This is a genomic window from Paenibacillus apis (assembly GCF_018333295.1).
Taxonomy (GTDB): Bacteria; Bacillota; Bacilli; order Paenibacillales; family Paenibacillaceae; genus Fontibacillus; species Fontibacillus antibioticophila.
Map to the genome: position 1 here is coordinate 115,343 of NZ_BORS01000002.1, position 115,343 is coordinate 230,685.

General features: G+C 49.9%; 95 protein-coding genes, 1 tRNA gene and 1 pseudogene (1 of these 97 cut by a window edge). 30 read left to right on the forward strand and 67 right to left on the reverse strand.

Annotated elements, in window-relative coordinates:
- Window positions 1-296: 296 nt before the first annotated feature.
- The 10 genes from comI to KI362_RS03220 form a co-directional block, all read right to left on the reverse strand.
- Window positions 297-392 carry a competence inhibitor ComI gene (gene comI, locus KI362_RS03175; protein ID WP_071784179.1) on the reverse strand — a complete coding sequence of 32 codons (96 nt, stop codon included), beginning with the start codon at window positions 390-392 and terminating at the stop codon, window positions 297-299.
- Between the two features lie 386 nt (window positions 393-778).
- Window positions 779-1,048 carry a type II toxin-antitoxin system RelE family toxin gene (locus KI362_RS03180; protein WP_301624820.1) on the reverse strand — a complete coding sequence of 90 codons (270 nt, stop codon included), beginning with the start codon at window positions 1,046-1,048 and terminating at the stop codon, window positions 779-781.
- Window positions 1,032-1,256 carry a hypothetical protein gene (locus KI362_RS03185; RefSeq protein WP_301624821.1) on the reverse strand — a complete coding sequence of 75 codons (225 nt, stop codon included), beginning with the start codon at window positions 1,254-1,256 and terminating at the stop codon, window positions 1,032-1,034. Before KI362_RS03185 ends, KI362_RS03180 begins: the two co-directional genes overlap by 17 nt.
- Before the next feature lie 350 nt (window positions 1,257-1,606).
- The gene (locus tag KI362_RS03190; protein ID WP_301625233.1) at window positions 1,607-2,107 is read right to left on the reverse strand and encodes an AAA family ATPase; all 501 of its coding nucleotides are present in this window, start codon (window positions 2,105-2,107) and stop codon (window positions 1,607-1,609) included.
- 243 nt (window positions 2,108-2,350) lie between these two features.
- Complete coding sequence (locus KI362_RS03195; protein ID WP_301624822.1) at window positions 2,351-2,914, reverse strand: GNAT family N-acetyltransferase; 564 nt, start codon at window positions 2,912-2,914, stop codon at window positions 2,351-2,353.
- A 364-nt stretch (window positions 2,915-3,278) separates the two neighbouring features.
- Window positions 3,279-3,677 carry a restriction endonuclease gene (locus KI362_RS03200; protein ID WP_301624823.1) on the reverse strand — a complete coding sequence of 133 codons (399 nt, stop codon included), beginning with the start codon at window positions 3,675-3,677 and terminating at the stop codon, window positions 3,279-3,281.
- Window positions 3,678-4,260: 583 nt separating this feature from the next.
- Entirely contained in the window at window positions 4,261-5,109 is an 849-nt protein-coding gene (gene rhaD, locus KI362_RS03205; RefSeq protein ID WP_301624824.1) for a rhamnulose-1-phosphate aldolase, read from the reverse strand.
- 38 nt (window positions 5,110-5,147) lie between these two features.
- Window positions 5,148-6,404 carry an L-rhamnose isomerase gene (gene rhaA / locus KI362_RS03210; RefSeq protein ID WP_301624825.1) on the reverse strand — a complete coding sequence of 419 codons (1,257 nt, stop codon included), beginning with the start codon at window positions 6,402-6,404 and terminating at the stop codon, window positions 5,148-5,150.
- Window positions 6,405-6,442: 38 nt separating this feature from the next.
- Complete coding sequence (gene rhaB, locus KI362_RS03215) at window positions 6,443-7,915, reverse strand: rhamnulokinase (protein WP_301624826.1); 1,473 nt, start codon at window positions 7,913-7,915, stop codon at window positions 6,443-6,445.
- A gap of 12 nt (window positions 7,916-7,927) precedes the next feature.
- A complete protein-coding gene (locus KI362_RS03220; protein ID WP_301624827.1) occupies window positions 7,928-9,079 on the reverse strand; it encodes an iron-containing alcohol dehydrogenase in 1,152 nt (383 codons plus the stop codon).
- 278 nt (window positions 9,080-9,357) lie between these two features.
- On the opposite strand from KI362_RS03220, the gene KI362_RS03225 reads away from it, so the two are divergent.
- On the forward strand, window positions 9,358-10,113 hold the full coding sequence (locus KI362_RS03225; protein ID WP_212939326.1) for a DeoR/GlpR family DNA-binding transcription regulator: 756 nt from the start codon (window positions 9,358-9,360) through the stop codon (window positions 10,111-10,113).
- Between the two features lie 129 nt (window positions 10,114-10,242).
- On the opposite strand, the gene KI362_RS03230 is transcribed toward KI362_RS03225, so the two are convergent.
- From KI362_RS03230 to KI362_RS03245, 4 genes are all read right to left on the reverse strand, one after another.
- Window positions 10,243-10,974 (reverse strand): class I SAM-dependent methyltransferase, encoded by a 732-nt coding sequence (locus KI362_RS03230; RefSeq protein WP_212939327.1) that lies wholly within the window; start codon window positions 10,972-10,974, stop codon window positions 10,243-10,245.
- 219 nt (window positions 10,975-11,193) lie between these two features.
- Window positions 11,194-12,501, reverse strand: coding sequence for a methyl-accepting chemotaxis protein (locus KI362_RS03235; protein WP_301624828.1), 1,308 nt, complete (start codon window positions 12,499-12,501; stop codon window positions 11,194-11,196).
- Window positions 12,502-12,550: 49 nt separating this feature from the next.
- Complete coding sequence (locus KI362_RS03240; RefSeq protein WP_301624829.1) at window positions 12,551-13,423, reverse strand: SDR family NAD(P)-dependent oxidoreductase; 873 nt, start codon at window positions 13,421-13,423, stop codon at window positions 12,551-12,553.
- Between the two features lie 56 nt (window positions 13,424-13,479).
- Complete coding sequence (locus KI362_RS03245; protein ID WP_301624830.1) at window positions 13,480-14,484, reverse strand: NAD-dependent epimerase/dehydratase family protein; 1,005 nt, start codon at window positions 14,482-14,484, stop codon at window positions 13,480-13,482.
- 170 nt (window positions 14,485-14,654) lie between these two features.
- Here KI362_RS03245 and KI362_RS03250 point away from each other — a divergent pair, with 170 nt between their 5' ends.
- The 4 genes from KI362_RS03250 to KI362_RS03265 all read left to right on the forward strand — a co-directional run bounded on the left by KI362_RS03250 (window position 14,655) and on the right by KI362_RS03265 (window position 17,729).
- The gene (locus tag KI362_RS03250; protein ID WP_212939331.1) at window positions 14,655-15,326 is read left to right on the forward strand and encodes a response regulator transcription factor; all 672 of its coding nucleotides are present in this window, start codon (window positions 14,655-14,657) and stop codon (window positions 15,324-15,326) included.
- Entirely contained in the window at window positions 15,266-16,402 is a 1,137-nt protein-coding gene (locus tag KI362_RS03255) for a HAMP domain-containing sensor histidine kinase (RefSeq protein ID WP_301624832.1), read from the forward strand. Before KI362_RS03250 ends, KI362_RS03255 begins: the two co-directional genes overlap by 61 nt.
- Window positions 16,389-17,285 (forward strand): hypothetical protein, encoded by an 897-nt coding sequence (locus tag KI362_RS03260; protein ID WP_301624833.1) that lies wholly within the window; start codon window positions 16,389-16,391, stop codon window positions 17,283-17,285. The genes KI362_RS03255 and KI362_RS03260 overlap by 14 nt, the downstream gene beginning before the upstream one ends.
- A gap of 63 nt (window positions 17,286-17,348) precedes the next feature.
- Window positions 17,349-17,729, forward strand: coding sequence for a hypothetical protein (locus KI362_RS03265; protein ID WP_301624835.1), 381 nt, complete (start codon window positions 17,349-17,351; stop codon window positions 17,727-17,729).
- 242 nt (window positions 17,730-17,971) lie between these two features.
- Here the strand turns inward: KI362_RS03265 and KI362_RS03270 are convergent, their stop codons facing one another.
- The 8 genes and pseudogenes from KI362_RS03270 to KI362_RS03310 form a co-directional block, all read right to left on the reverse strand.
- On the reverse strand, window positions 17,972-18,544 hold the full coding sequence (locus KI362_RS03270) for a TetR/AcrR family transcriptional regulator (protein WP_301624837.1): 573 nt from the start codon (window positions 18,542-18,544) through the stop codon (window positions 17,972-17,974).
- Window positions 18,544-19,746, reverse strand: coding sequence for an MFS transporter (locus KI362_RS03275; RefSeq protein WP_374705616.1), 1,203 nt, complete (start codon window positions 19,744-19,746; stop codon window positions 18,544-18,546). The genes KI362_RS03270 and KI362_RS03275 overlap by 1 nt, the downstream gene beginning before the upstream one ends.
- 74 nt (window positions 19,747-19,820) lie before the next feature.
- Window positions 19,821-22,553, reverse strand: a complete 2,733-nt coding sequence (locus KI362_RS03280) for an HAD-IC family P-type ATPase (protein ID WP_301624839.1) — start codon at window positions 22,551-22,553, stop codon at window positions 19,821-19,823.
- A gap of 434 nt (window positions 22,554-22,987) precedes the next feature.
- A complete protein-coding gene (locus KI362_RS03285) occupies window positions 22,988-24,211 on the reverse strand; it encodes an MFS transporter (RefSeq protein WP_301624841.1) in 1,224 nt (407 codons plus the stop codon).
- Complete coding sequence (locus KI362_RS03290) at window positions 24,211-25,344, reverse strand: MGDG synthase family glycosyltransferase (RefSeq protein ID WP_301624843.1); 1,134 nt, start codon at window positions 25,342-25,344, stop codon at window positions 24,211-24,213. The genes KI362_RS03285 and KI362_RS03290 overlap by 1 nt, the downstream gene beginning before the upstream one ends.
- A 19-nt stretch (window positions 25,345-25,363) precedes the next feature.
- On the reverse strand, window positions 25,364-25,885 hold the full coding sequence (locus KI362_RS03295; RefSeq protein WP_301625235.1) for a phosphatase PAP2 family protein: 522 nt from the start codon (window positions 25,883-25,885) through the stop codon (window positions 25,364-25,366).
- Window positions 25,886-25,963: 78 nt separating this feature from the next.
- A complete protein-coding gene (locus KI362_RS03300) occupies window positions 25,964-26,566 on the reverse strand; it encodes a YkoP family protein (RefSeq protein ID WP_212939337.1) in 603 nt (200 codons plus the stop codon).
- A gap of 330 nt (window positions 26,567-26,896) precedes the next feature.
- Window positions 26,897-27,965, reverse strand: a pseudogene (locus tag KI362_RS03310) (diguanylate cyclase domain-containing protein).
- Window positions 27,966-28,133: 168 nt separating this feature from the next.
- On the opposite strand from KI362_RS03310, the gene KI362_RS03315 reads away from it, so the two are divergent.
- Complete coding sequence (locus tag KI362_RS03315; RefSeq protein WP_301624848.1) at window positions 28,134-31,214, forward strand: hybrid sensor histidine kinase/response regulator; 3,081 nt, start codon at window positions 28,134-28,136, stop codon at window positions 31,212-31,214.
- 18 nt (window positions 31,215-31,232) lie between these two features.
- Here KI362_RS03315 and KI362_RS03320 read toward each other — a convergent pair whose 3' ends face one another.
- The 3 genes from KI362_RS03320 to KI362_RS03330 all read right to left on the reverse strand — a co-directional run bounded on the left by KI362_RS03320 (window position 31,233) and on the right by KI362_RS03330 (window position 32,853).
- Window positions 31,233-32,393 (reverse strand): response regulator, encoded by a 1,161-nt coding sequence (locus tag KI362_RS03320; protein ID WP_301624850.1) that lies wholly within the window; start codon window positions 32,391-32,393, stop codon window positions 31,233-31,235.
- A gap of 81 nt (window positions 32,394-32,474) precedes the next feature.
- Complete coding sequence (locus KI362_RS03325; RefSeq protein ID WP_301624852.1) at window positions 32,475-32,723, reverse strand: putative PEP-binding protein; 249 nt, start codon at window positions 32,721-32,723, stop codon at window positions 32,475-32,477.
- Window positions 32,689-32,853 carry a hypothetical protein gene (locus KI362_RS03330; protein WP_301624854.1) on the reverse strand — a complete coding sequence of 55 codons (165 nt, stop codon included), beginning with the start codon at window positions 32,851-32,853 and terminating at the stop codon, window positions 32,689-32,691. The genes KI362_RS03325 and KI362_RS03330 overlap by 35 nt, the downstream gene beginning before the upstream one ends.
- A gap of 4 nt (window positions 32,854-32,857) precedes the next feature.
- Between KI362_RS03330 and KI362_RS03335 the strand changes: the two genes are divergently transcribed.
- The 6 genes from KI362_RS03335 to KI362_RS03360 all read left to right on the forward strand — a co-directional run bounded on the left by KI362_RS03335 (window position 32,858) and on the right by KI362_RS03360 (window position 37,114).
- Entirely contained in the window at window positions 32,858-33,067 is a 210-nt protein-coding gene (locus KI362_RS03335) for a hypothetical protein (RefSeq protein ID WP_212939342.1), read from the forward strand.
- Between the two features lie 5 nt (window positions 33,068-33,072).
- The gene (locus KI362_RS03340; RefSeq protein WP_301624857.1) at window positions 33,073-33,780 is read left to right on the forward strand and encodes a response regulator transcription factor; all 708 of its coding nucleotides are present in this window, start codon (window positions 33,073-33,075) and stop codon (window positions 33,778-33,780) included.
- Window positions 33,777-34,862 (forward strand): sensor histidine kinase, encoded by a 1,086-nt coding sequence (locus KI362_RS03345; RefSeq protein ID WP_301624859.1) that lies wholly within the window; start codon window positions 33,777-33,779, stop codon window positions 34,860-34,862. Before KI362_RS03340 ends, KI362_RS03345 begins: the two co-directional genes overlap by 4 nt.
- 71 nt (window positions 34,863-34,933) lie before the next feature.
- Window positions 34,934-35,665 carry an ABC transporter ATP-binding protein gene (locus KI362_RS03350; RefSeq protein WP_301624861.1) on the forward strand — a complete coding sequence of 244 codons (732 nt, stop codon included), beginning with the start codon at window positions 34,934-34,936 and terminating at the stop codon, window positions 35,663-35,665.
- A complete protein-coding gene (locus tag KI362_RS03355; RefSeq protein ID WP_301624863.1) occupies window positions 35,662-36,363 on the forward strand; it encodes an ABC transporter permease in 702 nt (233 codons plus the stop codon). The genes KI362_RS03350 and KI362_RS03355 overlap by 4 nt, the downstream gene beginning before the upstream one ends.
- A gap of 13 nt (window positions 36,364-36,376) precedes the next feature.
- The gene (locus KI362_RS03360) at window positions 36,377-37,114 is read left to right on the forward strand and encodes an ABC transporter permease (protein ID WP_301624865.1); all 738 of its coding nucleotides are present in this window, start codon (window positions 36,377-36,379) and stop codon (window positions 37,112-37,114) included.
- 314 nt (window positions 37,115-37,428) lie between these two features.
- Here KI362_RS03360 and KI362_RS03365 read toward each other — a convergent pair whose 3' ends face one another.
- The 8 genes from KI362_RS03365 to KI362_RS03400 all read right to left on the reverse strand — a co-directional run bounded on the left by KI362_RS03365 (window position 37,429) and on the right by KI362_RS03400 (window position 48,086).
- The gene (locus tag KI362_RS03365) at window positions 37,429-38,313 is read right to left on the reverse strand and encodes a CPBP family intramembrane glutamic endopeptidase (protein WP_301624867.1); all 885 of its coding nucleotides are present in this window, start codon (window positions 38,311-38,313) and stop codon (window positions 37,429-37,431) included.
- Between the two features lie 70 nt (window positions 38,314-38,383).
- Window positions 38,384-40,321 (reverse strand): serine hydrolase domain-containing protein, encoded by a 1,938-nt coding sequence (locus tag KI362_RS03370; RefSeq protein ID WP_301624868.1) that lies wholly within the window; start codon window positions 40,319-40,321, stop codon window positions 38,384-38,386.
- 184 nt (window positions 40,322-40,505) lie between these two features.
- Entirely contained in the window at window positions 40,506-42,854 is a 2,349-nt protein-coding gene (locus KI362_RS03375; RefSeq protein WP_301624870.1) for an ABC transporter permease, read from the reverse strand.
- A 1-nt stretch (window position 42,855) separates the two neighbouring features.
- Window positions 42,856-43,602 carry an ABC transporter ATP-binding protein gene (locus KI362_RS03380; RefSeq protein WP_301624872.1) on the reverse strand — a complete coding sequence of 249 codons (747 nt, stop codon included), beginning with the start codon at window positions 43,600-43,602 and terminating at the stop codon, window positions 42,856-42,858.
- 130 nt (window positions 43,603-43,732) lie between these two features.
- Entirely contained in the window at window positions 43,733-44,992 is a 1,260-nt protein-coding gene (locus tag KI362_RS03385; protein ID WP_301624874.1) for a HAMP domain-containing sensor histidine kinase, read from the reverse strand.
- Entirely contained in the window at window positions 44,989-45,675 is a 687-nt protein-coding gene (locus KI362_RS03390) for a response regulator transcription factor (RefSeq protein ID WP_212939352.1), read from the reverse strand. Before KI362_RS03390 ends, KI362_RS03385 begins: the two co-directional genes overlap by 4 nt.
- Before the next feature lie 237 nt (window positions 45,676-45,912).
- Window positions 45,913-47,661 (reverse strand): methyl-accepting chemotaxis protein, encoded by a 1,749-nt coding sequence (locus KI362_RS03395; RefSeq protein ID WP_212939353.1) that lies wholly within the window; start codon window positions 47,659-47,661, stop codon window positions 45,913-45,915.
- A gap of 125 nt (window positions 47,662-47,786) precedes the next feature.
- Complete coding sequence (locus KI362_RS03400) at window positions 47,787-48,086, reverse strand: hypothetical protein (RefSeq protein WP_301624876.1); 300 nt, start codon at window positions 48,084-48,086, stop codon at window positions 47,787-47,789.
- A 339-nt stretch (window positions 48,087-48,425) separates the two neighbouring features.
- On the opposite strand from KI362_RS03400, the gene KI362_RS03405 reads away from it, so the two are divergent.
- Entirely contained in the window at window positions 48,426-50,498 is a 2,073-nt protein-coding gene (locus tag KI362_RS03405; protein ID WP_301624877.1) for an AbfB domain-containing protein, read from the forward strand.
- Between the two features lie 84 nt (window positions 50,499-50,582).
- Here the strand turns inward: KI362_RS03405 and KI362_RS03410 are convergent, their stop codons facing one another.
- On the reverse strand, window positions 50,583-50,765 hold the full coding sequence (locus KI362_RS03410) for an RNA polymerase sigma factor (protein ID WP_301624878.1): 183 nt from the start codon (window positions 50,763-50,765) through the stop codon (window positions 50,583-50,585).
- A gap of 217 nt (window positions 50,766-50,982) precedes the next feature.
- Between KI362_RS03410 and hcp the strand changes: the two genes are divergently transcribed.
- Window positions 50,983-52,668 (forward strand): hydroxylamine reductase, encoded by a 1,686-nt coding sequence (hcp, locus tag KI362_RS03415; protein ID WP_301624879.1) that lies wholly within the window; start codon window positions 50,983-50,985, stop codon window positions 52,666-52,668.
- A 341-nt stretch (window positions 52,669-53,009) separates the two neighbouring features.
- Here hcp and KI362_RS03420 read toward each other — a convergent pair whose 3' ends face one another.
- Complete coding sequence (locus KI362_RS03420; protein ID WP_301624881.1) at window positions 53,010-54,590, reverse strand: helix-turn-helix domain-containing protein; 1,581 nt, start codon at window positions 54,588-54,590, stop codon at window positions 53,010-53,012.
- A 356-nt stretch (window positions 54,591-54,946) separates the two neighbouring features.
- Window positions 54,947-55,270, reverse strand: a complete 324-nt coding sequence (locus KI362_RS03425; RefSeq protein WP_283248965.1) for a S41 family peptidase — start codon at window positions 55,268-55,270, stop codon at window positions 54,947-54,949.
- Between KI362_RS03425 and KI362_RS03430 the strand changes: the two genes are divergently transcribed.
- Both KI362_RS03430 and KI362_RS03435 read left to right on the forward strand, forming a co-directional pair.
- A complete protein-coding gene (locus KI362_RS03430; protein ID WP_212939358.1) occupies window positions 55,271-55,732 on the forward strand; it encodes a GbsR/MarR family transcriptional regulator in 462 nt (153 codons plus the stop codon).
- Window positions 55,683-56,573, forward strand: coding sequence for an alpha/beta fold hydrolase (locus KI362_RS03435; protein WP_301624882.1), 891 nt, complete (start codon window positions 55,683-55,685; stop codon window positions 56,571-56,573). Before KI362_RS03430 ends, KI362_RS03435 begins: the two co-directional genes overlap by 50 nt.
- Before the next feature lie 216 nt (window positions 56,574-56,789).
- On the opposite strand, the gene KI362_RS03440 is transcribed toward KI362_RS03435, so the two are convergent.
- Window positions 56,790-56,877 (reverse strand) — tRNA-Leu (locus tag KI362_RS03440).
- A gap of 94 nt (window positions 56,878-56,971) precedes the next feature.
- Between KI362_RS03440 and KI362_RS03445 the strand changes: the two genes are divergently transcribed.
- A complete protein-coding gene (locus KI362_RS03445; protein WP_301624884.1) occupies window positions 56,972-57,913 on the forward strand; it encodes a hypothetical protein in 942 nt (313 codons plus the stop codon).
- Window positions 57,914-57,955: 42 nt separating this feature from the next.
- On the opposite strand, the gene KI362_RS03450 is transcribed toward KI362_RS03445, so the two are convergent.
- Complete coding sequence (locus tag KI362_RS03450) at window positions 57,956-58,996, reverse strand: alpha/beta hydrolase family protein (RefSeq protein ID WP_301624886.1); 1,041 nt, start codon at window positions 58,994-58,996, stop codon at window positions 57,956-57,958.
- A 50-nt stretch (window positions 58,997-59,046) separates the two neighbouring features.
- Window positions 59,047-59,937 (reverse strand): pectinesterase family protein, encoded by an 891-nt coding sequence (locus KI362_RS03455; RefSeq protein WP_301624887.1) that lies wholly within the window; start codon window positions 59,935-59,937, stop codon window positions 59,047-59,049.
- A gap of 293 nt (window positions 59,938-60,230) precedes the next feature.
- On the opposite strand from KI362_RS03455, the gene KI362_RS03460 reads away from it, so the two are divergent.
- Window positions 60,231-61,100, forward strand: a complete 870-nt coding sequence (locus KI362_RS03460; RefSeq protein WP_301624889.1) for a helix-turn-helix domain-containing protein — start codon at window positions 60,231-60,233, stop codon at window positions 61,098-61,100.
- Window positions 61,101-61,137: 37 nt separating this feature from the next.
- Here the strand turns inward: KI362_RS03460 and KI362_RS03465 are convergent, their stop codons facing one another.
- Window positions 61,138-62,598, reverse strand: a complete 1,461-nt coding sequence (locus KI362_RS03465) for a glycoside hydrolase family 28 protein (RefSeq protein WP_301624890.1) — start codon at window positions 62,596-62,598, stop codon at window positions 61,138-61,140.
- A gap of 18 nt (window positions 62,599-62,616) precedes the next feature.
- A complete protein-coding gene (locus KI362_RS03470; protein WP_301624891.1) occupies window positions 62,617-64,182 on the reverse strand; it encodes a glycoside hydrolase family 43 protein in 1,566 nt (521 codons plus the stop codon).
- A gap of 199 nt (window positions 64,183-64,381) precedes the next feature.
- On the opposite strand from KI362_RS03470, the gene KI362_RS03475 reads away from it, so the two are divergent.
- Complete coding sequence (locus KI362_RS03475) at window positions 64,382-66,607, forward strand: AraC family transcriptional regulator (protein ID WP_301624893.1); 2,226 nt, start codon at window positions 64,382-64,384, stop codon at window positions 66,605-66,607.
- Window positions 66,608-66,623: 16 nt separating this feature from the next.
- On the opposite strand, the gene KI362_RS03480 is transcribed toward KI362_RS03475, so the two are convergent.
- Window positions 66,624-66,869, reverse strand: a complete 246-nt coding sequence (locus KI362_RS03480) for a hypothetical protein (RefSeq protein WP_301624894.1) — start codon at window positions 66,867-66,869, stop codon at window positions 66,624-66,626.
- 18 nt (window positions 66,870-66,887) lie between these two features.
- Here KI362_RS03480 and KI362_RS03485 point away from each other — a divergent pair, with 18 nt between their 5' ends.
- From KI362_RS03485 to KI362_RS03495, 3 genes are all read left to right on the forward strand, one after another.
- Window positions 66,888-67,868 (forward strand): ABC transporter permease, encoded by a 981-nt coding sequence (locus tag KI362_RS03485; RefSeq protein ID WP_301624895.1) that lies wholly within the window; start codon window positions 66,888-66,890, stop codon window positions 67,866-67,868.
- Window positions 67,869-67,913: 45 nt separating this feature from the next.
- Complete coding sequence (locus KI362_RS03490) at window positions 67,914-68,798, forward strand: carbohydrate ABC transporter permease (RefSeq protein ID WP_301624897.1); 885 nt, start codon at window positions 67,914-67,916, stop codon at window positions 68,796-68,798.
- 163 nt (window positions 68,799-68,961) lie between these two features.
- Window positions 68,962-70,470, forward strand: a complete 1,509-nt coding sequence (locus KI362_RS03495) for a DUF3502 domain-containing protein (RefSeq protein WP_301624898.1) — start codon at window positions 68,962-68,964, stop codon at window positions 70,468-70,470.
- Between the two features lie 169 nt (window positions 70,471-70,639).
- Here the strand turns inward: KI362_RS03495 and KI362_RS03500 are convergent, their stop codons facing one another.
- Window positions 70,640-71,182, reverse strand: a complete 543-nt coding sequence (locus tag KI362_RS03500; protein ID WP_301624899.1) for a hypothetical protein — start codon at window positions 71,180-71,182, stop codon at window positions 70,640-70,642.
- Between the two features lie 145 nt (window positions 71,183-71,327).
- On the opposite strand from KI362_RS03500, the gene KI362_RS03505 reads away from it, so the two are divergent.
- The 3 genes from KI362_RS03505 to KI362_RS03515 all read left to right on the forward strand — a co-directional run bounded on the left by KI362_RS03505 (window position 71,328) and on the right by KI362_RS03515 (window position 74,459).
- Window positions 71,328-72,242, forward strand: coding sequence for a phosphatidate cytidylyltransferase (locus KI362_RS03505; RefSeq protein ID WP_301624901.1), 915 nt, complete (start codon window positions 71,328-71,330; stop codon window positions 72,240-72,242).
- A 123-nt stretch (window positions 72,243-72,365) separates the two neighbouring features.
- Entirely contained in the window at window positions 72,366-73,763 is a 1,398-nt protein-coding gene (locus KI362_RS03510; protein WP_301624902.1) for a hypothetical protein, read from the forward strand.
- 228 nt (window positions 73,764-73,991) lie between these two features.
- Window positions 73,992-74,459, forward strand: a complete 468-nt coding sequence (locus KI362_RS03515; RefSeq protein WP_301624903.1) for a DUF6985 domain-containing protein — start codon at window positions 73,992-73,994, stop codon at window positions 74,457-74,459.
- Window positions 74,460-75,041: 582 nt separating this feature from the next.
- Here the strand turns inward: KI362_RS03515 and KI362_RS03520 are convergent.
- The 9 genes from KI362_RS03520 to KI362_RS03560 all read right to left on the reverse strand — a co-directional run bounded on the left by KI362_RS03520 (window position 75,042) and on the right by KI362_RS03560 (window position 86,383).
- Window positions 75,042-75,866 (reverse strand): carbohydrate ABC transporter permease, encoded by an 825-nt coding sequence (locus KI362_RS03520; protein WP_301624905.1) that lies wholly within the window; start codon window positions 75,864-75,866, stop codon window positions 75,042-75,044.
- Window positions 75,859-76,728: a carbohydrate ABC transporter permease gene (locus KI362_RS03525; RefSeq protein ID WP_301624907.1), complete on the reverse strand. Its 870-nt coding sequence runs from the start codon at window positions 76,726-76,728 to the stop codon at window positions 75,859-75,861. The genes KI362_RS03520 and KI362_RS03525 overlap by 8 nt, the downstream gene beginning before the upstream one ends.
- A gap of 124 nt (window positions 76,729-76,852) precedes the next feature.
- Window positions 76,853-78,193: an ABC transporter substrate-binding protein gene (locus KI362_RS03530; RefSeq protein WP_301624909.1), complete on the reverse strand. Its 1,341-nt coding sequence runs from the start codon at window positions 78,191-78,193 to the stop codon at window positions 76,853-76,855.
- A 360-nt stretch (window positions 78,194-78,553) separates the two neighbouring features.
- The gene (locus KI362_RS03535) at window positions 78,554-80,365 is read right to left on the reverse strand and encodes a cache domain-containing sensor histidine kinase (RefSeq protein ID WP_301624910.1); all 1,812 of its coding nucleotides are present in this window, start codon (window positions 80,363-80,365) and stop codon (window positions 78,554-78,556) included.
- Window positions 80,362-81,927: a response regulator transcription factor gene (locus KI362_RS03540; RefSeq protein ID WP_301624912.1), complete on the reverse strand. Its 1,566-nt coding sequence runs from the start codon at window positions 81,925-81,927 to the stop codon at window positions 80,362-80,364. The genes KI362_RS03535 and KI362_RS03540 overlap by 4 nt, the downstream gene beginning before the upstream one ends.
- A 593-nt stretch (window positions 81,928-82,520) precedes the next feature.
- Window positions 82,521-83,876, reverse strand: a complete 1,356-nt coding sequence (locus KI362_RS03545; RefSeq protein WP_301625237.1) for a PFL family protein — start codon at window positions 83,874-83,876, stop codon at window positions 82,521-82,523.
- A gap of 44 nt (window positions 83,877-83,920) precedes the next feature.
- Entirely contained in the window at window positions 83,921-84,190 is a 270-nt protein-coding gene (locus KI362_RS03550) for an ACT domain-containing protein (RefSeq protein WP_044477964.1), read from the reverse strand.
- A gap of 184 nt (window positions 84,191-84,374) precedes the next feature.
- A complete protein-coding gene (locus tag KI362_RS03555; protein WP_301624915.1) occupies window positions 84,375-85,376 on the reverse strand; it encodes a FecCD family ABC transporter permease in 1,002 nt (333 codons plus the stop codon).
- Complete coding sequence (locus KI362_RS03560; RefSeq protein WP_301624917.1) at window positions 85,373-86,383, reverse strand: FecCD family ABC transporter permease; 1,011 nt, start codon at window positions 86,381-86,383, stop codon at window positions 85,373-85,375. Before KI362_RS03560 ends, KI362_RS03555 begins: the two co-directional genes overlap by 4 nt.
- Window positions 86,384-86,543: 160 nt before the next feature.
- Between KI362_RS03560 and KI362_RS03565 the strand changes: the two genes are divergently transcribed.
- Both KI362_RS03565 and KI362_RS03570 read left to right on the forward strand, forming a co-directional pair.
- Entirely contained in the window at window positions 86,544-88,181 is a 1,638-nt protein-coding gene (locus KI362_RS03565) for an AraC family transcriptional regulator (protein ID WP_301624919.1), read from the forward strand.
- Between the two features lie 87 nt (window positions 88,182-88,268).
- Window positions 88,269-89,276: an ABC transporter substrate-binding protein gene (locus KI362_RS03570; protein WP_301624920.1), complete on the forward strand. Its 1,008-nt coding sequence runs from the start codon at window positions 88,269-88,271 to the stop codon at window positions 89,274-89,276.
- 88 nt (window positions 89,277-89,364) lie between these two features.
- Here KI362_RS03570 and KI362_RS03575 read toward each other — a convergent pair whose 3' ends face one another.
- The 8 genes from KI362_RS03575 to KI362_RS03610 all read right to left on the reverse strand — a co-directional run bounded on the left by KI362_RS03575 (window position 89,365) and on the right by KI362_RS03610 (window position 101,138).
- Window positions 89,365-91,131: a glycoside hydrolase family 2 protein gene (locus KI362_RS03575; protein WP_301624921.1), complete on the reverse strand. Its 1,767-nt coding sequence runs from the start codon at window positions 91,129-91,131 to the stop codon at window positions 89,365-89,367.
- 17 nt (window positions 91,132-91,148) lie between these two features.
- Window positions 91,149-93,161 (reverse strand): alpha-L-arabinofuranosidase C-terminal domain-containing protein, encoded by a 2,013-nt coding sequence (locus tag KI362_RS03580; protein ID WP_301624923.1) that lies wholly within the window; start codon window positions 93,159-93,161, stop codon window positions 91,149-91,151.
- 20 nt (window positions 93,162-93,181) lie between these two features.
- On the reverse strand, window positions 93,182-94,078 hold the full coding sequence (locus KI362_RS03585) for a carbohydrate ABC transporter permease (RefSeq protein WP_301624925.1): 897 nt from the start codon (window positions 94,076-94,078) through the stop codon (window positions 93,182-93,184).
- Between the two features lie 15 nt (window positions 94,079-94,093).
- Window positions 94,094-95,053, reverse strand: a complete 960-nt coding sequence (locus KI362_RS03590; protein ID WP_301624927.1) for an ABC transporter permease — start codon at window positions 95,051-95,053, stop codon at window positions 94,094-94,096.
- A gap of 32 nt (window positions 95,054-95,085) precedes the next feature.
- The gene (locus KI362_RS03595) at window positions 95,086-96,660 is read right to left on the reverse strand and encodes an extracellular solute-binding protein (RefSeq protein WP_301624928.1); all 1,575 of its coding nucleotides are present in this window, start codon (window positions 96,658-96,660) and stop codon (window positions 95,086-95,088) included.
- A gap of 122 nt (window positions 96,661-96,782) precedes the next feature.
- The gene (locus KI362_RS03600) at window positions 96,783-98,396 is read right to left on the reverse strand and encodes a response regulator (protein WP_301624929.1); all 1,614 of its coding nucleotides are present in this window, start codon (window positions 98,394-98,396) and stop codon (window positions 96,783-96,785) included.
- A complete protein-coding gene (locus tag KI362_RS03605) occupies window positions 98,397-100,196 on the reverse strand; it encodes a sensor histidine kinase (RefSeq protein WP_301624931.1) in 1,800 nt (599 codons plus the stop codon).
- 63 nt (window positions 100,197-100,259) lie between these two features.
- Window positions 100,260-101,138, reverse strand: a complete 879-nt coding sequence (locus tag KI362_RS03610) for an AraC family transcriptional regulator (protein WP_306432813.1) — start codon at window positions 101,136-101,138, stop codon at window positions 100,260-100,262.
- A 103-nt stretch (window positions 101,139-101,241) separates the two neighbouring features.
- Between KI362_RS03610 and KI362_RS03615 the strand changes: the two genes are divergently transcribed.
- On the forward strand, window positions 101,242-102,780 hold the full coding sequence (locus KI362_RS03615) for a sulfatase family protein (RefSeq protein ID WP_301624932.1): 1,539 nt from the start codon (window positions 101,242-101,244) through the stop codon (window positions 102,778-102,780).
- A gap of 67 nt (window positions 102,781-102,847) precedes the next feature.
- Here KI362_RS03615 and KI362_RS03620 read toward each other — a convergent pair whose 3' ends face one another.
- A complete protein-coding gene (locus tag KI362_RS03620; RefSeq protein ID WP_301624933.1) occupies window positions 102,848-103,381 on the reverse strand; it encodes a chromate transporter in 534 nt (177 codons plus the stop codon).
- A gap of 14 nt (window positions 103,382-103,395) precedes the next feature.
- On the reverse strand, window positions 103,396-104,031 hold the full coding sequence (locus KI362_RS03625; RefSeq protein WP_301624935.1) for a chromate transporter: 636 nt from the start codon (window positions 104,029-104,031) through the stop codon (window positions 103,396-103,398).
- A 318-nt stretch (window positions 104,032-104,349) separates the two neighbouring features.
- Here KI362_RS03625 and KI362_RS03630 point away from each other — a divergent pair, with 318 nt between their 5' ends.
- Both KI362_RS03630 and KI362_RS03635 read left to right on the forward strand, forming a co-directional pair.
- Complete coding sequence (locus KI362_RS03630) at window positions 104,350-105,540, forward strand: ROK family protein (protein WP_301624937.1); 1,191 nt, start codon at window positions 104,350-104,352, stop codon at window positions 105,538-105,540.
- Between the two features lie 40 nt (window positions 105,541-105,580).
- The gene (locus KI362_RS03635) at window positions 105,581-106,837 is read left to right on the forward strand and encodes an anaerobic sulfatase maturase (protein WP_301624938.1); all 1,257 of its coding nucleotides are present in this window, start codon (window positions 105,581-105,583) and stop codon (window positions 106,835-106,837) included.
- Window positions 106,838-107,508: 671 nt separating this feature from the next.
- On the opposite strand, the gene KI362_RS03640 is transcribed toward KI362_RS03635, so the two are convergent.
- The 5 genes from KI362_RS03640 to KI362_RS03660 all read right to left on the reverse strand — a co-directional run.
- Complete coding sequence (locus tag KI362_RS03640; protein ID WP_301624939.1) at window positions 107,509-108,516, reverse strand: L-rhamnose/proton symporter RhaT; 1,008 nt, start codon at window positions 108,514-108,516, stop codon at window positions 107,509-107,511.
- 159 nt (window positions 108,517-108,675) lie between these two features.
- Window positions 108,676-109,191 (reverse strand): nitroreductase family protein, encoded by a 516-nt coding sequence (locus tag KI362_RS03645; RefSeq protein ID WP_301624940.1) that lies wholly within the window; start codon window positions 109,189-109,191, stop codon window positions 108,676-108,678.
- Window positions 109,188-109,817 (reverse strand): nitroreductase family protein, encoded by a 630-nt coding sequence (locus tag KI362_RS03650; protein WP_301624942.1) that lies wholly within the window; start codon window positions 109,815-109,817, stop codon window positions 109,188-109,190. Before KI362_RS03650 ends, KI362_RS03645 begins: the two co-directional genes overlap by 4 nt.
- A gap of 166 nt (window positions 109,818-109,983) precedes the next feature.
- A complete protein-coding gene (locus KI362_RS03655) occupies window positions 109,984-114,873 on the reverse strand; it encodes a glycoside hydrolase domain-containing protein (protein ID WP_301624944.1) in 4,890 nt (1,629 codons plus the stop codon).
- Window positions 114,874-114,907: 34 nt separating this feature from the next.
- Window positions 114,908-115,343, reverse strand: partial view of an S-layer homology domain-containing protein gene (locus KI362_RS03660; RefSeq protein ID WP_301624945.1) — the end only. It continues 1,196 nt past the right edge of the window; only the last 436 of its 1,632 coding nucleotides appear in the window; its start codon lies beyond the right edge, outside the window; its stop codon occupies window positions 114,908-114,910.

Below are 115,343 nucleotides of genomic sequence, written 5' to 3' on the forward strand. Positions count from 1 at the left end.
CCAGCTTAGACACCAGATACTGTCTATAGTTGTTCCTCCATCATAACATAGCGCTCCCGCAAGGAGTATTTTGCAACAATGAAAAAAAGAGAGAGTCTGTACTCAATCTCATTTAGTCGAGCTGCTGCCGCTTCAACAGTTGAAAATTGATACATCTTTTCAATTATGGTACTATATAATTAATAAAGACCAAGTGCGCTAACACTTGGTCCATACAATTGGCTTGGATGGGTAATCCCTTCTTAGTCATTTACGATTGGAAACCCACCTTCGGCGGTCAACCTTGGGGTGGGTTTTTACTTTCTCTTGTTGTTATTCCCGATGTATGTTAAGAGTGCAAGAATAAACATTCCAAATAGGAACATAATCTGAATTGCATCTTTAACCTCCATGGCCTCACCTCCTTTCGAAGGGAAACCATGCCCACCGAAGATTCAATTGTAGTTATATTTCACCTTTGTTTACATCTGCGTACAAGCGTTCTTATATATTGTTTAGTCGTATACTTTTTATGGTTTTAATACAATTAGCAGCCCTTTCAGATAACGTTCTCGCATTTCTGACGTCCAAGCGGCTTAAGGCACAAAGTGCGGGTCGTCAGACTTAGCCGATTGGATGTGTCGCCAGATTCTACTTCTGTGACATACTTCTTGGAGACCATGGAGCGTCAGAGACGAAGCAGAAATGTTATGTTATAAGACGTTGGCTGCTTCTTGTACATCTCACATAATCTTCTTTAAATAAAAAGAGCCCTAACTTTATTGCCAGGGCTCTGCTGTCATTTATATATGTCTCCTCTAGGTCCTATACGAACTACAAAGATGATTAATTCATTATTAAGAACCTCATAGATTATTCGATAAGCTCCCACCCGTAATCTAAAAATCATCCCTTCTTTACCCTTCATTTTCTTTGTATTTGGATTGTTAAATGGGTCATTAGATAATTCTTCAAGGGATATAAAGATTCTTCTTGCGGTAACTCGGTCTATTTTCCTCAGGTTCTTTTCAGCTTCACTTGAAAATGTGACTTTATATTTCAAGTTCACGTTTTAGATCCTCCAAGGATTTAGTCTGACCATTTTGAAATTCAATTCGTCCCTGTTCTATGGCCTGCATATCTTCAGGTGTCAAACAATCATCGTCTTCATCAAGCTGTTTTTCAAGTAACCATGATAAAAAGCTCTTAGCAACAACCTTATTTTTCTCATTTAAATTACCTAATATGTTTTCCAATTCATCATTTGGGACACTCATCAACTGTACCCCCTTTTATTTTGATCATTTTTATTATACCCCAATACAAAAGGATGCTCCAGACATAGCTTTTTTACTACATCGATGTAGCCTTTACATATTCTCTCATACGCCAATTTCTTATAACGTTTCCAGTTCACGACGCCTCAACACCCTAAAGGAACGAAGTGACTGGCCGCGATGCGGTTGGGTAGTGCAGGTGTGTCCGGCAATCACTTCTCCGACTTATCTTCTGGGACCGAGGCGGCTTGTCCACCGATGCGTAAACACATTGTTATACGATGTCAGCGCCTTCTTTGATATACCTGCACATTAATTATGGTTCTTCATTAATACTCTCAACGTAATTTTCATCGCTCCTGATCCAACTTCTTGTATAATGCAATCAAGCCTTCTTCCACTGTTCTGTTGGCTGTGTCTATTACTATATGATCCCGGTCCCAAACATCATATTCTCTATTTCTGACCTTCTCCCACGTCGGAAGAACAAATCCTTGAATATCAGCTGTACGCGTTTCGACCCGACGTTTGTGTTCATTAACGTCAGAACAAATCACTTCAATCTCCACAAAAGGAATCTCGAGTGATTCTGCAACGTTACGCCAAGCTTTGCGCGTTATTTCAATAGGATTTACTGTATCTGCAATTACGTCTAGACCCAACTGGAGATTCTGTGAGGCAATTGCATAACACACGATGTAACCCTCGGGTCCTTCAATGCTCTTTCCAGAATCACGCATAGCCTGCTCAACGACATCGACCCGAAGATATGTAGCCCGTAGTTCCCTGGCCAAAGCTGATGATAACGTGGTCTTACCGGTGCCTGGTAATCCGCTAAATATATAGAGCATTAACTCGACTCCTTGGAATATCTGTGTTAGCTTAATCATCTAAAAGAATTTGGTATTGCTTTTCGTTTTTGCGCTGATTTCTTATAACGTTCCCTGTATTCACGACGTCCGACGAAGTCGGATGTGTCTGGCTGAATCTGCTCCCCTGCCTAACCTACCTCATGCCGGACCGAGGGGCGAATGCCCCGATGCGTGAATATGGTGTTATAGGATGTCAACGCCTTCTCGAGCTACTAGCACAATTTATTTAACTAGAGCGTATATATGAGTATCTCTTATCTGACTCTTATCTGCTGATAAATCATTACATCTTAAAGTTCCTTCTAATTGAAAGCCTAATCGTTCTGGAATCGCCTTACTCTTATAATTTAAAGTATCACAACGAATTTCTACTCTTCTAGCCTTCAACTCTGTAAAGGCAAAATTGGTAATTCCTTGAACTGCTTCAGTCATATACCCTTTTCCGCTCATACGTGTATCAATCCAGTATCCGATTTCAAATTTACGTATCTCCCAATCTGGCCTATACAATCCAGATAAACCAATGAATTGTTCAGTTTCTTTATCAAATATCAAAAGTCTAAGATATTCTCTCTTAATAAACTTTGCATGTTCTTCTCGTAGAATTGCTTCGATTGACTGTTCAGAATGTTCGTTTTGTGCAAAAAGCGAAAACCACTCCTTGAGCTCATTGATCGATGAAAAAATACTCTCATACACTACCTTGCCATCGCCAGGTAGAGGTGCTCTTATCAATAACCTTTCAGTTGTAAATTGGTTTGGAAAATCTATTAGTATTGGATTCATTCTATTGTCCCCTCTAAATTTATAAATATGTTTTTATCCGATATTGCGTTGATATAACGTATTATTCACGAAGTTCGTAAATATAAGGAATACAATTGATTAAACGAAATCATCGTGTTTAAATAGCCTTTTTGAAGCATGTTTTTATTATACTATTAAATGGAAGATGGCGATCACTAATCTTATACTTTCAAACAAAAAGCCTCCGCCAGTTCGTTGGCAGAAGCTTCTTAACAATTGATTCACTCGAACATCCCAGTTATGCGGCTGTATAAACTGTTAATGAAATCAAAATTTTTAGTGCAAAAATAGAGCCCCACAATATTAAGTGTCCTATCATACCACAAAATGGATGAATATCACTTCACTTGGCAATCCGATCCCATCTCTTCAACCTTTCATCCAACGACAACCCATTAATCAACTTAATATTAAGCTTATCTGCCGCCTCTTTCGCCGCCTTCGTAAAATTGCTTGTCGTCACTATCCAAGCATCATAACAGCCATGTACTTGCTTACCGGCTTTGAGCCGCAGCACAATGTCATTTCCGACATCCTGCTTCCAGCGCTTGCATTGCACGGCGATTTTATACCCCTCTTTGCCCTTGAGGATCAAATCCACTTCGTGATCGCCGGAACCGCCGACTCGTTGTACGGTGTAGCCTTGATCTATGTAATATAGCTCCATCAATCTCTCAAAATCCGTGCCGGACAAAGTTCTTACGTCTGCTTTTAGAAGCTGCGCATCTGTCAACTTCTTCATGGGTGCCTTAGCCGAAGTATTGTTTGCTCTACTCTTAGCTTTGGTTGTACTGACTTGCCTCACTCCACTCGTGCGGCCGGACTTCTTTACCTTTTTGTCCTTTCGCCGCTTACTAGTCCACATACGGCCGAATATTTCACCGAGAATAACGGAACCAAACAGGATTCCAAAGAAGAATCCCCAATGTAAACCGGGAATGCTGAAATAGATTCCCAAACCTCCAAGAATAAATAGGCCCCGGAGGACATAGGCTACTTGCCTACCTTCTGCATAATACGTTTTAGCCATAATTGGACCCACCTCACGCTATAATAGAACCATTCAAACAATTCAAAGGACTTTTTACCCGCACTGTTTGATGATCCCTTTGATCATTCTTCTGAAATTTCTAAATTCCGCCTAGATCCTCTCTACTATATCATAAGTTTGGTGAAATCTGGTATGAAAATAGGCCCACCGATAAGTCTGTGGACCTGCTAATCGTTGACTATAAATTATAGTGATAAATTAATAGGTTTGTCGTTAATTGATTACTTTTTCTTCTTGAGATTGACTTCGTGAGTCAAAATACTTCTCCATCATCTCACACTAACCCCAAAACCCCAGCCTTCGGCTCCACTCCAAACGCCATAGCCAAATCGGCCAGCTCCGAATCGGTAATCACTTGCCTGATCTCTCTTCCGCCGATCAAATTATATACTGCAGCAGCCTTCTCGACGGTCTCGATCAAACCGAAGGTTTCGTCCATGGTAGCGCCTGTGCCAAAGATGCCGTGATGCGGCCAGATGACTACGCGGTAGTCCTTCATCTTCTTGGCCGTTTCCCGGCCGATTTCATTACTTCCCGGAACCATCCAAGGCAGGATGCTTATTCCATCCGGGAAGACCACAAGACATTCCGTACACATCTGCCATAATGTTTTGGTGAACTTCGACTCATCCAGCTCATGGGTAAATGTCATGGCAATGACATTGGTAGCATGGGTATGCAGCACGATGCGATGCTTGGGATCTACCTTCAACCGCTCGATGTGGCTCATAAAGTGAGAAGCCAGCTCGCTGGTTGGTCTTGCACCATTGCGCAGTCCCCACAGAATTTCTACCTGCTCGCCGCTCGCAGATACACGCACCACGCCAAGGTTGGCTTCCGGGTCTTTAATTACGTTTCTGAAATACTTGCCCGATCCGGTGACGATAAAGTATTTGCCGGCCAGTTCCTTTACCGGGAAGGCGAGATCCAGAGAGCGTAAGGAGCTGTGGATATCAATGTACTTGCCAACTTCCTCTTCATCCAATAAATAGCTGATATTGCCGCCGTTCAGCTCATCCCAGCCCAGGGTCCACATATGATGGGTAATCTCGGTCATTTCCTGAATAAAAGGAGCTTCCGCGCTTCCGATGTATCCTGACGTTTCAATCAGAGATGTTGTCATGATTCTTCTCTCTCCTTAGATAATGGATAATAGCTCATTTATCTCTTCAGCAATACTTCCTGTTCGTGCCGCTTCACCTCGTTGAGCCATTGCTCCCTGACAGGCACGCCTTGCGAAGCACAGTAATAATCCCATACGGCTCCGAACGGATAGGACTTGAATTCTTCAACCAAAGCCAAGCGGGAGGTATAGTCGCCGGCCAATTCAATCTTCCGCAGTTCCTCCACCGGCTCCAGCATCGCACGCAGCAACGCCTTGATTGTGTTCCGCGTTCCGATCACCCAGGCTGCCAAATGATTAATGCTGCCATCAAAGAAATCGAGACCCAGACTTGTCTTCGACAGTAAATCTCCACGAACCAGCTCACGGGCAATTTCCAGCAATTCATCATCCATGGTGACCACATGGTCGCTGTCCCAGCGAACCGGACGGCTGACATGCAGCAGCAAATGCTTGCTGAACATCAGGATCGACGACAGCTTGTTGCTGATCACCTCGGTCGGATGGAAGTGTCCCGCATCCAGTGTGATGGCCTTGCCGCGCGATATTCCGTATCCCATATAGAACTCATGCGAGCCTACTACATAGCTCTCCGAGCCGATGCCGAACAGCTTGCTTTCTACGCCGTCCACATTGAATTGCTCATCAATCAGTTCGCTGAAAATCTCATCCAGCGAGGCCGCCAGCCGTTGCCTTGGTGCCAGACGGTCCACCGGCGTATCCTTGTAGCCGTCCGGTACCCAGAAATTCGTGAAGCAGGTCTGACCCAGCTCCCGGCCGAAATGCTCGGCAATTTTACGCGAAGCCTTGCCATGACGAATCCAGAATTCCCGGATCTCATCATTCGTATGGCTCAGAGTAAAGCCATCCGCCGCATTCGGGTGGGAGAAATAAGTCGGGTTAAAATCAAGACCCAGACCCTGCTCCTTCGCCCATTCCACCCATTTCTCGAAGTGGCGCGGCTCCAGCTCATCCAGATCGACCTGCTCATCCGTATCTGCGTAGATGGCATGCAGGTTTACCTTGTGCTTGCCCGGAATAAGGGATAGCGCCTTCTCCAGATCCTCGCGCAGCTCTTGCGGAGTGCTTGCACGCCCCGGATAGCTGCCGGTGACGGCAATGCCGCCGCTAAGCTCCTTGTCGCGGAACAGGAAGCCCCGAACATCATCCCCCTGCCAGCAATGCAAAGAGATTTTAATCTCCGACAGCTGCTTTAAGACCTGATCCACATCAATCCCGTGGGATTCATACAACTTTTTCGCCTCGTTATAGCTATTGACTACGCTTTGATTCATGCTGCTAGTCCCCTTCCTTCTGTTTCAAATGTCCCGATTCAATTGTGCTGTGCTTCGGCCGTCTTGTTCACTTTGCTCCAGCGCTCGACAATCCGGTCCAAATCCTGCATGGGCTCCGGCTTGTAATACTTAATATCAAATGAGTTCGAAATCACTTCCCGCGCTTCCACAATATCCGGCAGCACATCGCTGCTGATCATCTGAACAGCCAGATTTCCGAGCGCTGTCGACTCGGTAGGTCCGGCCGAGACGTCCCGTCCCAGCACATTCGCAGTAAGCTGACACAGCAACTTATTGTTCGCTCCCCCGCCAACGATCTGCAGGATATCCATCGATTCACCCGTCAACTGCTCCAGCTCCTCCAAATAACTGCGGTAGGACAGTGCCAAGCTGTCAAAGATGCAGCGCGCCACTTGCCCGATACTCTCCGGAACAGACTCGCCATATTGCTCGCAGGCCTTCTGAATTTCCTCAATCATATGCTCCGGGTTAAGGAAGCGGTCATGATTACAAGGAATCAAGCTCCGAAAAGGCTCAGCTGCTGCAGCCAGATCAGCTAACTGCGCAAAGCTGTATCGATTGCCGTCCAGCCTGCGAACCTCCTGAATCAGCCAAAGCCCCATAATGTTCTTGAGGAAGCGGAAGGTACCATATGCTCCCCATTCATTCGTATAATTCGCAGCCATCGCTTTGGCATCATTCAGCGGCTGAGCCAGTTCAACCCCAAGCAATGACCAGGTTCCGCTGCTGAGGTAGGCGGCATGACGCCCCTTAGCTGCCGGAACTCCGAGCACCGCTGAGGCGGTATCATGCGTTGCGGCAATGATGACGCGGCACTCCGGCAGATCGTATTGCTCTATGAGCTCCGGACGAAGCGTGCCGAGCTCAGTCCCTGGCTCGATCAATCCCGGAAACTGCTCCTTGCGTAAGCCAAGCAGTTCCAACAGCTCGGTATCGAAATCGCGCGTATCCAGATTCAACAGCTGCATCGTCGAAGCATTCGTCGTTTCGTTTCCTTTTTTCCCGGTCAACAGGTAGTATAAATAATCCGGCACCATCAGGATGCTGTCTGTACGGGACAGCTCTTCACGGTCATGCACGAACAACTGATACAGGGTATTAAAGTTCAACTGCTGAATACCCGTTTTGCTATAGACATCTTCAGGCGGGATGAACTTTGCCAGAAGCTGCATGGCCTGCTCGGTCCGGCGGTCGCGGTAAGCGTAGACCTCCTGAATCCGATGGCCCGCTTGATCCAGCAGCACATAATCCACGGCCCAGGTATCAATCCCCAGCGTGCATTGCCCGATTCCCTCCGCCTTTGCCTGTGCAAGTCCGGTGATGATCTCACCAAACAGATAATCGATATCCCAGAAGCAGGAGCCATCCCGCTCCTGGAACCCGTTGGCGAAGCGATGGATTTCTTTCAATCTGATTTTCCCGTCCTGAAGCGTTCCCAGCACCAGTCTTCCGCTGGAAGCGCCGATATCAACGGCAATATGATGGGTCATAGAAACAATCTCCTAGATGATTTTTTTGAACATCGCAATAACTTCTTCCTTCGTAGGAAGGAATGGATTGCCCGGTGCGCAGGCATCCTTCATCGAATTCTCCGCAAGCAGATCCAGATCAGGATCGCTGACGCCCAGCTCAGACAGCTTGGTCGGAATGCCGACCTCCACGGCCAAGTCCTTTATCCGCTGAATCACATAATCTGCACATGCCTTGTCGCTCTTTCCTTGAATATCATAACCGATGACTTGGGCAATTTTCCTGAATTTCTCCGGTACAACCTTCGCATTCTCCTCCTCCACGATCGGAAGAAGCATCGCATTGCACACACCATGCGGCAGGTCATAAACTCCGCCCAGCTGGTGAGCCATCGCGTGGACATAGCCAAGTCCTGCATTATTAAAAGCAAGTCCGCCCAGAAAAATCGCATAAACCATTTGCTCTCTGGCTTCGATATCATGGCCGTTCTTTACGGTGCGGGCCAGATTGTTGAAGATCAACTCAACCGCTGCAAGCGCGGTAGCATCTGTCACGGGGTACGAGCCCGGCGTAACGAGCGCTTCAATCGCATGAGTTAAGGCGTCCATCCCTGTTGCCGCAGTCAGTGCAGCCGGCTTGTCGACCATCAGCTCGGGATCATTGACGGAGATCGAGGCCAGGCTATTTTTATCCACCATCACCATCTTCACTTTGCGATCCTCGTCCGTGATGACATAGTTAATCGTGACCTCGGCTGAAGTACCGGCCGTTGTGTTCACAGCTACAATTGGCAACGCTTTAGATTTAGACTGGTGAACACCTTCGTACTGGGAGATATGTCCTCCATTTGTTGCGATAATGCCTATGGCTTTGGCTGTATCCTGCGGCGAGCCGCCGCCGATTGAAATCAGACTGTCACAGCCGTTAGCGATCAGGGAATTATGTCCGTCATGAACATTCTTGCAGGTAGGATTTGGCTTAACATCATCATACAGCGCATAATCCAGGCCGATGTCATCAAGCACAGCGGTTACTTTGCCTGCGATTCCGCTTTGAACCAGAAATTTGTCGGTCACGACCAGCGCTTTTTTCAAGCCCAATTCCTGAATGTAAGGTCCGATATCCTTCAGACAGCCCTTGCCCATCAGATTAACCGGTGGAACATAATACACATGCGTACTCATGATTTGACCAGCCTCCATAATAAAAATTGACGAAGCAATAATTCCGCCATCCTGCCCGTTTTTCTGTGTTTATATCTTATATCCTATCCGCGTAAATCTTTGTTGTCAACGAAATAAAGATTATATTTGTTGTTTTGGTTTGTTTTGCGACATTTCCGAATCGAAATACTAGCAAAACCCTTTGTTTTTGTTGCAAACACAGAATTATTATTCCATACTTAATAGGAAAAGCTTGTACTACCAACTCCTCCATTGCGGTTTCGCAGAAAGGAAGAATTATGTTAGCTGCCGAAAGACGAAAGAAAATTATAGATTTGGCCCATCAGGAAAAGAGAGTGCTGGTATCGGTTCTCAGCCGCATGTTTGAGGTCACCGAAGAGACGATCCGGCGTGATCTTGAGAAGCTGGAAAAGGAAGGCATTGTAAGCCGGACCTACGGAGGCGCCATGCTGAACCGGCATACGAATGAGGATCTTCCGTTTACCGCCCGCAATATCATGAATACCGATATCAAGCAGAACATCGCCATCAAGGCGATGGATTTAATCAATGAAGGCGATACCTTGATGGTGGATCCAAGCTCCACCTCATTTGAATTGCTAAAGCTGCTAACCAATAAGAACAACCTGACCGTGATCACGAATTCAGTTCATATTTTGAATGACTTCTCCGGATCAGAAATGAATATTGTCTCCACTGGCGGCAACCTGAGACCGCGCTCCTTGTCCCTGGTCGGTCCGGTGGCTCATCACACTCTCCAAAGATACAACGTGGATAAGGCGATCATCAGTTGCAAGGGCATTGATCTGGACAAGGGCATTACCGAATCCAACGAGCCTGAATGCGAGTTGAAAAAGTACATGCTCAAGCAATGCGACAAGGTCATCCTCCTCGCCGACCATACCAAGTTCGATAAAGTGGCCTTTACCGTGCTGAGCGAATTGGAGCGGGTTGATTATCTGGTTACAGATCAAGCGCCGTCCGAGCCTTGGGTACGCAGATTGGCGGAGCTTAATATTGAGTTGATTTATTGAGACTGATTTCCCTCCTAGTGAAATGACCCTTATAGCACGAAAAACTCCCCATAAGACAGCCAGGCTTTATCATCTCGCCTGTCTATCTTATGGGGAGCTCACAATCATTAATTCCTTGTTGCCCTAATCCTATTCTTTCTCAGCCGACACCAGCAGCATCATTGGACGCCGCAGCTCATCCCTCATGCCGGGAAGCTCCATCATGTCTTCAGGCGGCTTAGGTTCCACGATACGGTTAAGCTTAAAGCCCGCTCCCCCTAAGACACTTAAATAAGTGGTTAACGTTCGATGATACTTTTCGACCGGCTCTCCAAGAAATACCGCACTTCTCTTCCCTTCATAATAATAGTTATCTACAGGAAAATGCAGAATTTCCCCGTCCTTATCGTAATGCCAGTTCTGCGTCCCTTCGGCCGTAAATACAGGGTGCTCCACAGAAAATACGAATGAGCCGCCCGCAGTCAACCAACCGTGGATCTTCTCAACCAGTGCCCGGTAATCTTCGATATAATGCAGGGCCAGCGAGCTGATCACCACATCGAAGCTTTCATTGTCGAGCTCCAATTCTTCCATCGCGCATTTCCGGTATTCCACGGCAGAAGAAGCTGTTTTGCCGCTCGCCACCTCAAGCATTTTCTCGGAAATATCAGTTCCGAGCACATACTCCGCCCCTTGCTCAGCAGCGTAAATGCAATGCCAGCCATAACCGCAGCCCAGATCAAGCACTCGCCGCCCTTTGAAATCAGGCAGAAGCTTCTTCAGCTCCGACCATTCCCCCGCGCCGGCAAGGCCTTGAACGGAGCGGTTCATCTGGCTGTACTTCGTAAAAAAAGACGAGTCGTCATATTTGTTTTGCTTCATGATCTGCCTCCACTCTAACACTCTACTAGAGCAATATTCTCACCGCCCGCCGATTTTGCCCGACTGACAACAAGTGGAGGAGAACATTCCGTTCCCCCCATGTTGTTTTCTTCAGCCGTTTCAACCTGGACAACCCCTTGTTCAAAGCTGTCGCAAGGACAAATTCACGAGCTTATTTCATTGTAGATGGTGCGCTCAGAGGATTCAATCTTTCTATAGCTACGAAAAAGTGAACTGGCCCACCGATTTTTTTAACTGCACAGATAAATCATTTTGTCGCTCCATCGAACCATTAGTTTCTTCCATCGTTAAAGTAATAGCCGATAAATTGGTGCTGATTTGCTCTGCGGAATTCAAGGTCTGCAAAGACATCTGGGCAACCGCTTCAATCACGTTGCCAATATCCTTCATGTAATGTGTTACAGAGTTGGCGCAACCGTCTACCTCGATTGATAGATTAGAGATCGATTCTGCATCGCGTTCATACTCTGCGCCCGTTTGAAGCAACAGTTCGAATTGAGATGTAACATCCGTGCTGATGTAATCCAAAACCTTTTGGGAGCTTGAGGATAATTGATTAAAAACGACTCTGATTCTATTTACGACCGAATCAATATTGCTGATAGCCGATGAACATTGTTCGGCCAGCTTCTTCACTTCATTAGCCACTACAGCAAACCCTCTTCCCTGCTCACCTGCTCTGGATGCCTCAATGGCCGCATTTAACGCCAACAGACTGGTCTGATCCGTCATTTCCCGGATTGTTTCCGCAATGATTTGTATTTCTTCTACCGATTTGCTTGCTTCGATGGCTCTTGATATTTCTTCCTGCCTCTGAGCATAAATTTCCTGGCTGCTGTTGATCGATTGCGCAACTTCGTCCTTCATCCGTACGGCTCTTTTCTTCATCTCCGTCGAAAAAACCTTCACATTTTGGGCTTTATCCAGCAGATTGGCAGTTGCGGAACTGATTTCTTGCACAGAAGCATTCGCCTCTTCCATATTAGCGCTTAAAGTTTCCGTCTGGCCGGACATTCTTATGGAAGAATCGTTAATATTGCTGATAGAAACGGAAGATTCACTGACGGACGTTAATAATCTGGCGCTTGAGTCACCAATGGTTTGTGAGGCCGCAGAAATCTCCATCAATAACCTCTTTATATTTGAAGCGGCGTGACTTAAAGACTTTGCCAATTGACTTAGATCGTCATTTCCTTTAAAGACAAGCTCTTGAGAAAAATTCCCCTTCCCCATTTCGTCGGTGTAAGCTATCACCTTGGATAGTTTTTTCAACACCAACTTATCATAAATGAAAACAACCATAAAAGATGAAAACAGAATACTCAGCACAGCTGTAGCAGCCACTCCCAAGGATCCGTCCGTCAAATGGGTAGTAATGCCCCAGCGATCAAACACTTTATTTGCTTGAGACAGTCCCACATTGATGGCTCCCCCAATATTGGAGCTAGCAATTTGAACGATGATAACGGCTAATACCAGTTTCCATTTGATCGAGTTGAATTTCATATGTACCTCCCACAGTCTCAATAATTAAGGAAATAATGTCAGATGAGCCTTATCTTTTGAGCGGGTTGTACCCGGATGCCACACATCCTCCATCGCAAAGAATATCAGTTCCGGTCAAATAGCTTGCTTTATCGCTTGTACAATACGCAATTAGATCGGCGATCTCTTCCGCACGGCCAAGTCTTTTGATTGCGGAATGTTTCAAGCATTCGTTGACTTCATCCTTTTCCAATTCTCCCATCGGTGTCTCAAATGAACCTGGAGATATAGATATAACCCGAATCCCCTTTTGACCGAATTTCGCTGCATCCATTTTGGCATACCAGATGACAAAGTGCTTGGAAATGCCGTAAGCCACGCTTGATCTAAGGCTCTGAGGAAATAGATTCACCCTCGACATCATCTTTTTCATAAAAACTTCTATATTAATGCGACTATATTTATATTTTCTTTTTGGCAGGATAAAGCCCGGAGTTAGATAAGCGGACATAGAGGAGATGTCTACAATACATGAGCCTTCCTCCATGACTTCGTAAAAGGATTCGTTCACGTTGATCGTTCCTAAAGCATTCACTTTCATGATGGTTTCGCCGTCACCCATGTGAGGAGACATCCCGGCGGCATGGACCACAGCTGTAATGGTTCCCCGTGATCGAGCAATCGCCGCCAGGTGGTCTACCGCAGAACGATCCGAAATATCACATTCCAAAGCTTCCGCTGATATTCCTAATGTTCTTAATTGATCCAATGCGCTTTCAAGTTTCTTCGCCGTTCTGCCGACTATGATTACATCATTTTTTTCTCCTAGGATTTTAGCCGTTGCGAGCCCTATTCCACTACCACCACCGGTAATGACACAAACCTTTCGCATACTCTCACTCCTTATGAAGGGATGAATCGTTGAATAGAGAAGCAAAGGCATCGGAAAGCTTCATCCTAATGCCTTTGTATGTGAGATTAATAAATTTAGAAAAAGGTTTAGATTTCTCCCTCACTGCGAAGCCATGCTACTGTATCTGCAATCGTTTCCTCAAATGGTCTCGTATGGAAACCAAGCTCACGCTTCGCTTTCTCAGATGAAAACTGGTTATTCCGGGTTAAGTTATAGATTTCAAATTTCAAAGCCTCCAGATTGGACCCGCCCTCGGATTCAACCATACTTCCCTGCGACATGGCCTGCATCTGCTCCGGTGTCAGAATGGTTTCGACCCGTCCGGCACCGCTGGCTTCGCTGATCAGATCAAACATCTTCCGCATCGGCACCATCTCATTGCTCAAAATGTATCCTTCTCCCCGCCGTCCTTGCTCGGTGCATGCAATGATGCCGTCCGAAAGGTCGCGAACATCTACAGCATTGAAAGATCCGTCAACTCCTACTCGAATTTCTCCCCGGCAATAGCGAATCACAAACCTCACCAATGGACCAAAGGCACTGTCATTCGGCCCCGCTATTCCCGAAGGATAAACAATCGAGGCATCCAGGCCTTTGTTCCGCACCGCGTCGAGAACATATTGCGTCGCGATCGCTTTAGTTTTTGCATAATAGCCGACTACCTGGTCCGGGTAAAACAGTTCCGGCTCCCGGATGACCTGTCCATGCGGCTCTTCAAAAATAGCCCCGGTAGAACTCACGTGCACCAACTTTTTCACCTGCTTGGCCACACATAGATCTACGATGTTCTGGGTCCCCGTTACATTAACGTCGTATACTTTTGGGCTCGGCTCGGGAGACGTCGTTACGAGGCTGGCGCAGTGGATCACGATAACTTCATGGTTTTCAGGGACGTCAAAGAATGCTTTCAACGAATTCAAATCCGTCAGATCGCCAAACACAACCTCCGCTTCACTCGGCACGTATTTCACCGCAGGATCGCCTTTCAATACCAGCGCACGCACTTTTTTCCCTTCGGAAACAAGCTTGTGGGAAATGTTGTTGCCCAAAAATCCGGCGGCACCAGTCAGCAAATAAATTGTCTCTTTCATAAATATAAATCTCCTCTCAAATCTCGGAATGAAATTGCATGTCCCTATCTTATCTGGGTGTTGTTTATGAATTGCTTCAAAAATGTTTAAGAAATGCTAAAAGCAAATAACAACATATCTTTAACAACTCTCCGTTATAATAAAATTAATTTCATGGGGAGGCTTATCCTATGTTCAAAATATTGGTTACCGAAGATAATAAAGAGTTGAATCACGCTATCTGCTCTTATTTAAATCAGAACGGATATCAGGCTGTAGGGTGTCTTAACGCGAATGAAGCCTACGACACCATGTATGGCAATCTGTTCGATCTGATCGTCTCCGACATCATGATGCCCGAGATCGACGGCTTTGAATTTGCCGAAACCGTCCGGGGGCTGAATCAAGAGATCCCGATCCTTTTTATAACGGCGCGAGATGATTTTGCCTCCAAGCAGCGGGGATTTCGCGCGGGAATCGATGACTATATGGTAAAGCCCGTTGACCTGGATGAATTACTGCTGCGTATTGGCGCATTGCTGCGCAGAGCGAAGATCGCGTCCAGCAAACGGCTGGAAATCGGAAATCTGATCCTGGATGCCGAAGAACATACTGCCTATTTAAAGGAAGAGGAAATTCCCTTGACCGTACGGGAGTTCAACCTGTTGTACAAACTGCTGGCCTATCCAAAGAAAACCTTTACCCGCCTCCAATTAATGGACGAGTTCTGGGATTCCGAGACCTCCTCCAGCCCCAGAACCGTGGACGTGTATATGACAAAACTGCGGGATAAATTTTCCGAATGCAGCGAGTTCGAAATCGTCACCGTGCATGGATTGGGATACAAGGCGGTGTTGAAGTGAAAGGGCGGGAATTGAACAAACTCGCGACCCGCAGCCTATTTTCCTGGTGGAATTATCTGATCTTTTTCCTGGTGACCTCATATGTGGTCGGTTGCAGTTTCCTGCTGTTTTTCGCCGGAATGGATATTTCGGAGGCGGAAGTCCGGCAAAATGCGCTAAGGACCTTCGGGAATGTAGTTTTCCTGAGTATGCTCTTTTGCTTGCTTGACGGGATTCGCCGAAAATATACCGTGGAGCTGCCCGTAAAGCGCATTCTGGAAGCTACGCGCCGCATCACGCAGGGCGATTTCAAAGCACGAATCCAGACGATTCATGGACCGGACAGCAGAAATGAATTCGATATTATTATCGAAAATTTCAATCGGATGGCAAAAGAACTCTCAGGGATCGAAACGTTGCGCGCGGATTTCATCGCGAATATCTCCCACGAACTGAAGACGCCGCTGGCCGTAATTCAAAATTATTCGACCTTGCTGCAAGCCCCCGCTTTGCCGGAAGCGAAAAGAATAGAGTACGCCAAGACGCTCACCTCGGCTTCCCGCCAGCTGTCGGATTTGATCACCAACATTTTGAAGCTGAACAAGCTGGAAAATCAAGAGATTTTCCCCGAAGTCCAAGAATATTATCTCGGCGAGCAGCTTTCCGAATGCCTGTTGGGGTTTGAAAACATCTGGGAAGAGAAAGAGCTGGAAATCGATACCGAACTTGAAGAAGACATCGTGATCGAAGCGGATGCGGAGCTTTTGACGCTGGTATGGAACAACCTTTTCTCCAATGCCCTGAAGTTTACCGAACCGCATGGTAAAATTACCGTCCGTTTGACGGGCGAGGAGGACTGGGTTGTGGTTAAGGTCTCGGATACAGGCTGCGGGATGAGTCCGGAGGTAGGAAAGCATATCTTTGATAAATTCTACCAAGGTGATACATCGCATACGACGCAAGGCAACGGCCTTGGGCTTGCGCTGGTCAAGCGGGTTATTGATATTGTCGACGGCGAGATTAGGGTGGAGAGCGAAGCGGGAAAAGGAAGCACATTCCTTGTGAAGCTAAGGAGAACCGGTGATGAAACGAATTAAAGACGTCCTGTCCCAGTGGGTTCGCCCCGGTATGATGTGGACGATAGTCCTCGTTATAGTTGCAGTTGGACTGATGGTTTTTGCCCTTTCATTCGACAAGAAGGATTCATCCTTAAGCTATATTTCCTACTGTATTTCGGCTCACTCTCTAGCCGTCCTTATTGTGGCTGCCGTAGATGAGGGACGAAAGATGAATTCAAAATTCCGCCAAAATCCGCTCGTCTCTCACTACTTGAACAACACCAAGCTCCGGGCAAGAATCTCTCTGTATCAAGGACTGTTCATCAATTCGCTGTTTGCCGTTTTCCATGTTCTGGCGAGCTGGATTTATACCTCTCTCTGGTTTGCCGCCGTAGCGAGCTACCATATGATCTTGAGCGTCATGCGCTTCCTTCTGCTGCGGAGCGAACAGATGAGGTCAAAGCTGGAAACGGACGAAGAGAAAATGGTACACGAACTACATCAATATAAGCTGACGGGCCGGTTGCTGTTGGTGCTGAATATCGCCATGGTCGGTTTGATTGTCCAGATAATCTGGAAAGACAGGGGAATGCATCCCCTGGGCCCGATGATCTACGCCTTTGCGTGTTACACCTTATACAGTTTAACTGTGACCATCATCAATATGGTAAAATTCCTAAAAATGGAGCGTCCCATTCTGTCCGCAGCCAAGATGCTCAGCGTTGCGGGAGCATTGATGTCCATTCTAACTTTGCAGACGGCCATGATGACCCAATTCAACGATAACCCTTTGTTTCGTCGGAACATGAATACCCTAACCGGCACAAGCGTCAGCCTGATCGTAATCGCTATGGCCGTGTTTATGGTGATTCGCGCCAAACGTGCGTTAAAAAAACTTCAACTTAATCATTCTGAAACATAACGTCATCATGATTTAAATAACTGCTTTCTAAAATAAATTTATAATTTAAAGGAGGCTATAGACATGGATGATGATAACAAAACTTTTACCTACATGTATTCTGCAAAGCAACAAGAGGAAGTCAAAAGTATCCTCCAGAAGTACATCCCCAAAGAAGAAGACAAAATGGAACAGTTGCGCCGGCTGGATAAACGCGCCGAATCGCGCGGAACCTTCATTTCGATTCTGGTCGGTACGGTCGGCACGCTGGTCCTTGGCTTTGGAATGAGCTGTATGATGGTTTGGAAAGACAATCTGCTGGTTCCGGGGGTCGTGTTCGGGGTTATCGGCATCGTGGGAATAGCGCTGGCCTATCCGTTGTTCATTTCTATCACGAAAAAACAACGCGAGAAGCTGGCACCGGAGATTATGCGGCTTAGCCAAGAGCTGATGGGTGAAAATTGAGAAGACGGCGTTTCCGTGCTTTTCATGGAGACGCCATCTTTTCGATTGCAGCCTTTATATTTTTTGAACTTATTCACATGGCTTGTAAACGATTAACGATTTCTTGGTTATAGCTCACTTCGTCCGATATGGTGGTCATAGAATCAAGCAAGCTTGCCGTGCTTTCGTTAGAATCGATCATGACTTTCTAGCTTTCTTTCGCTGCGGGTCTTCCGAATTTCAGAAGCCCATCATCAGGTTGCCTACTGTTCCAACTCGCGGATTCCATGCAAGAACACGTTCCAGCCGTTCCTTAACGCTTGCTCATACATGCCGGTATCTTCATAAACCAATTGCACATCCAACCCGTCCAGCAGAGTTACATATACCTGTACACATGCTTCCGGAGCCAATCTAAGCGTGCGAGCCTGAGCAAGAAGCTCACCAACCTCTTCTTTCAATACCATCAAATAACGCCTATACCTATCAAGCACCATCTCATAGGCCTCCTCAGGCGGAAGAAATGCAGTCGTAAACATAAAGTTGGCATTGCCATGGTTTAAAAACCGGTCTTTGTGCTCAACCAGAAGCTGATACAACTGCTTTTCCCAATGTAACATTTTGTTTGCCGCAAAGTAATGGCGAAGAAACAAAATCTCTTCTTCTACTACGTTGAAGTATATTTCCTCAAACAGCTTTAGCTTTGATGGAAAATGATAAGCGAGCGTTTGCTTCCGAATGCCTGCCTCTTCCGCAATACGAGCCATGCGGACGCCGTGGTAGCCAAATTGCCTGAAATGCTCAACAGCTGTTTCCTTTATTTTGTCTCTGCTCATTATCCGCCTCCGGCAATTTTGCTGCTATCCTTATCCTTCTTTCCCAACTTGGAGAGGCATAGCAGCAAGAACAAGATCATGACTGCTATAGCTAAATAATACACGGCTTGATAAGAAAAAGCCGAGGCCACCAGACCAAGAATTATGGACCCGCCCCCAATGCCTAAATCAAAAAAGTTGAAAAAGGCAGCCATCGCATGTTCATGCTCATGTTCTTCGACCAAATCAATGCACCAGGTTTGCAAGGCCGGAAAGATCGCCCCGAAGCCAAAACCGTACAAGACTCCCGAAAGCAAGAACATAAGGTTGCTGCCGGACAGCGTGATCAGCAGAATGCCTGCCATCATGACTACGCTGGCCGGTATTAAAACAGCAGCCGGGCCTAGTCTGTCATACATTTTCCCGCTGACCAGCCGCACAAGGAAGCTGCCTACAGCTATGACGAAGAAAAACCAGGCTACCCTATCGAAGCCTTGATCTTTGGCATAAAGGGCAAAGAAAGACATAATGGAACCGGCGGCCACTCCGGTCAGCATAATCAGCAACGACGGGATTAATACTTTTTTCTCGAATAATTTGACGGAAGTACTTGCCGGCTCCAACTGATTGGCTTTGCCTCCAAATTTGCGAGGCACAAGCACGGTCATCAAAAGTGCAAAGAAGAGAATGCCCATCCCGCCATAAAATAACCCGTGAAAATCAAAGCTGACCAGTATGCTCGTCCCGATTAGCGGCCCCACAGAAACAGCTACCGTCTCACCCACGCCGAAATAACCCATCCCTTCGCCGCGGCGATCCTTAGGAATGATTTCAGCCACAATCGTTGCAAAATAAGTAGTTGCCAGTCCAAAGCCCAAGCCATGTATAACCCGAATGACTAAAATTGTGCCTACATTCGGGGCCAGATAATAAGCGCCTGTCATCAGCGCACAGATAGCCAAACCAAGGAGCAGCAAGACCTTCTTATGGACTTTGACGGCCAAGGATGCCGTAAACGGACGGATTAAAATAGCCGAAAACATAAATACCCCTGTCACCAAACCCACTTGGGAGGCATCTCCGCCAATATGTGAAACAAACAAAGGCAAGGTAGGAAGCAGCATCTCAAAAGCCATGAACATAATGGAATTTGTCTGATAAGTGCCTTCATCATTTTTTCTGACGATCGTCAGAATGTAAAGCACGGCTATCGCCTCCGACAAAAAAACACCTCCCAGCTCATTGGATAACCCGAAGGCTGCCCAATGTGTCCAGGAGGTGTGTCAGAAGCTGTTCATTATTCGGAAGAAGATTGTGTAACGGTGCGCGGACGCGCTTCTTGCCGCATTCTAATTTCGCCTTTTTTCCTTGCTTGCAGACGCAGGCGAATGAATTTGTCAATTTCCGCAACGATAAGTACGATCAATCCGCACAGAACAGCAATCGCCCACTCCACCAGCGTCATAGAAGCGGTATGGAAAGCTCCCTGCATAAACGGTGCGTAAGTCAGAATCAGTTGCAGCAAAATCATGATTCCAATAATCAAAAATGCCTTCGGATTAGTAAAAAACGAAGAAGAGAAGGCCAGCCTGGAAGTGCGAATATTAAACAGATAGAAGATCTTGCTCATCACGATAATGTTCACCATCATCGTACTGGCTATAGCTTGATCAGCCCCCATGTATATAAGCCAATCATAAGCGATCAGACTAACGATAGCCATCAGAACCGAAACGTAAGCCATCTGAAAAATATCATGCTTACTCATCAGCGCCCCGCCCGTTCTTCTCGGCGGCCTGTTCATAATTCCCTCTTCAGCCGGTTCAAAAATAAAGGCAAACTGAATCGTAATGGCGGACACCATGTTAATCCATAGCAACTGGGTTGCTTGAAGCGGCATACTTTGCTGCATCAAAATGGTAAAGGCAATAATTAATCCTTCTGCAAAAGAGGTTGGCAGCAGGAAGAGAATACTCTTCTTGATATTATCATAAATGCGGCGCCCTTCTTTAATAGCTACAGACATCGTTGCAAAGTTATCATTAGCCAAAATCATATCGGCAGAATCCTTGGCCACATCGGTCCCCTTGATCCCCATGGCTATGCCGATATCCGCTTTCTTCAGCGCCGGGGCATCATTGACGCCATCGCCTGTCATAGCGGTAACCTTCTTGCTTGCCTGAAGCGCGGAGACGATCTCCAGCTTGTTCTTAGGCGTGGTTCGGGCAAACACCTGATGCTTCAATGCTGCTTCCTTCTGCTCATCTGCGGATAGCTGATCCCACTCCGGCCCCGTAATCACTTGTATTTCATCGGCCAGCCCCAGCTTCTCGCCAATCGTCTTGGCCGTGAGCGGATGATCGCCTGTAATGATCTTGACCTCAACGCCTGCCTGACGCATCACCTTCAACGCATCAATAACTTCCTCGCGCGGAGGGTCGATGATTCCCGCTACGCCCAGGAATTGAATTCCCGAGTGAAGCAGTTCATGGCTAATCTCTTCCATATCATCCGGGCAGTGTTTATACCCGACAGCAACGACGCGCTTTCCCTGGAGCGAAAGCTCCCGGACGATCCGATTCCACTTGTTCTGATCAAAGCCCTCATCGCACTTGCTGGCCATCGGAAACAATTTGTCTGGGGAACCTTTAATAAACAACAGCTTCTGCCTGGACTCTTTATGCATAACCAGCTTAGCCATATACCGGTAATCGGAGTCAAATGGAAGCATATCCAATTCGATATATTGGCTGTCTTGCCTATAATCAAAAATTTTATGATACAAAGTCAGGAAGGCGCCATCCGTAGGCTCGCCATTCAAGGACCAGGTGTCCTGCTCATGCAGGAGCAAGGTATCGTTGGCTTCGTAACCGGCCTCCAGAAACAGCCGCAGCCGCGGCTTCAATTCAACGGGTTCACCAAACTCTCTGATTTCCCCTTCCGGCTTGTAGCCGTCCCCTGTCACTTCATAGTGATAGTTATCTATATAAATGTCTTTAACGGTCATCTCATTTTTCGTCAGGGTTCCCGTCTTGTCTGTCGCAATGATGTCAACGGACCCTAAAGTTTCAACGGCTGGAAGCGATTTGACGATCGTATGCTTTCTCTTCGCCATGTCGCTTACGCCCATAGCCAATATGACTGAGGTTGTAGCGGGAAGGCCTTCAGGAATAGAGCCAACGACCATGGTCACTACGGCTAATGAAAGAACAGACAAGGAGTAGATTTCCATGAACAACCCCATGATAAAGAGAACTACGGCCGCACCAATGACGACATAAGAAACCCCTTTACCCAAACCGTCAATTTCTTTCATCAAAGGGGTCTTTCTTTCCTGTACCCCTTGAACCTCCATGGAAATTTTCCCTATTTCCGTGTTCTCGGCTGTTGCAACGACCACGCCCAGCCCGCTGCCATTCGTTACAGATGTGGAAGCAAATGCCATGTTTATTTGATCTGCCAGTGCAACATTTTCCGCTGTCAGCTCTTGCGTCACCTTCTCAACGGAGTCAGCTTCTCCCGTTAAGGCAGATTCCTGAATTCTTAAGTTATCGGCATCTACGATCCGCAAATCCGCAGGCACGCTGTCGCCAGCTTCGAGAAATACAACATCCCCAACAACCAATTCCTCGGCAGGAATATCGATTCGGGCGCCATCCCGGTATACGGTTGCCTGAGTGGACAGCATTCCCTTGATCTTCTCAAGCGCGTCAGAGGCGTTGGCTTCTTGATAGTAGCCGATCAGGGCGTTAATGACGACCACGAGGCCAATAATGATGGCATCTGAGATATGCCCCATGACTACAGTCAAAAATGCGGCAAAAATCAAGATATAGATAATCATGTTGTTAAATTGCCGAACGAACAGCTTCCATTTGGGGACTCTTTCGCCAACCAGCTTATTCGGCCCGTACAAATCCAGACGCTTCCTAGCTTCGGCATGACTCAAGCCAAATTCGAAATTCCCCTGCTCATAATGGCTTGCCAAATGCTCAACCGTTGTTTGATAATGCTCGGATTGTGTTTTCATTTCATTTACATCCTCCCGTATTTTCTTAAAAGAGCAAACAAAAATAGCACCTCATCACAATTGATGACGCACCTGGTCTACTCCATTTGAAAATACGAGACATCATAGAAGCTACACCTATCGCTCCTGTCACTGGACATTCCTTACCACCCCCAAAAATATTATAGCTACAAAACTAGCATATACAGCCCTATTTGTCAAATGCTGATCGGCTCCCGCCATACGAATCACAATTTACACACCTTGGGCGAGAAAACGCAAGTTTTTCTCGCCAGCCTTCTGTTTTGCGCCCGCTAAATTAATGCCAACCATTTTACATTCGTTAAACTTGGTTCTATGAGAAATATTCTAGGCGATTCTATTTTCAATTTTTCTCCACTCAAGTGCCTTGGACCCCTCTCTCCAGAATTCAGAACATCAGTTCTCATTATATCTTAAGATACCCGGTCACGTCCATGAGCATTCTCCTTCTTATGCTGCAAAGTCCCGCCAGCCGAGACAAGCTTGCTTTGCGGCAAAATCAAATAAAAAATTGCAAGAGCTGCCAGCATAGTAATGCTGATGCTAATGGCCGCAGCATTCGTATAATGGCTGGCTATCCATCCTCCGATAACCGGACCGATCATAATGCCAAGCCCTTCAATCCCGGAGAGCACTCCCCACCCGGTCCCCTTCTGATCCTCCGGAACAAGATACGACAGCACCGCATTCCAGGCCGGAAGCACAACGGAGTAGGACAACCCCAGCATAAAGGCAAACAGCATCGTTAATGCAGGCGACGGCATGGATAGGGCTAACAGAGTCAATACAACCGTAAGCGCTACGAAGCCGGCGACCAGCATTTGCTTGTGTCCCCATCGATCGGCCAGCTTCCCCATCGGGACAAGGAACAGCATCGCCCCGGCTCCACCCAACATGAGCATTAGCGAATATTGCGGCTGGCTTAAGCCGAGATGGTCAGCGGCAAAACTGGGCAGTATCGGCAGCAGCAGTCCTGCGGCGGTCATCTGCAGGACCATGCCTGGCAGCAGCCATTTCAGCTGAACGAGCCTTCTCCGCAATCCTGCCGCTTGTTCGGCAAAGCTGACGTTCTGGAGCTGCAAAGGGGTTGTTCTGTTAATCGCAAACGATAGAATGCAGCCCACGGCGAGCAGCACAATCATCAGCCGGAAGGCAGGTTCAAAGCCATAATCAAAGGTAAGATTGATCGTGACCGGCCCCAGACCAATACTGGCCAGCCAGACGGTATATATTGCTCCCATCTGGGCCGCCCGCTCTGTCAGCCGGATTTTCTCCAGACAAATAAGCCATATCGGCGACGCCCCTATCCCAAGCATCACAGAACCGGCAACGAGGCCCCAAGCATACGGACTAAAGAACACGATGGCCAGTCCGGACAGCATCATGACGAAAGTAGCGGGCAGCAGCCAGCGCAATGAAAACCTGTCCAGCAAATATCCAGCCACACATTTAATCAGCGTGTCGGCTGTATAATGAAGCGAGACGGCAAGACCGACCAAAGCAACGGTATGACCCGATTCGTTGACGGCAAAGTTCGGCAGGAACGAAAACAAGAAAGCACTCCTGACAAACTCTGTGCAAAAAAGCACCATAAATAGCGTCAGAGTAGAAAGCTTGAATTTACTTCTTCCGTTCATCACATTCCACTCCTTCTAATGGAACTTGTCTCCGGAAACAAATGACGGACAATATGGTCCGCAGCCGCTTCCTGTCTTGCTGCGAGCAGCCCGTTTATCATGGACTGCTTGATGGACGCAGAGGAAATCATCGCTTGAATCCGCAGCACCAGATCATGAATCGTAAAGGCTACGACGGCCGCTCCTTTGCGCTGCAAATACAGGGCATTTTCCTTCTCCTGCCCCATAAACGGCTTGAGGATAAAAATCGGAACCGCAGCCTGAATCGTCTCGGATAGTGTAACACCTCCTGCTTTCGTGACGATACAGCAGGCGCTGCTCATCAGAACGTCCAACTGATCGGTGAAGCCGATTACATCCACCCTTGCCTCAACCGCCCAGTTTTCCGCAAGCTTCCGTCTCCACCCTTCCTGCCGGCCGCAAATCACTTGAATTCGGACGCCCGACAAAAGCAGCAGCTCCCTAATGAGCCGCGATAGCGAATGCAATGTGCCGCAAACATTAGCCATAAGCAGAATCACCTGCTCATTTGCTTCTTTGCCGGAGCCGAAGCCGCGCATTGCCGCCTTATCAAATGAGTCTCTAACCGGAACACCGGTCACAGTAATACGATTCTCAGGGACTCCCTGCCGAATCATAGCCTCTTTCACATCGCTGGCAGGGACAAAATAATGATCTGGCTTGGAGAACAGCCATCTTTGGTGAACCTCAAAGTCCGTTATGACAACCGCAGTTCTGGGGCGGAGCCCGGATAATGCCTCCCTGCTTGGTAAGCTGCCAAACGGGAATGTATATATGACGACCTCCGGCTTGTACTGGAGGATGATCTCCTTGAGCCTGTCGCCGCCAAGACTGTTCATCCAGGTTGCGATCCTCCCCTCCATAGGGAGCCGATTGGTCAGGTGGTAGGACCATCCGTAATAGGGAATGCCCAAGGTGGCTGCATGCTGGCTTTGCCGATACAGATAGCGAAAGATTTTGTTCATTACAGGATAAGCTTCCCGGAACAAGTCTACAACCGTCACCTGATCATAACCATTGCGGATCAGGCTTTGCTGCAACACCTTGGACACCTGATGATGACCTTCGCCGTAATCGGCCGTTAAAATTAAAATCCGAGCTTCTTGTCCCATTACTGTCACCTCATAAAATTCAACTATGCATAAACATAACAACCAGCACCGCTGTGAGAAATCCGACCATCCCGCCGGCCACACAATCGATCGGATAGTGGTATCCCCAATAAATCCGCGATATAGCCACCAATAAGGCCAGACCCATCAAGGCCAGCATAATTGCCGGCGATGAGACCAACAAAAATGGTGTAACCAGAGCGAAAATAGCAGTGGTATGACCCGAAGGGAAGGAATAATCCTTCAAAGGGTATTTGCCTACCTTCACCTGCTCCAGCGTGCGGAAAGGCCGGTCTCTGCGCACCTTTCTCTTGATCAAGACAGCAACGATATGGCTGGCGGCCAGCGCGATCAAGCTTTGCAGTCCGATTCTGCTAAGCTCCCCCTCGGTAAACCATACCAGACACAATGCGCAAATAATCGTAAACGAAGCTCCTCCCAAATGGGTAATCCATCCGAAGAATCGGTCCAGCTTCCGACTTCTAATCCGCCGGTTGAACCAGAAGAATATCATTTGATCCATTCGCCTGATCCACTGCATTCTGCTTTCCGTCTCCATTCCTTGTTTTTTCAATCGGTCGATATTCATTCCTTATCTTTCCCCGCTCGCCCATTCATCTTATTCCTTTGAAACGGACAGCTTCTTCACCGTCATAAACCGGTTCCTCAGCGAGCCGCGCGAGTGAATCAGCATCATCGGTATCAATTGTTCGGTCTTTCGGCTAATCCGCCTCTTGCCTTCAGGATGCATAACGGATAACAACAAGCGGAGATAAGCCGTTGTAATGCGTTGGAACAGATCGGACTTCATCGGTTGCTGTTCAAAACCAAGACCATGCGTCAAGCCACGATGAAGCAGCGTAATGCCGACTAACGCCTTCACCTCTCTGAACTCCGGCTGAATTGCAAAGGCCTCGCTGATTTGCTGCATGGATTTCCGTGTAAGCCGGGCTGTCATGAGCGCCGCGCGGTCTGAGCCTTCGGATTTGATCAGCGTCAGAATCGTTTCATTATTGAGATGGAGCTCCCCGACCAGGTCGCCTTTATTGATAATGGTTGAGTCCGCACAGACGATACTCTCCCCCCGATGCTTCTTAATCATGACTTTGCAAATTCCAAAGTGTGATGTATGCGAGCCGCGAAAGCGCGAGATCCAATCGAACCCTCTTTCCCACACCATCCAGGCCGCCTGCATCGAAGATTTGCATAAATGCAGCAACATTGATCCATCCACTCCTCATTTTTATTTTAATCAAGGAATGGATTGAGACGATTTAGCTGAAATCATATTCCCCTATCAATTCCTTAATTATCATAGGCGATTTAGCTGACGGAGCATATGGGCTGAGGTACTGGTTGGTCCCCCGTCTTAAGACGGAGGCGGGTGCATCCGGCTTGCCGCTTAAAGCATGCAGGCTACTGCGATAAATCACGGTGAATACTTACGAAAGGCTGCATTTATTTAAAAAAAACGCAGCGCCCTCAACCGGGGCCAACTGCGGCTTCTTATTCACAAGCGAGTATATCAGTCTATGCCATTACCGCGCTTTCATCATGCCATCTTACCCTGCTTATCCCTGCTCAAGGCGTGATCCGCGGGTTCCTCGTAAACGCAGTAGCGGTTTTTCCCCAGCTTTTTGGCCTGGTACATCGCCTGATCCGCCGTTCTCAGCAGGATAGACCGGTCGGATTCCCGGGGAGAACCAAGTCGAATGCCGATGCTTGCGGTAACGAAGCATTCGCGGTCATCGAAGAGAAACGGTCTCTGGATACTGCTCAGGATATCCTCGGCCAACCGCTCCGCCCGTTCCCGGCTGCACGATGAACAGAAATTCGTCTCCGCCGATCCGGTATACCTGCTGATCGCTGCACACGAACTGGCGAAGTCGGAGCCCCAATTCCTGAACCAGCAGATCGCCCACAGTATGCCCGAACGTATCATTCACCTTCTTAAAATGATCCAGGTCGAGAAACAGAAGACCCAGGGCGCCTTCGTTTTGGTACGTATCAAAATACCGGTTCATTTCGTTCCGGTTCGACAATCCGGTAAGGGGATCCCGGTAAGCCATCTGCTCCAGCATGCGGCGATCAGCCACCCATGCCAGCCAAGAAATGAGAAAAGTGAGCAGCAAGGCTGCTGTGATCCCGTAAATCGCCAGCATATCGACGGAGATGCCGGTTCGCAGGGTCCCTCCTTCTCCGGAGTAGCCCGGAACACCGCCCGCTTTCAAGCTGGCAAAGTGCATGCCCGTCAATCCTAGCCCCATGGTCAAAGCTCCCACAGCAATCCCGTAACCGCTGCCTTGCTTAATCTGCAAAAGGTAAAACGCGATAAAAGAGCAAAGCGTGCAAATGGCAATCGAAAACAAGATGGCCCCGGCCTCGAATCTCAAAGCACGGTACGGTTCGTACGCCAGCAGGCTGATCATATGTGCCGCCCAGAGACCCACGCCCATCACCATGCCGCCGCCGCACAACATAAGCGCTCTGGTTTTTCCGTCTGTTCGAGGCGTTTTTGTTATTTTGACCGCTATGCTCAAAGCGGAAAACGATGCCAATACCGCTACTGCCGCCGAAAGCGCGACTATATTCATGTCAAATCCGCCGTCCTTGATGTCCATTTCGTTCACTCCCAAATAAAAAACGTTAAATCAATCTACATCTCCCCATTTTCCCACGTGGGTCTCTACATTTTCTCGACAGCAGCGAAGGTTGGAAATCATACTGTTAATGTCGCAATCGGGCAAGAAAAAGGAAAAAGAGACCTGCTTAGCGAATGTAAAGTGATTATGGGAACCAAAAAAACATTGCTCATCATTGCGCTTTTCGTTATCGCTATTTCCGGAATCCGCCTTGCATGGCTCGGATTTCACCATACCGTCGACTATCCGCAAGCATCGGGCGGGATTCTGGACCTCCGGGGCTTGAGTCTCCCCCCCAACCATACAATTCCGCTGGAAGGAGAATGGGAATTTTACCCGGACGAGCTGATCGTGCCTGCGTCGGATCCGGGAGAAGAGACTGCCGTTTCTCGGGGGAATACCTATATTCCCGTGCCGGGAGCTTGGCAGAAGTATTTTCCGAAAGAACACCAAGGTTCCTATTATTTCGGAACCTACCGTTTGCGAATCTTCATGGACGAGGAGACAGCAGCTTCTACTTACCTGCTGCGCACAGGCGACATCAAACGCGCTTCCTCCGTATACGTCAACGGGCGGTGGGCCGCAGGCGAAGGGTATCCTGCGGAACGGGAGCAGGATTTCCGGGCAAAGTATCTGCCGTATAGCGTGCCGACACCGTCCGGCGCGACCCGGCTGGACATCGTGATTTATGTAGCCAGCCATACCGGCGATGGCGGCATTGTCGAACCGATCCATTTCGGGACGGAAACCGCGATGAACAGCCGCATATTGAAGTCTATGGCGCTGCAGGGGTTGCTGTGCGCCGTACTGCTGGTTCACGGTATCTACGCGATCATGCTGTATTTGTTGGGAGCGCCCAGGAAGGGGCTGCTCTATTTCGCCGCCGTGGTCGTCTGCGCCATTGTTAGCGTCATAGGAGCCGATGACAAACTGCTCTACGTGGTGTTTCCGCAGCTTCCCTTCGAATTCGGCGTAAGAATCGTGCTGCTGTCCTATATCGGGGTCGTTTCCTTTATTCCTCCGCTGGTGAAAAATATGTTTCCAAACACCGGCCATCCCGTCTTGCTTCGCATTTTTGCTTATTTTTCCGGCGGTTATGCCCTGTTCGTGCTGATTTTTCCTACGCGGGTTACGATCCCTACGGAGCGGGGGCTGCTGACGACCGTGCTGCTGTCGTCGGTTCTGATCATGGCTTTTCAGCTGCAAAAAGCCATCCGCAACCAGCAGGACGTCATTTTCCTGCTGCTGGCCTGCGCAAGCTTGGGTACCAACATCGTTTGGACTATCGCCCAAAGCCGGCTTGACCTATACATGATGCATTACCCGTTTGACCTGATCTTCACCGTCCTGGCGTTTGCCGCTTTTTGGTTCAAGCGGTTTTTTCGAACCACCCAGCAAACGGAACGACTGGCCGGCCAGCTGCAGTTGGCCAACCGGCAAAAGGACGATTTTCTCGTCAATACCTCGCACGAATTAAGGAACCCGCTGCACGGGATCATGAACATCACCCAAAGCGTCCTGGACGATCGGGAACACCCGGCGAGCGAACCCCAGCGCCAAAAATTGGAGGTTCAGCTGTCCGTGGCCAGACGTATGTCGCGGCTGCTCGACGACCTGCTGGATGCGACCCGGCTGAAGGAGAACACGCTTCGGCTGGAATTTTCCGACGTCAAACTGCAAAACGTGGTGTCGGGCACCCTGCAAATGCTCGGATATCTGCTCGAAGGCAAGCCGATACACGTGCGCATCGGCATCCCGGACAGCTTCCCGCCGGTCCGGGCCGACGAGAACCGGTTGATTCAAATCCTGTTTAATCTGCTGCATAACGCCGTCAAATTCACCGACCGCGGCGAAATCGCCCTGGAAGCCGACGTAAAAGGCGAGATGGCCTCCATTCGCGTCAAGGATACGGGCATCGGCATGGATGAGGAGACCTGCCGGCGCATCTTTTTGCCATATGAACAAGGCCCGTCAACGATGATAAGAGCCGACGGCGGGTTCGGCTTGGGCCTCAGCATTTGCAAGCAGCTAGTCGCCCTGCATGGCGGGACTTTGGAGGTGTCTTCCGCTCCGGGCCGCGGCTCCGTCTTCACCTTTACGCTGCCTCTGGCCGAAGAAGCGGACCGCATCCGCGAAACGGCCAATGCGGCTCCGGTGATGCTGCCGATCCTTGACGAAGCAACGGCTAGCAGCGAGGCGGAGTTGCGGGATCCGCCGACGGCGCAGCCGCTTATGAACAGCAGCAAGCCCGTCATTCTGGCAGTCGACGACGACCCGCTCAATCTGAAAATTCTGGCGGATTTGCTCGGGCCGGCCGAATACGAAATCGTCACCGCATCGAGCGCCGAGGAAGCGCTCGGCTTATTGAAGCGCGGAAAATTCGATCTGGTCATCGCCGATGTGATGATGCCGAACGTTTCGGGCTACGAACTGACACGCGATATCCGCCGCCGCTATTCTATCTCCGAGCTTCCGGTTCTCCTGCTGACGGCCCGAAATCGGCCGGAGGATATTTACACCGGCTTTGAGTCCGGCGCCAACGATTATGTGACCAAACCGGTTGAGGCCTGGGAGTTGAGATCACGGGTACAGGCGTTAGCCCAGTTGAAGGTGTCGATTGAGGAACGGCTGCGCCTGGAAGCCGCCTGGCTGCAAGCCCAAATCCAACCGCATTTTCTGCACAATACGATTAATTCCATCGCCGCGCTCGGCACGATGGACATCGACAAAATGCAGCGGCTGCTGGAGGAGTTCAGCAGTTACCTGCGTACAAGCTTTGGCTTTCACAATTCCGATCGGGTCGTGCCGGTCGGGCACGAGCTGGAGCTCGTCCGCTCCTACCTGTTTATCGAGAAGGAACGCTTCGGCAACCGGCTAAACGTCCGCTGGGACCTGGACGAAGACCTGCATTTCATGCTCCCTCCACTGTCCATCCAGACGCTGGTGGAGAACGCCGTCAATCACGGCATTCTTAGACGCTCCCAAGGAGGCACGCTGGAAATCCGGATCCTCCGCTCCGCCGAAGGCTTCGTGGTTAATGTGAGCGACGACGGCGTCGGCATGAGCGAGGAACAGCAGCGTCTGATTTTCGAATCCTCCGTCGGCCCCGGCCAGGGGGTCGGTCTGCGGAATACGGACCGCCGCCTCAAACAGTATTACGGTGAAGGGCTGCGGATTCGCAGCGCCCCGGGCAAAGGGGTATCGGTCTCTTTTCATATCCCCGCATGAAAAAAAGCCTTCCCGCAGCTATATGCTGCTTTTGGGAAGGCTTTTTTGCGCAAGCGACCAGTCGCGGTACCATTTGGCGATCAGAGGGCTTGGCGGTTCGTTGAGCTCTTCGGCCAGCACCTCTTCCAAGCGGCGGTATTGGCGATGCACGAGGGCGTGATTGTCCAGCAAAGCATACAACTTCATCAGGGCGAAATGGGCTTCTTCCGCCAACGGGTAGCGATCACAGATATGCTGATACCGCTTGAGCGCCTGTTCCAGTCCTCCTTGCGAAGCATGCCACTCGGCCAATTGGGTAGCGATTTGAAGCCACAGCGATTTCAACCGGTAGCGTTCGCTTTCCGCCCACCAATACTCGCAATCTTGCAGATAGTCCCCTTGGCAGATGTCCAATGCTGCTTCATAATCAGCGACGGTGCCTTCATGGAGCGGTGTCCCGGAGGCGGTGAATCGCTCCCATTCCTCCACGTCCAGCCTCACGTTCTCAAGGTGCAGCATATACCCGTCTGTAGCGCTGGAAATATGCACGTGTTCGCCAAAAGGCTCCAGCGTTTTTCGGATATGGTAAACCGCCGTATATAATTGGGAAAAAGCCCTGCCAGGCTCGTACTCCGGCCACAGCAAATCGATCAGTGCGGATTTCCGGACAAGCTGTCCCCGATACTGCAGCAAATACAGGAACAATTCCTGCGCCTTGGTCGTCCGCCAACGAACCGGAGCGATTTGGCGGTTGCGGGTCTCAATCTGCAGCTGCTGAAACATCCTGATCCTTAACGGCTCGCCAGGTTCGGAACGGGGTTCCCGCCGCTGCGGCCGGCTTCCCAAGCGCTCCTGAATCCGCCGCAGGGTGATCTCCAGGCGTTCTTTGCGGACCGGCTTCATAACATAATCAAGCGCATTCAGCTCGAAGGCTTTGATCGCGTATTCGTCGTAAGCCGTTACGAATACGACGTTAAGCTGCGGCTTGTCCTGAAGCAGTTGCTCCGCCAATTCGATACCGTTGATTTCGGGCAGGTGGATATCCAGGAACACCACGTCCAATTCCTCCGCCAAGGCAAACCGCTTGCCTTCGTATGGATCGGCAAACTTGCCGCAGATCTCGATTTCTGATACTTTTCGCAATTGGTGCTCCAAATAATTCAAAGCCAGGTGCTCATCATCTACCAAGATTACCTTCATCCAACAGCTCCTCTAGTATCCGATCTCTATATCTTTTAGTATACCCGAGATTAATAGGAAATCCATTAAAAAGCTTGGCACCTAGGATACGCGTTCATTCATGCGGTTGGCAGCCATCATATATTGGATTAGGTCATTGGTGCCGATGCTGCTGAAGCAGTCTCTGATATAGGTCTGGACGCCCTCATCACCTCGCAGCTCCCCGGTATTCCGAACCTTAAACGAAACCGCAAGCTCCCCGTCCGGCTGGACATGGGCATCATGCTTTAGATCGCTGTAGGCAAACGTGGTATAGCTAAGGCCATGCCCGAATGACGAGCGGAATTGCAAGTGGTCTGCCGGAGATGATAACGGTTACGACAGGTTTGCCCAGCTTAAACAGCTCCTCCATCATCTCAAGCTGTGCTGTCTCCAGACCAATGTTGGCGGCGTACGCCAAAAGTCGATCCGGAATCGGCACGCAAGTGGCCGGGATTCTCCAGGATGCTGTAAACGGCGGCAGCGGCGCAGGCTTTACGCAAATTTTGTTGGATTTTAATCAAAAGCCGGCGCAAAATCCGAAATGGCTATTATCCTTTGAAAACAAAGACTTCTTAACCCAAAATATTGAATATTTCGCGCTCATTCTTGGAACTGGTATGATGGTAGATGCAGGAATTTTTCAAGTGGAGTGAGTCAAATGGAAAACGGAACTGTTTTACTGGTTGATGACGAACAGGGCTTGTTGGACCTGTTGGCGTTTACGTTGCGGAAATTCGGGATCCCTAATCTGCTAACCGCAACAACCGCCCATGAAGCGTTAGAGATCATTGCACGTCATGATGTATCCCTGATCGTCCTGGATGTCATGCTCCCTGACGGGGACGGATTTGACGTTTGCCGGCGGATCAGAATGATCACCGAAGCGCCTGTGCTGTTTCTGACCGCGAAAAATCAGGATATACACAAGATTACCGGGTTTGAGCTGGGGGCGGACGACTACATTACCAAGCCGTTTAACCCGACCGAAGTGGCGGCGAGAGTGCAGGTTCATTTGCGCAGAATGGCCAAGCTTCAAACCTTGTCAAAAGCGGTTTACGATTTTGGGCATTTTAAACTGAACAAACAAAGCGGGCAATTATTCGTTCAAGGACGGGAAGTCTCATGTGCGCCGATGGAATTTTTATTGCTTGCTTTCTTTTGCGAGCATCCCAATTTTATTTTTACGGTGAGCGAATTATATGCAAAAGTGTGGAGGCCCTATCAGGAGGGCGATGAAAAAACGGTGGTGATCCATATTTCAAGAATCCGGAAGAAAATTGAGCCCGATCCCGGACGACCGCAGTTTCTCGTCAATATGAAAGGGCTGGGCTATAAATTGGTGAAAAAAGCGAGGAATGTTCAATGACGATTGTGCAACGCTCTATGCTGTTGTCCCTTGTATTTTTAATGGCTTCCGTATTAGTGATCTCCGTCGGGTTTGTGGCCGTTACCGTTGTGTTAATCTTTCTGATGCAATATTTCCCGGCCCTTCAACTTCTGGATATCAAGGTTTATCATATCTTGGTCTTTTTATCAATTATAGGCTTCTATATGTATACAGCCGGTTGGTTAATCGGTAAGCCTTCCCTCGCAGTGGTCGGCTGGATGAAAGGGCTCTCCGAAGGGCAGTACGACTCCCGTTTTTATGGTGAGCGGTATTCTTTTCTTTGGAGGAAAAAAGATAAAATTAAACTGATCTATATCCCTTTCAAGGATATGATTGTTCGTCTTCAGGAATTGACGGCCACGCTGGACCACAACCGCCAGGAACTTGAGCAGGCCAACGAATTAAGGGAACAATGGATTTCGGGCGTATCCCATGACATTAAGACCCCCCTCTCTTACATCAAAGGATATCTCGATGTGATGGTTAGCCCGCAAATTGAATTGGCCAAGGAGGAGAAGGAGCGCATTTTCCGGTTGTTATCGCAGAAAGTGCAAGAAATCGAGGGATTGATTCGAACGTTTCAGTTCAAGCATGGGAAACCTCGGGTGCTGAAGGCAAGAAGCGATCTTGTCCGTTTCTTGAGGGAACTGACGCTCGACGCGGCCAACAATCCCAAATCCGCTACCTGTCAGTTCAGCTTTGAATCCCAGGTCTCCGCATTGCCGTACTATTTTGATTCCAAGCTACTCAAAAGAGCGGTTCAAAATATTTTGATGAATGCCGTATTGCACAACCCGCCCGAAACGAGTATCACCGTCCAGGTAAGAACGGATCAGATCATCCAGATCATTATAACCGACAATGGCGTAGGCATGCCTTCCGAGGTCGTTCAACGTTTCGACCACCGCCAACCGGGCGATCTCCAGGATAAAGACGAGGGAATCGGCTTGTTCGTCGTGAAAGACTTGATCGAGGAACACCGGGGAGAACTGCAGGTTCACAGCCGTCCAAACCTGGGAACGACCGTCATGATCCTGCTTCCGCTTGATGCCGTCAGGTAAATTCGTTTACCTGACGTTTACTTTGTTCACTTACTCTGTGGAAAGAATATGAACAGAGGTGAACAAAGAGAATGGCACAGTATATCCTCGAAACAGACGCTTTATGCAAACAATTTGGCGAACATCTATCCGTGAACCGGGTTGATTTACAAATCCCCGAAGGCTCGGTTTACGGGTTTTTGGGACCTAATGGAGCCGGAAAATCGACCACCATCAAGATGCTGCTCGGACTGATCAAGCCCGACGGCGGGAACATCACGATTTTTGGCAGGCCCTTCCCCGAAGCGCGGATTGAAATTCTGAGGCAGGTCGGATCCTTGGTTGAATCCCCGTCCTATTACGGACATTTGTCGGGATATCAAAATATGAAAATCGCAGCCACCTTGTTGGGAGCTTCGGAATCGCGCATTGCGGAAACGCTTGAATTGGTCCGTTTAACGGATCAAGCCAACAAAGCGGCCCGAAAGTACTCCCTGGGCATGAAACAAAGACTCGCCATTGCGATGGCGATACTCCGCCGCCCCAAACTATTGATCCTTGATGAGCCGACCAACGGCCTGGATCCTTCGGGCATACAGGAAATCCGCGGCTTGATCACCGCCATGCCAAACATGTACGGCATGACTGTATTGGTGTCGAGCCACCTATTGTATGAAATAGAACAGGTGGCGGATCATGTGGGAATCATTAATGAAGGAAAACTCATTTATCAGGGCAGCCTGTCCTCCCTAAAGGAGCTAGGCGGGGACCGCTCACTGGAACAAATCTTCCTCGGCATGACCGGTATGGGGAGAAGCTTATGATCAGGCTGCTTCGCACGGAATGGATGAAATTGAGAACGTTCTGCCTCGTTCTGCCGGTCGCCGCGGCGGTTTTGTTATTGGGGGTGATTAGCGCGTTCTGGTACATGAATTTTCGGGAATCGCCCGGCGGTGCTTATGCCACAATGTCCGTGATGTACTTTTTCCTTTCTTTTACCCTTATGCTTAGTGTCACCTTGCTCACCAGCGTTATGGCGTCTGCGGAGCATGAAACGAAAGTCTGGAACCGGCTCTGCACGATTCCTGTAGCGAAGATGAATATTTACTTAAGCAAATGGATCGTCACATGCCTGCTGCTGTTCATTGAAGTATTGCTGATTATCGCGGGCACGATCGTGCTCTGGAAGCTGTTTTTTCATGAACCGGCACCGCTCGAAATCATCGTCAAACAGCCGCTCTATTGTTTTTGCGCCGTTTTAGCATTTGTCTCCATCCAAACCTGGTTATCTATCATGTTCGCCAATCAATCGATGGCGATTGGAGCGGGAGCAGCCGGTTCCATGGCCAGTTTGTTTTTGGCGCGTTCGACGTTTCCCGTCCTCCATTACATGCCGTGGACGTATCCCCCACTGTCCACCCCTCTCATTCCTGGACATGTGCGGTGGGTATTTGCCGGCCTAGCCGTCGGAGTCGTTCTATTGGCCGCGGGATGTTGGCATTTTAACAGGAAAGACTGGTAGGAGGAAAATAGAGATGAACAAACTACTTACCGCGGAATTCATGAAAATCCAATGGAGGCTGATCGCCCTCCTTATCCTCATCGTCCTGATTGCGGATGTATCATTGGCTAGCAGCAATTGGGGCATGCTTTCCGCCGTTTACGAACCGAGTTGGCCGAATTACCTGATGTATATCATAAACCTGCATACGTCGTTTTTCTTTCCGCTGTTATCCGGGACCATCGCGGGTCTGATTTGTATGTACGAGCATAGGTCGGGGGGATGGAAGCAGTTGCTTGCCACACCTTACTCCCGTTCCAGCATCTATTCGGCCAAATACGCCGTTTTGCTCTGTATGCTGGCGATCATACAGATGCTGTTCATCGCGGCGGAGATCGGCAGCGGCATGGCTGCTGGCGTTAAAGGCAGCCTCGATTGGCCATTCGTGATGAGCAGCGCCGTGTTGGGCTGGGTCGGCATTTTTCCGCTGGCTGCCATCCAGTTATGGTTCTCCACCCGGTTTAAAAACTTCGGCATCGCCTTCAGCATCAATGTCGTCTGCGTCCTGCTGAACATCGTGTTCTCCGGCCTCCCGTCTACGCTCGGCATGTGGTTTCCGTTTGTTTTGCCCTTCTATACCATGATGCCGCAAGGCACCCCTTTCTCTCCCCGAGTTCAGGAATGGAGCCTGTACGCGATGGTCGGCATCAGTTTTGTCTTTTATTTCTTACTGGGTAAGCACATGTTTCGAAGAAAACCATTGGGAGCTTGAAGCTTAGTGAAGGAGCGGTGGTGGACTGATTTCGAGATTTGAGAAACGGTGGCAAAAATCCAATTAACGGGAGTTTCTCCCGTTAATTTGGCTTGTTTCGCACAAACGTCACCCTTTAACTGGAAATACTCCTACTAATTCCGCTCAAAAGGGCGGAATTAGTAGGAGTGTCTAAGACTAGCTGGAGGTTTTCCAGCTAATTGCGAGTTACTGTCAACATAGCCCAAAATAACGGGAAGTTTTCCCGTTATTCTTCAGGGCATGTTGCTCCAATTAACTCATTGCCTCCCCCTGAAAACTCCTGCTATAGGGAGTCATCGCAATGGACTAGGGTACCGGGGATCATCGACAGCCTCTTTGTGACCGCTAGTCTTCTTGCGGCTTGCCATCAACAACGCCGCGCAGACCAGCCCAAGCACCAGCGTTGTTATTGCGCTTCCTTCCAGACCAAAGCTGCCTCCGCTGAGCCAGCTTACACCCTGCAGTTCCATGCTGTAAATTCCTTCAACCGGATGCCCGCTGACCGCAACGCCGAATACATAACCCTGGAACAAATTCCAGGCGGTGTGAAAGGCGATGGCGAAGTAAAGATTCCCCGTCAAGATCGTCACACCCGAGAAAACCAGCGACACGACCGCGATATTAAGGGCGCTAATCCAGGTGAAGCCGCCGTTCATCATATGCCCGAGCGAGAATCCGGCTGAAATGATTATCATGGCCCAGAAGGGAGATAATCGGCTGGAGAGAAGCTGCTGAATGTATCCCCTGCAGAGAACCTCTTCGGAAATTCCCGCCAGGATGGAGACGATGAACAAATCAACGAAATCGATCCGTCCCCATTGGGGATGCAGCCAATCTCCTTGTACATTTGCGATGTCCAATGCCAGCAGAATCACGATAATGGTGCTCAGCAGCAATGTCCCGCTTAAAAAGCCGGTTAAAAGCCTTTTGCCGTCCGGACGGACGAGGCCAATCGAAGCGAGCGGCTTTTTACGAATAACTTTGACGACAAACCCGACAACAAGCAGGATATACAAGCCAAGCCCATTAAATAGGCGCGCCCATCCGTCCCCGGAATCCGTCCACAGTGACAGACCGAGCATACAGATCCTCTTCAACACAAACATAGCCGCTACCGCAAGCAAGACTTCCCATCCCGCGCGCAATTGATTGGACTTATTTATAAAAATAAACCGCATCGTCTGGCGACCTTCTTCCTAATAAATTTCACTTTCTTGACGAAGCCATTGTGCATAGTTCTGCCGTGCTTTACGGGATGAAATGGAAAAAGTTCCAGTCCGCCAGCAGCAGGGCAAAGCCGGCGAACAGCGCTCCTGTGACGGCCCGCCCCGCTTTCTGCCATTTGGATTGCGGTACACTTCTGCTTTTAACCAGGGAGAACACAAACAGTCCTGCGGCAAGCAAGGTCAGTACCCAATTTAAGGCAACGCCAAAATTCATCTGACCTACCGTCACGTTTTCGTTGATCATGGCGTTCACCAGCAGGTAGAGAATGTTGACTACGAGAAGTGTCCCGCAAAGAACTGTGGCCGCCAACAAACGACCGCCTGCCGATCCTGCCGACGTTGACAGGGCGCCTTTTCTTATACGCAGAAGCCAGCGGATCAACAGAACAAAGGGAGCCAGCAGAAAAAACACGATTGCAAGAATAGCCAATGCCAAATAGCTGATCAGCGCGGGAAGCGAGCGGCTTCCCTTGAGCGGCAATATATCCGTGGCAATTCCTTTGCTTAACCTGACTACTTCTCCGTCCGAAATTTCCGCATACAGCACCGGCGCCAATCTTTCAAATCTCGGATTGTCGGACTTGGCGAACTTGTATACATTCGGACTTGTTTGTTTAAGCTCGCCCGACATGCCCATCACGCTCAAGGTAAGATCATGCTCCCCTTTCGCTTCCACCTTGATCAACCCCAGATAATTGGTAACCTCGTGATAGGTGGAGTAAGTACCACCCGATTGCACGTAGTATCCTGCCAACTCGCCGGACGGTGACAAATCGGCCGCCGGGACCGGTTCCTCGGTTACCCTCGCCTTGTCCTGCACCAGCAAATTGATAATGCCTGAGGTAAGCTTCTGCTCGATCTCGGTGTTCGTCAAAACAACGATGCCAAGCTGCTCCTCGGGAACGACCGCAAAGTTGCTGGAAAACCCCTTCACATTCCCGCTGTGCCCGACGACATGCGGCTCTGCCCGGTATTCCCAGAATCCATGCGCATTGGAAAGAATCTCCTCGTTCGGCGTATAACTGCGGGAAAACATTGTCCGCGCCGTCTCCGGCCGGGTGAAGAGCGGGCTATCCGCGGCGTACAGCGCCATGGCGAAGCGGGCCAGATCCTCCGCCGTACCTTCCATGGCTCCCGCAGGATACAAGGGGACATAATAGTGCGCTCTCGCTTCGAAGCCACCTTCCTGCTTCACTGCGTAACCTGCAGCTTCCGCCTCCCGCAAATCCGGATGATCCGCCAAGGTAGGATGGCCGGATGTGCGGTTCATTCCCAGAGGCTTCAGAATATGGTTCATTTCATAGTCGGAGAAAGATTCCCCGCTCACCTTCTCCACCGCCAGGCCGGCCAAGGCCGTGGCAAAGTTGGAGTAAGCGATCACTTGGCCGGGTTCATAGATTTGTTCCGGCTGATTTGACAGCAGCGTCTCTTCCAGCGAGGTCAAGTTCTCCGCCGACAGCGTAAACGTACTCAGCGGATGCTGTTCATAACCGGCCGTATGGCTCATAATGTCCAGCATCGTGATTGGCTTATCGTAACGCAGCTTCTCCGCGATCTCTTTAGGAAAATACGCCCGGATATCTTGGTCCAGCCGCATCTTGCCCGCTTCCACCAACTGCATCACAGACGTCCAGACGAACGTTTTGTTGATGGAACCGTAGGCAAACACGGTAGCGGCGGGATCAACGGCTGTCCTGCGTTCCAAATCGGCATGACCGTACCCTTTGGAGAAAATAATCCGGTCGCCCTTGGTGACCACAACCGCGGCGCCTGGGGTTGATTTGCCGATATATGAGTTTACATAGGCGTCGATCTCCCGCTCCAGTCGGTTGTAAGGAATCCCCGAAGGGGTTTCCCCGGTTGGGGTGGTATCCGCCGCAGAGGCCGGAACCAAAAAAACGGTAAAAAGAAGTATGCTTATCAAAAGCGCAAACAACGGCTTCCGCATTCCCGTGCTCATTTTGTTGTTCTCCTTCCGAGAGAGGATTTCATATCGTTTTAATACAGATATAAAAGGTATTCAATAACTATAATTAATTGTTGCTCGTCCTCCGGGTTTCCGCAGCTTATTGATTCCAGGCATAACGTAATCTCATTTTTGCCGTGCGATCATCCGTATCTTCAATCAATAAGCTGCCATCCTGCTACTCCGAAATTAACACATAGGGGGTGATCCATTTGATGCTGCGTGCCACAAACAGCGAAACCAGATAGGAAAAGGCTGCGATGACCGTGCATAACATGGCAATATACGGCATCGGGACGATGAAACGGACTCTGGAAATCCCTGCATCCGCAAGCAGGAGTTCCAAAATGCCGTTGGTATACAAGGCTCCCAGAGCACCACCCGCCACAACACCGGCAACCGTTACGGGAACGATACTTAGCGTCAACTGGGCTATCAGTTGAAATGAAGTGTAGCCCGCCACTTTGAGGATTCCCACCTCTCTTCTCCGCTTCAGAACGGATGTTTTGATCACAAGAAACAGAATCAATACGACCACGAGGACCGATATGGATAGAATGACTGTCATCACGGCCAACAATGCCGAGCCATATACTTGCGTCCCGCTTTCCTTGGATTCGTTCACATCGGTTAAGGAACGGATCAGACTCCCGTATTCCGCCAGGACCTCTTGCATAAAAGCCGTTTTACTGTCCCCCTGCAAGTATACATTGATGGACATCCCGTTGTGCCCGGGGATCAGATGATTCAGGCCCGCCAGGGTCAATGAAGCTCCCTTTCCTTCCGCACTGAATGACTGATTCAACCCTGTGATCAAATATACATAGGAACCGTTAACGGCTTCCACCTTGATGGAGTCCCCGATCGTTTTGCCGAGCAGCCCCGCCAACTTGCCGGTGACGGCAATCTCATTGTCATATAACGGATAGCGTCCTTCATACACCGATTTGTTGTCCAGATATTCGAATTGATCGATAATTTCCGCACTTACGTTCTGACCTTGAATCACTGTTGGAATCGACTCCATTACAATAGCTTTGTCCACCCCTGTCATCTGCCGGATCGCTGCTAGTAATTGTAAACTGTCCGTACCGGACTCGACCTGGATACCGACATCGGGCGTTTCCGAACCGATCATGCGGAACAGTGCTGTTTTATCTATGGCCGTGTTGTAATACAGAACCACCGAGAAAACCGAAGCGAATGTGACCGCGGCCATAATACATCCGAGAAGCAAATTTTGGCGGCCCGCCGCTAACGCCGTTTTGCAGGCAAGCAACCAATGAACGCCGCCTCGGGTACGGCTCAGCGGGAGATAATTGCGCTTGAAATTATGGGACTTGATTCCGCCCCGCAGGGCATCGACGGGATGGAGCCGGCAAATGGGCGCAGCCGAAAAGAACGCCACCGCAAAGACCAGGAAAGTCGCCGTCCCGACGCAGGCCAGCGTAAAGCCCGCATACGCGCTTCCGTTCCATACCAGTCCCGCCAATGCAGAGACCATGTTTCCGTACAGGGGCATAACCGCGCAGGAGAGGGCCACCCCAGCGACGCTGGCTGCGAATGCAAGCCATATAAACGGCATGACATACATGAATACAATCTGCAGACGAGTGTAACCCATCGCTTTGAGAACGCCAATATTGACCATCCCCGCTTCGATACGGTCCGTTACGCGGTACTTGATCACAAGAAGTGACACCAACACAATAACCGCCGCAAAGACGACCAGAATCAGGCTGACAAAGTAAACGATGAATGCCCCGCCATCCTCGGCCATATGCGTATCCGCAGCCCAAAAACCGGGAATCACGGTCTCGTTGGACTGAGGAAACGCTCTGTAGTAATCCATTAAGAGGGTGCCCGATTGCTCGCTGTCCGTTAAGATGGCGGACATTAGCGTTCCTTGGGCTGCGGGTCCCGCATCCTTGGACAACTGAAGGTAGCCGGCTTGCGGCAAATATAACTTCAGCATATCCAGCTTGGGAGTTCCCATTAAAGTCGACTCAAAAAATCCGGCCACGCGATAGCTATACTGCTTATTCCGATAAGTAACGGGGAAGCGATCCCCCAGTTCGTAACCGCCTCTCACTTTGAGGCTATACGGAACATATATCCCGTCCTCATACTCGATAGAAGCCGCCTCAATCAGCTTCACCGGAGCGATATTCCGGGCGGCATCCGCATCAAGCACCATGGTACGAATCCCATAACCCAAGTCGTGTTTATAGAAAGGAATCGTAGCCGAGGACAGCAAGATTACGCGCTCCGTCTCCACCTCTCGTACCCCCGGATAAGATGACAAGAAATCCCGGTAAGCCGCCTTGCAGCTTGCGCTGTTCATCGTAATGCTCACGTGCGGGTCGTGCAGCTCCTGCACCTTATCCGCATAAAAACCGTCCATGTCGGTGAGCGAGGACATACCCAGGTTCATCAAAAGTCCGGCGATCATGATCAGAATAAACAGGAAAGCGGCAGTGCTTTTTGACTTTTTGTAATGGTAAGAGGCCGGATTCAATACGTTCAACTTACCACCCCATTTCGGCCAAAAATTCGTTGAGTCTCTCCCGCCGTCCCTCGTCTTGTCCGTCCTGGAAAGCCCCCAATGTCAAGTCACCGTAAATGGTGCCGTCGCGCAAATACAGGATACGGCTGCCCCTTAAAGCCGTTTTCAGATCATGCGTAACCATCACGATACTCTGCCCGTCTCGGTTCATCCTCGTCATCACATCCAACACACTGTCGCCGGACGCGGAATTAAGGGCGCCTGTAGGCTCGTCCGCGAACAAGACTAACGGGTTGTTTATACAGGCGCGGACCATACCGGCCCGCTGGGCTTCTCCGCCGGATAACTGGGACGGAAATTTGCCCCAGGAAGAGGCGGGTAATCCGACTTGAGTTAAAAGCTGCTCCGCTTTGGCCGTAAGCGCCCGCCTGTTTCTGTTCACCAGCAGTCCGCTCGCCAGCACATTATCCATCAAGCTCATGTGATCCAGCAGGTGCGTTTGCTGAAACACGAATCCGCAGTGAGTTCGGCGAAAAACGGCAAGCTGGTCTTCGGTGTACCGCGTAATATTTCTCCCATCAAAATAAACCTCGCCCAAGGTGGGTTTGTCCATGCCGGAGAGCGCATAGAGCAACGTCGATTTGCCGGAGCCGGAGCTGCCCATAATCACCGTAAAGTCTCCCTCCAGTATATCGAGGTCCAGATTTTTGAGCACATGCTGCTGATTTCCGCCCGTGGAGAAGGTTTTGCATAGTTTCTCCGTTCTCAATATCTTATTTGGCACGAAACGATCATTCCCTTGTCGACGAATTGCACCATAGGTTGTCCGCTGCATTACTATCCTACAAGATCAATTCTTAGTTAATCTTTGTCTAATCCTTAACCATTCCTTAAATAGGTCAGGCCAACTTGATGCTCAGGGTGACGGTAAAACCGTCGGTACGGTTATGACACTCGATATCGCCTTGCATGCTCCGCATCAAATATCGGGAAATAAACAGCCCCAGCCCGGCCCCGGCCTGGTTTTCGATGTTGCGGCCGCGGTAAAACTTGTTAAACAGTAACGGCAGCTCCTCCGGGCTGACTCCTTCTCCGTAATCCAATATCTCGACCTGCAGCCTGTCCCGATGAATATATGCATTGATTTCAATCCTGGTTCCCGCGTATTTGTAAGAGTTGCTCAGAACGTTGTCGAGAACTTGCTGCAAACGTATGGGATCCACCAACATAAGGCATTCCGGAATAGGTCCGCATTCAATCCGGTCATCGTAATTTACGTTCCCGATCATTTCTTGCAGGATTGAACTGTATTCCTCGGTCACATTCACCTTCAGTTCCTGCAATTCCTCTAAGGTCGCATGGAACATATCGGTAACCAGCCGATTGATTTGCTCGGCCTTGGCATGAATCATGCTTAGCTGGCTGACCGTCTTCTCATCGTTTGCGCGCACCAGCATCAATTCGCTGATCGCCTTGATGGAGGAGACCGGCGTCTTGATATCATGGCTCAAGCTGGCGACAAGCTCCTTCTTGCTGCGGTTGGCCTCATATTCGCTCTTCCGCGCCGCCGCCAGCTCCTCACGCATCATGTCAAAGCTTTCTGTGAAAACGCCGAATGGATTGTTTTTTTCCATTTCAAGCGGGTAGTCCAGATTTCCGCGGGCCACATGCAGGGCGAATTTTTGCAGCTTTCGGAACGGCCGGAATAGAGAACGGTTTAAAAATAGGACATAGAGCGCGCACATTGCTATTAAAACGCTAAATGTGGTCAGAGCCACCGTCGCCAAATGCCGTTTGCTGCGCTGAATGGTTTGTCCGTAATCATCGTGGATGATCAGTTTTCCCGCAGGCTGCCCCGAAACCACCACATCGAGCACCGCATCCCTGTTCCTGACGGCATCGTTCACGGTTTCGGGCAGCCCGTCTGTCGTCCGGTAGCGCACATTCCCGAGTGAGTCAAGCACGACAAATTGCTGCCGGATGCCGCTGTAATCGCCTGCCTCAATCTCGTTCCAGCGGCTTTCCACCGTCTTTAACAACCGGTTCGCCATCACCGTATCAAACCGGGGGTCGACGTCCGTTTCAATCACCCGGAGCGCAAACGTGAAACCGAGGATCCATACCACAAGCAGCGTCAGGAGCATCCTCTTTATTCTCATCGCTTGCCATCCTCCAGCACATATCCCGTACCCCACACCGTTTTGATATATTGGGGACGATTGGGATCATCCTCGATCTTTTCGCGTAAATGACGGATATGCACGTTTAGAGTTCCGTCACCGGTAATCGAGTCGCCCCATACCTTGGCGAACAGCTCCTCTTTGGGCACCACCCGGTTTTTATGCTGTGCCAAATAGCAGAGCAGACGGTACTCCAGTGTTTTGAATTTGACTTCCTCGCCGTTTACCCGAACACGGGAAAGAGCCAAATCGATCTGCACCTGCCCGAATTCCAGCACGTCCGCCGCGGGATGTTGTTTGCCGTAACGCCGGAGCACGGTTTTGACCTTGGCCAGCAGAACGCTTAGTGTATACGGCTTTTGGATATAATCGTCGCCTCCGATGTTTAGGGCGATCAGCACATCGTCATCACTGCTGCGGGCGCTGATAAATAGAATCGGGAGATCCATCGTCCGCCGCAGTTTTTTACACAGCTCAAACCCCGAACTCCCGCCAAGATTGATATCGAGAAGAATCAGCGAGGTGTCATGCTCCCGAAGGAACTGTTCGCACGCCTCCGCGCTGGTCACACAGGCCGTTTTTACCTCAAACATATTGAAATATTCGCATGTCGTCTCCGCAAGCTCACGCTCGTCATCCACAATTAAGCAGTCATAGTTCATAGTTACGCTCCATGATTCGCCAGAATTTGAATATAATCATCCCTTTAAGATAGCATGAAACGGGACTGAGCGGAAATATTACCCAGCACTTTGGCAATTAATATCCTGTTCCCTCTCGGTTAAGCCGTAAGGATTCGTCATGTTGTTGTCCGGCTGCTGAAAAAGCTGCTGCGCATTTCATGGGGAATAAAAAGGGAGGATGACACGGCCCTGCGGCCGGCATCCTCCCGGTAAACATCACGCTTTAAATTTGGTTACCAAACTCTGCAGCTCTTCCGCCATACTTGCCAAATTGGCCGCGGAGGCCGTAATCTCTTCCATCGATGCCAGCTGCTCTTCGGAAGCCGCTGCCATACTTTGGGAGTTCCCGGCGGTTTGATCGGAGATCAGCGCCACAGCTTCGATCATTGCCACCATGTTCTGGGAAGATGCGCTAACTTCCTGCACAACGGCGGACACCTCCTGGGATTGGGAGGATACTTCGCCGATCATACGGGTGATGATCCTGAAGCTGTCTCCTGTTTCCCGGGTTTGCCTCAACCCTTCGTCAACGGCGCGAGTTCCCTCCAGAATAGCCGTAACCGCGCCCCGGGTTTCATTTTGAATGTCCTGAATCATCAAGCGTATCTTATCGGCGGCTACGGAGGATTGCCCGGCCAATTTTCGAACCTCATTAGCCACTACGGCGAAGCCTTTGCCGTCTTCCCCGGCTCTGGCCGCCTCAATCGCCGCATTCAAGGCAAGCAAATTGGTTTGATTGGCGATCTCCGTAATCAAAGATATGACTTCTCCGATCTCGCCGGATTTCTCCCCTAACGTGTGGATCACCTGGGCCGTCGCTTCAACCCGCTCCTGCACCACGCTCATTTGCTCCGCCGTTTGCTTAACCACTTCATGGCCCTTTACGGTTTCCTCATTTGCGCTTACGGCCGCTTCGGCAACCGCCTGAATCGAATGAGCTACCTGCTCCATGCCTTTGGAAATTTCGCTGACGACCTCATTGGCATCGTTCGCGGTTTTGACCTGTTGCTCCGCTCCCACCGCCACTTCCTGGGCGGAAAGCGCAATTTGTTCGGTGGCTTTGGACGTTTGTTGCGCACTTGCGTTCAATTCTTCGGATGAAGCGGCCACCTGCTCGGAACTGCCTGATACATGACGAATCAACGCTCTCAGGTTGCCGGTCATTGTGTTAAAGCCTTCCGCCAATCTTCCCACTTCGTCTTTATTTTTGACGGTCATCGGTTCCATCGTCAAATCGCCGTCGGCTACTTTTTCCACTTGTCGGGCCATCACGGAGATCGGCTTCACGATCGAGTTGACGAACAGCCCTGCGGCGATTGCGCCGATCGCCAAAGAGATCGCCAAAGTCATGACGAGAATGCGCAGCACCTCGTTTGCCCCTTGATTAAACTCGCTCATATAAGCCCCCGAACCTACAATCCACCCCCAGTTTTCGTCCATTTCCACATAAGAAATTTTAGTTTCGTCTTCACCGGAGACCGGATTGTTCCAGATGTAGGTGTAAAAGCCTCCCCCGGCCGTGCCTAGTTCGATGATCGTTTTGCCCATTTCCACGCCGTCTTCGGTCACGATCGTATTCATGTCCGCTCCCTCGTTGGCGGGATTCATAACGGAGATGCCGCTTTTATCGACCGCATATAAGTATCCGCTTTGGCCGACCACGTATTTAAAGTTAATCGGTCGTGTATTATCTGTGCCTTTGGGCCCAAGAATCTCCTCACGGAACATATCCTGCGCTTGCTCAAGCGTTAAATGGCCCGCTTTGACTTCTTTGTCCAAATTGTTGATCATGGCGATCCCCAAACGAACGCTGTTTTTCAACTGGGCTTGGCCCGACGCATCCAGTTGTTGCTTGGAAGTATTATAAGCCAAGTAGCCAAGCAGAAGCGAAGGGACAGCCAAAAGCAAAAGACAGAGCAAAAGAAACTTGGGACGTAAAGCGTTAAAGCGGATTGTTTTCATCATAAGCGGTATCTCCTCTGGTTATATTTCGTCATTATAATACATATTTCGACACATCCTCGTCTAAAATTTAGATGATTTAAAATTAAAATTTCTCATAGAAGAATAAGAGTACGATCCTCATGAAGCTATAAGGCATTGTTCGTGCCGAGCTCTCCATAAAATTCGGCTTCGGCCAGATTCCCGTTCCAGGATGCGCCGTTGTAAATTCGTAAATAACGGTAATCGCCGCTGTCCAACAGCTTGGCGTTATCAAGATAAGTCCAAACGCCTTCGGCCGCTCCCGTTACCGGCGCGGTCAAATCGGTCCAGGCCGCCCTGTCGTTGGAACCCTGCACGACGACCCCGTTCATCCGGCCCGCATACGATGTCCTCGGCAGCAAGAAGATGCCGCTGAGCCGTACCGCAGCTCCTTCGCCAAAGTCCACCCGATTCCGAACATTGTCGGGAGAAGCGATAGATACCGTTACCAGTTAAAAATAACGGAAGCACGGCTAATCATAACAAAGTTCTGATTTGGCATCTATTTCAAATTTTTTCAATTACTTATAAATTCTTTGACACCGTAACCTCAACTTCACTTCGGCAGCTTGGTAGAAGCATTCTAAAGATAGTGGATTTATTTTAATGATTTAGCAATTTATTCTTGTTTCGAGATCGTTTATTGTAAACGTGGGAGCGCTTTCGTTTTTTACTGATTATCGATTTTAAATTTTGTTAGAGGGGCAGGTTTAATGATGAAGAAATGTTGGACAATGCTTATTCTTTTGAGCCTTTTATTAAGTCCGTTTAGCGGCATGACCGATCGGAAGGCGGAAGCTGCTGAAGTTCCTAAAGCTGTTGCAGCAGCCGCTTTTGTTCATCCCGGTTTATTGCACACCCAGGCGGATCTGGACCGCGTTAAGCAAATGGTGAATGCTGGCACGCAGCCTTATTTGGACGGTTGGAACCAATTGGTGAACAGTCCGCTGTCCCAAGCTGGCTGGACTCCGCGCGCCACGGCCACGATTAGTCGCGGCGGGAGCGGCGATAATGTGGCTCTTCTATACAACGATATCGCCCGCGCCTATCAGAATGCGCTGCGCTGGAAGATCAGCGGCAGCACGGCTCATGGCGATACGGCCCGCGACATTCTCAACTCCTGGTCCTCCACGCTGACGACCCTTACCGGCAGCGCCGACCGTTATCTGGCATCCGGTCTGAACGGATATCAAATGGCGAATGCAGCCGAGCTGATGCGGGACTATCCCGGGTTTGATGTTGCCCGGATGCAGGACATGCTGATCAATGTGTTTTACAAACCGCTCGTCGAACGATTCTTGATCGGCAACGAACACGGCCGCGATCATAATGATGCGTACATTCAAAATTACTGGGCGAACTGGGATTTGGCCAATATGGCGGCTACCGTGGCGATCGGTATCTTTTGCGACCGCCGCGATATTTACGATATCGGCATCGAATATTTCAAATACGGTGCAGGCAACGGTTCGATCTATAACGCGATTCCATTTCTGCACCCGAACGGGCTCGCCCAATGGCAAGAGTCCGGGCGCGATCAGGCGCACACGCAACTCGGCATCGGTTTGATGGCCACCATTAACGAGATGGCTTGGAATCAAGGCGATGATTTGTACGGCTGGGCCAACAACCGTTTCTTACGCGCCGCCGAATACGTAGCCAAATACAACAACGGGGATGACAACGTCCCGTTCGCAACCTATGAATGGGGCTCCGGCACAAACGGCGCCGTGCAAACGCACACGGCGATATCCGGCGCCAACCGTGATGAATATCGACCGATCTGGGAGATGATCTACAACCATTACGTCAACCGCAAAGGGCTTAATGCGCCCAACATCGCCGCCCGCGCCGCCAAGACGAGACCCGAAAGCGGCCCCGATATGCGATATGCCTCAACCTTCGACCAACTCGGATTCGGCACGCTGCTCTACACAAGGCCGGCAGGCAGCGGAGGAACGGCGAAGCTCCCGAGCGGCAATATTCCTGACGGGACATACCGTTTCACCTTGCGTCTTGACGGCAAAGCCTTGGAAGCAAGCGGCAGCGCGAGCGGCTCGGAAGTGCGGAAATCTACGTACACCGGCGGCTCCCGTCAGCAATGGATTGTGACTCATCTTGGTGGAGGCCAATACAGTATTAATAATGCAGAGAGCGGACTTTCCCTCGATATTGCCAGCGGGTCGCTGGAGCATGGTGCCAAGTTCCAGCTGTGGAGCGGCAATAGCGGGGACAATCAGAAGTTTGCTTTTCTTCCCGTCGGCGATGGTTATTACCGGATCACACCCGTGCATTCGAATAAACCCGCCGATGTGGTGAACGCCTCTACGGCCGAAGGTACGCCGGTCCATCAATGGCGGTATACGCTTGGCAGTCACCAGCAATGGCAGATCGAACCCGTATCCGTGAACGTCCGCCTCCAATCGCATAACTTCCCGGACCGCTACATTCGTCATAGCAACTATCGGGCCCAACTGGATGCCAACGTTACCCCGGAGCAGGATGCCTTATTTAAAATCGTTCCCGGCCTGGCCGATCGGAACGGGGTATCGTTTGAGTCCGTCAACTACCCGGGCCGGTACCTGAGAGTTCGCGCAAACGGAGAGGTATGGCTGGATCAGAGCGACAACACGGCCACGTACAACAATGACGCCACCTTCCGGCGTGTGGCCGGACTGTCGGACCCGAAGAAGTCATCTTACCAACTATGGACGGATGCGAGCAAATATTTGCGTCATTTCGATTATCTGATGGTGGGACAGTCCGGAAGCGGAGCGACATTTCATGCCGACGCTACCTTTGTCGAAGTGGCGCCGTAAGGGGGAGGACCGTCGCTCTAGGCGAAAGAGTCCGTCCGCTAAATAAATCGTTAGGTTTGGTTTCAAGAAGATCGGCTTGATTGATTAATACGCCTTAAGCGTCGTTTCCTGAAACGCGTCTGCACAGTCTTCATCACGTCCCACAATGGACTTCGCCAAGCTGTACAGTTCGGGCTCCAGCCTCCGGAACAGCCGGATAAACGCCTCACGATCTCCCTGCTGCGCTCGCTTGACTTCCAGTTCCATATCTTGCTGCACGAATTTCATCTCTGAGGGCCCTCTGTAAGATTAGATGGACCAGTCAATCAGAATGTTATATCAACGAAAAATAGTGAATTTGTCAACTTGAAGACATTTGTTTTGTAACCGTTCGTCCCTGTTAAAAATGTGATTGAAATCACCTGACCACCTTGCTCCCGGCGTTATGCTTCTGGATGTTAGCTGCATATTTCTACTATATTTTTCCATAGGAGGTTTTTTTAAGATGACCTCATCAGTATCCCCTGTTGGCACCCAGCAGTCATCCATGTTTTGTTTTCAGTGTCAGGAGTCGGCCGGAGGAACCGGCTGCACGATTAAAGGCGTTTGCGGGAAACCGCATGATGTCGCCAACCTGCAGGATCTGCTGATCTATGTATTGAAAGGCATCTCGTTTCTTTCGATCGATGCCCGCCTCCCCGAAGTGTTGGAGAAACGGATTTCCGTCTTCATTATGGATTCTCTCTTTGCTACGATTACGAACGCTAATTTTGACCGCGACGTGTTCATCGCCAAAATCCAGGAAGCGCTCGCGCTGCGGGCCGACGTCCGAAGCCACTGGGACAAACGGCACTCCGTCGACGACGCTGCGCTTCCCGATGCCGCGGTTTGGCTGGCTGACGACGAAGCCTCGTTTGACGCCAAGGCCAAGCAAGTCGGCGTTCTCGCCACAACCGATCCGGACATCCGCTCTTTGCGTGAACTGTTGACCTATGGCCTTAAAGGTATGGCCGCTTACACGTATCATGCTTTTCACCTGAACCATTCGGATGCGGCTATCGATCTATTTATGCGCCGGGCCCTCGCCGCCACTTTGGACGATGCCTTAACCGCGGACGATCTCGTTGCTTTGGTCATGGAGGCGGGCAAATTCGGCGTGGAAGCCATGTCCCTGCTCGATCGGGCCAATACCGGAACCTATGGGCATCCGGAAGTAACCCGGGTGAATATCGGCGTCCGCGACCGGCCGGGCATCCTCATCAGCGGACATGACTTGAAAGACTTGGAGGAATTGCTGCGGCAAACCGAAGGCACGGGGGTCGATGTGTACACGCACAGTGAAATGCTGCCGGCCCATTACTATCCGGCCTTCAAGAAATACGAGCATTTCGTCGGCAACTACGGGAATGCCTGGTGGCAGCAAACGACGGAATTCGCCGCTTTCAACGGGCCGGTTCTGATGACCACCAACTGTATCGTCCCGCCGAAATCCAGCTACATGGACCGGATCTATACGACCGGTAACACCGGATATCCCGGCGTACGGCATATTCCGGAAGGTCCTGAAGGGCAGCCGAAGGACTTCTCGGAAATCATCGCCCGCGCCAAGCGGTGCAGCCCGCCAACCGAGCTGGAGAACGGCGAAATCGTCGGCGGCTTTGCCCATCATACCGTAACCGGGATCGCCGATCAGGTCGTGGATGCCGTGAAGACCGGGGCGATCAAGCGCTTTTTCGTCATGGCCGGCTGCGATGGACGGATGAAGTCGCGCAACTACTATACGGAATTCGCCCAGGAACTTCCCGGAGATACGGTCATTTTGACCGCGGGATGCGCGAAGTACAAATACAACAAGCTCGAGTTGGGTGAAATCGGAGGCATCCCTCGCGTCCTAGACGCCGGACAGTGCAACGACTCTTATTCCCTTGCCGTCATCGCTCTGAAACTGAAGGAGATCCTGGGCCTGGAGGATATCAACGAACTGCCGATTTCGTACAATATCGCCTGGTATGAGCAAAAAGCGGTGATCGTCCTGCTTGCCTTACTCTACCTCGGCGTGAAGAACATCCACCTGGGCCCGACGCTCCCCGCGTTCCTTTCGCCGAACGTGGCCAACATCCTGGTTGAGAAATTCGGCATCGGCGGAATTACGAACGTCGAGGACGATATGAAAATGTTCTTGGGCGCGTAAGATCCAGATTATCCCAGTATGCGGAAAGCACAAAGAAAAGGCTACGATGAAACGACATCGTAGCCTTTTCGGTTTGAAACGTCCGTTGCCTTTGCCATCAACACGCCTTTAATACGATAATTCTATCGGCGATCTGAACCGAACCCAGCCTGTGAGTCACGATGATTGCGGTTTTGTCTTGGCAGAAGTGTTTCAACCCGACCCAGGGGCTCCCCAAATCCCGTCATCTTTCGTTTTGGCGTCTCCCGAAAGTTTGATTTCTTTAGATTTATAAAGAAAAAAACGCCCGGAATGTCGTGTCAGGCGGTTCTTTCTGAAACAAAGCATCGCGGTTTGTTCGGTTATAGCGTTTGAAAATCTTTAAACCCCTGCTGTGATTTTCGATATTGGACGGGAGTCACGCCGAATCGCGCTTTGAATTTACTGTGGAAGTATTGAACGTTCCTGTAACCGACCCGTTCGGCAACGGCCGATACCGGCAACCGCGAATTAGCGATAAGCAGTTCCGCGGCTTGATCCAGTCTGAGCTTGGTTACATATTCGGTAAACGAGCTTTTCGTCGCTTCGCTGAACAGGGTTGAAACATAGGCCGGTGCCAGCGAGACTTCCTGGGATAAAATCTGCAGCGACAAATCCTCATGCAAGTGCTCCGATATATACGCCTTCAACGTACGGATCACCTCGGCATGCGCCCGGTTCCCCTCCGCGTTTATCAACTCGATCATTTGCGCGGACATTTTCCGGACATTCTCCATCGTTTCATGTAGCGTATCTTTCTTCAACGCCTCAACCGAACTCGGACTTGGCAGGATCTGCTGCATTTCCAACTCGATCACGCACTGGTACAAGTGGGCGATCAGTTGAAGGACCGCCAACTCTACGGCTTCAATTTGCACTTTTCCTTCCAGTAACGTCTTCTGAAAATGATCGGTAAATTCATCGACGCCCCGTTGATCGCCGGCTTTCAGCGCGTTGCGGAAATGGTCGAAATGAAAAAAAAGCGGGTTGGCGTTGAATGTCTGGAGCAAGACAGAGGAAATAACCGTATTATTGCCGTAAATAAAATGATACCGGCTTGCCTGCCGGGCCATCCGATAAGATTCCGGAAGCGCTTCTAACGTTCGTACAAAGCCGCCTACGGCAGCTTTGATTCCGATCTCCGGGCCGACGATGTGCTGCAAGGCTTGCAAATCTCCGACAAGCTCGGACGCGACGAGCTCCTGTCCGCGTTCCATGCAGTAAATGACGGCCGCCTCGTCAGCCTTAAGGACAACGAATTCCCCCGGAAGGCAGCGGTTCCGTTCGTATTCCGTTTTCAAAGCCTCAACATCGCCTTCCGTCAGCTTGATATAGGCGGCGCAATAGGAGGCGTTCAGCAGGGGCGATTCCTTCCATTCCGCATTCAGGCTGATGCCAAGCAACAGGTTGACCAAGTCGTTTTTTCGGGCCTGGGATTCCAGGGTCACGATTTTATGTTTCATGAAGGAAAACGCCTCTCCAATGATCATGTACTCATTGGCGCCGGAGGACGGAAGCGGTTGGAGATTCCCCACTCGGGCCATCAAGTTTTTAATGGGCACATAAAGCTGCCGCGAGAGCAAATAGGAGATGACCATGCTGAACACAACGATAATTCCGCAGGCCGTTAAAAGCCCTTTCTTTATCTCTTCGGTAAACAGTTCCATCGAATCCGCCGGCCTGTACATGGCGTACGTCCAGTGATGGGACGAATGACCGGAGGGAAGCAGTGACACTCCCCCGTACGCCTCAGTGTCATCTGTCGCTGTTTCCTTCTCGGTATTTGCTATCCGATTGACTTGAACATAGCAATACCCGCCCATAGAACCGATGAGAACGACAGAAAGCACGGTAAAAGACAGAACCAAACGGTTGAATGTCTTTTTTTTTGAAGATTCCTTCATTCATGCATGCTCCCCCTTTTCGATTGATCCAACGATAATAAAGCGCTTACAAATTTTGATGATATAACTAATTATATCTATCCTGACATTCAGAAATTGTTCAAAACCAGCCGTAAAATGTTTAAATCTTGCACCCGTATAACTGTTGTTTTGTTTCGTACGCTTCGCGTGCTTAACTGGCTGAAGCCATTAAGTAAAAAAGCTCTTGAACTCCCCCATCGGGAAATTCAAGAGCTTATTCATCTTAGGATTGGTGCGGTCGAGAGGACTCGAACCTCACGGGGGGTTAGCCCACACGGGCCTGACAAACATACATTGAATGCATTTCCTGTTGTATCGTAGTCATAACCACCGGCTCACTTCGACTTAGCGTCAACGATCAACTCAATAGCCTTTTGCAACGCCTGATCCGCCGGAACCTGAACATCAGGGATAACGCCGGTCCCCTCCCAATCCGTCTTGGTAATCGGGCTGATGGAGCGCGAATGGGGAATAAAAGCAAGGAACCCTTGACCGACATCGAACTGTCCGGTAGGATGCGCTCCGCCACTGGTGGTTTCTCCGACGATCGTTGCACGTTTCGTCGCCTGCAAGGTGTAGGAGAAATCTTCCGCACTAATTTCAGTATATACTAAAATAAATAAAAATGATAAGTTGTTTATATTAAGGAGGCAGAACAAATGGGGAATAATGAATTCGTATTAAGCGAAGACCAAAAGAATTTTATTGATAGATTGGGCTTTTATTATGAAAGTCATGGGATACCCAAAATTGGCGGGAGAATATTGGGTTATATTATTTTGCGTGATAGTCCTATTTCCGCTGAGAATCTTTCAACTGCCTTAGACATAAGCAGAGCAAGTGTTTCTACGAATCTGCGACTTTTGATCAATTATGGTCTTATCGAAAAAACGGCGGTACAGCGAGGCAGAACTGATTATTATGTGATGGCTGAATCTGCATGGGAAAATGCACTAACGACCAGAATGAATGGATTCAGTACGTTGATGAACATTCTTGACTCCGGCCCTAATATAGATAACTCTTCCGCAAAAGAGATGAGAGAATGGTGTCAGTTGATGTATTCTGCGCATGAAAAAGCGCGTGATGAGTGGAAGAACAGGGGGCAGCGTAATGTTTGAGAATAAGGCTCTAAATTATAAGGGTTGTTCTATCTTCTATCGTGTAGAAATCAAAGAGAAGGCAGATCAATGGGTGATTTTCTTGCATGGAGCAGGGGTCGATCACAGAATGTTTAAAGAGCAGGTAAAGATAGTGCCGGAAGAGTACAATATTCTATTATGGGATGCCCGTTCGCATGGGAGATCTATTCCTAGTACAATAAAGTTTTCTATGAAACAGCTGTTAGATGATTTACTTAAAATCATGGAGATAGAACAAATTCATAAAGCCGTATTTATAGGGCAATCCATGGGTGGGAATCTTGCTCAAGATATGGCTTACTACTATCCGGAAAAAGTTCATGGCCTCGTATTGATAGATTGTACAAATAATACGGCAAAAATAAGCAAGATGGAAAAAATTACTTTATCGGTTACTAAACTAATGTTTGAACTGTATCCATGGAAGTTATTAGTTAGACAGAGTGCTAATGCATGCGGCTTAAGTCAGGAAGTAAAAGAATATGTCGAAGAATGCTTCTATAAGGTTGGAAAGGAAGCTTTGATTGATATCGTGATTGGAGTTACAAAATGCCTTCACGAGGATGCCGCTTATAAAATGAAAGTTCCGTTTTTATTGCTGTGTGGTGACAAAGATACATCCGGAAATATTCGCAAGATAGCAAAACCGTGGGCGGATTCAGAGCCAACCTGCACATTCTATATGATAACAAACGCGGGTCATAATTCTAACCAAGACAATCCAGTTGAAGTAAATATTCATATCAATAACTACTTAAATCAAATGGTGTTCCATAGGGAGGGAAGGAATCGAATTGGAGATACACATATTTATCATTGAAGATGATCTTTCCATCTATCTTCCGTTAAAAGAAAGACTCGAGTAATGGAGCCCGATATAAATGACCAAAATGGCTTACAAATCGAGTCGAGCGTACATCAACTTGCCCGTGAAAGACATCAATCGAATGAAGGACAACACGATGCAAGTTCCAATCATGCAAAAAGCTCTTGAACTCCCCCATCGGGAAATTCAAGAGCTTATTCATCTTAGGAATGGTGCGGTCGAGAGGACTCGAACCTCCACGGGGGGTTAGCCCACACGGACCTGAACCGTGCGCGTCTGCCAATTCCGCCACGACCGCATTTTTGTGATGCCGTTGATTTAGCGGCAACGAAATATATGTTATCATGATACGAATAGATAGTCAACAAGCAGATTGGAAGGGGTTACGGTTTATGAAGGATGCATTTATCCAGGCGCTTACTCTTGATTCCTTAGCCGAATTGCAACACATCCCCAAGAGCGATCTACATAACCACGCCGGACGCGGAGGAAGTATGAGCTATATCGGGCAATGGGCTGGAACCTCCATCCATCCCCCGATTCAGCCGTTTGAGGATTTGAGCGAGATGCAGCAGTGGTTTGAGGAAAATATTAAGGTGCATTGTCAAGGACTTCAGGGATACCTTAAGCGAATCGAAGCCTCCTTTGCCCAAGCGCACCAGGATCAAGTCACCGTACTGTCCATGAGCTTCGGCATGGGGGAAGTGGATTCCCTTGGCTCCATGGAGCATTTCATGACTACGATTAATGACCTTCATCAGCGCTTTGCTCCCCGCACGAAATTTTATCCGGAATTAGCCTTGGACCGGGCAGACCAACCGGAAGCGATCCTGAATCGGGTTGAGGAATTGTTCTCCTACGGCTGGTTTACGTCAATCGATATATGCAATAATGAGCTCGCCCAACCCATTACTGCTTTCAAGCCTGTATATCGGTGCGCCCAATCCTGCGGGGTGAAGCTTCGTGCCCATGTCGGGGAGTTCGGCTCCGCCGACGATGTAATGGAAGCCGTTGAGGAGCTTGAATTACAGGAGGTTCATCACGGCATCGCCGCCGCTGAATCGCCTCAGATCATGAAATGGCTGGCCAATCACCTTATTACCCTGCATGTATGCCCTACCAGCAATGTGATGCTGAAGGTAGCGGACAGCTATGATAAGCATCCCATCCGCACCCTCTTCGATCACGGAGTCCCGGTGACGATCAACACAGATGACTTGCTGATTTTTAACCAAAGCGTTTCGGAGGAATATCTGAATTTGTATCGATCCGGCCTGATGACTCCGGAGGAGCTCAACCTCATCCGCGAGCATGGACTGAACAATTACAATTAGTCACGCAAAAGCTCCGTAGATTCCTCCTGTCGATTGGCTGCGCTAAACAGGACGGCGTTCATCCGCTAACTGCTCTCGCAGCCAGGCGAATGCCGGATCACCATGGATCTCGTGTCCCCCGGCAAAAAAGTCTGCCTCTACCTGCTCAGAGCAGCCCGCCGCATCATAGATCTGCCTGAGCCGGTCGAGCGCCTGCCTTGCTCCCCCCGGTCCGAATAAGTGGTCGGTATCTCCCGATTCCAGAAACAACCCGCGTGGAGCGATCAAGCCAAGTAAATCCGGCATTTCGGCCTCCAGCAAAATCCCGGGGATATAGTTATCAAGGCAATGGTGCCGGGTTAAAATACTGGATGCAAAAGTGCCCGCATAGCCGCTAACCACCGCACAGGCAATTCGTTCATCTAACGCAGCCGTGAAGCCGGCTACCAAGCCTCCGCCGGAAATCCCCATAATACCTATGCGGTCCGGCGCCACTTCTTCGAGGGTTCGTAAATAGTCCAGCACCCTCATATTCTCATAAATACGGAATCCCGCCATCGTTTGCCCGGCCAGCAGCAAGGCCGTGGACAGGCGGTAGCAGGAATTTTTCGCCGGATCTCCGCTGGCTATGTCCTCCGCCAGCCTTCTATCCCCAAATCCAAGCAGTTCCGGAGCCGCGACGATAAAGCCTTGCTTTACCAGGGACACTGCGAAATCCTTATGCAATCCAGGCGGTCCCGTGCGCTCCGTTCCGTCCGCCATCAGACCGACGATATCCCGGCTGCCATAGCCGTGTCCATGAACAGCAATAACCGCCGGAGCAGGTGAAGCCAACGGGCGTTCTGGCCGCAGGATATAGACTGCCATGCGCATTCCCTCGCAGGTCGTGATTTCTATCCGTTCCCGTATATAACCGGGGCAGGATACCTGTTCAAGCCTAACCGGCTGCAGCTCCGCCGGAGATTCCGGGAACCAGCCAAGCCGTGCCGTCAAGCCGTCTGCAAGCTTTGCCCTCCATTCCTCAAAGGAAATATCTTGGTGAAATGATCCCCTGCGGGGTGCGGCATCGGTCAATCCTTTCATAAACTGCTCCAATGTGGACATGCACGCTTCTCCCTTCCTAACTGATGTAGCGATACCTTGCGGAGAACGCCTTAGTAACCTTCGGGATGCCAGCCGTCCAGCACCGTAATCACTCGATACTCCGCGGCTTCCTTGTCTGTCAGTTGACGGGACCAAGCTGCTCTGGCCGCAGGGTTTGCACCGGGACCGCTGCTGCTGAATTCCTCATACCGGCTGGTCTGCTCGCGGTCAGGCTGTCCCCAGTTGTGCCAGCCTTCTCCGATAATCGAAGCATCCATCTGAGTACGAATAAAAGCGACATGCGCATGCGGACGCCATGGACGTCCCAGGTACACCTCGCTTACCCCTTCGGCACCGGTGATGCGGCAGTCCAGGAACACATAACCGAACGGCTCGCCTTCCGGTGTGGATGCGGCGGTAATGTACCCGCGAGATCGCTTGTTATGCAGATGGCAGCGGTCAAACAACGCCGTCGCCGCGCCGAATATATAATCCACATCTCCTTCGATGTAGCACTCGTGGTAATATTGCTTGCCGCATCCGGTATATAGCGTATCCTGATCGCCAAGCAAGCTCACGCGGCGGAACACCGCCCGTCCGGCATCCACGAAGGCTGCCACCGCTTGCCCGGTCCCGGGCCCGGAGGTATTGCGGATCGTCAAATTCTCGGCCGTGAAGTTCTCCGCAAATACATTCAGCGTACCGCTTCTGAAGGTTCCGAGCGGCTCTCCATCCGGAGCAAGCGTATGCGCATTATCCGACCAGGATAGGATTGTCGACTGCGGGTCTTCCCCAAGCAACAGGATCGGCGGAGCCTCCGGGCCCACCGTAATCTTCTCTTCATAGACGCCGGGCTTGATCCGTATCGTCACTTCCGATTTGTGGCCCCGCGGAATGGAATCCAGCGCTGCCTGCAGACTACCGAAGCCCTCATCGCCTTGTTTGGAAACCGTGATCAGCATGTTTGACTCCTTTCGAATTTCAAGGTATTTATTCTATAAGAGGTAGTTCAAAAAGTCATCTTTTGATCACGAAGTGTTCCAAGGGGTTGATTCGACATCGAATCTTACGTTCACCCTCGAAGTCCGAGCGGATGCTTACGAGGTATGCTTCCTTTGGAAGCATTTCACTCATGTAGGTTCTGCCTACACTCCGTTCCTCCTTCGTCGGGTTCTCGCAACCTTCTCGGTGCTGAAAAGCTGACTTTTTGAACACGCATTATAAGAGATTGTTCTAAGAAAAGAGGCAGCTCACAATGACTAAAGTAACTGGCCCAAACCCCAAATATCAAATCGAGCAGGGACGTTACAGCATTCAGCATATGATGCGCAAAGGCGTCACCGCCATGCCGCGTCCTCATAGCCATCCATGGACAGAGCTCTATTACTTATCAGAGGGCGAACGCGTCTATTTTGTGGATAATCGAGTCGTTACCGTCCATAAAGGAGAGCTCATTCTGATTCCCGGCGGGGAGCTTCACTCCACCGCCAGCTCCGAAATTGCCGAATTTGAGCGGATTCTGATCCACTTCGATCCTGCGCTGCTTCCCCCTGCGCTCCGCGATGAATCCGCCTGGTTTTATGGACGGAGATACCGCCTGTTCAGACTGAGCTTGCGTGAACAGAACGATGCGCAAAGTCTCCTGAACCGAATGCTGGAGGAATGCCGGCTAGAGAAGCCTTACTATGAAAGCTCTGTCATCGCTTTGCTGACCGAACTGCTGATTTTGCTGCAGCGCTCAACTCCTCCTCCCCAGGCTGGAGAACGCAAGCATCCGCTTCATGAGCTGGTAACCGATGTAGCCACCTTTATTCGCACCCATTATAATAAGACGCTGACCATCGAAGAGACAGCCAAGCACTTTTTCATCAGTCCTTCCTATTTAAGCCGGGTATTCTATCGGTTCACGGGCTTTCATTTTCGCGAATATATCGTTCATCTTCGTGTCAAGGAGGCGGAACGGCTGCTTGCCGAGTCTTCGGACAAGATTCAAGAGATCGCTCCGGCAATCGGGTTCGAGCATTTATCTCATTTTAATAAAACCTTTAAAAGAGTGACCGGACTTACTCCGCTTCAATATCGGAAAGAAGCCCGGTCACAAAGAGCTCCATCCCGTACTGAATAATAAAAGTCCGGCTTTCTCTCCTACTGTGCTGCTGCAGCTATATCGTTGTTACCGAAAGCCCGCCGGACCGGATCAGTTGGACATCGCCGCATCGGTATGCCGCAACCTTAGGCTGTGTCTGCTCTTCCGTGTGCAGGACAATCTCATCCAGAAGCAAGCGGTCGGCATTGCGCAGAACAATGCCCCGCCGGCTCATTGCGCGAAAATTAGTAATGCCGAGGTCGGTCAGCGGCATCTCCGGCAGACCATTGACGAGCAGGGCGGTATCCGCTCCGCGGCAAATCACATTGCTCAGCCGGATATTCCGAAATACCGGGGTTTCCTCGGTCACCGGAACCGGATCGTCCATGTATCCTTCCGAGCCTTCAACCCCTGCATAGAACAGATGGAAGGACACGGCTTCATGCACAATACCGCTCATCAGAATATTTTCCATGACAATATCCTCGACGACGCCGCCTCTCCCCCGAACACTTTTGAAACGCAATCCGATATCGGTGCCGATAAATGTACAATGATTCACCCTGACCGCCCGAACGCCTCCGGACATCTCGCTGCCGATGACGACGCCGCCATGACCATGATAGACCGTGCAATGGCGAATGGTGATGTACTGACTGGGCATACCCAGTCTGCGCCCTTCCTCGTCCTTTCCTGATTTCAAGCAAATAGCGTCATCCCCTACATCGAAGCTGCAGTGCTCGACGAGGGCGTGAGAGCAGGATTCCAGATCCAGGCCGTCTCCATTCTGCGAGTACCATGGATTTCGCACCCGGATATTTCGCACGGTAATTTGCTCACATCCCTGAGGATGAAGACACCAGGCCGGAGAATTCTGAAAGGTCGGCCCCTCCAGCAGCACTCTCCGGCAGCCTCGCAAGCTCAGCAACACCGGACGGAGATAAGCACGGGCAGCCATATAAGCTTCCCGGCTCGTCTCACCTTCGTCCTGCAGCTTCCGGCAGATGCCCTCCCCTTCCAGTGCAGCAAGGGAAGGCCACCAGATCTCGCCGTCCGAATCAAGCGCTCCTCCGGAAGCGGTCAGCCGATCCCACTGCTGCTCCGTCATTTTGAAGCGCTTTACCGGTCTCCATCCCTCGCCGCCTCCATCGATAATCCCTTGGCCTGTAATCGCCACATCACTTAGGCCGGCACCATCCAAGGGTGCCTGGCAGCGCCAACCGGAATTCCCCTCATAGTGGGACTGCACAAGGGGATACAGGGTGAAATCGGAGTCAAACTGCAGCAGGGCTCCCCGTTCCACGCAAAGATTGAGCCGGCTATGGAGTGTAAGCGGTCCTGTCCGCCAAACACCTGGGGGGATGACTACCATCCCTCCGCCCGATGAGGCGCAATCGTCCAGTGCTGCCTGAATAGCAGCAGTGCAGAGCGACAGTCCGTCTCCATTCGCTCCATAATCGGTTACATGAAAGGTACGCTCAGGAATGGAAGGCAACTCGGGCACCGGATATGCCTGACCCTGAATATCGTTCATCATGACAGCATTCCTCCCCGCCTAGTTGAGCTCCTCATAGCTAAACCAATCAAAGTCGGCATAGCGTGAGCTTTCTGCTCCCTGAGAGCTGGCATACATCCCCATATACGCTCCGGTGAAACCACCGGCCAGATCCGTGCTGAGCACGGTTCCATTAGCTCCGCCAAGCAGCAGCTTCCATTTCTCTCTCTCATCTGTCCGGTAATAGAAGCTATAATCCTGTCCTCTCGCTTCGACCTGTAGCTGTACCTTTTCTGAGTTATAAGGTACAGAGGCGAGCTGCTTCTCCTGGCCATTACGGCGTTCGAACAGGCGAAGTGCCAGCTTGCCTGCCTCCAGCCCCAGCTCATAACGGAAATGATAGTTCTCATTCTGCAGCAGAACCAGCCCGGCAACTTCACCCTCTGCCTGGGGAGCAAACGTCATATCCGCCGCCGCCCGGAAGCTCAAATGCTGCTGCCTGCGCCCCACAAATGAAGGGTTTGCCAGATCCGACAGACGCTCCGGCTTAAGCTGAAGCCGCAGATAACCCGGACGGTCGGACAGACTCCAGAACTCACCGCGGGGGGTTCGCAGGAAGTTCCATACCAGTGCAAGCTCGCCGTCCGTGAAATCATCACGCGCCGGAGACTGAGGCCATTTTTGCTCCGGCAAGTCAGGTGCTGCACTTTCAAATTCAACCACCCCTTTTCCCGGGTTCACGACAGGCCATTCATTCTCCCAGCTTACCGGTGTCAGGAAGGTCTCTCTTCCCAGATTGCGGTAGTATCCTCCGCAAGTTCGGGAGGCCAGACAGAACATCCACCAATCCCCATGCTGGGTTTCCACAAGCTCGGCATGACCGACGTTAACGATCGGATAGCCTCTTCCCAGATGACGATGGGTCAAGATCGGATTTGCTTTGTTCCCCTCATAAGGGCCAAGTACGTTGCGGCTTCTGGCAATCGTGACTGCATGGGTATGGCCGGTGCCGCCCTCGGCAATCAGCACATAGTACCAGCCTCCGATTTTATAGATATGCGGTCCTTCCTGGGCATGGCCCACTTTTAGAGCCCCCTGCCAAATGCTGTGCTTGGGCCCAACCAGCTTGCCCGACTCCAAATCAATCTCCTGCAGCCAAATATCCATATGCTTCGGGTAGTCCTGACCTTCAGGAGGAACGCGGTTCCCCGTGTAATACACTTTCCCGTCATCGTCAAAGAACAGGGATGGGTCGATTCCCGGAGCATCCTCCAGCCATACGGGATCAGACCAGTCCCCGGCAGGATCTGTTGCAGTGACATAGAAGTTGTGCTGCTCCTTGTCATTATCGACATACGTCGTGATCATATAAAAAACACCCTCATGATACCGTAAGGTTGGCGCCCAGATTCCTCTGGATGGGATAATGTTGTCCAGGTTAAGCTGGGACGGACGGTCCAGCACATGGCCGAGCTGCTTCCAATTTACCAGGTCCTTGCTGTGAAAAATCGGAACGCCGGGGAAAAATTCAAAGCTTGAAGTTACCAGATAGTAGTCCTCGCCGACTCGAATAGCCGAAGGGTCGGGGTAAAATCCAGGCAGTATCGGATTGCGAAATGTTCTCAAGGCAAAAGGCTCCCTTCACATAAATGAATTGTAAGCATAAACAATTATAGTACAACCAAATTTAATTTTCTTGATCGTTGTATGTCATATTTATATATTTTTATACTTTCATGCTATTTTAAATAAATTCAGTGCTTGTCAGTTGAACACCTGCACCTCTAAAATGGAGAAAGAACTACCATTTAAAGGGGAGATCATCTTGGGAAAAAGAAGGACGCTCTATACCCGCCTCTTTGTCAGCTTCACCCTCATTTCTGTTTGCTGTATTCTCGTTCTGGCCACCGTGATCTTCTACCTGTACAGGAATATTTCCATCTCCAATGTCAACAAGGCAAACCAGAATGTACTGCTGAATACGGAGACCGTTTTTACGAATTATAAAGAAATCGTCCAGAACTACACGATGGACTTCTACGCGAACCCGAATATCAACTCTCTGATGATGAGCGGTGACACGGAATGGAGCGATCAGCTCTACAATGCCCTCAGTCAGGTACGCGGGGCCCTGGTCGTCAATCAATATCTGGAGAATGCCTATATTTTCGGGGTGGACAAGCCTGTTGCGATGTTTGAAAATATGCCGCTTAGCGCTGAATCCAAGCAGGAGCTGTTTGAATTGGTGAAGGGCAGCCAGCTCGTTGACTCTCCCTTTCTATGGAAGGCTGTCATGAACGACGGAACCCCCATGACCCTGATGATTGTCTTCTATAACGACATGGCGTTCGCACATAGCGAGTATTACGGAGGCGTTGCGCTGACTGTCAACCTCGGCAAGCTGCAGAAGAACCTGTTTTCGCAAAAGACCGAGGAATCTACCCGGTATGCTGTCCTTGACGAGCAGGGCAGTGTACTCATGCACAGCACACTTTCCGGTACTTCGTTGGATGCTGAAATGCTGAGCCGTGTCATTGCCTCTCCTTACGAGCGGGGTTCCTTTGTTTATAAGGGCGCTGAAGAACCGCAATTGATTACCTTCATCTATTCTCCCCGGGACAAGCTGTGGTTCTTATCCGAGACATCCTATAAGGACAGCGTCCGTGATATTTCAAGGCTCCGCAATATCCTTGTCTTGTTATGTCTGTTCCTCATTGCTGCTGTATCGGTAAGCGCTAATCTTGTCTCCCGGAGGATTTATCAGCCAATCAGGCGGTTGTTCGGGAATATCTTTCATATCTCCGGTAATCAAGAGGCTTTAAGATTCGGTAATGATCTGGATGCAGCAGACCTGGAGCTGGAAATGATCGGAGCCAAATTAAAGCAGCTCAAAAAAGAAAGCGACGACAGCGCCTTAATGCGCTGGCTGCTCTCTCCGCACAGTGATGCCAGTCATGCCGAGACGCCCAGGATGAACATCTGTGCCTCCGGAGGGGCTTACTGCGTATGTGTGCTGGACGCTATACAACCTAGTCAGGATGACAGCCCGACCGCAACCGTCGAAGAGATCATCGCGGAAATTGAGGCCGCCTTTTCGGGCCGGGGTTCGATTCAGTCCTTCCGTCCGCATCAAGGAGGCGCCGTGATCATTCTCAGTGAGGTATCCGCCGGAAGCCTGGGAGACTATGCGCTCTACCGGAAGAAATGGGAAGAGATTGCCGCGTGGTTGTCTGAAGCCGGCGCCAGTCATGTGCTGGGGATCAGCGGTCTTACGAGTGATGTCGGCCTGCTGCGACCGAAGTACAGCGAGGGGGCAGACTGTTTGCAATACATCAAGTTTCATCAACAGCAAAATATTGTATTTGCAGACGACATTATTCACCTGAACAGCAGCCCGATGCCGGACAGCACTCTTGAGCCTGTGCTTCAAGCCGTCCGGCACCCGGATCAGACAGACCGGATCCCTCAGGCGGTGGAGCGGCTGCTTGCCGTAGCCTGCAGCTATCGTGCCGAGTCCGCCACAACCGCTCTATCCAGGCTTGCCTTTGAATTGAGCCGCACTGCCGCAGCGGGAGCAGATGCCTGGCACGCCGAGTTCTGGGATTATTACCGGGAGGTCTGGCAGATTCAGAGCTATGACAAGCTAAAGAGCTGGCTGGAAGAGTGCTGCTTCGCCGCCCTTGAACGCTTGGCCAACATAGCTGCCATACGGACCAGAAGCCTTGCCGCAGAAGCTGTTCACTACATCAGGGAGCATTATCATGATCCCGGGATCTCACTAAACGCGTTGGCTGATAAGCTGTCGATCAGTCCCGCGTATCTCAGTAAACTGATTGCCGAGGAAGTCGGCAGCAGCTTCCCGGATTTCATCAACCAGCTGCGTCTGGAACAAGCCAAATCGCTGCTGGTCACGAACCTGGAGCTGGACATTCGAGAGATTGCTGCACGGGTCGGTTACGGCAGCAGCACCTATTTCACCACTCAATTCAAAAAGCGTTATGGGGTCACCCCCTCCAAATGGAGAATGAATCATATTTTGCAGTCAAAATGATTTTTTGAACAACCTCTTAAAAGGGATATCTGAGGCCTTCTACCTTTCGGCAGGCTAAAGATAATCCCTTTTTTTCATGGGCATTCGAGCCGATACAACAAAAAAAACGAAGCTTTTCCGGTTTTTTTAAGCCTTGAAAATCCAGTTTTCTTAACCTTTTTTCGATTATTATGATGGCGCTTTCATAATCGGCTGATTTATGCTCTGCCATATAAAGCGTTGGCCCAATCGCCAGAACGCAGCAAAATGTTAACGCTAACATAAAGGAGTTGAACCGGTCATGATGCAAGAGACCTTACCGGAGGTCCCCGGACGAAATGTCCCGAAGTCCCGAACCCCGAAACCCGGAAGCTTCCGTAAAGCCCTTCGGAAGGATGGCTCGCTTTATCTGCTCGCTCTCCCGGGGATCATCGTTCTGATTCTTTTCGCGTATCTGCCGATGAGCGGACTGATCCTCGTCTTCAAGAATTACAACTTTAACGACGGCATATTCGGCAGTCCCTGGGCAGGATTCTCCAATTTCGAATTCTTCTTCTCCAGCATGGAGGAAGCCTTCAGAGCCACCCGCAATACCGTGATGCTGAACGCGCTGTATATGCTGACCGGTACGTTCTTCTCGGTCGCGATCGCTATTATTTTGAATGAGCTGCGCAGCAAATGGTTCATTAAAGTAACGCAAAGCGTCATGTTCTTCCCTTACTTTATTTCCTGGATCATTATCGGGGCAATTCTCTTCTCCTTGCTCGATTACGACAAAGGGATTCTGAACCAGCTGTTCACAGCGATTGGCATCCCTGAAGTTGAATGGTATTCCAGCCCTTGGCTGTTCGTCATTATATTGGTGCTGGCGAATATCTGGAAAAGCGCAGGCTATGGCGCCATCATCTACTACGCCGTGCTCCAAGGCATTGATACTTCCTATTATGAGGCCGGACGGATCGACGGCGCCTCCAGATGGCAGCTTATTACCCGAATCACGCTGCCGATGCTGATTCCTTCCATTATTCTAATGACGCTGCTGAGCATCGGCGGCATGCTCAAGGGAGATCTCAGCATGATCATGGGGGTCACCTTCCTGAATCCGCTGCTGCTGCCAACAACCGACATTATCGATGTGTATGTCTACCGCACGGCCATTCGTTCCGGCGAGTTCGGCTTTGCATCGGCGATCACGCTCTATCAATCCGTCTTTGGCTTCCTTCTGGTACTGGCGGCTAATAAACTGGCCGGCTGGTACGACAAGGACAGCAAGCTCTTCTAGATATTACGTCAGATGTACGCTCACCTATTAAAAGGAGGTATCAAAATGGCAACCACAGAAAGCAAAGGGCTGATGATCTTCTTCTATTGCTTTATTGCGATCTTCTCGATCATTTGCCTGATCCCGTTTGTGCTGGCTGTATCCGGCTCGTTGTCGACGGAAGCCAGAATCGCTGCCGAAGGCTACTCCTTCCTGCCCCGGGGGTTTTCGCTTGAAACCTATCAGTTTCTATTCGGTTCAAAGGCGGAGCAGATTATCAGGGCCTATTCCGTTTCCTTGCTTGTAACGGCGCTAGGCACAGTCTCAGCGGTGCTAGTTACTACGGCTTATGCCTATGTCGTATCGGTTAAAGGCTTCCGATTCAAAAATGTGCTCGCCTTCTTCGCTTATTTTACGATGTTGTTCAGCGGGGGCACGCTGCCCTGGTATTTGCTAAGCACCAAATATTATCACTTGAACGACACGCTGATCGGGCTGTTCGTTCCCTATCTGCTGAATGTGTTTCTCATGTTCCTGATGACCAACTATTTCCGCAGTATTCCGCATGAGATTGTGGAATCGGCAGAGATGGACGGAGCAGGCCATATGCGTATTTTCTTCAGCATGATGATTCCGTTAGGAAGAGTCGGACTCGTTACCATCTCATTGTTCTATGCGCTGCAGTTCTGGAATGACTTTTACCTGCCGCTCATGCTTGTATCCAATCAGGAGCTCTACACGATTCAATACATGATGTACAACATGATGGCTAACATTCAATTTCTGGCCTCCGGCAACGCAGCCCAGGTGAGCGGTGCGATCATTGCCCCGCCGCTGGAGACCGCCAAGATGGCCATGACTTGTCTGACGGTTCTGCCCATTGCGATTCTATATCCGTTTCTCCAACGCTTCTTTGTCAGAGGCATTGTTGTTGGCTCGGTCAAGGGCTGATTTCCGCTCGGACGCCCGGACTCATTTGCAAGATTGCTTCAGGCAGAGATTCCTCCGGCTTATGGTGGCATTTTGGTGTACCATAGTACCATACAGAACATGAGGAATCGCCTGCCTTTGCAATATAAGCCGTAAGGCTGAATATATTCCAGGAGGGGTTAAGATGAAAAAGAACAGAGTCTGGTTAAGCTTGTTCCTGACATTCGCATTTCTGCTAAGCGCTTGTTCTTCGGGCAATAACGGAAGCGCTAACACGAATGCAGGCAGCAAGGAAGAGAGCACAGGCGAGAATGCTGGCATGGCTCCCGCCAAATTAACAATCGTGCTCTATGGCGACGAGACCAATCGAATGAAGGAATTGGCCAAGACCGAATTTTACGATGTGATCAAGCAGGAGATTAACGCCGAGGTTGAATTTCAGTTCCTTCCATGGAGTGAATATGCCGGCGGCAAGACCGACTTGATGCTGTCTACCGGCGAGGACTTTGCGACTTATACGGACATCAATTACATGGTGAAGTCCGTTGCCAAGGGGGTATATGCCGACCTTACCCCTTATCTGGACGCCGCTCCGGACTTACGCGCGAATGTGGATGAAGCTTCCTTCACCGCCTTCCAGCTGGGCGGCAAGCAATATGCGGTTCCGGTCGGCAACAAGCCGAATTCCGCAGAGTTCTACAGTGTGCTCGTTCGCCAGGACTTGCTGGAAGAGGTCGGAATGACAAGCGTCTCCTCGCTGGCGGAGCTGGAAGAATTCTATGACAAGGTTCATGCGATTCATCCGGAATTGATCGGATACGCCAGTACCGATGCGCGCCGCATGCTGCTTTACGACTTTACGGATAAAAATCTCTACTGGCAAAATGAATTCATTGCGCTGGACGAGTCCGCAGAGGACGATCAAATCATCAGCTGGTTCGAATCCGAGGATTTCAAGAAATACGCCGAGTTAATGCGCGGCTGGTATCAAAAAGGCATCATTCCTAAATATGCCGCAACCAATACGCCGCAGCTTCAGTCCGATTGGAACTCCGGCAAGGCAATTTTCTGGGCAGGAACAGCGGCACGTCCTTTCGAAGGAGCTGCAACCATCTCACAAGCCGTACCAGAAGCCAAGCTGGCCAATTATTTCCTGGGCACAGGCCGTCCAAAAATCAGCCGCGGCACCTACAGCACCGCCTTCTTCGTATCCTCCGCAGCGAAGGATCCCGAGCGTTACGTCATGTTCTTCAACCTGCTGCAAAAGAACCAGGAGTTGTATGATCTGTTCGCCTACGGTATCGAAGGAACCGACTTTACACTGGATGAAAATGGCCGTTTAACGAAAATCAACAATGATGCGCTGATTCCTGACTGGCTGTTGATGAACAAAAATTTCATGCGCTTCGATAATTCCGTACCGGAGGATTTCATTGCCGAATATAAAGCATGGGATGACGGAGCAATCATTTCCAAAGGGGCTGGCTTCAACTTCGATAATACCCCTGTCAAAAATGAAGAAACCAAGCTGAACGGTGTGTTCACAGAATACCTGGCACCTATCGGCAGCGGGTTCGTCGATTACGATGAAGTCTATCCGAGAGCGCTGGAGAAGTTAAAGGCTGCAGGCTTGGATAAATATATCGCCGAATATCAAAAGCAATACTCGGAATGGTATGCCAAGCAAAACTAATCGGTAGAGCAGTGAGCGGAAGTGGACTGTCCAGAAGGAGATTTGAAAGAAGCCAAGGAACTGAGCGATATGTTCTCGCTTAGTTCCTTGGTTTTTGGTTGCAGTGAACAAAAGGACATTGAATTTCAGGAAAATCGTCCAAGAGCATCTCTAGGACGTTTCATGCGTCTCACGCTTCTGCGTTATAATCGCTTAATTTACCTTCGTAAATCAAATGCAACCGGTCGCTTTGCCGAAAATCGTCTGGTGTAACTAGCGCAGGCAGCTTGTTCCACAGCTTGATGCCGGAACGCTCCAGAATCTCTGCAACAAATTGCGAGCAAAAATAGGAGTTGCTAAATTCCACCGGCTCTTTTAACGCAATACCAATGACGCCCAGAATGTTGTACAAGTACTTATTACGCTGTTTTATAAAAAGCTGGAGGACGCGTTTCATTTTTTCAACCTCGCGTTCAGATACCTGAAGCTCGTAAATAACACACGTCGTATTCGGATATTTGCTGAAGGTGCCCGTCTTGATGTCTTCCCGTACAAATCCGCCGTTTAGAGGATTGCCGGGTTTCTTTCTCCCGAAGCTATACAGCTCGGAAAGCTCCCGATTAAAAGAAATAGAGGCATGATTATAAGGCGCTCTCGTATAGCTCTTAATCATTTTTGTAAAAAGCGTTCCTGTATTCGTAAGTAAGATATAGACCGAGCAATCTGCTGCCATTTACGAAATTTCCCCTTATCAAGTGTGAACTATTCCTTCATAATAACATATGATCCCTTCTGAAGGCTGCTGATGCTGAAAATCCTGCTTTGGGGAACACTTCCTTCTATGGAATCCTTATCTTGCAAGAAGATGGTGATTAGCAATGGACAGCTCATACTATACGTTACTCCTTATATTTATTATTTTATCTGTTATCCATCTGGTTTATTATGTACTGGGAAAAGTCAAACCTCTCATGGACTACTCTGCCATTAGTATACGTATCAAAACCTGGTGGGGGATGTTCTTCATATTTTGTCTGGCTACCCTGTTCAATCCTGTAGTTTCCCTATTGTCCCTTATGGTGCTTACCTTCTTTGCATTAAAGGAGTATTTCACCATGATTCGATCAAGGAAAGCCGATCGCCGGATATATCTGTGGGCCTACCTGTCGATCCCTGTGCAATTCTACTGGATTTATATCGAATGGTACGGCATGTTTATTATTTTCATCCCCATCTATGTATTCCTGTTCCTGCCATTACCAAGAATCATCAACAAAGGGACGGTTGGCTTCCTGCGGAGTGTCAGTTCGACCCAATGGGGACTGATGCTCATGGTGTTCGGACTCAGCCATTTAGCCTACTTTCAATTTGCAACGCCGCAATACGGAGCGGGACTTGTACTTTTTCTGGTCGTGTTAACGCAGTTAAATGATGTCGTACATCATCTGGCTTCGATTATTCTCGGCAAGCACAAAGTCGTTCCTACCGCTAATCCCTATTTGACCTGGGAAGGCTTCATTTGTGCATTTATCATAACAACCGCCGTGTCTTATTTGATTTACCCTTACCTTACTCCGCTTACCCCAACCTTCGGTTTCGTGTCCGGTATGCTCATTAGCTTAAGCGGTTATTTAGGCAGCCTGACCGTCTCCGTTCTGCGGCGGGATTTGTTGATCGGGGCTGACGATAAATTTGAAGCATTGAAAAAAAGCTACTTGAGTCGGGTAGATAGCCTGGCCTATACTTCACCTGTTCTTTTTCATGTTATTCGTTATTACTTCGATTTTATGTAAAGTGAGGACATAATGAAAACAATATATAAAAAATATTTGAAACTGGATATAAATGGATCTCATATCGGCTTGGAGCAAAGACAAAACGATCCCCCCTATTTCTGTACACCAAAGGGGGCGAGAATGATCGGGTGGGCAGGTGTTGACGGCATTCATTTTTGCTTTGTACGTGGCTTTGGCGAGATGGTGTTTGCTGTCAGTCCGATGAATACAGCAGGGAATTACGTCCATCCGTTGGCAAATAACTTTCAGGATTTTCTTCGACTCTTGCTGGCTTGCAGTCATACCACAGTGCTGGAACAGGCATGGTGTTGGGAACAGGATGAGTTCGACAAGTTGTTGAGGGAACATGCACCAATGTTCGAGCAGGCTGAAACGCTTGCGATCATTCGGGAAGAGCTGTCCCTCACGTCTATGGAGGAGCCATTTGCTTACCTCAAAGCCTTACAGGACGAATTTGATTATGGCCAAATTAAATACTCGGACGATTACTATGACTTTGTTCCTGCTGAGCCTAAAATTCCGGAATGGAAGGTTACCTTTGACGGGAACTTCTGGGGGCATTCCAGCCGCGAAAGGGCAGGACAGGAAATTTTAGTGAACAAGCAATTTGCATGGGAGGATGGAGCCTGGGCGATTCCGGCGATGTACATCTGCAGCAAGGGACTAGTCGTGGATTTTTGTTTGCAGATTCCACAGGAACGCATTCGTTCGTTTATGAATAAATGGAATCTCGCCGTCGACAGTGATAATACAGAATTTACAGATGAACAGCAAATGCAAATCGACATGGAGAATCCGCTGAATGTCAACCTGAATCCAAAGGTTACCTTGAACGGAGCCGAGCTTACAGCTTCGCACGGTTGCGGCCTCTGCTGGAACCCCTGTTCCCCGGAGAGCAACGGCCTTGAGGCGCAGAGCGCCATGCAGCACTATAAGCTTGTTCCAGAGCAAGGCTATGCCATCTGGCGCAGCGCTTTCCCTTGGAAAACGAAACGCAAGCCGCAGTTCAAAACACTCCGAGTGAGATTGGAGCAAGAGCCTGTCGCCATACCAGGTTCGCACTTCAAAGTGGCGGCAGCGGGCGATCAGACCGAGCTGATGCATCCGTTCACAGGCAAGAAACACACTCTGACCGTACAGGAATACGAACGACAGGAGTTGTCTGCCGAGCATTTTCATGACCCGAGTCAGGAATTCCCAACGCATTTCGTCATGATGAGCTATACGATTTCCCCCGACCTTCCTGACCAATCTTTTATGATCACGGATTGCGCGCGGGGCGACCGCCCGCGTCTAAAACACACCGACCCCATGGAGCCGCAGGCAAACGTCGATGTTTTCTGCATCGGTATCAGCGCTGGGGCGAATGACCCAACCGCTGTCGTGTTCGGGCGAAGCAACCAAGGTAAACTCAGGGTGGCCTGCTCCGCGCTGCATTTTGAGCCGGTGGAACATGTGGAGTGGCACATGGTGTTTCGTGAAAAGACGCGCTCTGATATTGACATAGACTTGATTTGAGTTTCAGTCCGGGAATGGATAAATTTGAAACATTGAAAAAAAAGCTGCTTGAGTCGGTTGGATAGCCTGGCCTATACTTCACCTGTTCAGATTTATCAAGTATAAGTTCAATCAATTGTTGGATAAAGCTGGTGAAAGGTTGCTGAAAAAAGTGGTATGCTTTTCTATACAAAACTCGAGTTGCTCATTGTTTACATAAAGAGAACTTATACTTTCGGAGGAAATATCATGTGGAGCAAGACACTATTAAATCCAAATCAATTTGAGATTCAAGATGATTGTTGCGAAGATGAGGAAAAGGGCATAGCCGCTTGCAAAAGACTATTAGAAAAATGGACACCTGCACTGGAAACTGAGATGTTAGAAGCCTTTATCACTCTTTATTATGATGATATGCACGAACAATGGGGTCCTGATGACGAGGAGCAAAGTAAAGAGTATTGGCCGGAAATGAAGTCGCCCGCAGACCTTGTAAAACATACAGGCACAAATGTTACGCTCTATGCTTTGGAAGACAGTATCTACGCCAAAAGCAAAACAGCGATAGACGAGTATGAGTCGCAGCATGTCGATGTGTGTGTGATACTGATGCTTGATTGTCCATGGGATGAAGAACATGGTTGGGCAGCTGTATTTATAGACGAAGAATTTGTTAAAGTGGACAGGGACATTGTGGACTGCGTTTGGTTAGACTGATTGCACACATCGCCGATATTAAGTAAGGGGCACCCTCTTTCATTTCGTCAAACAAAAAGAAACCGTTCTCTGGAAACTGGTGGTACCACCCAACCATAATCCAATAGGAGACGGTTTCTTTTTACATTCGATTAGCAGGGATCAACTCTGTTTACCAATATAAGCAATACGGTGCATTGGGTCTAAGGGAAGGAAGTAGTTGATCTAAGGGGAGTAAGTACTTTGTCTTACGGACATTATGTCTCCTTACGGTCCGCCTTTGGAGGAGCCAGAATTGTAACGGACATTTTGGCTGCTTAGAGAGTAGAATCGAGTGAACCAGAGTATTTTGAGCGTCCTAAGCGCCCGAAATGTCCGTTAACCCTTCGAATCATGAGAAAAAGTCTGCTAAGAGTCTAAAATGTCCGTAGCAAGTTTAAAATATCCGGCAGCGAGCAGCAGAAAGCGTTCGCCTTTGTGAGCGGAATTCTCCCCTATTAGAACTTAGTCCAATCATAGAAATCAGCGAACAACAGCGATCGTAAGCATACTTCACACGTTGACCCCAACGTACAGTCATATATTCAACTTATCTGTTACTAACTACTTGATCGAGCCGATCATCCCTGCCACGAAATGCTTCTGCATCACAAAGAATACAATCGCAGTTGGAATGGTCGAGATGACGATCGCCAGCATAATAAGCCCGTAGTCCGGCGTATAGCTGGAGCCGAGCGTGGAGATCAAGAGCGGGATCGTCTGCTTCTGCGGGGTCTGCAGAATGATCAGCGGCCACATATAATTGTTCCAGCTGCTCATAAAGGTAATGATTGCTGCCGCTGCATAGGTCGTCTTCATCGTCGGAACGAATACCCGATAGAATAGACCTAGTTCAGACAAGCCGTCGATTCGGCCTGCCTCCAGCAGCTCCTTCGGAAACATTTTCGTGCTCTGCCGGAAGAAGAAGATCAGGAAGGCCGTCGTCATAGTCGGCAGCACCACCGCTGCCAGGGTATCAATACCGATCAACGGAACAAGATTCGTGATCTTGCCGAACAGCCGATATAACGGGACCATCATCGCGGCGAACGGGATCATCATCGACAAGAGCAAAATGTTGAAGACAATATCCTTCGCCTTGCTGCGATAGATTTCAAAGCCGTATCCGGCCAGTGAAGCGATTAAAAGCGCCAGCAAGGTGGTGGACACGGAGACGATCAGGGAATTCTTCATTGCATTTAATATATTCACGGATTCAAGCAAATTCCGCAGATTGTCCATCAAGTGCATGCCTGGGAGCAATCGCCCGCGGGTAACATCCACCGAAGCGTTCGTCGAGCTGACAATCATCCACAAGAACGGAAAAATAGAAATGAACGCGGCAACAGAAAGGAACAAGTACATGGAGAGTCTTCTGACCTTAACCATTGCGATCACCTGCCACTTTGAATTGGATGATGGAGAGCACGACAATCATAATGACAATCGAGTACGAGACGGTAGCCGCATAGCCGAAGTCCGACGAATATTTAAATGACAGGTCATAAATGTACTGCGATATCGAAGCTGTCGCATTTCCCGGCCCGCCTTTTGTAATGTTCATGACCTCATCGAATAACTGCAGCGTGCCGATCGTGGAGGTAATCGAAGTGAACAAAATGATCGGCTTCAGCATCGGAATCGTAATTCCGAAGAACTGTCTGCTGGACGAGGCCCCGTCTATTTTTGCCGCTTCATAGATTGCCGGGTCGATATTTTGCATACCGGACAAATAAAAAATCATGTTATATCCGGTCCAGCGCCAGGTAATGGCAATGATAATCGTAATCTTCGCCCAGAACGGATGCGTGATCCACTGGATCGGTTCGGATACAAGATGGAGATTGAGCAGCAGCGAATTAACCAGTCCGTCTCCCGCAAATAAATATTTGAAAATAACCGAATACGCAACCAGCGAGGTAATGCACGGCAGAAAGATGGCTGTCCGGAAGAAGCCCTTCCATTTCAGAGTCCGGTCGTTAAGCAGTGTCGACAGGAACAGGGCCAGCAGCACCATCATCGGCACCTGCACAATCAAATAGATAAATGTATTTTTAACAGCGGTCCGAAACATCGAGTCCGTAAACAGACGCTTATAGTTATCAATTCCGTTAAAGCTCAAGTTCGCTCCGGTTCCGGTCTGGAAGGACAACATTAGAGCCTGGATCATCGGATAAAAATAAAAGACGACAATCATCAATACGGCCAGGATAACGAAAGACCAGCCAACGGCAGCAGCTTTCAAGCGCATGGGTGATCCAGAACCTTTCATCTTCAGCTTCATCTCCTTTTCTCTCGGCTGACGGGTTGAATAGATAGCAAATAAAACCTTGAACCGGAATCAGCGCAAGGTTTTATTGCTTGGCCCTCAGAGCTTATTGAAGCTGTGATTCGGCTTGTGTCTGAGCATCGCGCATGACGCTGTCCACATCCTTGCCGTTCAGATAGTTCTGGATTTCAATGACCAGAATATCTTCGATTGCGTACGTATGCAGACCGTAATTGACCTTAGGCACTTCCTCTGTCCATTTCGCAAAGTCCGCGTAGATCTTCTGTCCGCCGAAGTAATCATCCGCCTTCTCATAAGCCGATCCGCTGGCAGCTGCCTTCAGGGAGCCGATTGCGCCGATTTGCTCCAGCAGGTCGGAATACAGTTCACTGTCCGAGCCAAAGGTTTCCGCCAGGAAGCTTGCTGCCGCATCCTGTCCGTCCATATTCATGACATACCAGGAGCTGCCGCCCAAGCTAGAAGCATTGACCGAGCTGCTGCTGCCAGCGAGACGAGGGATAGGTACGACTGCCCAGTTGCCCGATTGCGAGGCTTCCGCCTTCACAGAAGGTGTAATCCAGTTCCCTGTTGGAACCGAAGCGACGTCCCCATTGTTAAAGGCCGCCAGGAATTGGCTCCAGTCCGAATTCATCTTGACGATATTCGCATCAAACATCGCTTTGTAGGTTTCAAGCGCTTCCTTGATTACCGGATTATCTGCAATATTAGGTGTTTTGCCATCCTCTTTCAGGTACCATGATCCGGCGGATTGAGCCATCACCCGAATCAGACCGAGATCGTTAGGGTCCTGTGTCAACATGTCCTTGCCGGTCACTTCCTTGATCTTTTTGCCGACTTCAATAAATTGCTTCCAATCCATATTCGTTACATCATCCACGGTATAGCCTGCTTGCTCCAAGTAGTCTGTACGGATATACAAGCCGGTGGCGCCGGAATCGAACGGTACGCCGAATTGCTTGCCGTCATAGCTTGTCGGGCCGATTTTGTACTCTGCGAAGTCATCCGATTGAATGACATCGGACATATCGCGGAATGCATCCGGATAAGCCTGCAGGAAGTTCTGCGCCCGATAGTCTTCAATCAGCACGATGTTCGGCAGTCCTTTTGTCGTGCCCGAATTGAGCCCGGTATTCAGCTTTTGTATAATATCATCCTGCGCATATTCAATAATGTTGACGGTGATATCCTGATGCTTGGCTTCGAATCTCTCCTTGGCCAGCTTGAGGGCCGCAATGTTAAAGTTAGGATCCCATGCCCAGACTGTGACTTCCTGACTGCCGCCAGAGCCGCCAGAATTGGTTGTCCCCGTATTCTCCGAGCCTTCCGAGCCGCCCGAACCGGACGCACCTCCGGAATTGCCCGAGCAAGCGGATAAGGTGAGCATCAGCATCAAGCCCGCAAGTAGTAATGAAACCGTCTTTTTCATTCCATACATCCCCCTACTTATCTTTTTAGAAAGCGCTTCCACTTCCTGTATTTATGATAGCACCCTGGTTTTTTCGGAGGTTAGAAATATCTTTATAGCGATTGGTGTTTTTATTACACCTTGAGGAAAGCGCATTCACATGATTCGTCTAATTTTTAGATTCTGGTACTTTATTTATATAAGTTGAACTAAGGATTGTACACTGGAGGCAACGTGTGAAGTGTGCTTACGATCACTGTTGTTCGCGGATTTCTCTAATTGAACTAAGTTATTATAAGGTAGACATCCACTCACAAAGGCGAACGCTTACGCTTCTTCAGCACACTTCACACTTTTGCCCTTTCTGTGTATTTTTCTAGTTCAACTTATATAGTTTCGTCCCCCCGGTTCCTCTGTTCCATCCAGCTTCGACAGGAGCGGCATGATGATTCTAACCTTCGTTCCTTCTCCTTTTGTACTGGAAATATGCACGCCATACGTCTCCCCGTATAGCAACTTGATCCGATGATTCACATTTTGAATACCGATGCCTGTAAAGAGCTGGCGATGGCTTTTCGAGTTCGGCAGCACATTCGTCTCCCCATTTAACTCCATCCCATCTCCATTATCGACCACTTCGCATATTAGGGTATTCTCACTCCTGGAAATAAGAATATAGATCGTTCCCTCATTTTTTTCATTAAAGGCATGGAAGAAGGCATTCTCGATAAATGGCTGGATAATCAGCTTAGGCACTTCATACTCCAGGCAATCCGGCGAGACAAAATAATTGACCTTGATCCGGTCGCCATAGCGCACATGGTTAATGAACACATAATTCCGCATGTTCTCCATTTCTTGCTCGATCGGGATCGTCTCACTGACATTGCTGATCGTATTTTGCAGCAGCGAAATCAGGGCGTTAATCGTATCCGCCGCGGTTTCCTTGCTTCCCTTCTGAACCAGCATCTTAATCGATGCCAGCGTATTGTACAGAAAATGCGGATTGATTTGGCGCTGCAATGCTGCCAGCTCGGCGTTTCGCTGCTCCTTCTGGGTGTCCAGTAGCTGGCGGATATAATCGTTAAGCTCATCCAGCATATAGTTAAATGCTTTGCCCAGCTCCTGAACCTCAAACCCGCCTTTCACCGTGATGTAGTTGCCGAAGTCTCTTTTGGTAATGGTAGACATTTGCCGGACAAGCCGTGTCAAAGAACTCGTCAACCTTCTCGACATGATAAAGACAACCAGCAGCGCAAACAAAATAATGAGAATACAGGCCAGCGCCACGGATTGAACATTAATGATCTGTCCCGCCGTATACTGCCGGTCGATCAAATTCACCAAGTAAAGATCGTAGGACGGCAGATAGTTGGATAAAATAATGCGTTCCTTGCCGAACACGGCTCCGCTCTGATAATCGAGTTGGTCGCTGACGATCCTTTGCGCATCCTCCAGCAGCTCGGGCTCAGCACTGCCGATCAGCTCAAGGCGGTTGCTGGATACGATCTTGCCGGTGCTGTCCAATACGACCACATCATTGCCTACACTCGTAAAATTTGCAAAGAAGCGTCTGAACTCCTGCTCCCGAATGGAAACGTAAAGCATCCCGTAAGGAAGACCGCTTGTCCGATCCACCATCGCCTTTGAAGCAATAAGAAAATGCTCCGCCTCATCCCCGTTCATTCGCTGATCATATTGATACAATATCCGGTTCGCATTGGCAACCGCTCTGGCAGTTAACGGATCCTTCGCCAGCTCACTGTTCATTACAGGCCAATAGGCTCGATCCGTGGAATAGCTTCGGCCATTAACCCCCGTGATCATGACCGATACATCAAAGGCTCCCAGGTTCGAGCTCATCTGATTGACCTGCTCGGACATCCGATAGTACAGCTTGGACATCGAGACCGAATCCGACTCTTCGCTGGTTAAATAGGATTTCACCGTGCCGCTTTGGGTCGCAAATGTCGATGCGTTCACAATCGAATCATGAAAGGAGCTTAGACTGGTCTGAATTTGCTGCAATACTTTGCCGTTGGTAATACTGAATGTCTCCGCAAACAGACGCTCCGACATCCGAATCGTAATTAACGAAGTGAGCAGGCAGACCGCAATAATACTGACCGTCATAATCAGGAACAGCTTGGTGAAAAGGCGCTGTCCTCCCGGTTTCCTGAATCGATTCTTCATAGCTCGGCCCTCTTGCCGTATTGGTCCCGGCGATATTGGCTCGGAGATGCCCCGGTCTGTTTTTTGAACACTTTCGTAAAATAACTGTGATCCCCGTAGCCGACCTGGGCGCTGATCTCCGAAATCGTCAACGTGCTGGCAGACAACAGCTCCGCCGCCTTGCGGATTCGGATTTTGTTCAGATATTCGCTGAACCCTTCTGCATTGTGGGTTGAGAAATAGCTGGATAGATACGACGGATTGAAGTGAAAATGCTTGCTAAGCGTGCCAAGGCTCAGCGGTTCACTGTAATGCTCATCAATATATTCCAGCAGCCTTCTCATATTCGCTTCTCCAGGCAGCGGCGTATGCGCTTCAGCCAGCTGCTCCGCCATCTCCAGAAATCCGTTCATCCAGGTAACGGCCTCGCTCACACTCTTCGCTTCATCAATAGCTTTGAAATAATCATATTTCACCTGATCCAGTTCCTTCATGCGCTCATTGCCCTCTGTCATTACCACGGTCATATTAAAGATGGCGTTGCCCAGGAACGCCTTGAATTCAAAAGGGGGAACCTGATAATTGCAGGCCGCCTTGCCGACATATTCTCTCAAACGGTGAAACACCTCATGATATTGCTCCTTCCGCAAATCCGCCAGGAACTGCTTCATATCAAATTCAGGCACTTCCAGCACAGCCGGCAGCTCGCTTGCCCGCAAGTAACTATGGTCCGGGAAATAGAACCGATAGGAAAGCAGTCTGAGCCATTCCTCCCGATAAACCGATTCCAGCTTCATCAGATCATCGAACGCCGGGCTTACAGCCCATACCAGCTTCGGCATGCCGCTTGATTTTTCCGCAGCAAAGCCTTTTACAAGCTGAAACACTTGCCCCTCATTCTCCTGAGATACATTGATAAGCATCAGCAGTTGTTTGCTCTCTGCGGCGATCACTCTGGGTACGGCCGGAACGGAGCCTTCCTCCAGACAAGTCTTTAAGCCGGTGGCAAGCCCGGCCATGTAGCTATGCGGATCACCAGAGACCCCGTTAAGATCTGCGCCTGCAAGCACGAACGAACGATGCGGAAAAAACTTGAGAAGCTGCGCCTGATCCTCCGGCTCGTAGCCGGCCAACAGCCGCTCCAGCAGCTGATCCAGCGACAGCTCGCCGCTCCGGGATTGGGCCACGTAATTCAATCCGGGGATTTTCCGCGCCGTATTTTGCAGTACCTGCAGCAGTTCGGAGGTTTCCAGTCTCGGCTTTAAAATATAGTCGGCAACACCGCTCTGGAAGGTCGATCGGACGTAATGAAATTCGCCATAGCTGCTAAGCACAATAACCTCGATCCGGGGGTAATGCGTCTTCAAAATCCGGACAAACTCTTCTCCGTCCATAACCGGCATGACGATATCCGTAATAATAATGTCCGGAGACAGCTGCTCAATCAGCTCCAGCGCTTCCTTGCCATTGGAAGCCTCGCCAACAATCTGAAAGCCATGCTGCTCCCAGTTCAAGTGATGCTTGATCCCTTGCCGGACCAATAGCTCATCATCGACAATCAATATTTTGCAGAGTCCGCTCATCCCGATTCCTCCATAGTCTCTAAATCTTTAAATTCCTAGACTCCTAAACCTTATATCCACACCTGGTCTTGACAGCGTTTTCATATATCTGAAAATACAGTCGTTTCATGCTGGAGTATATGCACCGAAAAGGATGGCCATTTTATACGATTTTTCGTACAATGAGCGCTTCTTAAAGATAAATAAGAGTGTTTTATATGAAAAACCGTACATTTCTTTAATTTTCGAGCAGCTTACCTTACTAATTGTATGGTTTTTCGTATAATATGCATCCATTGGAATGGGTTTGAGAATAATTTATACGAAAAAACGTACAAATCTCCTCGCACTTCTTGCTGCTCATACTTCCTACTCGTACTTCCTACTCGTACTTCTTAAAGGGGGTGGGACAAAGGGAGTGCTTCCGATTCTTCCACCACGTTAAATGCTGCCTTTAAGTTCTTTAGTTTATATATGCTAACATAAGTTGGATTTATGGCAAACGTAATATCATGGAAAAAACGCGAGCAATTTCTTTCTATAAAAAGGCAGTTAGGGTGTCCCAAAAGTAAACTGGGAACCTCCTAACTGCCCTGTGAGTTTCCTTGCACGGTTTAATTCTTGAAGCTATGGATCGGCGCTGGAATCCGGCCGCCGCGGTCAATGAAGCTGGCGCAGCTAAAGCCGTTAACCGGCATGACCGGCGCGTAACCAAGCAAACCGCCAAATTCGGCGATTTCGCCAACCCCCTTGCCAATGACCGGAATGATGCGGACGGCCGTCGTCTTGTTATTGATCATCCCGATCGCCGCTTCATCGGCAATAATTCCCGAGAGGGTTGACTCACTTGTGTCGCCCGGGATCGCAATCATATCCAGCCCCACGGAGCAGACACAGGTCATTGCCTCTAACTTCTCCAGCGTCAGCGCACCCTTCTGTACAGCCTCAATCATCCCATGATCCTCACTGACCGGGATAAAGGCGCCGCTAAGTCCGCCTACATTGGAAGAGGCCATGACTCCGCCCTTCTTCACATTGTCGTTCAGTATAGCCAGAGCCGCTGTTGTACCGGGAGCCCCTGCTTCCTCCAGACCCATGACCTGAAATATTTCCGCAATCGAGTCGCCGATTTCCGGTGTGGGGGCCAATGACAGATCAACGATGCCAAAGGGGACACCCAAACGCTTCGAGGTTTCCTGCGCCACCAATTGACCCACCCGGGTTACTTTGAACGCGGTCCGCTTAATCGTCTCGCAGAGGCTTTCGAAGTCCTTGTGCTTAACCTCCTCCAAGGCACGCTTCACAACACCCGGCCCGCTGACGCCGACATTAATGACGCATTCCGGCTCGCCTACGCCATGGAAGGCTCCTGCCATGAAGGGATTGTCCTCTACTGCATTACAGAAAATAACCAGCTTGGAGCAGCCCGCAGAGTCACGGTCAGAGGTCAGCTCAGCCGTTCTCTTGACGATGCTGCCCATCAGCTTCACCGCATCCATATTAATCCCGCTGCGGGAGGTGCCAATATTAACTGAAGAGCAGACTCTCTCCGTTACAGCCAGTGCTTCAGGAATGCTATGAATCAGCTTAAGATCACTCTCTGTGAAGCCCTTATGCACCAGAGCCGAGAAGCCTCCCAGGAAGTTCACACCAATCTCCTTGGCTGCCTTGTCCAGCGTCTCGGCTACAGGAACAAATGAGTCCGTCTTTAGCCCGCCAGCTGCAATGGAGATCGGAGTTACCGATACCCGCTTATTAACGATTGGAATACCGAACTGGCGCTCCAGATCCTCCCCCGTCTTGACCAGGTTTTCGCCCAGCCGGGTAATCTTATCGTAAACATTTCGGTTAAATACTGCCAGATCGGAATGCGCGCAATCCATCAGGCTAATGCCCATCGTAATGGTCCGCACATCGAGATTCATTTCCCGAATCATTTTATTCGTTTCCTGCACTTCTCCAAGCGTAATCATCGAATTCCTCCTGTGCCTGATTCTGAATTAGTCGTAATCTCCTAGATCCGATGCATCGTATTAAAAATATCCTCATGCTGCAGCTTGATCTCTACGCCAAGCTCTACGCCGATTTGATGAAGCTCCTCCACTACCTCTTCAAAGCTCTTGGCAGGAGCCGAAATATCGACGATCATCATCATATTGAAATACCCTTGTACAATCGTCTGTGTAATATCCAGAATGTTGACGTTCTGTCCGGCGAGATAGGTACAGACCCTCGCAATGATACCTACCTTGTCCTTGCCGAGCACAGTAATGATTCCTTTCATAGAACCTTAGCCTCCTCTGCTTTCCTTTGTCTTTCTTTTTTCTAACAAAGCCTTCATTAGATTGTTCCTATTATGGCAGATGTCCAAAACAGCTTCAATGCAAAAAAACACGGGAACAGCTCGCAACAGGGCGGCTTTTCCCGTTTTCTCAGGCAGGTATAGACCCCATGGGCCGTTTGATCTCCTATATCTTTGCTCTTAACAGCAGGAAAATGAAGTATGGAGCGCCAATGACAGCAATAACTACTCCTACCGGGATTTCGTTTCCGTTCATAAGCGATCTTCCCAATATGTCAGCAATGGTGACCAATAGAGCTCCAAACAGAGCGGAAATCGGCAGCAGACGCTGATGCCTTGCACCGACACATATTCTGGCAATATGAGGAGCGATGAGACCAACAAACCCGATACTTCCGCTCACCGACACGGCCGCAGCAGCCAGCCCTACGGCAACAGCAAGCATTTTGAGCTGCTCAAGCGTAATTCGTGCACCCAGACCGGAGGCGGTATCCTCGCTTAGCATGAGTATATTCAGGACATTGGATCTGCTGTATACATAAGGCAGCAACACGACAAGCCAGGGCAGCAATGCGAGCACAAACATCCAACTGGTTCCCCAAATACTCCCTGCCAGCCAGGTAGCAATGAACTGATACTGCTGCGGATTGAACTGAATCGTTAATATTGTAATAGCCGCACTAATCCCTGCCGCAACTCCGATCCCCGACAGCACCAGACGAATCGGGGACAAGCCTTCTTGCTTCTTATAGGCCAATATAAAGATTAGCAATGCTGCCGTGGATGCCCCAATCAGTGCGAGCAACGGCAACAGAAAGATGGATGAGCTTGCACTAATGCCAAAGAAGAACACATAGAGCATCACCATCAGACCTGCCCCGGCATTGATGCCCAAGAGACCGGGGTCAGCCAGTGAATTTCGAGACACGCCTTGCATAATCGCGCCCGAAACGGCCAGAGCCGCCCCAATCATGACTGCGATCATAGTTCTGGGAAGCCTGAAATCAATAAACACCATGCGAAGGCGCTGATCACCCTTGCCGATCAGAATTTGCCAGATATCACTGTACGACAGCTCAACAGTGCCGATCCTTACACTCAACAACATTGCAACGACTAATGCAATGCTTAAACCAAATAGCCAGCCGATAAATTTTTTATTTCTCATCGCTCCATCCTTCCCCCTTTGCGCACAAGATATAAGAAGAAAGGCACGCCTAAGGCTGCTGTTACTGCAGACAGAGGAATTTCAAACGGAGGATTCATTGTCCGGGCAAACAGATCTGCTAAAATGACCAACAAAGCACCTAATACCGCTGAGCAGGGGATGACCAGACGATAGTCCTGTCCCACCAGCTTCCTGACCAAGTGCGGAACAATCAGACCTACGAACCCGACACCTCCTACCAGGGCAACCGAAATCCCGGCCAGCACCAGTACAACAACGGCGATGACCAGCTTTAGCTGTCCTATCTTAAGGCCAAGGCTCCGCGCATTGTCCTCGCCTATGCTCAGAATTGTAACCGAGCGGGACAATACGAGCGCACATACAAGCCCTGCCACGAACCATGGCGTAACATACACAATCTGACTCCAGGTCACACGCGATACACCGGATGCATACCAGAAGGCAATATTCTGCCCAATGCCAAAATACAAGGAAAGCCCCTCGTTCAGACCATTAAACAAGGCCGTAACCGCTGCTCCCGCCAGCACCAGTCTTAAGGATGAGGAGTTGTTCTTCCCGGCGAATCCAATGCCGTAGATCAGAGCTGCCCCGACTGCCGCACCGAAAATGGACAGCAGCAAAATGAAGTTATAGGATACATTGGTCAGATAGGCGAAGCTGAGCGCCAATACAAGACCTGCTCCTGCATTGATGCCAAGCAAGCTTGAATCAGCAAGCGGATTTCTTGTCATCCCTTGCATCATCGCCCCTGTAACTGCAAAGGATGTGCCAACAATACCTGCCGCGAATACTCTGGGCAAGCGAATCGTCTGAATCACGAGGTGCTCCCGATTGGCAGGGTCAAAGTGAAATATAGCATCCCATATCACCTGCAGCTTAATATCCGCATAGCCGAGAATTACGGACAGCACAATACTAACCAGTATCGCTATCAATCCTGCCATGCCTATGATTGTGGCAATCGCCACGCGCCTCCGTTGCAGCATTAGAATTGCTCCATTCTATATAAAATCATTGCTATTCATGTTATACTTGCAGTTAGTCGATGTTGATAATGATTCTCAATTGAGAAAACCATAACAAAACGAGTATAGGCCATAACCGCTAGTTGCGCAAGATGGCGAATATGTATTGGGAGCGTGCGAATTGGATCTGCTATTTTCCTTCCACAGTATCAAAAGACTGACCATTTTAGCTGCTGAACAGCCTGTTCGCGAATGGAGCCGGCATTACTGCCTGCTATACATTCTTCAGGGCGGAGGGAAGCTTCGAGTGAATCAAAATACGATTCTACTGCAGCAGGGGACTGTGGTCCTATGTAATCGCAATCGGTATTTCGACTTGCATGGAGCTGAAGCCAATGATCTTGTATTGTACAGGCTAACCTTTGATATATTGAAAAAGAACGCTGGCACACCTGAGCAGGAAATAGTCTACGAGCCTTTGCAGGAGCCTTGGAGGGCCGATGGAGAAATCTTCGTCCAATCCTACCTCCAAGTCTTTGAGCTTGTCAAGCGTCTGTATGTGCTGGAGGAGGAGCAAGCCCACGCTTACACCAAGCAGGCATTGCTATACGAATTGATTCTGCTGCTGGAGCAGGAACGTACGCTTCCTATGAATCCACAAGAACAGCATACCTATTCCATTCAGCAAGTGATCGACTATATTGACCGGCACTACAAACAGCAGATCACCCGGGAGGACTTGGCGCAGCTGGCCGGATTCCATCCTCATGTTTTCTCCAGGATTTTCAAGGAAGAGACAGGAGACAGCTTCTCGAACTATTTATCAAAACTTCGCATCAGAAAAGCGAAAGCCCTTATGCTTACCACCAACAGAAAACTGAACGACATTGCTAGTGCTGTCGGATACACCAACGGACTTTACCTTAGCAGGAAATTCAAACAGATTACCGGCTATTCTCCCAGCTCATTTGCAGCAATGGAGAAGCGAATCGTTATTTATGATTGGGTGGGTAATTTGCTTGCGCTTGGCATTACGCCTGTGGGAGCGGCCTCCTTTTTCGGCTTGCACGCCAATCCCTTTTTGCGGAACCTATTGGCGGATGTGATCGATGTTGGGCGACAGGATGTAGAAAAGGTGATTGCACTGAATCCGGATCTGATCATTGCACCGATCTGGATCGGCGCAACCTTCATCCAGCGGTTGGAAAATATAGCTCCCACCATTGTCGTGCCTTATGGCGACCCCTTCGATCGGTTTCACCAGCTCGCTCAAATTGTAAACAAGACCGAAGCGGCCGCCCGGTTCATGATGAACTATCAACAGAAGGCCGAGGCTCTGCGGCAAAGACTGCTTCAGTTTATTCAGCCCGATGAGACGGTCGGACTTTATGAGCTATCCCCGAATCACAGCATTTGGGTGCTCAACGACTTTCACGGAAGAGGCGGCTATAATATATTTCGCGGGCTTGGCTTGAAGCCCCCGGCCTCGATTACACAGCGTGTGATCGGCAAAGGAATGCCATTAGAAATTCAGCTCGATCATCTTCCTCTCTTCGCGGCCGATCACATGATTATTAGCTACACCTTTAAAGACCGGGGCATGCCCTATATCAAGGATCTCCTGGAGCACCCTGTATGGGCAGAATTAGAGGCCTCCAAGCATCCGAAAATTTATTATATCGATCGCAATCTTTATCATGCTAACGATGTCTACTCGCTATATTGCCAGCTTGATCTGATGGAAGAGTTGCTGCAGCACCCTGTGAACCAAAAAACTCATAATCATTTTGTGCATAAAAACGAAGACAAATGGGTATAGACATCTGATCTGTCCACGATAGAATTAGACATTGTAGATGATATTGATTATCATTATCTGTATAGAACATAAAGGGAGGCTCATGCTTTGAAAATTCACTTCAAATCCTTACTGCTTATCGTATCCATTCTAACGGTGCTGGCAGGCTGCTCAAGCAATAACGGCAATTCTCCTGCGGAGGGGTCAAATACCAATACATCCCCTGCTGCCAACGAAGAGCAGGCAAGCAATAATACACAACCTGATGCTGAACCAAGCGGTCCGCGCGAGTTGACGGATCCATTAGGACATACGGTTACGATCCCTGCCAATCCGGAGCGTATTTTGGCTTCATACCTGGAGGACTATCTGGCTGCACTGGATATAACTCCTGTTGCGCAATGGTCTGTAGGGGATTCTCCAATGGACTATCTGGAATCCTACTTTAAGGATGTCCCTGTTATCGCCCATGACTTGCCTTTCGAGTCCGTTACCAGCTTCTCGCCGGACCTCATTATTATTGGGGATGAGTCACTGATCGCTGACAACAAATATGATTCCTACAATAAAATTGCCCCAACCTATGCTTTGGGCAGTGAGATTAATGCCGATTGGCGCAAAGCCTTTGCCGAGATTGGAAAGATTGTTGGCAAGGAAGCCGAAGTGCAAGCCTCGCTAGAAGCTTATGATGCTAAGGCTGCCGAGGCCAAGGCTAAGATTGAAGCCGCCGGCTCCCCGTCAGCCGCAGCGATTTGGCTGGTTGGCGGTACCTTCTGGATTGTCGTGGACGATCAATCCAGCGGTGCGGTCATGTATCAAGACCTCGGCTTGAAGGTCCCTTCAATTGTTACTGAAATTTCTGAGGGAGAAGGCAACATCTGGAGATCGCTATCGCTTGAAGCTATGGCAGAACTGGACACCGATCACATTTTCCTGATTAACAGTGATGCTGCAACAGGCTCCGAAGCCCTGAAGGACCCGATCTGGACAAGTCTCCCGGCCGTTGTTAACGGCAACGTCCATGAGTTCGATGCTGACTTGTCAAGCTGGCTGTACACCGGTCCGATTGCGAATGACATGATTGTGGATGCCGTTGTAGACAGTATTTTGAAATAGGACATAGAATATAAAGAACCTCTCCTTGGTGAATTGGATCTGCCATCCAACCACTCAGCAAGGAGAGGTTTCTTTTGTCGCTTTGAAGTTACTTCAAGTTAATCGCCCTAATCTGCTCCAACGGGAATTTCGGCTTGCGATCCTCTGTGAGCAAACCGTTGATCTCCTGCTGGACATCGGTAAGCTGGGTGTAGCAGAAGCCGCAAATATAGTCCACACTCTTAATCGCCTGCACCAGGCCGTCAAAGCGTGTCAGGAACTCTTCATCCGTCTTGACTTGGCGCCCGTAGCCCCAGCCCTTATCCGACTGGAAGGCGATCCCGCCGAACTCGGTAATCATGATCGGCTGACCTTTATACTCGTAGCCGTCAGCGAGCGCATACTTCCATTTATTGCAGGTGGTCTCATTGTTGACGATCGCGTCCTTGTTGCCTGCATAACGCTCCAGGAATTTCTCGCCGGTCTCCACATAGTCATGCAAGGTGATAATATCCGAGACCGTGTGCTCCCAACCGTCATTCGTAATGACCGGACGGTAAGGGTCATACGACTTGGTCAGATGGTAGATGCTCTCCGTGAATTTCTGCTGTCTCTGGTCATGCAGGATATAAGGAATTCCCCAGGATTCATTGAACGGCACCCAGGTAATGATGCTCGGATGGTTATATTGCTGATGAACGATTTCCAGCCATTCCTTGGTGAAGTTCTCCACCGCATCATCATGAAATTCAAACGTCGCCGCCATTTCCGACCATACGAGGAGGCCCTTAACGTCACACCAGTACAGGAAGCGGGCGTCCTCAATCTTCATGTGCTTGCGCACGCCGTTATAGCCCATCTCCAGCATAAAGTCGATGTCGGCAATAAGCGCTTCCTCGCTCGGTGGGGTCAAATGGCTTTCTGTCCAGTAGCCCTGGTCCAGCATCAGCCTTTGATAGATTGGCACATTGTTGAGGAGTACCTTGCCCTTTTCGATCGATACCTTTCTCATGCCGAAATAGGATAGCACGCGATCCACAACGACATCATCCTGATACAGCACAAATTCTACATCATAGAGATTCGGCTGCTGCGGCGACCAGAAGCGTCTCTTCCAAGGTCCGTTCACTTCGTGCACCAAGTCCACTTCCACGCTCAGGCGCGGCCGGTCAATCACGAGGCTCACCGTCTTTACATGACGGTCCTTCATCGTCACGATGGCTTCCAGTCTTAAGGTTCCCTTTGCCGTCTCCAGGCCGTGTACCCGATAATCGAAGGCTACTCTGGCATGATCGAGATCCGGGGTAATCTTCACGGTGTCAAGCCGCTGTTCCTCCACATATTCCAGCCAGACGGTCTGCCAAATGCCGGTGGTCTGCACATAGAAGCATTCGAAATTGTCCTTCGTCCACCGCTGCTTGCCCCGCGGCTGAGTGCAGTCGTTGCTGTCCTCCGCTTTCAGCGTGATGATATTATCCGCGCCGAAGGTCAGGTAAGGCGTAATATCAAAGGAAAATGCGGCATAAGCCCCCTGATGGCTGCCAGCCAACACGCCGTTCACCCATACCTTGGCGATATAATCCACAGCCTGAAAATGCAGGATTACCCGTTGTCCTTCCGCTTCCTGAGGAATCGAGATGTTCTTGCTGTACCACACCCGTGAATGGAATTCCTCGATGCCGATGCCGCTGGCCTGTGTTTCATACGTGAATGGAACAGTAATCTTATGCGTTCCTGCCAGCTGTTCCTGCCATTTTTCAATTTCCCCGACGTTATCGTCGTCAAAGCGGAAGTCCCATTCGCCGTTCAGATTCATCCATTTTTCGCGCACGAATTGGGGTCTTGGATAATCTTTGATATAACCCTTGGTTGTCATCTTGCTCCTCCTGAACGTTATTTGGTTCTGATCTCCAGCGCATAGACCGATGCCGGACGGAGCGGATATCCCGCCTTCCAGGCTTCGAACGGAATAGAGCTGGACTTGCAGGAGATGCAATCCGGAGCAAAGACGGAATTAATATCCCACTCGGATTCTCCTGTAATTTCATAGAGCACGGTGTCTTTATCGGCTTGCAGTTCTCCAAGATCCAGAGCAGCAGTTACCTCTTTCAGGCTCCGGTTGACGATAAACAAAGTGATCGTACTGCTGTCTTTATTCGTGCATGCCGCGACATCCAGATCCGGCAAGGCATCCAAATTGATCGGTGCCGGTTTGTTGGATTGAACAGCGAAGGTGCCGCACTCTACCTTTACCGGAAGCATGTGGGAGATATCGCGTCCCGCATAGAGCTTCATCACCTCATAGGTAGGCGTGCCGTATACCTTCAGCGGTTGTCCGCTCCAGCCCGGAACCTTGCCGCAATATTGATCCGCATAGTAATCGCCAACGCGGATACAGCCTCCGAGCCACCCGTTGACAAGATCGGAGAAGCTTCCGATCTGCACAAGGTCGCTGGCCCGCAGCATTTCATTCAGGTTGGCTGCGTTAGCCACCGCCGCTCCAAGCGTATGCTCATCCGGCAGTCCTCTGCGGATGTTATTCGGATAGTACATCGTATTGTATTCGGTAATAGCCAGCTTCACATGACAGTGCTTCAGATTCGCAAAAATCTGTTCTCTTGTCTCTTCCAGGTTGAGGCGGGTCCACTCTGAAAAGGCAGCCATCGCCTTATAGCGCTCATCCGCCGGCGTATTGCGGTCCATCCCGAAGCGGTTGTACCCGTGATACAAATGCAGGGTCAAATAATCGATATGCTCCCCCGCAATGTCAAGCACGGCCCGGTTCCATTCCTGATCGGTATGACCGCATGCCAGAATGACAATCGAAGGGTCAATCTTCTTCATCGCTTTAATGATAGGAAGCATCCGTCTGGCAAATTGCTCTCCTGTTACATTTCCGACCTGCCAGGCTCCCCAAACTTCGTTTCCAATCTCCCAATATGTTACGTTATATGGCTCCGGGTGTCCGTTAGCAGCCCGCTGTGCACCCATCGGGGTATCCGTGCCGCCATTGCAATATTCCACCCATGCCGCCGCTTCTTCGGGTGTGCCTGAACCGTCATTCACACAAATCAGCGGCTCCACCTTCAACTCCCGGCAGAAGGCGATAAACTCATCTGTGCCAAAATATTTGCTGGTCCAGCCTCCCCAAGCCTCATTGAACATCACCGGCCGTTCCAACACCGGTCCGATCCCATGCTCAAAATGGTAGGCGCTTATATAGTTGCCTGCGAGTCTCATCATGCCGGCATTCAAATCTCTGGTCATCTCGACCACTTCGCGCTTCACCATGCCGATGTGGTCCTCCGGCAGCAAGGAAACATGATCGATCCAGAGCATGCCCGTGGACACGCTATCCCTCCACCGGGGATGCTCTGACGGCACATACACACGGAATTCCGCGTCCGCACAATCCCTGCTGATGGATAGCACAGTTTCATATTCACGCCAGTTATGGCTATTCACTTCTATGCGCTCCAGACCTAGACGCTCCTGATTGCTGCGATCCACAGCCTCGACGATCACATATTTGAACTCGATCGATGTGCGGATCACCAGCTTCACGGAATAATTCTTCGCCCCCTTCAGAGCAATGCGTTGGGCAATTCCCGCATAAGCCTCATCGTCGCTTAAGATGCGGATACGCTGCGCGCGTCCTGAATGCTTTGGCGCTGAAGCTTCCAGCGCATACTTCGTATTGCGCCCATTCGTGTAAGCATACCAGCTTCCCGACACGCCGGAGCTTCCCTCCGCTTCGCTCTCAAAGTCCATGTCTTTCAACGGAAAGGCCAGCATGGCCTCCATATGATCGCGAATATCCTCTACAAAATGCCCGAACAGATAAGGATTAATTGTGTGCTTGCTGGCACTGTTGTAATTGACTGAAATCGTAGCTTTATTGTTCAATTTTATACCTCCGTTGCCATTTATCCTTTTATGGAGCCGATCATAACCCCTTTAACAAAATGCCGTTGCACAAATGGATACATAATCAGCACCGGCAGACTGGATACGATAATAACCGCATATTTAATGCTTTCGGAGAGAAGAATCTTTTCCTCCATCCCGACATTGCCGCCGTCTACGCCTGCAGATTGGCTGATCATCAGGATTTCCCGAAGCACGAGTTGAAGCGGATACAAATCTTCCGTTCGGATGTAAATCAGTGCATTAAAGAACGCATTCCAATGGCCCACCGCGTAGAACAGCACCATTACTGCAATAATCGGCTTGGAAAGCGGAAGAATAATGCTGATCAGCAGCCGCCAGTTGGAGCAGCCGTCAATATGCGCCGCCTCCTGGAGCTCCCACGGAATACTGGATTGAAAATAAGTCCGCATGACAATCAGGTTGTACGTCGAGATGGCGCCCGGAATGATCAGCGCCCACATGGTATCGACCATTCCCAGGCTCTTAACCAGCAGGTAGCTTGGAATCAATCCCCCGCTGAAGAACATGGTCAGGGTGACAATCATCATCAGCCCTTTGCGTCCTGGCAAATCCGGTCTGGATAATGGATAAGCAGCCAGCAAAGTCATGATGATGTTGATCAGTGTACCGACTACCGCATAGACAATCGAGTTGCGGTATCCGGTCCAAATTTTATCATTGTGCAAAATGTTCGTGTACGCTTCAAGCGTCAGACCCTTTGGCAGCAGCCATACCTCTCCGTTCAGCACCCTGGCCGGGTCACTGAATGAAGCGCTGACCACAAACAGCAGCGGGTAAAGAACGATGAGGATGATTACCGCAGCGATCAGATATACGATAACATCGAACAAGCGCTCGTCCGATGGACCTTTCAAAGATACTTCTCTAGACATTGTTCATCCCCTCCATTACCAAAGGCTCGTCTCTGATGTTTTTCTAGCAAACCTGTTCACCAGCAGCAGGAGCGTCAGGTTGATCAAGGAGTTGAAGAGCCCGATTGCCGCAGTGTAGCTGTATTCTCCCTTCAAGATCCCGGTGGTATATACGAAGGTAGAGATCACGTCGCTGGCTTCTAGGTTCAGGTTGTTCTGCATAAGCAGGATTTTCTCGAAGCCGATGTTCATGAATTGCCCGATGTCCAGAATGAGCAGGATAACAATCGTAGGGATGATCCCCGGCAACGATACATGCCAGATACGCCGCATACGGGATGCACCGTCCATCTTGGCCGCTTCGTACAGCTGCGGATTGATCCCGCTAAGCGCCGCAATATAGATAATGGATTGCCAGCCCATATTTTGCCAAATATTAGAGCCGATAAAAATCGTCTTGAACCAGCCTGCCGATTCCATGAAGCGGGTTGGCGATCCGCCCAGAGCCTGAATCAGCATATTGATCGGGCCATTCGTGGAGAGCAGGACGGTCAGAATACCTACAATAACTACAACGGAAATAAAGTGCGGAATGTAGGTGATATTTTGCAGCAGCTTGCTATAGCGTTTACTGCGAATTTCGTTAATCAGTAATGCAAGCATAATCGGTATTGGAAAGGCAATCAGCAGTGAAAACAGATTAATGGATAACGTATTCCAGAGCAGTCTCCAGAAATAATAGGAATCGAAGAAGCGTTGAAAGTTATCAAAGCCCACCCAGCTGCTGCCGAGAATTCCCTTGCCCGGATTAAAATTTTTAAATGCAATCTGCAGCCCGTAAAGCGGGCCGTAATGGAACAGCAAATACCATGTGATCGGCAATAACAGCATCAGATACAGATCGTATCTGCTGAGAATTTGCCTAATGAGGCGGTTGCCCCGTTCCGGTCGGAACTGGGGCACCGCGGCAGTCTCATGGATTTCTGCGTTCTTCATGAACATCCACTCCTATCCCATAGAGGTTCTGCCTATTTAGCCATTTTGTCGTAAGCGTCTTGATAGATTTGCTGAAGCTCTTCAATGTTCATCTTTTTAAGCGTGGATTGGAACTCTTCCCACTTGTCAAAGCTCAGCGCACCCGCAATAAATTTCGTGCTTTGCTCTTCATAGTACTTATCAATATCATTGCGAAGCGTGTTCACCTTTTGAGCTGTTGCTTCGTCGAACATCGGTGCAGCGTAACGGATTTTCGGCATGAACGGAGTCAGCGTATCCTGCGCCTCCTGTACTTGCGGAGGGTTGATATACGAGCCGACATATTCACTGATCAGGTGAGGCGCGCCTCCGCCGGCATATGGTGTAAGCTTCGGCTGCGTCTCGGCTGTGGAGAATTCAGGCTTGTACGTTGGAATTCCATCCACCAGCTCATAATGCTCGCCTTCCCGGCCGAATCTGAGCAAGGTCGAGCCTTCATCACTGTAGAAATAGTCGATCCAGCGCATCGATACCTCTGGATACTTGTTCACCGAGGTGATGGCAAATGCGCCTTGGTCACGCGGCACAGGAGCGCCCTGGCTTTGCAGACGGTCGCCATGCGGGCCTTCAAACGGTGCAATGCCTGTATATTGATCCGAGATCGGCAAGAAGTTGTTATTTGTCTGGTCAAAGAAAATACCTGTATTTCCGGATCCTTGTTTTGCCAAATATTGCGCTTCCGTGTGGGAGAATACTTCATGATCCAAGAGATTCTCCGCATAGAGCTTGTTCAAGAACATAAGCAATTCTTTGTTGCGCTCGCTGCCCATCCAGATTTCAACTTTATCGTCGTTAATATTAATGTTATAGCCGAATTGCTGGTCCAGTCCGAACGAGCCGCTCATCGCAACGACAATAGGAAGTCCGGTACGGGCCGTAAGCGGAATTTCATCCTGCTGTCCGTTCCCGTTCGGGTCCTGATCACGGAAGGCAACCAATGCTTCATACAATTCATCAAGAGTCTCAGGTACCTTCAGGTTCAACTTCTCCAGCCAGGCCGTATTGATCCATCTCTTGTCCGTCCGGGCTGCATCCAGCGTAACGATGCCCGGAATTGTATAAATATGTCCCTCCGGCGTAGTCATCGATGCACGGATTTCCGGGTATTCTTCCATCAACTTTTTAAGATTAGGAGCATATTCCTCAATCAGATTCTCCAGCGGAATCAGTTGTCCGCCAGATCCGTAACGAACGGCTTCCAATGGTGTAATATTTGAGCGGTACATGATGTCAGGCAATTCATTTGATGCGAACAGCAGGTTCTTCTTCTCGGCAAAGCCGTCTGTCGGCGCTTCGATGAATTCCATTTGGACATTGCTCAATTTCTCGTAATCCTGGAACACCGGCATGTCCTTAAAAGGACCATTGACAGGAGCGATACGTGTAAACATTTTCAGCTTCACCGGCTCTTGTACAATCGGGAATCCATCCTTACTCACCGTCAACTCCTCACCCGATCCCTGAGTGGCGGCTTCCTTGTTGCTGTTTCCGCCCGTGCTGCAGCCTCCGAGCGCGAGAGCAGCAATGATCATCAAGCTCATCGCCGTTCTTCTCCATTGTCTTTGCATTACTAATTGACCTCCTTCATCTTGTCGCTTTCCTTTGTCATGTAAGCGTTTCCCGTGATGTGAATTTATTATAATGCAGCCGTCCAAACTGCAAATTCCACATATATGACTATTTACTATACTTATTTTACGGAATCATCCCGACCGGACGGACGTGCCACATAGGCATGGGGAGTCATCCCCGTCAGCTCCTTGAATACCTTGAAAAAATAGTTATAGGTCGTAAAGCCGACCTGACTGCTAATCTGCTTGATCGAGTACTTTCCGCTCTCCAGCAGCTTGCAGCTCGCATCAATGCGAACCCGGTTTACATATTCGGAAAAGGTCATCCGAGTCTCCTCTTTGAATATTCTGCTTAAATAGGAGGGGTTAAGGCCGATAGCCCCCGCTGCCAGCTCCAGCGTAATAAAGCTGGGATATCGTTCGAGAATAAGCAAAATCGTCTGCGACACATGCCGGGAGTAGGGCCCGGCAGCTTGGCGCTGGCGAAGCAAATTCAATAATTGATCAAAATAATCGTACAGCCACGCCTCCAGCCCCTCCATGCTCCCAAGCCTTCCAAGCTCCTCGCGAGACGGCAGCTCTTCCAATCCGCCCGCCTCCCGCGGAAGCGCCTTCTCTCCGATGGACAGCAGCTCGCTGATCATCATCTGGACGCTCTGCGAATGAAGCGGATGCTTTCGAATCGCAGCGAACACCGCTGCGAGCGAACGCTGCACGCCTTCCTTATCCAGCCGCTCCATGGATAGAAGTAGCTGCTTCTGCTCCTCAATCGTTAAGGAGAGCCGGGAAGCATTTGCCGGACTCGCCGTAGTCTCCTTCAAGGAAGGAGTCGCATCAATGACCCGTTCAGCAGCATGGTAGCTCGCTTCAAGCCTGGACAGGCCGCCGCTGATATGACCCACCGCATACGTACATTTCAGATTCAAGAACAGCTCCAGCGAATGTATAACATGACTCATCAAGCGTTCCGCTTCACTGGAGGCAGCTTGCTCGCTTCTATTTTTGAACGCAAAGATCACAGCCAAACGACCGTTCTCGACGTAGACAGCCAGACTCTCCGACGGATCCCCAAGGGTTTGCTGCGTAAGCTCCACAGCTTGCCGGACCAGACGGTTCGTCTGCACGTCACTCTGGGATTCGGTGAGCAGGAGGAAAGGAATAATTTGTACTGCCGCCGCCGCATAGCACACAGCCCCCTCAAAAAATCGATGCTGAGCGACATAAGCTTGAAGCTCCTGAGCTGCATCGGGCTTTCCTGTAAGCAGATGTGACAGATGCTCGCGCAGCAGCTCATTCCTCCGGCTCTCCCCTTCCATTTCTTGAGCAGACTTGGAGGAGACTGCCGCATTCGCCTCTTCCAGCTCCTTAACAGCCCGGTTCAAAATCGTGATGAGCGACTGCTCATTCAGCCGATGCTTCAGCAGATAATCCATGGCGCCATTTCTCAAGCACTCGCGCACATAATCATAATCATCATAGCTGCTAAGCATGATCGTCACGATCTCGGGATAGCGCCACCGAATTTCTCCCTGAAGCTCTACCCCATTCATTCCGGGCATATTAATATCGATAATGGCAATCTGCGGCCGGATCCTCTCAATAAGCTGGAGGGCCATCAAGCCGCTGTAGGCTTCACCGCATAGTTCGAACCCGTAATGCTCCCACTCGATCATGGTCCAAAGGTGGTGATGAACCAATGCTTCATCATCTACAATCAATACCTGATACATCATTCAGTTCACCTCTTGGGGTAGTTTGGGGGCTGCGCCTAATTTCGGAAACCTGATTTCGACCTTCGTATAAAGTCCTTTCTCGCTAAACAGCTTGACACCGTAGGGTTCGCCGTACATCAGACGAATACGCTCATGCACATTTCGCACCCCCATGCCGCTAAAGCGTGACGGACTCTCCTCCTTGTCTGCTTCTCCGAGCAATGAATCCATCTTTTCCTGGGACATTCCCGGTCCATTATCCATAACTTCAATCAATAGATCACCGCCATCCTCATAGACCCGAATCAGGATCAGCCCTTCCTTTTGCAGAGCGCTGATTCCATGCTGGACGGCATTCTCCACAATCGGCTGCAGCATCAGCTTCAGCACCCTGCATTGCAGTAGAGCATCATCCTCCACCTGAATTTGAACCGGAATCGGTCCCATATATTTGTATTTCACGATGGATATATAGCAATTGACATAATCTAATTCCTCCCTGACCGTAAGGAACTCACTGGAGTTTCCGAGTACGCCTCTCATCAGCTCGATTAAGGAGCCGGATACCTCCTCGATATTGGGTACGGAATTCAGATGGGCCAAATATTTGATCGTATTAAGGGAGTTGTAGAGAAAGTGCGGACGGATCTGGGCCTGTAATGCGGTCAGCTCCGCCTCCCGCTTCGCCTGTTCACTGATCCGGATGTCCTGCATCAATCGCTTCAACTCATCGATCATGCTGATGAACACCCGGTACAGATCGCCAATTTCATCCTTCGTCTTGATTTCAGCATGGGGAAGCGATAAATTTCCATCCTTGACCCGCATCATCATGGTCTTCAGACGGCGGATTTGCAGGGTTGTCCGCGATGACAGCTGAAGTGCGCCTAACAGCACCACGGCAAAAATAATAATTGCGACCTCGATCAGCAGATTGCGGATTCTTGCAGACTCGCTCAACAGAGAGTCGAGAGGAATAAAGGCTCGCGTGATCCATCCGGTATGCTCGGAACGGCGGCTGACGACAATGTAGGATTTGCCGTCAATGGTCCGCTCTTCCGCCTCCTTGATCTCGGAAGCCTGGGGATTGCGATAGATGATATCCTCCATTTGGGGAGAAAGCGAAGCCGGTGCGGAATCAGACTGGTACACCAGCTCCATCCGTTCGTCCAGAACATAAAGCACGCTGTCCGCCGTCGGCTTTACCCCGTAAGTATTGCGGATGAAGTCATATTTCATGTCAACCATGACAACTCCAATCGTCTCCCGGTTATAACGAATGACCCGTCCTACGGAAATCGCGTCCGAAGTGCCTGTCTGCTTGAAATAAGCATGGCGCTCCCCGTTGTCCAGCATGAATTTCATCGTGCTCGTCTCCAGAAAATTGCGGTCGATCCACGGGCTGCCTGTAAAGAATACCTTTCCGTTCAACCCGATCACTGCGATCCGCGAAATATAAGGCTTATAGCCGATCAGACCGGACAAGAAATCATTGATCTGCTTCTGTTCCAGGAACCATTCATAGCTGATCTCCTCGCTGGGGCTCAGTACGGTATCGATGACCGTATTCTTGTTGGTAACCGCAACCGTATTGAGCCGATCAATCTCCTCCAGCATCAGGTTCAGCGTTTCATCCGCCTGGCGGATACTATCCTCCACGGAGGTTATTGCATTATGTTTGATTGTGTCCCGCATATTGACATAGATAATAACCGTGATCGTCACGATCGAGAGCAGGCTGAGCAGCCCGAAGGTCATGAAGATTTTCCCCTGAATACCCAGCTTCAGTGAAATTTTATTGCGAATCGATGTGATGGACATTTCAACCACTCCCTTGCGGAGAAAATCAATTACGAAAGCGTTATCAAAAAACATCTGATAAAATTAATTGCTGCCGGAAGCTCTGACATAGAGCGGCGTCGTCTTATAATAGGCCTTGAATGCCCGGGTAAACGTATACAAGTTCGGATAACCGAGGGAAAGCGCAATTTCCGTGACGGTCGCATCCGTGCCGACAAGCAGTTGTTTCGCCTTCTCCATCCGTATGTGCTGAATATACTTTTGCGGAGGTACGCCCACCTGATTCGTAAAGGCATTCGAGAAGTAAGAACGATGAACTCCGGCAAAGGAAGCGACCTGCTGAACCGAAATCCCCTCTGTAGCATGAAGATCCATAAACTCCATACATTCGCGAATCCATCCGGCAGGCTCCGAATCATGTCCGCGGGACGCTGGCGGCATCAGCCCGGACAATATTTCGCAGGCCAGTCCTTGAAGCTCCAAGGAAAGCGCCGGATTCCACCGTTCAAATTTCGCCATGGAAGCAAGCATACGCTCTGCCGCAAGCTTAAGCTGGGGCGTAACATGCTTCATACTGTAGGGCTTCTCCGGTGTCAGTCCTGCCAGCTTCAATAAGCTCAAAATCCGGCTGCCGTCCAGCGCAATCCAATTCATCTGCAGCGGTGCTTCCCCCGGGATCGTATAATAATGATAAGTTTGATTCGGAAACAGACAGAATAAATCATCCTTACCGAGCTCGATTCGCTGCCATTCAAACTCCAGGACGACGGTTCCCTCCAGGATCAGATGAAGGCTAAAGCATTCGATTCGCTTGGGTCCTACCTGATAATTCGGCTTGGCAATCGTTCGCCCCGCCCGAACAGGCCATAGCTGTCCTTCCCGGTCCAGATCGCCAGGCGTGTAATAGATAAAGTCGGCATATTCATGTTCATATTCCTGCAATTCCCTTAACCTTACAGACATGCTACTTCCCCCAATATCTAACAAAATGACAACTCCAACCTAACACTAAGCTATTTGAAAATCACGTACAATTCAATATTATCATAATAGGAGGCGATAAGAATTGTCTAGTAGACCTAACATTTTACTAATTACAAGCGACCAACAGCACTGGAATACAATCGGCGCTTTCCAATCCGAGATCTCTACCCCTAATCTGGATCGTCTGGCTCAGCAAGGAACGACCTTTGGCCGTGCCTACTGCCCGAATCCAACCTGTACGCCGAGCCGTTCCTCGATCATTACCGGCATGTATCCAAGTCAGCACGGCGCCTGGACACTGGGGACCAAGCTGCTCGAGGACCGGCATACGGTTGGCGAGGATTTCAGCAAGGCCGGCTATCAGACCTCCTTGATCGGCAAGGCCCATTTCCAGCCTCTGAAGTCTACCGAGGAATACGATTCGAAGGAGGCTTATCCGATTCTTCAGGATCTGGAGTATTGGAAGGGCTTTAACCAATCCTTCTACGGATTTGACCATGTGGAGCTGGCACGGAATCATACAAATGAAGCTCATGTCGGTCAGCACTATGCCTTATGGCTGGAGGAGCAGGGCTGCCACAACTGGAGAGACTACTTCCTCCCTCCGACCGGCACAATGGATCCGTCGGTTACTTACAAATGGCCGATCCCGGAGAAATATCACTACAACACCTGGATTGCCGAGCGGACCAATGCGCGGCTGGAAGAGCATCAGCAATCGGATGATCCCTTCTTCCTCTGGGCAAGCTTCTTCGATCCCCATCCGGAATATTTGGTGCCGGAGCCCTGGGATACGATGTATGACCCGGACCAGCTTACCATACCGGGGCTGGTGCCCGGAGAGCATGATAAGAACCCGCCTCACTTCGGGATGACGCAGGAGGACAATCCCGACTTCTCCCATCTGATGGAGACCGGGTTCGGCATTCATGGCTACAGGTCTCACCATTATTATGAATACGGGGATAAGGCAAGACTGACCGAGTATGACAAGAAGAAGCTGGTCGCCGTCTATTACGGCATGATCAGCATGATGGACAAATACATCGGTAAAATTCTTGACAAGCTCGACGCACTGGGGCTGGCCGACCATACACTGGTCGTGTTTACGACGGACCACGGACACTTCTTCGGGCAGCATGGTCTTCAAGCCAAGGGCGGCTTCCACTATGAGGACCTGATCAAGCTCCCGTTCATCGTCCGCTATCCCGGACATGTCCCGGCCGGCAGGTGGTCCGATTCCATTCAATCACTCGTCGACCTTGCTCCAACCTTCCTGTCCTTTAGCGGTCTTCCGATTCCGCCTACCATGACCGGGGTTGACCAGAAGGACGTATGGCTTGGACGCAAGAGCCAGGCTCGTGATCATGCCATCTGCGAATTCCGGCATGAACCGACAACGATACACCAGAAGACTTATGTGGATGCACGGTACAAAATAACGGTCTACTATAATCAGACCTACGGGGAGATCTTTGATCTCCAGGAGGATCCGAACGAGCTTCACAATCTGTGGGATGAGCCGGAGTACGCGAAGCTCAAGACCGAGCTGTTGCTGAAATATGCATGGGCCGAGCTCGGGAAAGAGCCGTTGCCGATGCCGAGAATTCACCACGCCTGATGGATCAGATTAAAGCAAAAAAAGCGTGAGCCAAGGAGGTATTCCTTCGCTCACGCTTTTTCATTTTTTAGAATAGTACAATTCCCGCTATAGCAGACAAAAGAATAACGCCAAACGGATGCACCTTATATTTCATAACCAGCAGCAGACAGCCGCCGCAGATCAGAAGCATCCCTGCCATGGACCAACTGAGCCAGCTCTCCGTACGGCCGCTCAGGCCAAAATGGATTGCCGCATAAATAATCAATCCGGTCACAATCGGACGCAGCCCGTAGAATGAGGAGCGCACCCAACGGTTTCCCTGCAGCCGCAGGAAGAATGCCGCAATCAGGATAACGATCATTAAGGAAGGTAAAATAATGCCGAGGGTTGCTGAAATTGCCCCAAAAATACCTGCCTCCGAGTATCCGATCAACGTAGCCGTATTCGTAGCGATGGAGCCGGGGGCCATTCCCGCCAGTGAGACGATTTCCTGAAATTCCGTATTTCCGATCCAGCCCTTGTCAGAGACCTCGCGTTGAATTAAGGTAATGACCGCATAACCGCCGCCAAAGGAAATTAACCCCACCTTGAAAAAAACAATAAATAATTGCCACAGCATGTGATGACCACCCTTTAGATGTAGTATTCAGGAAATTGCAGCTCGTGGTGTTGTTCAGGTCTTGTCTTCTCGGTCTTCACACTCATCCCGCGCTTTTGCTTGAACAGCACAACAAGAATTCCAATGATCGGTCCGCCAAGAATCAAATAGAAGGAATGGATCCCGGTGAACAGCAGAAGGATTAACGATACTGCCGCCAAAATCAAGGTGGCTGCATCCAGAATCGCCGTTTTCCACATCTTTTTGGCAGCTACAATAATCAGGGCGACTACCGCGGCATGAATCCCCTTCAGCGCGGCTTGCACCTTTACATGATCCTTAAACATGAAGCTCAAATAGCTAAGGAGGAAGACGATCAGGAAGGTTGGGAGCGTAATCGCGATGACGGCCACCAGCGCACCTGCAACTCCGCCGAGCCGATAGCCGATAAATGCCGCACTGTTCACCGCCACTCCGCCTGGAGCCGACCCGGATACAGAGATCATATCCCCCATTTCCTCCTCGTTCATCCAGCCTTTCTTTTGTACGATTTCCTGTTCAATGGTCGCAATCATCGCATACCCGCCGCCAAAGGTGGACGGTCCGATTTTGAAAAACACTTTAAAAATACGCCATAGCAAATCCAGCCTTTGAAACAGACCCTGCTTCATTTCGTTTCACCCTTCAATCTTTATGTCTTCGTATACGTGTAATGATTCTATAAAGGTAGTTCAAAAACTCAGCTTTTGATCTCGAACTATTATTAGTTTAGCATAATTAATTTCATTTTGGATTAAAGCTATAAAATTAATTGTAAAAATCCCATTAATACCTCATAATCAAACTATGTATTCAGCAAATTCGGCATTAAAAAGTTTATTTTTGGAATTAAGTTTATTATTCTGATGAAAATAGCTGGAAATAAACGAGAGAGGCCGCTATACTTTTAGTATCCCGACTAATTAACTTGGAAATGGAGAAAAGCTGTTATGATGCCTCATTCCAATCCATCAATAAAAAAACAGGTTTATGACCGGATTTCCTATCTCGGAACGGCCTCGAAAGCCGATTTGCTGAATGTGTTCCCCCTGACCAGCAGCAGCATGACGCGTCTGCTGGACGAAATGACAACACAACAACTGATTGTTGTCTCTGGTCTTGGCAGCTCTACAGGGGGGCGAAAGCCCATCCTCTTCCAGACAAACCCGCAGTACCGTTATATCTTCGGGCTGGAGATCTCGCGAATTTATTCCTCCCTCGGGCTGTATGACATGCACCTGAATCCTCTGTCCATGACCAGATGGGAGATGGATCGCAGCATGTCTCCCGAACTGCTTGCCACTCACGTTACAAACAGTGCCAAGGAGTTTCTTCGCGAGCACGGCTTGTCTTCCAAGGACGTGCTGGGTATGGGAATCGGAGCGGTTGGACCGCTGGATCAGAGCAAAGGAATAATTCTCGAGCCCGAGTATTTTCCTTCCGCTTCATGGAGTCATGTCCCGATCTGCGGCATGCTGGAGGAACGGCTGCATATCCCCGTCAAGCTGGATAACGGAGCGAATACGGCCTTGATCGGCGAACACTGGGCATTAAGAAATCAGAATTATCAGCATATTCTCTATGTTCATGCGGGAGTAACGATTCGTTCCGCCATGATGTCCGGAGGCCAGATTGTGCGCGGCGCTGTAGATACAGAAGGTGCTGTCGGTCAAATGATTATCCAGACCAACGGGCCCAGACTGCATGGAAAGGGCAATTACGGAGCACTCGAAGCCTTCGTATCCGTTCCTTCTTTGGAGGAGCGGGTTCGGACTCAGTTAAAGATCGGACGCAGCAGCGTTCTCGCGGAAATCCCTGCGGAACGCGTGAATTTTGCTACCCTGACCGAAGCGCTTGTGCAAGGAGATACTCTGGTCAAAGAGCAGTTTGCGGAAACTGCTGCTTATCTGGGCATTGGTCTGGCAAATCTGATCAATGCGCTTCATCCGGAATGCGTTATTTTGGGCGGACCATTGGTAGGAGCGCATCAGCTTGTATTCGAAACCTCCGTGGAGGTTGCTAAAAAAAATACGTACCATTATCCCGAATATAGCCCTGTTTTCACGCAAGGGCGGCTCAAAGAAGAGGCGTTGGCGACCGGCGCAGCCGTGATGCTGTTGCATGAATGGGAAGGCGAATGAATGAGCCAGGTTGCCAAGCCGCAGAACAGGAGGAACCATCATGAGCATCGGTTGTTCGCCAAGCGGCCACTCCGGAATCGGAGTCATGTGGAAGACGGTATCCGAAGCATGCAACTTGGCTTGCGATTATTGTTACTACAGCACCTGCGGAGGAAAGCCCGGCAAGAACATCAACCGGATCGATTCCGCCGTCTTGGATAAATTCATCAAGGACTATATGCAATACAGCCGGGGCAGTGCCAGCTTCGCCTGGCAGGGCGGTGAGCCGCTATTGGCCGGTTACGAATTCTTCGAGGAAGTCGTATACCGCCAGGCGCTTTATGCTCCTCCCCATACCGTGATCAGCAACTCCTTGCAGACCAACGCCACTTTGATTGATGACCGCTGGGCCTCCTTTTTCAAAACCTATCACTTTCTGGTCGGCGTCAGTCTGGATGGACCGCAGCATATTCATGATGCAAGGCGGGTCAATGCCGCAGGAAAAGGCAGCTTTCACCGCGTAATGGCCGGGATCGATCATCTTCGGAGGCATGGAGTCGATTTCAATATTCTGACCGTCATTCACAAAGGGAATGTGGATAAGGCCAAGGAGCTGATGTCCTTTTACCGGGAGCAAGGCTTTTCGTTCGTTCAGTTTATTCCCTGCATGGATTTCAGAGCCCAGCAGGTGGACAAGCCTGGAGTGTATGAAATCTCTCCCCAGGAATATGGAGATTTTCTGTGCGAGGTGTTTGACGAATGGTTCCAGGAGGGGAATCCGGACGTTTCCGTGCGCTTCTTCGATAACATGCTCAGCGTCTACCTGAATCGGGAGGCCGAATCCTGCGTGCATCGGGCCTCCTGTCCGACAAGTCTCATTCTGGAGCAGAACGGAGACGCCTTTCCTTGCGATTTCTACATCCATGAGGATTGGAAGGTCGGCAATGTCGGCGAGCATTCGATCGCAGAGATTCTTGCCCACCCTAATTACCGGCGCTTTCATCAAATGAAGCCGGCCCTGGCGGAAAAATGCCGATCCTGCGAATGGCAGCGGCTGTGCTATGGCGGCTGTCCCCGGAACCGCAAATGGAATCCGGAGGGCGATCAATCCAGCCCCGATTATTTCTGCCAAAGCTACATGCAGGTGTACGCCTACGCCGACGAGAAAATGCGCCAGCTGGGCGACCGGCTGCGCCGCGAGCTGTATGAAAGGAATGTACGCGAGATATTCAAGGGCAAGCCGCCCGGACGAAATGATCCCTGCGCTTGCGGAAGCGGCAAGAAGCACAAGTCCTGCTGTGGAGTAATGTCTGGCTGAACTCATAGTAGAGGGTGTTGTGCAGGCCTTACCCACGGGAACGAGGACGATGTCATCGACCCATAGAAGAATCTTGGCCCCCGCGATGAGGTAGAAACATGCTAGCCTGCGCGGTCACGCTACAATTTAGTGCCGAATGGCACTAAAATTATTGGCTGGTGGCTCATGCGGAAAAATAAGTGCCCTAAGGCATTATAATTCCTCGCGTGCATGCTACTGCGCCGATTTTAATGCAGAAAGGCATTATAATTCCTCGTGTAGGTCCTACTGCGCCGATTTTAATGCATAAAAGGCATTATAATTCCTCGCGTGGGTGCTACTGCGCCGATTTTAATGCATAAAGGCATTATAATTCCTCGCGTAGGTGCTACTGCGCCGATTTTAATGCATAAAGGCATTATAATTCCTCGCGTGGGGCCCTCATGCGTCGATTTTAATGCTTAATCGCACTAAAATTCCTGACATGGGTGCTACTGCGCCGATTTTAATGCCGAATCGCACTAAAATTGCTGGTCTGGTGTCGGTGCTCAGGCAAAGCGCGGGCGTCCACACGAGCATGTCTTGCTCCTTTGGTTGCTCATATGCACTAATAATATTGCAAGGCGTAGCTGCCGCACAGGAAAAGGGCGTCCCTGAATATTTCGGGGACACCCTCGTTACGTTTTCCTCATTCAAGCAAAGCTATTTGCAATGCCAACCACAATCCATGACACGATGAGAATACCGTTTCCGAGCATCAACTGCTTCTTCGGCTCCGGAAATCCCCTCCATTCCCCATCCTTCAAGCCCCATGCATTACTGATAATGAGAGCTAGTCCATTAAAGGCTAGCCAGCCAACACTGGAGCCGATCGGTCCAAGCATGACCGTTGCCTTAGCATAGAATCCGAGGGCGAGGAACCAGATTAGCGAGGTAAGCAATGCTTTGGCATAGGCTTTAGAGGATCCAGGCTTGACGTAATCCCGGTAGGAACGATTCTTTACCAATCGATAAGCGGCGTAAGCAAAATTCGCTACAAATCCCCCGGAAAGGGTGATCACCCAAGGGATCAGACTGGCGCTCAGCTCGGAGACTCCGTGCCCGGCAGCGATATCCAGTGTCCGGTTTGCATAAGCAAAGCCGATATTCATGGCCGCCGATCCGAGACCGGCCACGGAGGCCATCATCAGACCCTTGGACAAGGGCTTCGCCGGAGCAGCTTGTCCGCCTTGAGCTGCTTGCAGTTGACTCATTCTTTTTTCCTTTTCCAGCCCGGCCTTGGTAATCATAACGACTCCGCCAAGCATAATCACCATACCGCCAAGCAGCAAGCCGAATGAGAGCGCAGGCGGTACATTTCCGAACAAAATCAGTGGAATCAACGAGCCCAAAGAGGCTGAAATCCCCATATTGACTCCATAAGTCAGCGATACGCCGATCGTATCCACCGCTTTGCCGAACAATACCGAGCTGACTCCCCAGATCAGACCGCATAGAGAGGCCAGACCAAGCACCCTTGCGGGAGTCTCTCGAATATAACTCATAAAATCCGGTACCTCAATCCAGGTCCACAAAATAGGAATAATCAGAATTCCTGCCACGGAGAACACGACCCAGAAGGCTTCCCAGGAAAAGGGCTGATACTTCTTCATCCCCAGCCCGAAGCTGCCTTGAAAAAAACAAGCCAGTAACAAAACCATAAAACCGGTTAGCAATTATTTTCTCTCCCCCCAGCCTGATCAGCAAGGCCGACAGACTCATATGCACAACAAATCAAATATATAAAGGGGAAGAGAAATTAGCAACCATTATAATTAGTAGAAAAATCCGAGAATATGTGTAATCCACCAACACCGCATCTACAAAACTTCGATTCTCACAGGCTTCTTTCCGGATGCCAAGGCGATTCCATCCTCAATATGACCAAGCCCCAGCACACCGGCTATTCGCTCGTTCGCCTCCAGCTTCACTGCAAAGCTCAAGCCCTCGCACCCCGTATGAGGGGGCAGAGCCCAGCTCATGCCCAGACCATTCGCCGCCGCAAGAATCTGCAAATTCTGAATCAGGCAGCAAGCCGCAGAAAAATCATCCTTCTCTTCTCGAGGTGTCTGCGGCACAGATGCCACGACAATGAGGCAAGACGGGGCAGTTCGGATCAGTTCTCTCAAATCACCTTGTGTTGACGGGTCCACCGTAGCTTCCAGGGTGCTTCGGCAGGCAGCGTCTATCCATACAAACCGCCAGGGCTCGCGCAAATGATGATTTGGCGCCCACACCGCTTCCTCAAGAAGCGCCAACACCTGCTCCGCGGCAACGGGCCGTTGGCCATGCCACTTGTACTCCTGAATCCGCTCCATAGCAAGCTGTATACTCATCTTGTCTGCTGCTCCTCTCTCCCGACAGTCTCCAGTACCGTCCATCTTCCGGAGGCAGGCTTGCGCATCTTGCCTTTCGGCACCTTGTCATATTCTCCGAGGTAGAGCAAGCATACAAGCCGTTCATCCCCGGCAAGCCCGATGCTGGCGGCCAGCACCTCATGGTCAACAACCGGCTCCGTATTCCATACCAGCCCAAGCTTTCGCTCCCACGCAAGCAGCGTAAAGCTGTGTATCATCGCGCTGGCAGCGGCCAGTTGCCTGTCATTGAACGACGGGTCGTCCGATTCTCTCCGAATGACAGCTACTATGGCCGGAGTCTTCGCCACCTGTTCGGCTAGCGTCTGCAGCAATTTCCCCGGGATCCAGCGATACAGGCCCTGATTGCTATAGGCGGCCATGATCGCTGCAGCTGTCTGACGCTTCCCTTCCTCGGTGGTAAATATAACAAACCGCAGCGCCTCAGGGTCATACTCCAATGTCACTGTGCGCTCTGCCAGCCTGAACATCGCCTCCAGCTCCTCTCCGGACAAGGCGCGATTCGCAAATCTGCGAATCGTTCTCCGCTCGCGGATCACTTTTGCCGCCGCTTGAGAGATTTCCGGCTGCAAGTTTAGCTCCTCCATTGTTTCATCCCCTTTGTGCTCATCTACAACGAGTATACAGCGAATGATAATCATTATCAATTAAAATAGGCCTCCTATTCGCATAATACCTACGAAATGACTATAAACAAAGACGGCGTCTCCGTGGGCTGCACGAAAAACGCCGTCTTCTCTTTAAAATGACACTTTACTTCAACGAAAAGCTTGCATTATCAAAGTTGCCGATATAGGTATACTTCGAGTCCGTCGTCCCGGTCAGGACAAGGTAAATATCCTGAACCCCGGTTACGGTCTGTGTCAATGAAGTCGTTACCGTCGCATAGGTTCCCCAGGAGCCCGCCGTCGGCGGAACCTTCACTTTGCCGATCAACGCTCCACTCACCGAGCCCAGTCGAATCTCTACCTCTGCATCGGGTGAACAGTTGTTGCTATTCCCGGAATATTCAATGGAGAATTGATCGACCCCGACCGTGCCAAAGTCCATTCCTTTATAGGCGAGCCATGCTCCATCAAAGGTGTTCGCCACCTGTTGTCCGCTCTTTCCGTCCTCCGTCTTCATCGGACTATTCTTGGCCGGATTCAGATCCGTGGACCAGGCATCATAGAGCTCCAGCTCCAGCTTGGCATAGTCGCCTCTGATCTTATCAAATGTGAAGCTGTCCAGATTGCCGATGTACGGCCGACTGGAGTTGGTCGTTCCTGTTAGAACAATATAGAGATCCTGTATTCCCTTAACCGTGGTATTCAGCTCAGCCGCAGCAGTCCCGTAAGTTCCCCATCCACTGCCTGTCTGTGTCAGGTTTACGGTGCCGATTAATGTACCATTGACCGCCCCAAGACGGATTTCAGCCCTTGCATCTATAGGTGCTTTGTCCGCAGGAGCATCATACACCATTTGGATCCGATTCATTCCCGCAGTTCCGAAATCAACGCGCTGGTAGGCTAGCCATGCACCGCTAAAGGTGTTTTTTACCACGGTCCCTTCGTTGCCCTCTTCGGTTCCTAACGGATTTCCATTATTGAAATGCTTGTCCGTCGACCAATCCGTCTTGCTCTCGAACTCGATCGTCAGCTTCCCGTCTACAGCTTCAAAGTTTGGCGTATCCGCTGGAGGCTCCGGTTCGATCGAAGGTTCCGGCACATCCGGCAGCTTGACTGGAACCGGCAACGGCTCCGGAAGCGGTTCTTCTTCCGGCGTCCCCGGATCCGGATTCGGGTTAGGTTCCGGCTGCGGTTCTGCTTGGGACACAATCGGATCAGCCAGCCAGAGTGAATCATAGATGTTGCCTTCATATTTATCTACCAGATAAATATTGACCTGATATTTCTTGGCATTTACATTAAAAGCTTGAGTCAGATCGAAATCTCCGGTTTTGACCGGGATCGCACTGGTCACAAACGCTTGCTCGCCGCCATTCATTAGCTGGATTACAGCAACAGCCGAGTCCGTATATGCCCCCTTCAGATTACCGGTTATATCAACGAGCATATTACCCGAGCGTGTTACTTCGGCGTTCAGGTCGAATACATCCCACTTAATATCCGAGGTATATACAGCATCTGAAAGCAACGGCTCGCCCGCAGCTACGCCCAGAGCTTCATTTGCCTTTACCCGCACCTGAACTGCACCGATCTCATAATCGACCGGACCGACTAGCTGCGGATTGGCCGTAGCGGTCATCCAGGTCCGGCCTCCGTCTGTACTGAACTGATAATCAGACGGCTGGCTGAAGCCCGTTACATAGGTCCATCCGAAGGAGTTGGCTGTATCATCTACCACCGGATTTGTCGGAGCAGCAGGCTTCGCCAGCTCTCTCACGGCAGCCAGCTTGAAATCAAATGCCACATCCGAGCTAGTAGCGTTCGACTGATGCACTTCCACGGCAATGACATTAGTGCCCTCTATGAGCAAGGAAGGATCTACTTGGTAGACGTTCCAGTCCCGTTCATCATTCACCGTTGCATTAGCATAAGTGTTATAGCTCACCGCACTGGATGGCATATTCGTCCGAATGATTTCCTGACCATTCAGGTATACCACCGCACCATCGTCGCGAATCAGAGAAGCGTCCAACTCGATCAGACCGTCCAGGTCGGCAACTTCAAAGGTTTTACGGAAGTAGGTGGTCGGGTATTTGTTATTGCTGTCCGGTCCGTAGCTTACCGTCGTCTTTGCATATCCTTTATTGTCGTATCCAAGCGGTGCAGCCCCCGATTTCCAGGCACTATCGTCATAAGTAAGACCTGTCCATCCATTGCCGGCATAGCTTCCCTTATCAAAATAATTCCATTCTGCTCCTTCAGCAAGCAGCTCCTGACGGGACAAGCTGCTGTCCACATTTGACCCGTAATCCGTTGCCGGCGGAGCCGCTGAGGCCTTGGCTCCCCAAGCTGTATTCGGCACGGAGGTCATTTCGAATTCAAGCGTGCCTCCATTCATAATATCCTCATAGCTGATCCACGCCTGATCAAAAACCTTGCCATTCAATTGCGCGGATTGGATAAAACGATTTTCGCTCGAAACCTGGTTTGCCTTGATCGTAAACGTCTTGCCTCCATCCAGATGCAGCTTCACTTCCGAGAAGATCGGCGACCCGATCAGGAAAGCCGCGTCTCCCGGATTGGCAGGATAGATCCCCAATGCACTATACACGAACCAGGAGGCCATGGCTCCCGCATCATCGTCCATCGAAGACAAATAGCCTTCGGGATCGGCCCGGTATATCCGCGATTTCATCGGATAGCCATACAGCCCGTGGTTATGATATTTCTGGGTTACAACCTCTGTCGTGAACTCGCGCGCATAATATTGCGTCAAATAAGGATAGCCCAAATAATTAAACAAGTAAGGCGCATCCAGGTCCTGCTCATTGACAGCCATATATTCGTCCCGGCTGAAGAAATCCAGCAGCTGCTTGGCCATTTCCGTCTTGCCGCCCATTAATTCAGCCAAGCCGTCCATATCCTGCGAAGCGGACCAGCGATAGTGCCACAGATTTCCCTGATAGGCGAATTTGTCTACTTTAGCTACATCCTCGCTGCCGACGGTTATCCCGTTTGGAGTAAAGAAGCCCATCTTCTTGCCATTCTCGTCGACTTGATTCGGGTTCCAGAGATCCTTGTAAGATAAGGCAACTTCCTTGTACTTTTCATATGTCGCGTTATCTCCAAGCAGCTCAGCCAGCTTCATTGGAAAATAACCGCTCTTTGCCTTTTCAAGCTGACCGGAAACCTTGTCCTGATCACCGAAGTTATCCGCGTCAACCCCCATCCCTTTCATGGCGGTATAGGCATCGAAATCCTGAAAGCCCTTGGCATAGGCATCAAGCAGAACTGCCCCGTTGAACTCATTGCGCACCGTCGGACTTGGCCAGTACCCATCGCCCCATTGCGTATAGGTGCCACGCGTCTTGTACAAGTCTGCCAGCGATTTCACCATGTTGTTATATTCAGTTGGAGTCAGCACAGAGAACAAGGCATATTTCCGGAAATCATCCCAGGTTGCCCAACCGTTATAATATTCAAAATCATTGCCCAGCTCGGAGGCCTGCCGAACCGTATTCTCATCTCTCCCCGCCTTAAACGTGCCCACAGAGCTTGTCACGTTTTTAGGATGGAGAAAAGTGTGATACATTTGCGTGTAAAAAATCTTCTTGTTCTCTTCATCCGCATCTGTGATCTCTACCTTATTTAGCAGGTCACTCCATGCTTGGCGGATTTCAGCATGCTGAGCATCAAAGCTCCAGCCTGTGATGTCATGATCACGTTCAACCCTTGCCTGCTCGACGCTGATTGGCGACAGACCTACCTTGGCCTGGATCACCTCTCCGCCAGCATTTTGGAAATTCACCCATACACCGCTGTTGGAGCCGCTGCGAACAGGATCAGTTCCTGTTGCATCTCCTTGCCAGGAGGTATACGAATCGAAATCCTGATCGAATTGGATCGCAAAATACAAGACATAGTATCCGTTTCCGCATACATTCTTCGATTTGACCATACCGGTAATTTCATTATTGCTTTCCACCTTCAAATTTGCATCGATCATGCCCGCATAGGAGTTGGACAGATCGACCAGGACGGAGCCAGTTGCAGCAGTGTTCGGGAAAGTGTAGCGATGAAATCCGACGTTATCTGAAGCCGTAAGCTCCACCTGAACGCCGGAATCAAGGGTCACAGCGTAATAGCCGGCGGAAGCCTGTTCGCTCGACTTGTCGTATTTCTGCTTATATTCATTCACATTTTTGGTGAACGTGCGGATCTCGGGCATCATCAGGATATTGCCGCCGGCTCCGCTGCAGCCTACGCCGCTAAAACGCAGGTGCGAGAAGCCCTTCAGGTTTGTGTCCTGATAATAGTAGCCGCTAAATGCGCCGCCATCGCTGTCGGGTCCAAGCGATACAAGGCCAAACGGCATCGTCGGTCCCGGATTGGTCTGACCATTGTCCCCGAGCGTATTAATGAACGGATCTACATAGTCAACCGCCTCCAGATTAACGGGCGGATAGGCAGGCGTCTTTCCGGCTTCAACCCCGTACAATTGCAATTCATACAGACGAACGGTATTGGAATCATACGCTCCCTGGCTAACGTAAAACCGGACGTACCTGGCCGAGAACGGTTCTGGCAAGTAGCGGTCAACGATAGCCTGGGCATTGTTCTGAACGATATCGACGTCTGTCCATGTCGTACCGTCGTCACTTTTTTGCAGGCGGAAATTTTTAGTATTCCAGAAAGGGGCATTCTTGCTCTCGCCAACTGCCGCGTTCATGACAACCCATTCATTAATGGTATAGACCTGTCCTAAATCGAGCTTCAGCCATTTGATTTTGGCGCTCGTATTATCACACCATTTCGTGTCTGTCTTGCCATCGACGGCAAATTTTCCGGCCTCATTGCTGTTGCATTGTCCTGAAGCGGTCACTGCCGCGTTCAAGGCAACATTGCGCGTCGGTTCCCCCTGAACGAGTGTGCCCGATGCTGCCGTTGTTACGGGAGACAGCCCAGGGATCAATGATTCTAACAAACTGAATAACAGCAACAGCGTCATGATGATTGCAAAAAACCTTTTATTCATTGCGCTTGGTTCTCCTCCTTTTTTGAACTGCCTCTCACAGAGAACTGCTCTTCAATAGCCGCTCCACCATGACAGCTACTTCTGCCCGAGTCACAGCTTGGCCCGGGTTGAACTTCTTCCCGTCGCCTTGAATCAAGCCATGGCTCCATGCCGTCTCAACCGCTTCCTTAGCCCAATCCGAGATGCTTCCGGCATCTGTAAAAGCAGGCTGTCCTTGCCCGGAGGCTGTTAAATGGAAGTAATCCGCTGCACGATTCAGTGCTACGACTGCCTCCTCGCGGGTAATCTGGTCGTTAGGCCGGAATTTCCCTTCATATCCGGTGATAATACCAAGCGCAGCCGCTTCAGCTACATTTTCGGTGTAATAGCGGCCATCAGGCACGTCTGTGAATCCTCCCGCGGCCGCTTGGCCCGTTGGCTGGCTGCCAGAATGATCAAGTGCCCGCATAATCAAGGCGACAAATTCGGCG

What these genes read in the sequence shown, in the direction of transcription:
- KI362_RS03645 (WP_301624940.1), bottom strand. Translation starts at nt 109,191, where the DNA reads ATGAGTATACAGCTTGCTATGGAGCGGATTCAGGAGTACAAGTGGCAT.
- KI362_RS03560 (WP_301624917.1), bottom strand. Translation starts at nt 86,383, where the DNA reads ATGCTGCAACGGAGGCGCGTGGCGATTGCCACAATCATAGGCATGGCA.
- KI362_RS03285 (WP_301624841.1), bottom strand. Translation starts at nt 24,211, where the DNA reads ATGAACGGAAGAAGTAAATTCAAGCTTTCTACTCTGACGCTATTTATG.
- KI362_RS03530 (WP_301624909.1), bottom strand. Translation starts at nt 78,193, where the DNA reads ATGAAAAAGACGGTTTCATTACTACTTGCGGGCTTGATGCTGATGCTC.
- KI362_RS03525 (WP_301624907.1), bottom strand. Translation starts at nt 76,728, where the DNA reads ATGCGCTTGAAAGCTGCTGCCGTTGGCTGGTCTTTCGTTATCCTGGCC.
- KI362_RS03315 (WP_301624848.1), top strand. Translation starts at nt 28,134, where the DNA reads ATGGGAACCAAAAAAACATTGCTCATCATTGCGCTTTTCGTTATCGCT.
- KI362_RS03610 (WP_306432813.1), bottom strand. Translation starts at nt 101,138, where the DNA reads ATGTCTGTAAGGTTAAGGGAATTGCAGGAATATGAACATGAATATGCC.
- KI362_RS03410 (WP_301624878.1), bottom strand. Translation starts at nt 50,765, where the DNA reads ATGAAATTCGTGCAGCAAGATATGGAACTGGAAGTCAAGCGAGCGCAG.
- KI362_RS03585 (WP_301624925.1), bottom strand. Translation starts at nt 94,078, where the DNA reads ATGTCTAGAGAAGTATCTTTGAAAGGTCCATCGGACGAGCGCTTGTTC.
- KI362_RS03640 (WP_301624939.1), bottom strand. Translation starts at nt 108,516, where the DNA reads ATGGTTTTGTTACTGGCTTGTTTTTTTCAAGGCAGCTTCGGGCTGGGG.
- KI362_RS03505 (WP_301624901.1), top strand. Translation starts at nt 71,328, where the DNA reads ATGGACAGCTCATACTATACGTTACTCCTTATATTTATTATTTTATCT.
- KI362_RS03340 (WP_301624857.1), top strand. Translation starts at nt 33,073, where the DNA reads ATGGAAAACGGAACTGTTTTACTGGTTGATGACGAACAGGGCTTGTTG.
- KI362_RS03555 (WP_301624915.1), bottom strand. Translation starts at nt 85,376, where the DNA reads ATGAGAAATAAAAAATTTATCGGCTGGCTATTTGGTTTAAGCATTGCA.
- KI362_RS03235 (WP_301624828.1), bottom strand. Translation starts at nt 12,501, where the DNA reads ATGAAATTCAACTCGATCAAATGGAAACTGGTATTAGCCGTTATCATC.
- KI362_RS03370 (WP_301624868.1), bottom strand. Translation starts at nt 40,321, where the DNA reads ATGAGCACGGGAATGCGGAAGCCGTTGTTTGCGCTTTTGATAAGCATA.
- KI362_RS03360 (WP_301624865.1), top strand. Translation starts at nt 36,377, where the DNA reads ATGAACAAACTACTTACCGCGGAATTCATGAAAATCCAATGGAGGCTG.
- KI362_RS03245 (WP_301624830.1), bottom strand. Translation starts at nt 14,484, where the DNA reads ATGAAAGAGACAATTTATTTGCTGACTGGTGCCGCCGGATTTTTGGGC.
- KI362_RS03225 (WP_212939326.1), top strand. Translation starts at nt 9,358, where the DNA reads ATGTTAGCTGCCGAAAGACGAAAGAAAATTATAGATTTGGCCCATCAG.
- KI362_RS03490 (WP_301624897.1), top strand. Translation starts at nt 67,914, where the DNA reads ATGGCAACCACAGAAAGCAAAGGGCTGATGATCTTCTTCTATTGCTTT.
- KI362_RS03600 (WP_301624929.1), bottom strand. Translation starts at nt 98,396, where the DNA reads ATGATGTATCAGGTATTGATTGTAGATGATGAAGCATTGGTTCATCAC.
- KI362_RS03535 (WP_301624910.1), bottom strand. Translation starts at nt 80,365, where the DNA reads ATGAAGAATCGATTCAGGAAACCGGGAGGACAGCGCCTTTTCACCAAG.
- KI362_RS03625 (WP_301624935.1), bottom strand. Translation starts at nt 104,031, where the DNA reads ATGAAGCAGGGTCTGTTTCAAAGGCTGGATTTGCTATGGCGTATTTTT.
- comI (WP_071784179.1), bottom strand. Translation starts at nt 392, where the DNA reads ATGGAGGTTAAAGATGCAATTCAGATTATGTTCCTATTTGGAATGTTT.
- KI362_RS03550 (WP_044477964.1), bottom strand. Translation starts at nt 84,190, where the DNA reads ATGAAAGGAATCATTACTGTGCTCGGCAAGGACAAGGTAGGTATCATT.
- KI362_RS03450 (WP_301624886.1), bottom strand. Translation starts at nt 58,996, where the DNA reads ATGTCCACATTGGAGCAGTTTATGAAAGGATTGACCGATGCCGCACCC.
- KI362_RS03420 (WP_301624881.1), bottom strand. Translation starts at nt 54,590, where the DNA reads ATGAAGGAATCTTCAAAAAAAAAGACATTCAACCGTTTGGTTCTGTCT.
- KI362_RS03590 (WP_301624927.1), bottom strand. Translation starts at nt 95,053, where the DNA reads ATGAAGAACGCAGAAATCCATGAGACTGCCGCGGTGCCCCAGTTCCGA.
- KI362_RS03575 (WP_301624921.1), bottom strand. Translation starts at nt 91,131, where the DNA reads ATGACAACCAAGGGTTATATCAAAGATTATCCAAGACCCCAATTCGTG.
- KI362_RS03350 (WP_301624861.1), top strand. Translation starts at nt 34,934, where the DNA reads ATGGCACAGTATATCCTCGAAACAGACGCTTTATGCAAACAATTTGGC.
- KI362_RS03185 (WP_301624821.1), bottom strand. Translation starts at nt 1,256, where the DNA reads ATGAGTGTCCCAAATGATGAATTGGAAAACATATTAGGTAATTTAAAT.
- KI362_RS03630 (WP_301624937.1), top strand. Translation starts at nt 104,350, where the DNA reads ATGATGCCTCATTCCAATCCATCAATAAAAAAACAGGTTTATGACCGG.
- KI362_RS03635 (WP_301624938.1), top strand. Translation starts at nt 105,581, where the DNA reads ATGAGCATCGGTTGTTCGCCAAGCGGCCACTCCGGAATCGGAGTCATG.
- KI362_RS03320 (WP_301624850.1), bottom strand. Translation starts at nt 32,393, where the DNA reads ATGAAGGTAATCTTGGTAGATGATGAGCACCTGGCTTTGAATTATTTG.
- KI362_RS03520 (WP_301624905.1), bottom strand. Translation starts at nt 75,866, where the DNA reads ATGGTTAAGGTCAGAAGACTCTCCATGTACTTGTTCCTTTCTGTTGCC.
- KI362_RS03200 (WP_301624823.1), bottom strand. Translation starts at nt 3,677, where the DNA reads ATGAAGAAGTTGACAGATGCGCAGCTTCTAAAAGCAGACGTAAGAACT.
- KI362_RS03240 (WP_301624829.1), bottom strand. Translation starts at nt 13,423, where the DNA reads ATGCCTTTGCTTCTCTATTCAACGATTCATCCCTTCATAAGGAGTGAG.
- KI362_RS03355 (WP_301624863.1), top strand. Translation starts at nt 35,662, where the DNA reads ATGATCAGGCTGCTTCGCACGGAATGGATGAAATTGAGAACGTTCTGC.
- KI362_RS03485 (WP_301624895.1), top strand. Translation starts at nt 66,888, where the DNA reads ATGATGCAAGAGACCTTACCGGAGGTCCCCGGACGAAATGTCCCGAAG.
- KI362_RS03515 (WP_301624903.1), top strand. Translation starts at nt 73,992, where the DNA reads ATGTGGAGCAAGACACTATTAAATCCAAATCAATTTGAGATTCAAGAT.
- KI362_RS03495 (WP_301624898.1), top strand. Translation starts at nt 68,962, where the DNA reads ATGAAAAAGAACAGAGTCTGGTTAAGCTTGTTCCTGACATTCGCATTT.
- KI362_RS03260 (WP_301624833.1), top strand. Translation starts at nt 16,389, where the DNA reads ATGAAACGAATTAAAGACGTCCTGTCCCAGTGGGTTCGCCCCGGTATG.
- KI362_RS03250 (WP_212939331.1), top strand. Translation starts at nt 14,655, where the DNA reads ATGTTCAAAATATTGGTTACCGAAGATAATAAAGAGTTGAATCACGCT.
- KI362_RS03220 (WP_301624827.1), bottom strand. Translation starts at nt 9,079, where the DNA reads ATGAGTACGCATGTGTATTATGTTCCACCGGTTAATCTGATGGGCAAG.
- KI362_RS03190 (WP_301625233.1), bottom strand. Translation starts at nt 2,107, where the DNA reads ATGCTCTATATATTTAGCGGATTACCAGGCACCGGTAAGACCACGTTA.
- KI362_RS03595 (WP_301624928.1), bottom strand. Translation starts at nt 96,660, where the DNA reads ATGCAAAGACAATGGAGAAGAACGGCGATGAGCTTGATGATCATTGCT.
- KI362_RS03230 (WP_212939327.1), bottom strand. Translation starts at nt 10,974, where the DNA reads ATGAAGCAAAACAAATATGACGACTCGTCTTTTTTTACGAAGTACAGC.
- KI362_RS03510 (WP_301624902.1), top strand. Translation starts at nt 72,366, where the DNA reads ATGATCGGGTGGGCAGGTGTTGACGGCATTCATTTTTGCTTTGTACGT.
- rhaD (WP_301624824.1), bottom strand. Translation starts at nt 5,109, where the DNA reads ATGACAACATCTCTGATTGAAACGTCAGGATACATCGGAAGCGCGGAA.
- KI362_RS03300 (WP_212939337.1), bottom strand. Translation starts at nt 26,566, where the DNA reads ATGTTGCTGCATTTATGCAAATCTTCGATGCAGGCGGCCTGGATGGTG.
- rhaB (WP_301624826.1), bottom strand. Translation starts at nt 7,915, where the DNA reads ATGACCCATCATATTGCCGTTGATATCGGCGCTTCCAGCGGAAGACTG.
- KI362_RS03430 (WP_212939358.1), top strand. Translation starts at nt 55,271, where the DNA reads ATGGGGAATAATGAATTCGTATTAAGCGAAGACCAAAAGAATTTTATT.
- KI362_RS03280 (WP_301624839.1), bottom strand. Translation starts at nt 22,553, where the DNA reads ATGAAAACACAATCCGAGCATTATCAAACAACGGTTGAGCATTTGGCA.
- rhaA (WP_301624825.1), bottom strand. Translation starts at nt 6,404, where the DNA reads ATGAATCAAAGCGTAGTCAATAGCTATAACGAGGCGAAAAAGTTGTAT.
- KI362_RS03460 (WP_301624889.1), top strand. Translation starts at nt 60,231, where the DNA reads ATGACTAAAGTAACTGGCCCAAACCCCAAATATCAAATCGAGCAGGGA.
- KI362_RS03395 (WP_212939353.1), bottom strand. Translation starts at nt 47,661, where the DNA reads ATGATGAAAACAATCCGCTTTAACGCTTTACGTCCCAAGTTTCTTTTG.
- KI362_RS03270 (WP_301624837.1), bottom strand. Translation starts at nt 18,544, where the DNA reads ATGAGCAGAGACAAAATAAAGGAAACAGCTGTTGAGCATTTCAGGCAA.
- KI362_RS03365 (WP_301624867.1), bottom strand. Translation starts at nt 38,313, where the DNA reads ATGCGGTTTATTTTTATAAATAAGTCCAATCAATTGCGCGCGGGATGG.
- KI362_RS03455 (WP_301624887.1), bottom strand. Translation starts at nt 59,937, where the DNA reads ATGCTGATCACGGTTTCCAAACAAGGCGATGAGGGCTTCGGTAGTCTG.
- KI362_RS03445 (WP_301624884.1), top strand. Translation starts at nt 56,972, where the DNA reads ATGAAGGATGCATTTATCCAGGCGCTTACTCTTGATTCCTTAGCCGAA.
- KI362_RS03290 (WP_301624843.1), bottom strand. Translation starts at nt 25,344, where the DNA reads ATGGGACAAGAAGCTCGGATTTTAATTTTAACGGCCGATTACGGCGAA.
- KI362_RS03295 (WP_301625235.1), bottom strand. Translation starts at nt 25,885, where the DNA reads ATGCAGTGGATCAGGCGAATGGATCAAATGATATTCTTCTGGTTCAAC.
- KI362_RS03390 (WP_212939352.1), bottom strand. Translation starts at nt 45,675, where the DNA reads ATGAACTATGACTGCTTAATTGTGGATGACGAGCGTGAGCTTGCGGAG.
- KI362_RS03540 (WP_301624912.1), bottom strand. Translation starts at nt 81,927, where the DNA reads ATGAGCGGACTCTGCAAAATATTGATTGTCGATGATGAGCTATTGGTC.
- KI362_RS03385 (WP_301624874.1), bottom strand. Translation starts at nt 44,992, where the DNA reads ATGAGAATAAAGAGGATGCTCCTGACGCTGCTTGTGGTATGGATCCTC.
- KI362_RS03435 (WP_301624882.1), top strand. Translation starts at nt 55,683, where the DNA reads ATGAAAAAGCGCGTGATGAGTGGAAGAACAGGGGGCAGCGTAATGTTT.
- KI362_RS03345 (WP_301624859.1), top strand. Translation starts at nt 33,777, where the DNA reads ATGACGATTGTGCAACGCTCTATGCTGTTGTCCCTTGTATTTTTAATG.
- KI362_RS03195 (WP_301624822.1), bottom strand. Translation starts at nt 2,914, where the DNA reads ATGAATCCAATACTAATAGATTTTCCAAACCAATTTACAACTGAAAGG.
- KI362_RS03255 (WP_301624832.1), top strand. Translation starts at nt 15,266, where the DNA reads ATGCAGCGAGTTCGAAATCGTCACCGTGCATGGATTGGGATACAAGGC.
- KI362_RS03465 (WP_301624890.1), bottom strand. Translation starts at nt 62,598, where the DNA reads ATGATGAACGATATTCAGGGTCAGGCATATCCGGTGCCCGAGTTGCCT.
- KI362_RS03265 (WP_301624835.1), top strand. Translation starts at nt 17,349, where the DNA reads ATGGATGATGATAACAAAACTTTTACCTACATGTATTCTGCAAAGCAA.
- hcp (WP_301624879.1), top strand. Translation starts at nt 50,983, where the DNA reads ATGACCTCATCAGTATCCCCTGTTGGCACCCAGCAGTCATCCATGTTT.
- KI362_RS03650 (WP_301624942.1), bottom strand. Translation starts at nt 109,817, where the DNA reads ATGGAGGAGCTAAACTTGCAGCCGGAAATCTCTCAAGCGGCGGCAAAA.
- KI362_RS03480 (WP_301624894.1), bottom strand. Translation starts at nt 66,869, where the DNA reads ATGTTAGCGTTAACATTTTGCTGCGTTCTGGCGATTGGGCCAACGCTT.
- KI362_RS03655 (WP_301624944.1), bottom strand. Translation starts at nt 114,873, where the DNA reads ATGAATAAAAGGTTTTTTGCAATCATCATGACGCTGTTGCTGTTATTC.
- KI362_RS03500 (WP_301624899.1), bottom strand. Translation starts at nt 71,182, where the DNA reads ATGGCAGCAGATTGCTCGGTCTATATCTTACTTACGAATACAGGAACG.
- KI362_RS03620 (WP_301624933.1), bottom strand. Translation starts at nt 103,381, where the DNA reads ATGCTGTGGCAATTATTTATTGTTTTTTTCAAGGTGGGGTTAATTTCC.
- KI362_RS03605 (WP_301624931.1), bottom strand. Translation starts at nt 100,196, where the DNA reads ATGTCCATCACATCGATTCGCAATAAAATTTCACTGAAGCTGGGTATT.